The organism is Bacillus sp. BC05(2025) (assembly GCF_056725905.1).
In genome coordinates this window covers 173014-287780 of the sequence record NZ_JBWYRA010000005.1, presented here as the reverse complement: position 1 = coordinate 287780, position 114767 = coordinate 173014, and the positions used below count along the sequence as shown (strand labels likewise).

Sequence of the window (114767 nt, the reverse complement as noted above, 5' to 3'; positions counted from 1 at the left end):
CTGTTTACGTGTTAATTCCCCACGATGTAATTCTTTACATAACTCACCATCTTTAATGAAAATAACTCGTTTACAGTAACTTGCCGCAAGTGCGTCATGCGTTACCATTAAAATGGTTGAGTTATCCTGTTCATTTAACGACTTCATACTTTCTAATAAATCTGTTGCTGACTTAGAATCAAGCGCCCCTGTTGGCTCGTCACCAAAAATCATACTTGGATTGGTAACAATTGCACGAGATGCTGCGCAGCGTTGCTTCTGTCCCCCAGATACTTGGTATGGAAATTGATTTAAAATATGCTCAATCCCAAACTTCTTCGCAATTTTCAAAACGCATCGATCAATTTCGCTTGATTCCACTTTTGATAGCGCAAGTGGGAGGGCAATATTCTCTTTCACCGTTAGCGTATCTAATAAATTATAATCTTGGAAAATGAAACCTAAATGATTGCGGCGGAATAATGCCAACGTATCATCATTCATCTTCACGATATCTTTTCCATCAATTAAAATCTCACCGTTCGTCACATTATCGATTGTAGAAAGAACATTTAATAGCGTCGTCTTGCCTGAACCAGAAGGTCCCATAATTCCAACGAATTCACCTTCTTTTACTTGTAAGTTAATACCTTTCAACGCTTCAAATGTATTTCCGCCTGTGTCATATACTTTTTTTATATTTTTTGCTTCTAATACTGTTTTCATTTTTATATTCCTCTCTTCTCTTCATATCTATAGCCAAAAAAATCTATATAAAATTAGAATTAAGATTGCTTTACTTTTGGGTTACCTTATGAAAGTCCTTATTTTAAAAGAGTAAATACTAATAGGTGTATTTACTCTTTTTTAAAACATCTTACCTTTCACCTATACTATTATTCATAACGAAGACAATCAATTGGGTCCAATTTAGCTGCTTTATTTGCTGGAAGTATACCAGAGGCAATACCAATTAATACAGATATCCCAACAGATAGTAGACCGAGATTTATGGATATAATGAATGGCCATCCACCTACGAATGCAGCTATCCAAGCAAAGAACATACCTAATCCAAAACCAATTGCCCCGCCCAACGCCGTTAAAATACAGGATTCAATGAGAAATTGCATTAATATTTTTCTTCGGGTCGCACCAAGTGCTTTTCGAACACCTATTTCACGTGTACGCTCTGTAACGGATACAAGCATGATATTCATCACCCCAATACCACCTACGATTAAAGAGATTCCAGCAACGCCAGTGAATACCATTTCTATCGTATTAAATGATTCTTCTACGACCAGATCGTTTTGTTTCTCATCCAATACTGTAAATAGATGCTCAAATTCTAGTGGTTTCAATCCATTTAATACAGATACAGCTTGTTTCCCTACAGTTTCTCGCTCACTAGAAGAAGATAACTTAATTGTCACTGCATTATATTCCTCAACCCCTGAAATCAACGGTGCATTGTCAATTGATGTATATCCTGCATGCACATTTGATTGCCATATATTATCGTATTGGTACACCCCGGCAATTTTATATGGTTTTCCTTTTATATCTATATACAAATCATCTTCCCAAGCATCAAACAATTTTGTAAATAAGGCTTCACTGAGAATTACAACAGGAATGGGTTTTGCCAGTTCAGTCTCTGTTAATTCACGCCCATGTACCATCCTTAGTTTGTGATCCTGCATAAAATTACCTGTTCCCACACTTAAATTAAGAGAAGCTTCTTTTGATCCCACATATGCTTTTACGTCCATATTCACCTGTGGGTAAACGTCCTTTACACCTGGTATTACTTGTAATTGCTTTACCATATCTGGTGTGATCTTCGCTATTTCTAGCGGAAAATCCGGATTGATATACTCTATCTTGATTTCATCCATATGGCGGCTCTCTTCAATCTCTTTTTGCATCTTTGCAGTATTTCCATCACCCATTGCAAGAATCGTAATAATTGCACTGATTCCAATAATAATTCCTAGCATTGTTAAAATGGATCGCATTTTATGTGCAAAGATAGAAGATATAGCCATACGTATATTTTCATTCATATTCAAATTCATTTCCTCCAATCTTGAACAATGTTTCCATCACGAATAACAATTTGACGTGTTGCGGCTTCTCCGATCTCACGATCGTGGGTAATCATAATAATGGTTGAGCCTTGTTTGTTTAATTCGTAAAATAGATTTACAATTTTTTCACTTGTTTTCGTATCTAGTGCACCTGTTGGCTCATCTGCCAAAATAAATTTCGGGTTATTTACAATAGCTCGTGCGACTGCAACACGCTGTTTTTGACCACCCGACAATTCATTTGGCATGTGGGTAGCGTGATTAGCTAAACCAACTTTTATTAAGGCTGCTAATGACCGCTCTTGTCTTTCTTTTTTATCGACTCCAGCATAAATAAGAGGTAGTTCTACATTTTGAAGTGCTGTAAGTCTCGGTAATAACATAAAGTTTTGGAATACGAATCCAATCTCTTTATTTCGAACATGTGCGAGTTCTGTTTCAGACATATTTGAAATATTTTGACCAGCTAATTCGTACGTACCTGTTGTTGGCTTATCTAAGCAACCGATAATATTCATTAATGTAGATTTGCCAGAACCAGATGGTCCCATGATAGAAGCGAAATCTCCTTGATTCACCGTTACATCAATTCCGTGTAAAATTTGAATGGATTCTACACCATTTTGAAAAGATTTTGTGATTCCCTGTAAGTTAATCATTGCGTGGCAACCTCCATACCATCTTTTAGATTTACAGTAGGTTTAGAGATAATTTGCTCTCCTTTTTTCACTCCTGTAACTTTTGCTTCACTACCCGTTTCGAATTCAACCGTAACAGGTTGTTCTTTTGTTTTTCCGTCTTTTACTACGTAAACAACCGTTTTATCTCCTTTTTTCAAGATGCTGCTCTTTGGGAGGACTGTGCCTGTTGCTTCACCTGATCTATTTGTTACGTATACGTGGAAGCCGTTTTGTAACCCTTCACTATTATCTAATGTGACAGTGAATGGATAATTAGAAACTGTTTTGTTTTCGTCCATATTCATTATCGGTGTAGAGCCGATTTCTGTTACTTTTCCTGTCCAAGTCTTACCAGAAACCGTCTTTGATGAAATCGTTACTTCTTGCCCAACTTTCATATTAGTAAGCTCATATTCAGACAGTTGACCTTTTACTTTAAATGGGCCAGCGTGACGAAGTGTAATGCCGCTCATACCAGATTTCTCATCTGAAATTTTCAAAATATCGTCAATTACACCATCGGCTGGGCTTGTTACAGAAAGTGCGTTTACCTTCTCTTTTGCTACTTTAATCATTTCAACAGCTGTTTCTACTTCAAACTTCTTCATTTCAAGTTGTGATTCTAATTGTTGAATTTCAATTTCTGATGCTTTTACTGCTTCTGCAGGAAGACCAGCAGTTTTATCTTTTTGTAGCTTTTGTTTTGCTACATTAATTTGTTTTTGCAGTAATGTTACCTCTTTTTGTGCAATTCTCTTTTGCATTTCTGTTTCCGTTATCCCTTGTCTAGCAATAGGATCATTATATTTGAAAAGAAGCTGTCCTTTTGTTACTTCATCACCTTTTTTCACAGCTAATTCATACGTACCTTTTGTTTGATTGAATGAAATTGTTTCTATACCATTGGGAATAACCTCACCGCTAAATTTTTGCTGATTATCTATTTGTTTCTCTAGCACTTCAGATACTTTATAGGTCATAATTGGCTCAGAATTCCCAGAAAACGTCATATACGCTCCAACTCCTATACCAATTGTTACTACACCAATGATGATTACTTTATTTATTTTTTTCATATTTCCCTCAATTTTTTCTATAGTTTATTTTTGAACTTAATTAATTCTTTTTTTGTAATTAGTTAATTTTTCCGGAGATTATTTATAAATTAGATTTCAAAATATAAACATATCTTTTTAAAATCGTAGTTTTATATAAATCCTAGCGCATAAGGTGCGCAATATAAAAAGCCCACTTTTTATTTCTAACTCCTCCTTGACCTAACCTATGTACAGGATAGAAGAAATTTATTAAATAAAAAGTGGGGTAAAAATTAAATATTTATTAAATTTTTCAATTCTCTTTTTTTTGAAATCTCACTTCAAATATTGTTCGTATTACATTACTCTGAACAGAAATCTTGCCGTTATGTTGCTCAACAATATTTTTAGCAATAAATAACCCAAGTCCTGTACTGTTCTTGCTTTATCACCTGTATAAAACATATCACAAAGATAGGGTAACTCTTCTTCTGGAATGCTTTCTCTATAATTAACAATCTGTACAACAACATCTCCATCTTCAATGTATCCATTCATATCAACAAACGCTAGAAAAAGGACAAGGGAAAGTATTGGATTTAATCGAAAAAATATCTTGAGCGATTTGAAACATTCTTGGCCACTTGTAATATTGGTTGGCGTGATTTTACAAGTGATTTATTTCCTTTTGTATAAAAAATATTTCCAGAAGTGTTAGATCATGTATTAGAAAGAGCTGATTTCATTGAAGCAATTAATGGGAATTTACTTTTCACTTTACTAATATTAGCTTTAGGGGAAGAAATTACTTTTAGAGGTTTAGTGCAAGGAAGACTTAACTGGCTTATAAAACCTGTTTATTCGATTTTATTATCATCTATCATTTTCACATTGATGCATATATCTATTGGGAATTTTATTGTGGTTTTAATAGATTTAATAACAATATTCATAGATAGTATGATTTTTAGGGTTATTTTCTATAAAACGAAGAATATCTATATTTCTTTGATAACTCATGCATCTGCCAATATCGTTGCTGTTTTACTTATGATGACTATTTAAATTAAGAAAATCCATTTTATATTCATTAAGCTGAGATAAATTTGTATTCAAATTACGAAAAAAACGCTATTCTTTTTGTAGAATTATACAGGAAGGATAACGCCTTTTTTTCTTTATGGATAGTAAAAAATTAGATTTAAACATCATAAATCTTTTTTTACAGCATATGTGATTGCATTTGTTTCTAATAAAACAGACTTTGCATTTTGAATAATTTTATATTCGAGCGGTTTTACTATGATACTCAATACTTCCTAACCGTATATTAATTTATTTTGATATAATAACAATTATAAAATTGGTCTTTGAAATACATATCATAAATCTATTAGTTAGTAAAAAAGACTAAATCTTTCTACCTCATTTTCATTATATAAAAGACAGTACATATCTGCTTTTAAAAATGGTCTAAGCATAAAGAACTACCATAATAGGAAAAAAGGTGAAAATTCATAAAATTGGTAAACAGCCTGTAGAAAGTAAATGGGAAGCTGAAGGACAACTAGAGAGACTTTAACACAAGGAGCGGAGCAAACAGAGATGAGTAAGCAGACATTAAAAGAATTCATGATCTTATTAGGGCTTATAGTTGTTGTTTTAGGTGTCATCATCTACAACGGAATAAGTGAAGAAGAGCGCCATCCATATAAACCATTGCACCAGGAGCAAACAGAGCAGAATCAAACAGAGCAGAATCAAACAGAGAAGGACAACCCTTATTTGAACGATAAGAAGCGCCAACAGATTAACGAATTGTACAATTCTAGGGATGAGATTGAAAGTAGAATGAAATAGTATAATTCGGTTATAAGGCTCTCACATCAATTGTGAGAGCTTTTTCTATTATAGATATAAACATACATTAGTAGAGTTATAGAAATGCTTATACTCATCAGGTATTTGCAATTTGGAGTATCGCCACATCACTATTTGGCTAAAATTTTATAGAATTTAAAACAGAAAAATTGTAGATTTTCAACTGTAGATGTTAATTTTCTGGTTTTGGGGTATTTGTTTTTATTAGCTTGATGGATGTGTGGTGCTACCTCTATAATGAAAACACCCATCCTTTATCATTTATAAAATTGGATGGGTGTTTTGTGACGCTTTAATTATTCTATTCTTACTAGGTATTAAGATATCTAAAATGATACCTTAGTTTTTCAATTGCCATTTAAAGTCTATTGACTGTATATATCTTTCTCTATATTCTTTAACAACATTTCCAACCTATCCCTAGTAACTTGATTAAAATGTGGATTTAATTCCTTTATTATGAATTCAAGTAACTCATAGCTTATGTATTCACCCAATTCCAGTGAATATTGTTCAGCCAAAAAAGACTTTAATTTTTTAGAGATATCAATCTTATCCTTTTTACTAATCTTTATCTCCATTCGATAACAAACTCCTCTTAGATTAATCTTAAAAGCTAATTAAAATAACTTTTTATTATTTATGAAAATCTGTTATTTACTACCTTATTTTATATACAATAAGGCATTCTTTTCATAACATTCAATTACCTGAGAACTGGCCAATGTTGCATATCATTTTTACTTTTGAAGTATCTCTGTTTTATATATTACATAGCACAATATATAAAACAAAGCCCAAATACAGAATTTTTAACTTTATCAACCTTTTTAGGTATTGCAATTAAAATTAAATTTTGCACATTATAAAAATTTTTTCTATAAATTTTTCATACTTTCTACCTTTTTGGCACTTTCATTACCGTAAGTTGCAATTTTCCTCATTTTTAAAATAATACACCCTAGACTCAATGCAAAAAGTGAAAATATCCCAAAGGTAACAGTTATAGTATTTAATGATAGACTCCAGCTAATTAAGAAAGATACTAGTGCCCCCCCTAAACTGGCCGATGCGATAAATAAACTAGTCACTTGATCAATATTATTTTCCATAATACGGGAAGCTAGGATTAATGTTATTGGGAATACACCCGCGATGACTAAACCAATAATGAAGATGACAAACAAATACATACCTGTACCTCTAACAAAGGGGAATAGAAATAATAGAATCACTAATGAAAAACAGCTAGATGTAATGTATGTCCAATAATTAAATTTATGAGCTAACTTACCTACAAGTATTCTTCCTATAACTATTGCTAGCCAAAAACAAGATATACTTACTGAACTGATTAATTCATTATTGGTAACAATCATGATTGTAGATAAAAAATTTGCAAGATTGGTTTCTATGCCTGCATATAAGAATGCAAAAAGTGAAATAAAGAATATAACTTTAATCTTTTCACTTTTAAATTTAAGAGTGAATGAGGAAAGGGATGCTCCTACCTTTTCATTTTTTTGAGGAGAAAAATTTAAAAATTTTGTACGTCCAAACATGTACCAAACAAATAGTGTAAAAATAAAGAATAGTAATATTCCATAAAGAATAAAATACCACTCATAAAATTTTATTATATAATTAACTAGTAACGGAAACCCTAGCGCCCCAACCCCAAACCATACTTCGAGAATGCTAAATTTAGCAGCACTATTCCTTTCTGCTGAAATAATAAAGGAACCCACCGTAGTTTCTAACAAACCTGCTCCATAGCCTAATACAAAGCAAATAACCGCTAAATATGACCATTCTTTAATATATATAAAACCTCCTAGGACGATGGACATAACTAAAACACCTAATGTTATTGTTTTAAAATAGTGATACTTTCTTACTAGTATGGGTGAACTTAGAACACCAAATAAAAAACCCGTAAATTGAAAAAATATTAAAACACCTAATTGATCAGGAGTTCTTCCGTAATATTGTATTAATGAAGGAATTAAACTACCGATACAAACATGTATGATTCCTACAATAAAATAAAACAAGCAACCATAATAAAATATTAACCGCATCTTTTCTCAACTCCAATCCAAAATAAAAACAGGGATTTAAGTAAAAGTTCTAAACCCCTGTTTTTACCATAAAACTAAATAGTTGCTACAGATTGTTCTTTATTACTACTGCTTTTATCAAAAAACATATCCAATATAACTTGTGAACGAAATCCATCTTCAAATGTTGCTACAGACTTATCAGGCCCACCTTCCGCAGCCTTAGCCCATTCTATAATTTCACTCCTAAAAGAATCAGACCATTCAAAAATCTCATTTTCTGGATCGACTAGTAAAGGTAACGGTAAAGGGATTTCATGTTTTTCCAATCCGTCAAAGAGTATATATTTATTTGGCTCTTTAGAAGAATACTTATATTCTTTCTTCGTTCCTATTACCTCTATACTAAAACCACAATCGTTAAGAAATGAACTTTTAGATGTTGTAATATTAACAAAAACCTTATTATTCAATTGGCCATAAACCTCAGCATAGTCATCAACAAAAACTGGTTTGCTTTCTTTTTCCTTAACATTTGTTTTAATTTTAGTTCGAACAGTATCCTCTCTAAAATCACTCTCAAATAAAAACCATAATAAATCTATTAGATGAATTCCTAAATCTCCCAAGGCCCCACTAGTTCTATTACTTTGAGAATCATCTCGCCAAGTAAAGGAAGTTCTCCTAAAAGCGCTATTTTTTTTAAAATGCAACCTTACCACTACTATTTCCCCTAATTCTTCATTTTGAATGAGTTGCTTTAAAGCCTTAACATAGGATAAGTAGCGATAGTTAAACCCCATTGAAGCGACTAAATTGGTATTTTTCGCTATTGTCATCATGTATTTTGCTTCTTCACAAGAAATTGCCATAGGCTTTTCACATAACACATGTTTGTTTTTTAATAACGCTTGAACTGCTTGAGACCTATGACAAAAATTCGGCGAAGATATTATTACCCCATCAACTACTTCAAGTAACTCTTCATAGCTATTAAAAACCTTCCCGCCAAAATCCCCTACCAACTTTTGGGCATTCTCATTATTAACATCATACACTCCAACTAATTTACAACTATCAACAGTTGATAATGCTCTAGAATGAGCTCTTGCAATACTTCCTGCACCAATAATCCCAATATTCATTAAATGAACATCTCCTTTTAATTAATAATGTGCTTTAGAGTATTTAAAATTCCAATCGAGTATTCACCTTGAGCTAACATTGAGTGTGTTTTTTTAGCCTCTTCTGTTGCATTTTCTACTAAATAGCCATGCCTTACAGCTTGTAGCATCCTTAAATCATTCCCACTATCTCCAAAAGCAATGGCATTTGTTTTATCTAGTTCGTACTTGTCTAAAATAAACTTCACTATCTCATCTTTACCTGTTCCAAGTGGAATAAAATCTACATCATAGCAATTTTCTGGGTCACCGGCTAATGGGTTACATTTGTTAATATTAACTCCAACTTGGAATATTTCTCCGATTTCTTCTATCTTTTCTAAATTCTTCGCATCAATTAATTCATTTTGCTCTTCATAATAAAAATTAAATTTGTACTTAGAACTTCCTAATTGTGTCTGAGGTCTTAAAAAAATCTCATATTTTGATTCTAGCAATTTAAGAATTCTTTCAATCTTTGAAGAATCAAAACCACCCTCTATAATTCTTTCCTCCCAAATTTGATCATCAATAGTAGTCCCATTACTATCAAAGTACGTTATTTCTGTACCTAATCCACTCGCCACAAAATGAGGAAAATACTGAATACCACCCTTTTTCATTTTTTCAACAATTGATTCTAAACTACTTCCCGTTACCCAACCAATTGCTAAATCCCCTTTACTTCCGTGTTCAAATAAATACTTTTCTAACAATTTCATATTGCTTCTTTTAGAATCATCCATGTTATGAGGATAATAAGTTTCATCAAAATCACAGAACACTACATACTTAGGCTTTTTAACTTGTGGTAATCTTTCGAAATTTAAAGACTGTAAAACTTCATTACTTATTGACATTGAATAATCCCTCCAGAACGAAATTTTGCTCTTCTAACATCATATTTGGATGTAAAGGTAAATGTAATATTTCTTTATGAACTTGCTCTGTATTTAACATATTGTTTTGCAAGTAATTTTCCTTTATCCATTTAGTATTTTGTTTATGAGATAATATTGGATAATAAATATCTGTTTCAATGTTATACAATTGGTACAATTTATTTTTCAACTCGTCTCTTCTTCCATTTTCAACTCTAATCGGAAAAAGGTGCCAGACATTATCTTCTGTCATTGTAGGTAGCTTAATTAGTTCTCTATCTTCCAATTCTTTTAAATTATGTATATATCGTTGAGCTAAATACGCCCTTTTAAAATTGTTATATGATAAGTACTTAATTCTTTCCAAACCAATCGCTGCTTGCAAATTATCAATTTTAGAATTGAATCCAAAGTCTAATACCTTTTTATTTTTTGTATCAATTTCAAATCCATGATAACTATATTGATTGCAACGAATGGCAAGAGTTTCATTATCCGTAACTATTGCCCCAGCCTTACCACATACTCCAAAATTCTTATATGGGTTAAAACTAAGAACAATAATATCTCCATATTCTCCAAGATTTGAAGAACCAATAGCTTGACATGCATCTTCAATAACTCTTAATTGATATATATCGGCGATTTCACGAATTTTTTTCATTTCACATTGTTTACCATACAAATGAACAGGTAAAATGCATTTAGTTTTTTGGGTTATAGCTTCTTCGATTTTAGACGGATCAATACAATAACCCTTCTGATCTATATCTACATAGATAGGTTTTGCTCCGACTGCTAACACGGCATTTTCAGTAGCCGCAAAACTATTAGCTGGCATAATTACTTCATCTCCCGGCTGAATACCAATAGATAGCAATGACGCCATAAGAGCATCTGTACCACTGCTTGTTGCAATTACAAACCTTTTATTTAAATAACTTCCGATTACTTCTTCTAGCTTTTTTGAAAATGGCCCACTTGTAAATTGACCTGTTGGTAAGACATCTTTTAAAACTCCAATAATTTTTTCAACCTCATCTTGAGTAATTAACCGATTAACTGGCATAAATTCTATTTTCTGTATATTTTTTCTGCTATAATTGAAAATATCTTTTTCTATATCAATATCTATTTTCAATTTATTTTCCCTAAATAATTTCTCTTTCATCTTGTGATTCGGTAATATATTACTAATTTCAAATTCTTTTTCTTTTGTTTCCCCCTGTAGGCACTTTAATAAAGCTAAATTGTCTTTACTATGCCCAGAAATTGTAGTAAGAGTTTTCACGTTAAATCACCTCTAAGAAATTATTTTGAAAATCATGAGTAGACTATATTTTATGTTATCGATTACATGTCAACATTTTTTTTACGGAGGGTTTATCTATGGTAACAATTAACGAAATAGCTAAGTTATGTAATGTATCAAATGCTACGGTTTCAAGAGTTCTAAATAATCATCCTTATGTAAATCCAGAAAAACGTGAGAAAATAATAAAAGTAATGAAAGAATTTAACTATACTCCTAGTTCTATTGCTAGGAATCTTAGGATAAATAAGACACAAACCATTGCTCTATCAATTCCAAATATAGATCATCCCTTTTTCGGAAAATTGGCTAGAGAAATTTCTAAAGAATTATTAAAACACAATTACAAATTACTAATTTATCAGACTTTTTATGAGAAAAAAATAGAACTGGAATTACTTTCATTACTAAAGAATAAAGCTGTAGATGGTGTAATTCTCGCATCCCTAGAAAATAGTTGGGAAAATATAGAGCATTATTTAGCATATGGGCCCATATTACTTTGTAATGAGTATGAGGAAAATGCACCTATTCCAATAATTTGTTACGATGAATTTGAAGCTGGATACAAGGCTGTTAAACATCTAATAAGCAAAGGTCATAAAAAAATTGGCTTTTGTTTTGACTCTCTTAATAGTCAAGCACAATTAAAACGCCAACAAGGATATTTGCATGCCTTAAAAGAAAAACAATTACCATGCAATAAAAATTGGCTATTTGGAGATGCAATTACTATTAATGATGGATTTAGAATTTTTGAGAAGCTAGATAAATTAAAAGATAGACCTACTGCATTATTTACTGGAAATGATCAAGTTGCTGCTGGAGTCATTAAAGGAGCTACTATTAAGGGGTATTCTATTCCAACTGATTTAGCTGTTTGTGGTTATGATAATCAATTAATTTGTACAGTTACAAGCCCAACAATTAGTACTATTGATATTCCAATTGTTGAACTGAGTAAACGAACCGTTAACGAGATTCTACTATATATAAATACAGATGAATCTATTAAACGTAAAATTATTGAATATCCTACAAACTTAATTATCCGTGAATCGACATAATTAAAACAAAAGTTTCTGCTTAAACTTATCTAATCAATGTATTGTTCTTTTTAATCGAGCATTAAGATACGAAAAAAGAATTCTTCCTACAAAATTCAACTGATTAACCCAAAGACATTTAAATTACTACCTTAAATGCTATCTATTGTTGACAACATATTTACCAACTATGAAAAAGAGCCTATCAAAGGTTCTTTTTTATTATAATCATTCAAATTTCAACTCTATCTTGATACTTTGATTTCCACAAAAATCACCTCGATTTTTTGCTCTCAATTATTAATTTCCCTTCCTAATTTGTTTAAATTTGTGAATAATATTCCATCAAATAAAAATAATAAATACAACTAATCGTTCTATATTAAAGAGGTGTCAATTTTGTCCTTAAATGAAGAGACCTTAGAAACTAAAACAGATAAAACCATTGGAAAGATCCAAACAAGTAGCTTAAAAGAACTTAAAAATACATTAGATAATATCTTTGATATTAGTGCTGATTTAATTGAACACCCTTTGCAACTAAAAACAAACACGAATATTTTACTATATTATTTTGAAGGCCTTACAGATGGTGTCGCTTTAAAAAGCAATGTTGTTACCCCATTATTACAAAAAGTAAATGAAGACAGTCAAATATTTAATTCTAATATTATTGCTACTCATACCAAAATAGTATATACATGGAATGAAATTAAAGAAGGATTACTTGAGGGTCAATGTGTTTTGTTTATGGAAGGAGAAAATCGGTCACTTCTAATAAATACAAAAGGCTGGGCAGAAAGAGCAATTCAAGAACCAATTTCAGAAGTTACTATTAAAGGGTCACATGATGGATTTATTGAAAATGTCACAAAAAATATAGGCTTAATTCGTCGATATCTCCCTTCTTCAGAGTTAAAAATCAAAAAGCTGTCGATTGGTGAACGAGCCACTTCTTCAGTCTATATAATTTACTTAGGTGATGTTGCGAACACAGATGTAGTCCAAGAAGTAGAAAATAGAATCTGTAGAATTAAAACGGATGCGGTATTAAGCATTGGTGAACTAGCTAATTTTACAAAAGACCAGAATTGGACTCCCTTTCCACAGGCTTACTTGAGTGAACGTCCAGATGCCATTTCTAATCATATTCTAGATGGCAAAGTAGCAGTATTAATAGATAGATCTCCAAGCGCAATGATTGTTCCAATGAACTTAATCGGATTCTTTCAAACTCCAGATGATTACAATATCCATTGGTTAATTGCATCATTTTTTCGCTTATTACGCTTTTTAGGATTTATTATTGCTATATTCTTACCTGCAATATATATCGCTATGGTCTCATTTCACTTTGAAATCATTCCTATAGATTTATACACTTCTATTGCAACGTCAAGAGTTAAAGTACCTTTCTCTCCTTTATTGGAAGCTTTTTTAATGGAAATCACATTAGAAATGCTTCGTGAAGCTGGGATTCGTCTGCCACAACCGATTGGACAAACAATTGGTATTGTTGGAGGGATTGTAATTGGGCAGGCGGCTGTTCAAGCTGGGCTTGTGAGCAACGTTATGGTTATTATCGTTTCAATTACTGCTATCGCATCATTTATTGTGTCTAATTATGATTTATCAAGTTGTATTCGCCTTATTCGATTTCCAATGATGTTATTCGCCTACTTTTACGGAATTTTAGGTATTGTTAGTGGCTTAATGCTTTTATTCGCTCATTTTGTGTCCATAACTTCCTATGGTTCACCGTACGGATTGCCAATTGCACCATTTCGTTTCCAAGAATTAAAAGATTCTTTTATAAGATTTCCTATTTCCATGGTCAACACTCGCTCTAGCGTAGGGCAAACAAAACAAAAAAAGAAAAAAGAAGGCGGTTCTCATGGAGAATCTTAAATTCAAAAACATAACCTTATTCGAATTTATTATTTTCATCCATTCAATACAACTTGCATCGGGTATGTTAATTATGCCAAGCCCACTTGCCAATACTGCTGGCACAGATGGCTGGATTTCTATCATTTTAGGATGGGTAATTACTTCTATAATTGGGGTAATTATTATACTAACGTTAGAAAAAAATCCTGAGAAAACTTTCAAACAAATTTTAATAACGTATTTCGGTAAATGGCTGGGTACAGTATTCATACTTTTATATGCTTTATACTTATTTTTTGCTGGTTTTAATACTTTATTAAAAGCTACAGATATTGTAAAGGTCTGGATATTCCCCTCAACCCCAGCTTACCAAATTGCAATATTATTACTATTGCCTTTTATTATTTTATCACTGAATGGGATTAGAGCCATCACTAATTATTCTATGCTTGTATTTTTCTTTACTGCTTGGATGCCGCTTTTTCTCCTCTTTTCATTAAAGAGTAGTTATAATCCATTACACCTGTTACCAATTGTTAAAGAGGGCATATATCCAATTATAAAGGGGGTTAAGGAAACGATTACTCCCTATGCTGGGTTAGAAATTTCATATTTTATATACCCTTTTTTACAAAAAAAACATAATGCGATTAAAGGAATACTTATAGCGAATACTGGTACTATGTTGTTTTACCTATATGTTACTATACTTTCCTTTATATATTTTAGCCCTCAGGGTATAAAGGAAATAATTTGGCCAGTATTTCATCTATTAAAAGGTGTTCGCTTTTCTTTCATAGAACGATTAGAAATTATATATATCGCTTACTATTTAATTGTATTCTCCACCACAATTTATCCGTATTTATTTTTTAGTTTAGAATCTGTGACCCCTTTCTTTCAAAAAAACGCCCGTAATTGGATCCTAGGTGTCTCTATATTATTGATTGTCGGATTATTTATTTTTCTAAACCCAAATGTGGAACAATATATATTTCTATATAGCCTTTGGGATATCTCAAATATCATTTTCTTTCTTATATTACCAGTGTTTTTTTTCATTTATAGTATTCTTTTCACATGGTTAACTAGGAGGAATCAGCTTTGATTCGAAAATGGATATTAGTTGTAATCTGTTGCATATATTTAATTGGTTGTAGTCCAAGAATTCCTCTCGAGAATGTTTCCTTAATCCTTTTAATCGCATTGGATAGAACTTCAAATGGAGACATTAGAGTGGGCACTAGCATACCACTCTTTCACAATAAACAGTCAAGAAATACTATAGAGCACTGGGCCCAGGCATCAACTGTGTATAATGGATTCAGTAAGATTGATACACAGCTAACAGGCTATATGACAGCTTCGAAAGCTGAAATCATTTTAATTGGAAAAAAATTAGCCCAAGAGGCCAATTGGATGAAAGAACTTGATGCTTCTTATCGTGATCCATATGCTACCATTAATGCTAAAGTAGTGCTTGTTGACGGATTTACAGAAGATGTTTTTAAAATTAATAAACCTTCTCTACCGTCTTATATTAATGATGTGATTGAATCTTCAATTCAAAATAATCAATCCATTTCTTCTACCATTCAACAATTAATAAGAGAACAAAATGAATCAGGAATGACACAAACTCTTCCACTTATCAAGATGGGAAACAACGATATTAATACATTAGGAATTGCATTTTTAGATGGACAAGGAAAATACTTAACTCAAATCCCTAAAAAAGATGTTAAATTTTTCAACCTTTTAAATAAATCCAAAAGCAAAGGCCGGATGATACTACACCTTGTACTTCCGCCTAAAAAAAACAACCAAAAACCAAATACTTCTATCTTAGTGCAGGATGCGATTCGGAAAATAGATGTTAATTTTCAAAAAGGAAAATTTATATTTAATTTTGATATATATGCCAATGTAGCTTTAATAGAAAAAACAAATCATAATTTAGCTAATAGGACTTTTGATAATAAAAATAACATATATAATTTAGAAAATGAGATCCAAAAAGAGCTTAATAAAAAATTAAAAACTATGCTGAATGAAATACAAAAGAATAAAATCGATCCAATTGGGTTATCATTATATGCTAGAGCTTTTCAATATAAAGAGTGGAAAAAGGTAAAAGGAAATTGGTTACAAGCGTTAGCAGAGGCTAAAATAAATGTAAAAACACACATCAAAATGAAAGATACTGGGACCATTAGAAATTAGACTAGCATTTCATAGCATTTCTCAAAGGAATCACATATTGTTCTAGTGATTCCTTTGTTCTGGGAGAATAATGCCTATCTTTAACGAAAATACATTAATTAAAATGATTCATTTATTTGTGTTAGTTATGAAAAAAATCTATTCCGGTCAAAAGAGCTTAATTCAAAAAAACTTCCTACCTTCTACTTATCCTATCAGAAAAGCAAATAAGGTGAAAATTCATAAAATGTTTATTCTATAGACAAATAATTTTTAGAATCATCTTTCCAGAACAGTTAAAGGAGATTTTCTCTCTTATGCACCTTGTCCTCTCCCAATCTTTAATTTGCCTTTAATCAACGACAAGAACAAATCTTTAAAATAGTCCATCTTCAGTATAAATTCACATAATTTTCAAACATAAAATTCTAAATGCTAATACTCGTTATATAATGAAAGCAAGCCATAAGTAAAATAGTTTCTCTGTTACGAGTAATGAGATAGTCTGTTTCACCATTTTACATCATCTAAAAAAACTTGTAGAAATTCCTACAAGTTTTTTTCTTTATTCTCTTCTTATTTACATACGCAAAGTCTATACATATGTATTAAATTCTAAGTACATTCGACATAAATTGATTGTTTTTTATGAATTTTATTGAAAAACATTGTAAAATACCTCCATTTTTTCTTCTATTTTGCTATGATAGTTACAATTATATAGGATTAAGATATTTCTATAGGATGGGGGCGTATATAGTGAGTGTTTCAGTAAAGGGAAATGAGCAATTAACCTCTCTATTGAACGACTGGTATCGATCTATGCTATCTCAACAAGTGATAAAAGCTACTAATCTAAAAAAGAAAATTGACGAAAAAATTAATAAGTTAAGCATTGAGCCAAATCAAGAACGTCAGGATCAAAATTTGTTACTTTATTACTCACTACTTGAATTTCGTTACACGGTCTTAACAGATAGCCTCGGTATTCAACAAAATAGTTTTGATGCTATTAGTGATTATGATATGCCTACAGACCATTTTCTACGCTTCTATTATCACTTTTTTAAATCCATTCATTCCACTTTTATATCAAGTTTTACTGAGGCAGAGGAACATTATAAACTGGCAGAAAAGATATTAGTAAACATTCCAGATGAAATTGAACACGCTGAATTCTACTATAGAATTGCTACTTTTTATCACCATACCTATAACATGCTCGCTTCTATCGAATACGCAAATAAATCAAGGGCAATCTTTTCAAAATATGAAGGTTATGAAGTAAAAACAGCCTTTTGTAATAGTTTGCTGGGTGGCTGCTGTATCTATTTAAAGCAATACGAACAAGCAGAAGAATATCTGCATTATGCAATTGAATTACTACAACAGAATAAGGAAGAAGATTCCTTGTTATTCGTAAAAAGTACATTGGGGTGGCTGTATTCTGATCAAAGTATGTCTACGTTAGCTATTCGTCACCTTTCAGAAGTAACAGAGAAAATCCCTACACACTTCAAGGCTATCTTCCTACAAGCTAAAGAGCATTATAAATTAGGAGAACAATCAGCAGCTAGTAAGCTCATTGATAAGGGATTACAGATTTGTAGAGGAATTCATAACGAAGAATACACACACCACTTCTCTATTTTAAAAAGATTAAACGAAAATATACCATTGGAAGAATTAGAAAAAATCATCCAAGAAGGAATCTTATACTTTGAGGCAGAAGAATTATGGGAATATGTTGTCGAATACGCTGAATTATTTGCCACAAAATGTAGACAATTAGAGAACCATCAAAAGGTAAGTGATTATTTCCATATTTGTTACCAAGCAAGACGAAAATCAATTGAAAAAGGAGTGTTAAAATAATGAAAAAAATCAGCTTATTATTATCGGTTATTGCTTGTATTGGGGTTCTAACAATAGGGATTTCTCAATTTTCTAAAGCGGATCAGTTTGCTACTCATGGACATTACCCTACTCCCACATATAGTGTTGGCGATCATGGTGGTGCACCGCAACAAACTTAATGTAAGTGTATGTAAAGCCCCTCCATTCGGAGGGGCTTTACATATCAAAATTTCTCTCTCACGTATCACCCTGTACACGCTTAAGGAAGGTGAACCTTTTAGGGAAATCTGTTAAATAATAATGGAAATATGCTAACTATTATAACTACCGACTCTTCATATGCAATATTACATACGAAGAGTCTTAAATATTTTGTTATACTATTCATGTGGATTTTTCATCCGAAAATCCTCTTAAATGCATATTTATGTATATGCCACCCTAATTGATGAAAGTGAGAAGAATGTTTATCATTTTTCTCACTTTTTTATATTTAAAATGTTTGCTTGTACTAAAAATCTATAGATATTTTATATTTAAATCTTAATAATCCAAAAATATAAATAACATTATAAAAATAAACTTAAAAAGAGAATCAAACTTCGAAATTTAACCTTTGAAATCATATATTTTCTAAAAAACAATCCCACATCTTTATCAACTGTTTTTAGAATATTTAAACAATAATTCCGTATACATTCTCTGCATAAATTATTCATTTTCTTATATATATGACCTACTTTTTTACTTCTGATAAATTATTAAACATTGGATTATTATACACACCCTAAAAAACATGAGATATTTTGTAGAATTTTGTCTATCAATATGTATGTACACCCTTATGTAGTGGATATAGACTGTGAGGTGTAAGGAGGTACCTTACAAAATAATGAAAAGGAGACTATAAAATGATTAGATTAACGCAATTCTCAAAGTTAGCATTTGCAACATTAATTGCGGGAAGTGGTTTAAGCATCTTTGTGCCTTCACACAGTGTACAGGCTGACACCTTAGCTCACAATTACCAAGACACTGTAAGATTCATACCACCTTCTAGTGCTAGGCAAACATTGGAACAAAAAAACACTATTGTTCCAGAATCAAAAGTTATTAAAAATCATTATGTAAAGTACTCTAAAGCACATTTCCAAACTAAAGAAAGTATACCAAAAGAGATTTATTATTCTTCAGAAGGCTTTAAGGGCTATATACAAGCAAGTACCGTTTGGGATATGGGAGATCATTTCGCAACACTATATTCCGGAACCGTTATTCGATGTTAGATTTTTAATCCCTTCTCTCCCAATGCTTATAATAATCAATAGCTCACTGCTAACACTGTAATATCTATTGTTCAAAAAATAAACCACAAAATCTTTCGATTTCATGGTTTATCAAATATAAAGATAATGCTAAACGAATACTCTAACATTACCTTCCCCAAAGTTAATTATAGAGTATTTTCAAAAAAAAGACACTCTTGTAGTGTCTTTTTTTTGATATTTTGATTTACTCCCATCTTATTTTTGTTCAATTCATATATGTAATAATGCATATTTTTTTGATTGTATATTATGATATACTCTCATTGTGAGCTGATACATAATTTCTTTAGATTGGAAAACTAAAACCTCGTTTACCCAATTTTGGGACGCCTTATGGCGTTTTTTTTTATGTTATTGAATTAAAAAACAGGACCGTAATATCATTATTTAAAAAAATTGTATACTTTAACAAGAATTCCACCTACTAACCCTTATTTTTTGCGGCTATTTATTTGTTTCAACATAATAATTTTTCATCTCGTATATGCAATAGACAATGATAGCTAAACTCCAACTGACACCATAGTAATCATGTGTGTAGAAGTCATAACCTGCCTTAATACCTTTTTCCATTACAACTAACGTAAATCCTAACGCCACCCACTTGTTAATTTTCATCTTAATATACGTTATCGCTATAATTATTAAAAATAAAATATTTGTAAGGTAGTTTATCATTAGCTCATACTTTTGCATGTATAATGCCATTATACATGCAGTGATATTAGTCGCAATACCAAAGACAACCACAGCTCCCCAAATCCTGTCCGAAATTCCCAATCCCGATTCAGTCCCTTCCCTAATAACATTCTTTTCCTTAATTCGTTCCTACACCCTATTCAAGGTATGCTGTATTATCCTTGTCTGATGAATATCTAATTATCCTTTCAAATAGAGCAAACAAAATTTCTACTCATAATTTTTTCTTTATTAGGCAAACTAGGTTTAAGCCGTTTGAACTAGCGGCTTCACTCTTCTGGTAATGAGGTAGCAATATATAGTAATTGACTAACTCATTCAGTCCATTGGCACTGGCAGACGACAAAATTGTTGTCTGCCATTTTCATGTATACTTTTTCTAAATTCATTCCAAACCATATGTTTACCGTACTGATTTTGAAAAGAATGCAATTTAATTTTTAAACAAGTAATAAAGATACGGCTCAGTCCACCTTCGGTATAGGACTTTTTCTTTTTACATATACTATTTTTGAGCCTTTTTACCAATACGTGTTCTATTGGTGTCTTGAATTCCTCCTAAAAGGGGCGGCAGATACGACTGCATGCCCTTTTTATTTATACTGCTTTTTTAAATCCCATAAAGCAATTGAGAACTAAAAATGCACTATTACATATTCTTTTCAGTCCATATTATGTTAGAATTTCTTAAGTTGTTTATTTCATAGTCGAATTATGATTTCATATCAAATTCAGCAATATGTGAGCTGTATCCCACAAGAAAAGACATCCAAAAGGTGTCTTTTCTTCTTTTAATTGAAAAACATTTTTCTTTTTCAGAAAGATCCAATTACCTCAATAGCCTAAACTCCTTATTTAAAGAAAATTTGATCACTGCGCTCCAAATTTTTCATCTATATCAACAGATAAACAATTCACTTCCAAATCATATCTCCACCAATATAATTTCTTGAAAATTTTCTGTCTTGTTCTTAAATTTGTCAAAATCCTCATATAGCTACACGAAATATATATGCTATTATGTTTTTAAGAAACTATGCGTTCCCTTAACCTTGTATCCGACCCTGTATTTTTACAGGGTCTTTGTTTATTTTATTTGGCTTATAAGAGTCATTACGCACCAAATTTCAATTAAAGCGTTTAAATGTTAGTTAGAATTTCAAAAGCTAAATCTATTAGCTTTTTAGAAAATTATAATCTAATACTAGATTTCTAAATGTATACTACACTAAAAATAGTTAACACTATACGCATAGTGTTAACTATTTTTATTGAATATTAGTAATAGTAAGTATAAAGATTATCAATTTACTATATCTTACATTTATGTAAAAATAGATGTATGTTAAGCTTTTTCAAAATCTTTCCCCTAATAAAGATTTGAAGTAGCATTTCATGATTCTCCTTACTGTTAATATGCCTTGAAAAAGAACCCGATAGGGTTCTTTTTCTTCTCATTACATTCTCAGTAGTTACTTAGTTAACATACAAAAAGGACTGACAATTACTTGCAGTCCTTTTTACACCTCAATATACACTTATATTAAGTACTTAACTCTTTATTTAGCATACATATGAACTAAACCAGTCATTATTATTTATATATAAAACACTTCAAAATTTAGAAATACACAATAACAAATCTTTCCCAACTTCCAGCTACATAACTATTAGCTGTTAATTCTCTACCACCTTTTGCTGATATAAATCTACCATTACTTAACGCTTGTAATACATATATCCCATTGTCTCCACCATTATATAAGATAAATTTTTCCCATGCCCCAATTGATGTACGATCTGCTACTACTCTACCATTCGGCTCAAACGAAACGTATTTTCCATTACTTTTTGCTTTTAAAGCAAACATATATAATTCCCCAGTAGGAATTAATTCAAATTTCTCCCATTCATTAACTGCATTACGATTTGCTACTACATTGCCCGATGGCTCAGCAGACACATATTGTAAATTTGCAGCTTGTATAGCAACAGTCCAGCTTCCATTAAATAGATTCACACCTTTTAGTGAACTCGCATTTTATTGGCCGGCTGCAAATGCATCATTCGATGGGGTTATCATCATTATCATTAGAACCATTGGCAATACCATTAAAACTAACTTTTTAAATATCTTATTACCATTCGCATGAGTTATGAACCTCTTCATTCCCATTTCTCCCTTAATTTATATAGCACTCATATACACCATACCAAATATATAAAATTTCGTAACAAAAAAGGAATCCTTTACGGATTCCTTTTTGCCTTGCACTCTTTTTCAAATAGTGCATTTTTGCACCTACTTTTAGTATATCTTATCATTCTTATAAAATAAATATGATTAAATAAAATTCACTTCTTTATTTTCATAAAAAGACATCAGTATAGAGATTAATTATGCTAGGTTCACTTACGAAAGATTTGTGTTCTTTCACCAATAATAAAACATCATAATCTCTTATAATATTACAGATAAAATAGCACATTTTTATTTTTAATACCCAGCAAAAACCTTTTTAGAACAATGGTATCAGTATATTTCCGTTTTAAATTTTATTTGTAATTATCTTAAAGTACTGCTCCTGAAGTACTTCTAACCCTGCCTCACCATAAAAGATGGATTTACTGTTAGACTCTTTACTTTAAAAGTAGTAAAATCATTTCGTTTATAGAGACTATCTTCAATTAATATTAAAAGCTAGTTTCTATTGTCCATCTTAACTTATTCAGTTAGTTTTTAAGAACCCCCCTCTTAAGGAAGGCTCTATCTTTTATCGGAAGAAGAGTTCGGTTTAATACTTAGGCCAAACAATTTTATTGGAGATACTATCAAAGATAAATTACATCATCTAACAAATATTTTAATCCTATCGCTAGACTTATAATAAGTATAGACAAATATCAATTTCCGCACCAATACTATTGATAAAACCAATAGTATGTTGATCAAAACATAAAGAGGGGACTTCATTATTTTCTATTTTTACAACAACGGATAATTTGCATTTTAGATTATGTTTACTTTGCAGATTAATTATTTCATTTTTTTTATGTTCTAATATGGAAATTAACTTTTTTACAACCTCTTCTGCATTAAGGGATTCTTCATAGCCTGTTTCAATACTCCAGTTTGTTTCTTCCCGAATAAACAACGGATTACCTCTAATAAAGTCACCTTTTTTATAAGTCATTGTTGGTTCTAAATTAAATTGTTTAGTTAGCTCTTCTGGATTAAATATTTCTCCGAAAATGGCTAGTTCTACATTTATTAATGTACTCAAATTATTTAACACATCCCTATTAATATTTGATGTAAAGGATAATAAATTTTATCCTTTACATCATACTTATAATTCATTATATCTAAAAATCTAAGGTCATTTTTTCATTACTTTAGACTTTTTTTATTTTATAAATGAATCAGTTGGTATCGGAGTGCCTTTCCCGCCTTTTAGGTAAATCCAAAGTCTTCCTGTTTTCTTATCCACATAGATATCATATTTTGAAATACTAACACTTCTACCCAAGTAGTCTCTTTTTAATTCGTGAGCATCAATTCCTTTTCTCTTAAGGAATTTATCATCAACCTTATTTATGCTCTTTGGGACCTGTTTCATTGCTGAAGTTACTGCTTGTTTTCCATACTTTTTTATTGCATATTGTATACCATATCTAGCCACAGCCGCTACTACTACAGGCCAAATAGAAGCACTTGCTTTTAGAGTATTAACTTCATATTCTTTTCCTGTTTCTTGATCAACGAATGTAGCTATAAAGTCGTTTCCTTCAACTTCGTGTACATAAACATCAAAGTTTTGTTTGGTTTCTTCACCATTTTCATCAACCGTCTTACCTAGTACAGTAATTCCCCCTGTTTCAAGGTTCATGTCGATATCTGTTGAAACTGATAAATCTGTTGTTTCTAAAGTTGTATTAACTACGACCTTTTCGTCTGTTTCTTTTTCTGTATTAATCTTTAATTCATTTGAAACTTCAATTCCTAATTCTTTAGTTACTTCAGACTCTACTTTACTTATATCAACGGAAGTTACTTTATCTTGTATTTCTGTATCTGCTTTTACATATTGTAAATTAGGAAGTAGAGTAAGTAACATAGAAAACACTAATATTTTAACAATTATATTTTTCATTAATCAATCTCCTCTTTCAATCTATCATTATTAATCCAGAACCATATTCAAAATCGTATCCTTTTTCACCTAAATCTTTAGTTCTATCATTCAAGTAAGATTTAATATTCTGATCATTAAAGGTTAGATCTTTTTGTGCTAATAGGACTGCTACAGTACCCGTAACATAGGCAGTGGCGAAAGAAGTACCACTATAATATGAATAGTCACCTTTATTATCAGTGGTTAAGATATTAATTCCGGGAGCTGCATAATCTATTTTCCCTTTTGCAGATACACCAGATCGTTTTAAATTTTCTTTTATTGCTGAAACAGATATTACCTTTTCATATTTAGCCGGATAATCAACTGATAATCCCAATGTATTTCCTGAAGCTGCAACAATTGTAATTCCCTTGTCTAATGCTTTATCTATAGCTTCTTTTAACTTCGGATTATCTGATTGTACACCGAAACTAATATTCATTATTTGCACATTTTCTTGAATGCACCATTGGATACCTTTAACTAATGTATCAATATCTGCAAAACCTTTGTCATCAAGAACTTTAACGTCATAAATCTCTGCATTAGGGGATATTCCAGTGAGACCTAAATCATTATCATGAGCGGCTATGATGCCAGCAACTGCAGTTCCATGTCCATAATTATCAACAATTTCGCTTTCTGGATTAATTGCATTATAATCTTTTACAATTTTCCCTTTTAAATCTTGATGATTTTTATTAATCCCACTATCCAATATTGCTACTTTGACTTTAGGTAATGACTTGTAGTCATTAATCTTAGTCTCATCAGAATATATTGCTTTAAATCCCCAATTCTTTTGTTTAGTAATTTTTGCTTCGTCGCTCTTCTCTTTTTTAGATGTGGGTTTACTGTTTGAGCTAAAACAAGAACATAAAAAAAAGAGACAAATTATACTGATGGAACAAATTTTTTTTATAGACAACACTCCTTTATCTTGTATGCCCCAAAATATTTTTTCTCTTAAAATGAAAGGGTATACATTTTGCGGTGAAGTTAAGGTTCTTATGACCCTTTAAATACTAAGGTCAATAGAAATTAATAACAAGGCTATTATTCTCTTTCTTTTTTTTGTATAATCAATATGAATAATCAGAATATTACACCTCGTTTAATATTTTTTTATTTAAATATATAGTTATTAATTATTTATAAATGTACTATTTTCATATAGTTTTTAACATCAAAATTAATGAGAAATTTACAACTATATATTATGCAAGCTTTATTTTCCGACAATTTATAACCGAGTTTAATTTAACGTATTCCCCGAAAGAATTCTCCTTCCTCAAGCGTGTGAAGAGGGTAGCCCAAGATAGATGGGAGATGAATTTCGGTTGGGCATAGCCAAAAACTTTGGATAAACTAGCTATATGAAGTTCTTTGATAACTTGATATAGAAGGTTGCTGGAAGAAAATAGAGTGCGAAAACCAAGCCATTCGGTTCCTGCGTAAAATATCAACCGTACCAAAAGAGCATCCATGCGTTGGACATCTAGGGGTGGAGCACCCCGAAGTAACGCTCAAGGAGACGAAAGGTTACTTTCGTCGTGGAACTGAGAAGCTCCCGCTTCAAGCTTTGCTAAGTGGCGAGTAGTTCACAACTCATCTCTTGAAGATTCCTTTAGTTGTTCCATAGCAATATGTTCCTCACTATCTATCAACGTCAATCCTTGTGATATGTAACCCCAAAATTCACATCCACAATTCTCCATCCATCTATAAGCTTCTGTCGTATATAGCCCATCTCTTCTTCTAATGATTTAAACCTTATAGCTTTTACTTGAAGAAAAAAACTCTTGTATAACCTGCTCCATTTATGAAACAACCTCCTAAAATCTATTTAAAATTATATTTTCACATAAACTCGTAATCACAACCTCTTTTACGATAAATTACTGTAACTTTTTGAAAAAATAATATACCTTACATCCTCCCATCATTTACTTTCTGTACTATCCAAAATAATACAGTTTATATCCTAGAAACCTCAAAAACATTAGGCTGTTACTCCTCTCTGTCGTTCAACATATTTCTACTACATATAATTAAATATTTTTTCAAAAACCGCTTCGCAAAAGAACGTAAGTTCGTGTATAATAAAAAGGAACAAATGTTCTTGTTTTTAGGAGGAGTTATAGTGTATGACTATTCAATTTTACCGAATAGAATCATTTTATGTGTTGATCTTCGTAGCTTTTATGCATCTGTTAGTTGCATCAAAATGGGATTAGACCCACTTCATACAAAATTAGCTGTAGTCGGTGATGTGAATAGGAATGGGTCCATTGTTTTAGCCGCAACTCCACCTTTAAAAGCAATGGGAGTAAAGAAGTTGGCAAGGTTATACGAGATTCCTCAGCAAAAAGATATCCTTATTGTGAATCCAATTATGGGAACCTATATTAAGTGCTCCAATTACATAACGAAGTTAGCCCTACAATATGTTCCTATTGAAGATTTTCATCAATACAGCATCGATGAATTTTTTATGGATATTACCGATAGTATCCATCTATTTGCCCGAGATCCAATTGAATTTGCATTACAGTTTAAACGTGAAATATATGAACATACACGAATTGAATGCACAATTGGGATTGCTCCTAACCTATTGATGAGTAAGGTGGCCTTAGATATTGAAGCAAAGAAAAAGAAAGACGGAATCGCTTATTGGAAATACGAAGATGTACCTACAAAATTATGGAACATACGGCCACTTAGTAAGTTTTGGGGAATTTCGTATAAAACTGAAACAAAATTAAATCAAAAAGGGATACATTCAATTGGAGATTTAGCTAATTATCCTCTTAAATATTTAAAACAAAGCTTCGGCGTAATGGGCGAAGACTTACACTTACATAGTCATGGAATTGATTTTAGTCGGATTTCAGAAAAATATGTTCCCGTTACAACTTCTGTAGGAAAAAGCCAAATTTTAATGCGTGATTATACAATAGAAGAATTTCCAATTATCCTACTGGAACATACCGAAGAAGTTTGCTATCGATTAAGACAACAAAACAAGCTTGCTCAAACCGTTCATTTTTCTGTTGGATATAGTAAAAATTATTCGGGTGGCTTTAGCAAAACACATACCCTAAGCCGTCCGACTAACTTAACCATGGACATTTATCAAGTTTGTCTATATTTTCTACAACAACAATATACTGGTGAACCAATTAGAAGTATTACTATTTCTCTAACAAAACTAATTCGTGAAGGAGAAGAACAAATTTCCCTTTTTGATAACATCATGCAACGAGAAAAAGAAATAAAGCTAACGAAAGTAATGGATGAAATACGCACAAAGTTTGGAAAAAATAGCATATTAAGAGGAATTTCCTATACAAATAATGCAACAGCAAGATACAGAAACACACTGTTAGGGGGCCACAAAGCATGAGCAACGCTAATATGCCAAAAGGCAGGGGGATGATAAAATGGACTCCATTTGCAGCAATGCCAGAACAATTCTTCGGAATACGTGAAATGATTAAGGAGAAAAATAAAGTTGCACGTCCCATTTTAACTTCTGAAGAGAAAGAACTGATTGAAAACATGTTACTATGTTCGTTGTTATCTGAAGAAGAAATATTAATTACATATTATGAAGATGGTTATTTACTAACAAATTATATGACTGTTATCGATATAGATCCATTACATAGCTCTCTCATATGTACTGATGCTTTCTATAATAATATGACAATACAATTTACGAATATAATAGACGTAAAATAGAATAGATTTAGGTAATTATCTTTGGAGTATTATAAAGGAGTATATGGAATGCAAGGGAATCAGATAAGAAAGAATATAGCGAGAACAATTACCCATAATGATATAAATAACTACCCCTATTTAAATATACCTATGATTATCAATGAAAAAGATGGACTAACTTACGAGGTTGTAAGCGCTGGTTTTCATAATAATGATGCAGTAGCGATGATAACAACAGATGATTTCGCTACAACTAGAGTAAATACACCAATCGTAACAGTAAAAAACAATGATGGCAGTATACAAGCATTTCGCTTACCTTTAGAATTGGAATATTGGGTACTTTCATGTATGTGTGCTGCTTCAACAGGGAAAAATCCGTTCCCATGTAAAGTTGCTTTTGGAATCCTTGATGCTAAATTCCATGTAGAATTCAAGTAAAAAAGGAGCAAATTAATTTGCTCCTTTTATCGTTAAAAGATTTTTAACTTCTATCCTTAAACACACTATCTAGGATTCTATCTTAGAATCTGAACTTATATCTTAAATCCACCAATTAATTCTTGAAGTTCTTCGGCCATCTGTGCTAATTGTACCGCTGAAGAATTTATCTCTTCCATAGAAGCATGTTGTTCTTCAGATGAACCGGCTATCGTTTGCATACTTGAAGAATTCTCTTTCACAGCCATAGATATTTGATTAATTGATGTATCGACTTTCATTGCATCAGTTGTCATTTTATTTGATAGTTCTACCATACCATGCACTTTTGACACAATATCATTTGCAGATTTTGAAATTTCATAAAAACTTTGTTTTGTATCATTGGCAACCTGAATTCCCGACTGCACTTCAACTCCTACTTCATTCATAGCTTTTACAGTCTCATGTACATCTGCTTGTATTTCATTAATTAGACTTCCAATTTCCATTGAAGATTCGGATGATTGCTCTGCTAACTTCCTGACTTCATCGGCAACAATTGCAAATCCACGCCCCTGTTCTCCTGCTCTAGCCGCTTCAATCGCTGCATTTAATGCTAATAGATTTGTTTGTTCTGCAATAGTTTGAATTGCTTCTAAGATACTTCCGATTTGCTGCGATTTCTTATCTAATAATTTAATTACATTATCGGATTGAGAAACAGAATGATGGATTGACTCCATTTGCGTTACAGTTTGTTCTACTAATTGTTCGCCTTCATTGGCTTTTTGTTTTGTGTATAAGGATGAAGACGATACTTCAGAAGCATTATCAGCTACGCATTGAATATTACGCGTGACCTCGCCAATTAATTTCGCTCCAGACGCAACTTCATTATTTTGAACTTCTGCACTATTCGATATTTCTTCCATTTCTTTTGTAATTTGTTCTGTCGCAACACTTGCTTGCTCTACGCTAGCAGTTAGTTCCTCAGACGAAGCGGCCACATGTCCTGCAGATGTGTTAATTCGAGAAATTATATTACGTAACGACTCTGCCATTGTGTTAAAACTACTACCTAATTGACCAAGTTCATCCTTGGAACGAATATCTATTTTCTCAGTTAAATCTCCCTGACTAATTCTTTGAGCTGAAATAACTAATTGTCTTAGTGGGTTAATAATAGATTTAAGAATGAAGAAAATTACAATTCCACCTAACAACAATGAAGCCCCTATTATAGTGAACGTTTTATAAAAAATAGGATTGGTAGCCTCTTCAATTTCTTTAATAGGCATTATACCAGCTATTTTCCAACCTGTTTTTTTGTTTGTCTTAAAGCTTATGTTTCGATCCTCACCATTAAGGCTATAAGTAATTACTCCATCTTCTTTCTTGTATAGTTCATCTGTTAATGATTTCTCTAATTTCTCCCCTGGCTTACGTGTAGGATGAACAACTATAGTCTTATCTTGACTTACTATAGATACAAAGCCTTGTTTTCCTATTTTTATCATTTTAGAAGTTTTTACGATATCATCAATATTTAGGTCAACACCAATGACACCACTTTTATCAGCATTTTGCTTTGCAATTGCTATTACCATATTTCCTGTAGTCTTTGATTTATAGGGAGACGAAACAATAATCTCTCCATTAGCTTTTACTGCATCCTTATACCAACTACTTTCTAATGGATTAAATCCTTCTGGTATTTTTCCAACAGGTGCATGAATAAATTGATTATTACTGGATGTAGTATAAATTGATTCTATCTCTGGATGTAACTGTATATATTGATCAAATTTACTTTGCACATTTTGCAATTGGTCAGCGTTATAATCACCTTGTGTAAGTATCTTTGCAAAATAAGTTACATCTACATGTTTATTTTCTAATTCATCATCAACTATCTTATTTAAAATACTCACATTATCTTTCGCAGATTGTAGAATTGTATCATTAAGATCTGTTTTCGCCTCATCATAAGATGTTATTCCTACGATAAGACTAGGTATAATTAATATTGCAATAAATGCCATAGACAACTTCGTTTTAAGCTTCATTTGTTCCAATCTCTCTTTTATTTTAAACACTTTCTACTTCTTCCCTTCATTCTTACAACTGATATAGTGTATTTAATTGTTTGCTCCTTTATTTTTTCTACATTCATTTATGGTATCATTCGATATGAAATCACCGTTATATCCTTTTACATATATCTTCTCATATAACAATTTAATTTTTACAAGCGGAGTTTTATCTATCCACCTTTCAAATATGTTATTTTCTATATTAAGCAATGTTAAGACTACAAATCGTTCTAAATTACCTAGATGAAACATGGAATTCATTTAAATGCTGATTTTTGACTTTGATGGAATCACAAGTTTAATCTAGAACGATTCAAATTTGATGAAATCCTTACCATAATAAATTTTCTAAAACTTAACTAAGTGAATTTATTTTTTGGATAATTATACTTAATAGCCTTTTAACCACTCTAACCGCTTCATTCATTTATTTACTACAACCAATTTTGTATTATTGGATATTAAACCATAAATTCTAAATAAGAGAATAAAATAAATTGGAGAACCTCATTGTAACACGTGTTCATAAGTTTTAAATATTAAAATTAAGAAATATTTTTTTATTAATCTTTACAAAAAAACACCCAAGAATTAACAAAGATATCGTTTCGTCTGTTTAATCTCTTACAGAAACACGGACGAAAATCCCATAAATATGAGAAGAAAACAGTCTTTGTTATCTTAGGCGTCATATATAATTTTTTATGTCCCACAATCGTGTAGCGTAATCAAAAATCTGAAGCAAGATAAAGTTTATTTAGGATGCAAATTTTTAAAGAACTTACGCTGGATCTTTAGAAAAAAGAAAAAATATTATATGAAATTAAACTTATATAATATTAGCTTGATGGGCATGGTGCACCGCCCACATTTTAATGATCTTATAGACCAAGCAATTTTCAAAAAACGATAGCACAATTTAAATTGTAATTTTGATTTAAATAATGCGCTCTGAAACACTACTCTTCTTCTAAAATAGCGTAATAATATTCATCCCACCATTCATTTCCATGGGGGATACACTTCCTGAAATAGCCTTCTCTTCTCATTCCAATTCTCTCCATCAATCGATATGATGGGGTATTTTGTGGCTGACATGTCGCTATAATTCTATGTAATTTCATCTCCTTAAACCCATATTTCAATGTAGCTTGTGCTGCTTCAGAAGCATATCCTTTATTAAAATATTTAGGATTGAATACCCATCCAATCTCATAAGTATGCTCACCAAAATATTTATGAAAAACAATATGACCAATCAGAATATTTTCATCAATCAGTACCACAGGAAAGTTCTCAGCATTTTCACCCATATTATTATTTACAAAGTTTCTTGTATCTTCTTCAGTAAAAACCCCCCCGGGTATGTATTTCATTACATTGCTATCTGATGTATACTCATGGACAGCTTGCCAATCTTTGAACTCAAAATTTCGTATTAATAATCTTTCTGCTTTTATAAACATTTACTTTTCTCCTCTCAAAAAATTGTTTCTTTACTTCAAATCCACATTCAACCCATAAACTAAAAAGAGCCTGTAGGAATCTCTACAAGTTCTTTTTAATTTAAGAGGAATATATGAGACCAACAAACTATCTTACAGATTCATTACTAAAACTACAGGAATAGTACTTTGACAAATATATCATATAACAAATATTAACATCTATATATTTTTGAAAATTATGCCAATTAAGAACAAAAATAGCTTTTTTCTTAACTATTCTCAATTTCGTTTACTACTAACTTTTTTACTTAAATAAACTGCTCGACCTGATTCTTTTGCAAATTCTTGTGAATGCGTAACAACAATTACGTATTTACCTTCTTGATGTTCGAGTTCTTGAAACAACTCAATTATTTTATTTGCTGTTGGTTCACCGGCAATAAAAAAGAATCTTATAATAAATCTATACAATTATATTTAATAATGTAAAAAGAAAATAAATTAGCAGAGATTTTCACTTTACTGTAAGCGCTTTTATTTTTTATAAAAATCCATCCTAGAAATGTTATAATTACTCCATTCCTTTTATATTAATAAGAAGAATTTAAAAGGATTAGAATATTTAAAGAGAGGAGGAAATTACTAATGTATACACAAGACAATTTTTATAAAAAATTAATTGAGGAACAAAGGATAGTAAATATTATCCTACTCAACGGAGTTAGAATACCTGGAATCATTATTGCTGTGGATAAATTTTCAGTGCTAATCTCTAGCAATGGAAAGCAACAATTCCTATATAAGCAAGCAATTTCAACGGTCGCTGTATAAAATACCATAAGTTTTGATGTTTCATTTTTAATATTCTTCACTTTAAAATTAAATTTGAATTATATTATATTGTATAAAGCAATAAAAAAGGAATCCTTTTTAAAAGGATTCACCCCAGGAAAATATAAAGAGATACATAAATAAAAAGAATTAGGTATATTATAATATAAAAACAAACAAAGCATATTGAGAAATCAATAATCAGATTGAATTTTCTGAGTATTAAGTGTAAAATGAGTATGAGTCGAATAACAACTAATCTCTAACCCTTGTATGAAAAAGAGGTCGAGTATCATGATCTCTTTTTCATACGTAATTTTAGCCTGTGCATACAGGCTCTTTTTATTTGATAGAAAAGAATAATGTTTGCTATACTAAATGCGCACAAATATATGCAAAATCACAAATAAAACAAGGGCTACCTGGCATAGCTGCCCTTGTTTTATTTTTATTTCCGAAACCTACTAATTAGCTTAAGTTATTTATAAACCTAACACACTAACAATCTGGCATGCTTTGGAATTTACAATATGATAATACATCTCTAACCCTCTTCTTTCCGAACGAAGAATCTTCCCACGCATCTTAGATAAATGCTGCGAAACAGTAGATTGAGGTATCTCTAATAGCTCCGTCAATTGTGTTACATTACAAATTTTGCGATGTTCTAATTCTTTCACAATTTGTAATCTAACTGGATGAGCCATAATCTTCAATAATTCTACATCCGCCTCTGGAATTTTGTGCATTTCTTTATTTATTTGCATTTCTGCCATATTTTATTTCTCCTTTTCTACATTCTTTATTATTTTTAATATCAATTTATTATTTGTACAAGTATATATAGTTCATAATCACTGAGCCATTTACTCTTCTTTATCTTTATGACCTTTTGCATATAGAAGGATTATGATGGCTAAAAATCCAACAAAAGATAGCATAGGTATCGAAATGAAACCAAATAAATTCAAGTAATCTTCTGTACAAGAAACGCCTGCTGAACATACCTTCATTTCACTTGTTGGGAAAGTCTGAATTGTTATCTGGTAAACGGCTATTATTAAACCAATACATGCAAATGGAAATGCATATGTACTTACGTTGGGATTTTTTTTATACATTCCTATACCCAATATGAATACTAATGGATACATGGCCACCCTTTGATACCAGCATAAATCACATGGAGGTAGTTTCATCCATTCACTAAACACCAAACTTATGAGCATTGCACTAGTAGCGATTGTCCAAGCAATTGCAATGTGATACTTTCGAATGATTGACATCCTATATTCCCCTCAACTGTCTTATGTAGAATGTAAAACGTTTGCTAATATATGACTGGTTTATTTCCGTGTTTCGGTTACCCTGTTTTAATAGGCAGTATTCAATCTTTGACACCTTCCCAGTCATAACCCTTCTCTTTTAATTCTAAAGGGAAAAGATTCTCAAAATCATCACGCGTTACATACATAGCTTCTAATGCTTTTGCTAGCGGGCCAAAACTATATACAATATGTGTATTCACCCTTTTGCTTTTCTTTTTTGCTACCGCTAAATATACATACCGTCTTTCTTTCGTTAAAACAACTTCAAAAATCCAGGTACTTGAATCACCTTTCGCACTCCTTTTTTGGTTTTCCATACCCTTATTAAAAAGAAAAAGTATGGAAAACTATTAAATCTCACTTTACTAATTTAATAAATGTCCCGTTTTTTTTGATTTGAAAATACAAGAAGACGCTCATCATAACGATATTTATTACGCCAGCTACAGCACCAATTTTGAAGATAACATACACATATTCATTACTACTAAAAGGTAATAGACTCGCGAAAATAAATAAAATTGAAATAATAAATGATAAGAGCATATTTCTTTTGTTTTCATTCATTCAAAAAACCTCCATTTTTTACGAATATTTATATTGCAATGGATTAGGGGCTAAGCCGCATCATTACGGTTATCATGATGTTTCTCTTCATACACAAACTCTTTTATGCTCCACACACCAGTTTTTGACGCCTTTGCATCTTTTTCGCTTTCTAGCATTTGTGGGAGCAGTGAAGTGTTAGATTTTGAAATGTAAGCTACAATACCATATCCTGATTTGACCATTAATTCGTTAATAGTGATCCCTTCACAAAATACATATGCCAATTTCCTGCCATACTTGTCCTCTTTTAGTCCACCATCATAGGCCAATGTTACGCTTTTTTAATTGTTTCTTTAAAAATAACGACGCTTTCTTCCACAACTTTTGTGGTGGACTCTTCTGTGATACGAACTCGGGAGGATCCAATAACAGCAATCTTACCGTCTATTTCTGACATCTATGCTTACGTCTATCGGATCTCCATCCTTTATATGTACTACCTTTCCTTTAACTGTTTCTAAGCCTTTTAATTTATTCTTATAAATTTCTGGAATATCAACAATACCTTTCCCTTCTGCATACTGTTGTATTCCTTTTCGTACGGTTTGTGCCGGCATCGAATTATTTATTTGTGGCAAACTGTTGCATGCAGTCATAAAAAAACGAATGACGGAATACAAATAACCTTAATCTCAAATCCTATAATGTATTACCCTCCTAATAAGCGTTTCTCTCTACTTAATAAACAAATGGACTATATATTGAATTGACCGCTCGATAATTACAACAACTACAAGACTGAATCCAATTCGGATAATCATTAAAAACAGCTTTAAATGAGTGATTTTCACATTTTGGACATTCCAATACCATGCTACTCTCATTCTTTTTTAGCCTAGACACTTTTTTAAAAGGCACATTTGTCGGTGTAATCTCAATAGCACACAACATATATCTCTCCTTTTGGTATCAAATTTTTAAAACAAATAAAAAAGGACACACCTATAGCATATGTATGCGTAGGTGTGTCCTTTTGCAAGATAGTTTTAGAAGTATTTTGTTACTTTCATCATATCATGATTCTTATTAATTTTATATACAGAATTTAAGATTTAGTAATATTATTTCTTCTTATTTAAATAGTATATCGAAAACTAATTTAATCGCTTTTTTACTTTACGTGATATTCTTTCAACTACTCGGAGTAAACAGAGTATGTTTTTGTAAATAATAAGATTGTTAAATGTTAAATCGAGGAGGATTTGTATGCAAGGTCATAAAAAAGCTATAAAAAGCACTGGTTCTGTTATGAAACCAAATTTCGCTGAAACTGATGCACAAAAAGTGAAACAAGAAATTCAAAATGATGTAAGAGCGGGACAAGGAGCAATGACTTCCCGAGAGGCAGGGGCAATGCGAGATTAAAAAAACACTCCTTATTGGTTTTTTCTACTCTAGAAATTTAGCCAGTAAGGAGTTATTCCACAACTATTTTAGCTTTTTACATTTAGAAATATAATACATTTCCTTTTTAGATCATAGGTTAATTTCACATCAAATTTTTCACGATTAAATCTCTTTTTTTAAACTAAGATTATTTTCTTTCAGATAATTTATTGCATCTTTGTTCACCAATCGTAAATCTATACCTTGTTTTTCTGCTGCAAATGAACATCCACAATAACACTGACGGAACACGTCATATTCATTACACATTTCAATTGAACGTTGATACCCGTTACTTTTTTTGAAATCACTTGGTAAATAACGTGAATCATAATTTTGTTGCACACCGATTCCAAGTTCATTTATTAATTGACTATTTTTATTTTTAGAAAGAGTAATCGCACTACCGAAGTAATCAAATCCCCTTTCTTGTGCTACCTCAGCTGAACGATCCAATCTCATATCAAAACAAGCTGAACAACGAAGCCCACCTTCTGGCTCTTCTGCCAAACCTTCCTCTTTTACCATTTTAAAAAATACATTTGAACGATAGTCATCTTCAATAAAGCCTACTGTATGCCCTGTACGATCATTAAACTTTTCTACAAAAATCTTTTGTTCATTAGAGCGTCGCATGTATTCACTTTTCGGATGGATATTTGAATTTGAGAAGAAGATTGTAACATCTGCATGTTCTGCAAGAAATTCTAATGAAGAAGTACTACAAGGAGCACAACACGAATGAAGTAACACTTTTGGTCTTTCATTTCTTACTTCCCAATCTTTTATCATTTTTCTTAATACTTTGTCATAATTTATTTTCTGATTCTTCATTTTTTGTAAATACGTTTCAACATCTAGCACTTCTTTCACAACTAAACCTCCTATTTATTTTTATCGTTTTCCGACAGAAGACTCCTTCCTCAAAATTGTGAAGGTGTAAAACACCAATTTTAGGTGGGAGATGAATGTCGGTTGGCATAAACTAACATGTTTGCTACCATATACTTGTACACATTGCTCTTTGAAAACTGAAGATATGAGGTTGGTTGCAGAAAAACGTTGCAACCGTAAAATCTTCAACGTTCTTTCACCCCACGTTTGGTGAAGTTGCGAAAACCAAGCTAAAGTAGGAAGCGTGGTGAGTCAACGTACAAGATACTTATGTTTTCACCTTAGGGGCTACGGGCAGAGCCTGCTAAGATAACCGGTGGATACATCGGTGTTCGCAGGAATATCCCACTTCAAACAGTCCGTAAGGACGTTAAGTGGTGAGTAGTTCAATTATCTATTTTATCATCTATATCCATAAATATAAATATAGTTACACTCATCTATTTATCAGTCTTAAAACGGTTCTTATGGATTTTTAATGACGTTCCAAATAATGTACGTAGTCTATTACCTTTATGTCTAAGATATATTTTTAATCATTCTTTTTCATCACAAAATCTTTTGGGTTACCTTTTAACCGATAATACTTCACGTTAAGACGAATAACTACTACGATGATTACCAAAAATCCTATTATATATAACATTGTTCCTTTCTCCGTTTCTTATTGTTTAGCGAATTTATTCTGTAAATACTTCACATGTTTCTTCTCAATATCCTTATCCATAATGTTTACTTGTAATATAGTTTGATAGATATGTTGGACTTCATCGATTGTTAGTTGCGGTTCAATATATGATTCAATACATTTTTTTAGATCGTTATAATATAGGACATGTTTATCTTTAGAATGAACATTTACCCTTTTTAGACTGCATTTTGGATGAAACGCGGCAATAGAAATACACGGCAGCTGTTGTTCCATCATCCAATCAATTGCCTTAATATGCTTATAGTTTTGTCGAAATGGGTTTTGAAAAGAGGATTTTTTTCTAAAAATACCCTGTGTCCACCTGGCTGATTTCTCACTTCCTTGAACTACCCCCACTTTCACTTCGTTTAGAAGTGAGGGATTCCTAAGTAAAGAGTTCTATCGAACTCTAATTGATTAGGCTATCCCCGCAGTCCTTGCGGTTAGAAGCCTTATTGCTTCATTCTTTATATTGATACTTGCGTTAATATCCCTATCATGGTGTGTACGACAAGAAGGACACTCCCATTCACGTAGGTTTAGATTTTTAACGTCTTTGTTTTGATATCCACAACAAGAACATAATTGGCTGGAAGCAAATGTTTTCGATACGGCAATGACTTGTTTGCCATACCATTTTGCTTTATATTCCAACATGGTTCGAAACTGTGACCAAGATACTTCACTAATTGCTTTTGCCAACTTACGATTTGTTAACATATTTGATACTTGCAAATCCTCTATACCGATAACATCGTGGTTTTTGATGATTTCAGTTGAGATTTTATCCAAGTAATCTTTTCTAGCATTTGATATGTATTCATGAATTCTAGCTACCTTTACTCGTTGTTTATTCCAGCGAGAAGATCCTTTCATTCTTCTAGAAAAAACACGCTGTGCTTTCGCCAACTTATCTTCTAATGATCGGAAAAACTTCGGATTTTTATAGAGTGTTCCATCTGAAAAAGTAGCGAAATCTTTGAGTCCTACATCTATTCCAATGTAAGAATGTGTTTTCGGAAGTTCTTGTACTTCTGTTTCAACTAATAGTGACACAAAATATCTGTCAGAAGGGTTTCGTCTAACAGTCGCATTTACAATACGTCCCTCTACTTCACGACTTTTAGCGAATCGAACAAGGCCTAGTTTCGGCAACTTTATTTTGTTCCCTACAACGGCAATATTTTGATTTGTTTGTTTTGTGGTGTAAGATTGTACGTTGTTCTTCTTAGATTGAAAGCGCGGGGCGCTGTTTTGTTTTTTGAAAAAGCGCGTATAAGCATCGGCAAGGTTGCGAACAGACGACTGTATAGCAATACTATCCACTTCTTTTAGCCAAACAAACTCTTTCTTCATGGCAGGGAGTTTGGCAGAACATGTACCATAGGTCAAGCCTTTTCCTGTCTCTTTGTATGTGTGATCCCATAAGGATAGAAAATGATTGAATACAAAGCGGGAACAACCAATCGTTTTGTTAATTAGAATTGCTTGTGCTTGATTTGGATAGATACGAAACTTATAGGCTTTATTGACCATCATTTCATTCACCTCCATTTCGGTATATAACTATCATAAACCAAACATACATTCAGTAGGTAGTGAAGTAACACTTTCTGTATGTCGAACAATTAAGATGGCTTCCTGCCATCCCTTGTTCGAAGCCAATTCATCTCCAACCTCCTCACTGGGCTGTGACCCTTCACGCTCCTTGAGGGAGGAGTCTTCTTGGCTAAAATGATAAAATCCTCCTTTTCACATTCTTACGTTACTGCGCATCAAATGATATATATACGTTTCTAGTCCTAAAATAAAATATGAGATACATAAGCCTTTTATCACCATCTCTACGAATCCCAATGCTAAAGAAACAAGGAGCCCACCCCGAAACTGAAAAGGTCTAGTTACCCTTCTATTTACTGGCTTTTCAATAACACCAAAGTTAGCCCAGGTGGGTAAACGTTTTTCTACATTCTTTATTGTGCCCATTAATCCGTATTTTAGGGACAGAATGAAACAACCGATTAATACATACACAATGGAAGAAAAATAGATAGATAGGCCCATAACAATAATTGTGAGCAGCCAACCGATTAAAATGGAATTTCGCAAAACAATATATTCTCGATTTCTTTTCAAAGCAAACAGTCCTTTCAAAATAAATGAGGTTATTTTCAATTGAGAAATTTTTACATTCAATTATAATAATGGTATGATATTCCTCTATTAATTTACGAACTAACCTAAAGAGGATTGTAATAGATATGTTAAAGCTTATAGTAGATATTACGGTAACAGAACAAGAAACAGATTCAGCTTTTTCAAACCTTTTCACCTGCAAAAGTACAACTGTATTTCTAAGTTGCATATTATCTCCTATATTGCCGGAGATACTTGAAGAATATGAAAAAAGAAACCAACTAGATAGATAAAAGGTACAGAATGTAAATTCAGTACCTTTTATCATCTTTATATATAGGTTTACATATTAGCAAATAGCCATGGAGCGAGTACGGCTAACATACACAGCAAACAAGAGCCCGTTATAACCCGGTTGGACCAACGGTAATACTCTGGCTGTTTCGTACTCTCATGAATTTTTCTTAAACGAATACCTGCGATTAGCATAAACGGTGTGAAAATAAGTGCTGTTGCCTTAAACAGATTTAAAAAATCCGTAAAGATGTTCATAAACGAAAATACATCCGAACTGAACAAGAAATACACACTCAGTCTTATGAACATCATACTAATAAATGAGAAAATCATACTTCCAGTTGCCCACTTCATCCATTGGCCATTCTTTGTAATTAACGCCATCACCATGACAATAATGCCTAATACGAATGAAATAGAAAAGATATTTACTCCTACCTTAAAAGCCGGTGCATACAAACCTTCAATCCTTTGTATGATTGATGAGCCAAATGAATCATCTTTCTCTGTTGTTTTCGTTCGATTGTTTAATCCCTCTTTAAAAGATGACGAAACATCGTTCCCCTTTAATTCATTAAAATCTACTTTTACAGAGGCCTGAACTGCTTGTAAGGGGATAAAAAGTAAAGCCATTAAAACAAGCGTACATAAGACTCCTATCATCCGTTTTTCTTGTTTCATCACACATCCCCCGCTAATTTTGGTTTAACGCTCTTTAATTTGATTTGATCTCCTTCTGCAACGTAATAGAGATCTGCAGCATAATAGATATTTGCTTTTGTATATGCCCCCATAATTGCATTCGCGATTTCTTCCTTCTCTACTGCCGTATATGTTTCATTTTCATTGTAAAATCCAATTTCAATTCGATTAATATTATTATTTAACACTGTAATATGTAACTCTTTTAAACTATCTAAACGATGTCCTAATCCACATACTAACTTAAATACTTTATTTGCAATTGTTGGTGGTTTAACATAAGTCGTATTGAAATGAATAGTTTCATCATCTACCAATCCATCTTCCTCAACTGCACATGTCATAATGAACGAATGATTTTGTTTTTCTATTTCTTGTTGACTCAACTTGCGATCAATGACATATTTCAAGCTTATTGATAGATTTTCTATATATTCATCTAGTTCGGTAGTTGGAATTTTAACCTCTGAAAATTCTGGGAAAATCATGTAAGCGTGTATATTAGAACTACTTTTACTTACACATAATACCTGAACTTGTTTCTTTTCATAGCGCACCGTTTGTTTTAATTTTTCTACTACGTTGTTGCTTATATGATCGATTGCCATATATTATCACTCCTATTTACTTTAATAAAATTTTTTTCATACAATAACTCATGATTTGATACTATCTATTTAAAGCATTGTAATATTACGAAGAGTTCTCAATTCTCCTATTCTAAGACTGTTAATCACCTCAATCTCAAAATATTTTAATATTACAATGACGTACAATGTCTCATTATAGTCGAATATCCTTATATGGTGAATTACTCTATCCCACTCACTTGTACAAAAATAAAAAATATTTTCTCCTTGTACAAATAAGTGAGATAATGCTGTATTTCATGCTATTTAAGAAAAAATAACTAGGAAGTACATTCATATATTTCCTAGTTATCTTTTCTTAGATACAACTAATGTATAGAAATAAGATGAATCAATTTATAATGCTATATATAGCAGTTAATTCTCTGGTAATATTTCTCCCTCTGTATGAATCCAATAACGCTTGTTATCAGACATATTCATAACACGTGTCAGTCATTGCTATCGTCCTATCACTTTTGCAGCCTACGTCACAAAAAACATATCTTCTACATTGGATACTCCTTGTGGAACTGGAAAAATGTGTTCTATGTGTTCTACTTCTAATGGAATCGAAACACGTTCTATTTCTGGATAAAATTCCCACATCCTAATAGTCCTTCTGGTATATCCTCATCACTTGGAAATGGAATATCATAAACCGCTTCATCGTACTCCACTTCTTCTATAGCTTCATGTTTTAACTTGTTACCCTCTTCTTTATCGAGATTCTCACGAACTAATGTAGTAACTAGATTATGTACACTTTCTACATCCTTTTCTAAGTGGATTTCTTTTGTTGGAGCAGTAACACGCTCTTGTTCTCTTCCGATAGGTCTATTTTCTCTTGGGCACCAATAAACGGGGCGTTCCATCGTTTTATTTTCCCTTTCTTTTTTCTTTGCTTCTTCTATTAGAAATTTTTCCTTTGAATTACAAACTACCAAAAACACATAACAAAATAGACCAATAATAATTTTTGTAAGCATAATATTCATCTCCAATTTCTTTTTGTCAATAAAAAAAGAAGATCCAAGTATATACATCACTTAGTTCTTCCTTTTACCCTCTATAAGCTACCTTCACTTTATTCAAATAGTAATTCTTCATCTGTAATTTCCGATAGCTTATTCCTAACAATAAATATATTACCTGGCTCTTTGGATTACTTTCTTTTTTCCTGCTCTTTTGAATCATCTAATACTGTCCAAATGTTATCTTTTTTCATTTTCATATCTCCTCTTTCTTGTAATTTGTTAAGATTCATAATCCAGCCTGCGAACTTGAAAACAGTACAAAAAAGGCTTCTTCAAGTCGATTAATAATGTGCATAGCAAAATAAGCTATATATACACTAATCGGCTCAAAGAAGCCCTTTCACAATTGAAACAAGACGTAACTTGCTTCTACAACTCAACCACAACACAAGAAGGTGTGGGAATAAACGGAATCAAATAAATCAACAATATAATCATATATTACACAATTAGGATAAATGAATCAAGATATTTTCTAAGCTTAAAACAAATCTAATACTGGGAATATAAATATTAAGTTTACTCTCAAAAACAGAAACCTAGCAGCATACCTTCTGAAAGTAAACATAAGAAAAACGTTCTACTCCATATGGGTAGAACGTTTTCTCACTTTACTTTATATATATTTTTTTGGACTTATTTGTTATTTGTCGTGTTTAAAAAATTGATAAATTCATCTTCATTTACAGGCTTACTGTAGTAATAACCTTGAATTAGATAACATGAATTACGTTGTAACACTATTAACTGTTCCTTCGTTTCTACCCCTTCTGCTATTACTTTCATATTCAAAGTATGGGCTAGCGAAATAATAGTTTGTATAATTTCATCTCCATCATTCGAAGTTCCAATCCTATTCACAAATTCTCTTGGAATTTTCAAAGTATCAATTGGATACAAAGGTAAATAGGCTAATGAAGAATATCCTGTACCAAAATCATCAATTGATAAATGTACACCATACGATTTTAATGCGTTTAACTTCGATAAAGTTTCTTTTTCATCTACCATGGCAATTCGCTCCGTTAATTCCAAATCAATCAAATTAGCTGGTACTCCAACTTCTTCAATGGTAGATATAATCGTTTGAACAAAATCTTTCTGTTCAAACTCTATAGCTGATAAATTTATCCCCATTTTTAGATTTGTATAACCTGCAGAATGCCATTCTTTCAGTTGTAAACACGCTTGCTGTAGCGTCCATTTTCCAATTGAAATAATCTGTGATGTTTTTTCCGCGATAGGTATAAACTCAAAAGGTGAAATTAGCCCCAGCTCTGGATGTTGCCAACGTATTAATGCCTCTGCACTAATAACCTTTCCTGCCTTACTATCAACTTGTGGTTGGTACAATAAAAACAACTCATTATTTTCAATTGCATTCGGTAAATCTTGCTCTAATTGTAATCGTCTTGTTATTTTTTGAGATAATGTCTCGTCGTATATACAAACAGCATTGCTACCATCTTCCTTTGCGCTATACATAGCAATATCAGCATGTTGTAAAAGTGTTGTGGCATTTGTTCCTCCAAATGGATACAACGCTATTCCTATACTAAGGGATAAATAAAAGCTGTGTTGATTTATTACAAATGGTTCTTCAGTTATACGAAATAGTATTTCGCACAAATCTAATAGCTGTTGCTCTGTTTTGTTATGGACAATGATTGCAAACTCATCTCCCCCTATTCTTGCTATAGGAATAGTTGGTGGCAGACATGTCCTAAAACGGTTAGCAACTTCTTTTAAAACCCTGTCACCAATTGCATGACCCAGTGTATCATTAATGTTCTTAAAGCGGTTTAAATCTATATACAGGAGTCCAAACTTGTCCTGTGTTTTTTGTACCCGCTCAATAGATCTGTCTAATTCTTGTTGGAAGAATATTCGATTCCCAATCCCCGTCACTGTATCATGAAATGCTAGATAGTTTATCTCATCCTGTTGTTGCTTCATCCTCGTTATGTCTTTTACCATTATATAACTCCCAAAAGTTTGTCCTTCTATCATGATAGGAACAATTGTAACGTACCAAAAATGTATATCCTTCTCATTATTATTTTTCACACGTAACTGTAACGAAGACGAACTACATCGTTTCCCCATCTTTAGAGCTGCTTCCAATTCAGGTTTATCCTCATCTAAAAAAATAGAAAAGCACTCTTTGCCTATTAAAGTAGTACTGTCCATCCCTAATAATATACTTCCAGATTGGTTTATATTTAAAACGGTACCATTTGAATCAATTGTTAATATAGGGTCTGGATGATACTCATATAAGGACTTAAACCTCTCTTGATTTTTCACCAAATCATTAGATTTTTTTATTAAATCTTCCGTTCTTTGAGATACTTTTTGCTCTAATTGATTATTAAACACTTTTAATGTTTCGGTTAAATCTTTGTTTTGCATTCGTACAATTGTATGACGAATCAGTACAAATACAAAGGCAATACAATTGCCCGTAATCAGTGTAGCTGAAGAAGTTTGCTCTTTGAAAGTAAAACCAATTAAAATTGCAACTGCAAGATAAGGGAATATGACAAGAAGTTTCTTTCCAAATGTCGGATTAATAATAAAGTAATCTCTTCTAGAAGATGTACTCCTTGGAATAGTAGCAGCAATGGCAATGAATAATAGAAAAACTCTATACAAACACCTTAATAATATGAGTGAACGATGTGATAAATCATCTTGTAAATAAAAATATAAATAGTCCGTAATAGACAATCCAGTTAGTACTAAGATAAAAATAAATAATTTACTTTTCGCATTAAAAATTGCTGGCCGAAAGATAAGGCTAACTCCTAGTAATAGCAGTAATAAATCTATAATTGGGAAAATAAACGAAAGAAAAACATCTCCAATAGATAAGAATAAGATATTTGCAGAAGGTTTATTAAATAGGTACCACTCTAAGGTAAAAATGGCAGTAATAACAATACATAAATCACAAATCAAATATGCTTTTTCCCATTTATTACATTCCATCATGATTTTATAAAGGAATGCAAAGAGAAAGAAGAATAAGAAAAACAACAAAAATACATCAGAGATATTAAAATTTTGTATTGGTAATTCTATATTAAGTACTTGAAAAGCGGATATAAAATTTCCTATCAAAAAACACCCTATTGCAATAGTAATACAAATCCAAAAGACTCCTAGTTTAATTTTTCTTGATGCTATAGAGTAAAGTAATGAGATAAATACAGTAACTTCAACAACTAAGGATGATAGTCGTATATTAAAATCTGATACAAAATAGTGATTTGGAAAAACAAATAAAAATATAAAACAAAAGCTTAAATAAGCTATTAGAGCTAATATCAATACATAAAATTGCACATGTGAATGATTACGCAACGGACTCACCCTCTTAATTTTTTTCTAGATTTTTATTAAAAATGCCCTGATGCTACACTGCTCGTATTCATTAAAATGAACCTTACCTATTATTCCATATTATGACCTTTTTATAGGATTTCTTTCTACATACCACAGCCTGATTTGCTTCCTGCAGATATTTCCTCTTTTTTAACTAAGCATTTCAAAAAGAATACGATGGAAAATGTTATTTTTTTAGTATTAACTCATCGTAAATTTGAATAATATAACTTAACTGTTCTTTGAATATGAGATAGAATCTAAACCTCCATTGCAACATAGTTATTCGCTTATTGTCACACTTAGAAAGAAAGGAAATATACTAGCATTAATTTAGAAATTCGAATTAATGACCGAACTTACCGTAACCATTATAGTTACAGATAAAAGTGATGTCAATTTCAAATAGCTCCCCTTTTAATTAACAAAAGACGCGACATTTTCAACAAAAATACGATGTTTATAAAGCCTAATTACTCTTCAATTCTCCGTTACATACCACTATGCATGCTCCTGTAATCTAGTCAATTAGCTGCCATGATTACTAGAACTTTTAATATTATACCCACCGGAAGCAGTCACAAATGTTTTTTCTAATATATAAACACAATATCCATCTTTTTACTTCCTTAAGGCACCTTCGAACTTTAGAGGGAACAAAAAAAGAAGAGGGGTTTCTTCCCTCTTCACCAATAAAATCGAACATATTTACAATTAAGGAAGGGTATACATTCATCAGGGGATGAATGTAACAATAATAGTTCACCTAGTGAATTATAACATAGATTCACTTCCATTAATAGATAATATTAACATTTATGGATTATATGTGACAGAACTGTTAAATATCTTAATATTAAAAGGCTTTATATGCATAGAACTTGAAAATGGCTAGTGTAGGATAAAATATAAGGGGGATATATATTATGTTTACAAAAAAACAAAAATTAGTAACAACCGTAACAGCTTTAACATTAGGATGTGGATTTACTTTCGGATTAACACCGGCATTTGCAGATTCTAATAAGACGTCTGTAAGCACTGCACCTATTTATTCTATTCATAAACAAGAACAAGATCCTTTTACTGGATATGTCATTTCAGTAGAAAACAATTATTTAGTGGTTGCTTCTACATCTACAAAAGATGAAGCTCTCGCTTACCAAAATGATTGGTGGGAGTTAGTAAATCAAAATAAGATTTTAAGAGTTCCTATTTCAGATGGTGAAAATTACACTATAGGTGAACAGTTAAATGTTTATGCTGCTGCATGGACCAAATCTTTACCACCAATTGCTGTAATGCCTAAAATTGAAAAAGTACTTCAATAGATTATACTAAAAATAATAGGGCAGCATTCTAATTAGAATGCTGCCCTATCTTTTAGTAAAAAAACGAATACGTAATATTTATATTCTTTTTCGTTACTCTCTGATTCCAATTATATATTAGCCTAATATTTATCATTCGGCGCCTAACGTAAGATTCTACTACTCACATTACTGTAAATATATGAATCGCTCCCCTTTCATCTTTAAAATAGTAGTATCGTTTACAGTTCTATTTTTACAGATTCATATATTCTTCTAAAGTCAGCTTTTTCTTATATATACTTTCAGCAATATCCCCTACATAGCGAATATGCCACGGTTCATAAGCATATCCAGTAATACTCTCTTTACATTTTGGATAACGGATGATAAATCCTGCACGATGCGCATTTTTTTTTAGCCATTTTCCTTCTTTCGTATTCGCAAAGGTTAACTCTAGCTCATTATTTGCACTTTTAGAAGAAACATCCATCGTTAATCCTGTTTGATGTTCACTATGTCCTGGCTTTGCCGAGAAGCGATCCGTATGCTCTTGTCCTTTTCTTTTCACGTTGTTTGCATACAAGTTTTTTTGATAATTATATGAGCGAAACCCTGAAACAGCATTCAACTGGATTCCTTCTTTCTTTGCTAAATCAAATAACCTTTCTAGTGCTTCTGCTGCCTCTTTACGAAGGTAACTCTTTTCTAGCGTTCCACTGAATGAGAATGGTACATTTGGTACAACTAAATCCTCCGGTTTATAGTCTTCGGGCAATCCGTATTTCTTATTAACTACAGACTGTATACTAGCAAAAGAACTTGCTATGTTATTTGAAGTACCATTTTTCTCTCTATTTATGGAGTTTTCATGAGTTTCATAGTTTGTTTTTTTTGGTTCTTTACCAATAGATTGATTGGTATAAACGATAAAGATACCAAGTATCACAATCATACAAGTAAAAATCCCTACTAATTTAATTCTCATTATTCATTTCCTTCCTGCCACTCTTAATATTTCTCGTTTATAATACTACAACCATATCAAATTCATATTAATTTAAAGTGAACTTTTGTTCTTAACATATTTCTTAACAGAAAGACAGTATATCCTCCTTTTCGTTCGATACGCTAAAGATACTAACACGCAGAAACCAATTCTATTCCTACATATGGAAAAATAATCTAAAAATTTGTATAATAAGATTAGAAGTGTAGCATTCTATTATAGAAAGGTCTTGGTATAATGCTAGGTATTGATGTAAAAAAAACAAAAGAAGAGTTAATAATTTCATGGCAATTGGCAGAGGTCACCATTCCATTACGTGATGTAATTGAGGTTACTGAAGATGCTACCTATGCGGGTGTTGAAGAGACTAGTGCAATCCGTATTGGCACTGCATATGGAACAACGGATCGTATTTTAATCAAAACGGTAAAACAAAATTATGTACTATTTACGACAAATAAAGTTTCAATTTTAAATGCAATAAACGCTTAAAAATGAACATATTAACGGGATCAAACAAAATCCAAATAAAAAATCCTGATTCTGTGTAGGATCCCACTTGTAAATGTATAACAGATTTTTTTGTCTTATACAATGATTTGGAAAGTTAATAGATTCAAATCTACTTCGTCCTGATGGGTCCTTAAACTATCTAAAAGTAGTATCTATCTTTTTTTCCTTCCCCTTCATCCTTTACAAGAATATTGTATCAAAGGTTACTTGTAGTTTAAGCTAGAATAATGCTATTTCTAATTGGAATGCTCTTATTGTATTGTATAAGTATTTCAGTAACATTAACGCAAAGGAAGTGTACAGCATGGAATGGATACGAATCCCTGTAGGACCAATCAAAGCAAATGCATATATTTTGTCTAATGCCGACAAAACTTGCGTCATCTTTGATCCTGGTGGTGAACCGGACAAAATTAATCAATACATACAAACAAATGATTTAATTCCCAAAGCTATTCTTTTAACTCATGCTCATTTTGATCATATTGGGGCAGTAGATGAAGTAAGAACAAAGTGGGATATCCCCGTGTATCTTCATCAGGCAGAACGGGATTGGCTTTCAGACGCAGAATTAAATCGTTCCGCTCTACCTGGTAGAAAGAAAACAACGGCAGATCCTGCAAATTATCTGATTGAAACGGAAGAGGAAATTCATATTGGTTCCTTTTCGTTGAAAGTATTGTTTACCCCTGGGCATTCACCTGGGAGCGTATCTTACTATATCAAAAATGAAAATATTCTTATCTCAGGAGATGTACTTTTTAAAGGCGGTATTGGCAGAACGGATATAAGCGGAGCAAATCACAATCTATTAATGAAAACAATCCAACAAAAACTATTTAGTCTCCCTGAAAAAACTCTGGTTTTAAGTGGGCATGGTGATGTCACAGATATTCAGAATGAACGAAAACAAAACCCATTTCTAAGAAATTTGAGATAGTATTTATTTTATTATCGAGACCGAAATTTGTAATTTAAATGGATAATTCCAATATCCATTTAAACCCAAAACCTAATACCAATTTAAACCAAGTAGACTTACTTTCAGTTGATTATGATAGATATTTGCAGTAAAGAGAAAAGCTATATTGTACAAGTTAATTTGAAGCACAGTTCAATTCTAATCATGCTACAAATGTTGCTTTTTCAATATAAGAAACTCATTCATTTTGAAAAGAATTGAACAACATGGAAATACTGCTTCTTCGGCCTTATGCAAGTCACTATGTAATCTCGAGTGTTCTATTCTTTAATGGTTTTTAAACCCTGTCTTGTTTTATATAAAGACTGTCTGTACAAAACAACAACCAAAAGGAACAAGGGTAGAAAAAAAGAACTAATATATTTTTTAGTTCTTTTTTACGATTCTATAATCACGTATTTCATTTTTTCATATGTATTAATCATTCGTATATGGACACTATGTAATCCTTTTCCCACTAATTCTATTATTGTAATTCACTTTTTAAATTTTGAATTCAACTTCATCTTTTTTTATAAATCTCCATTCAAATACAGTTTGTACATCATTATCATTCTACCTTCATCATAATCAAATACACTATATTAGTAATTTCTGCTGTTACTATAGTTAAATATAAAAAGACTGCCTAGTACACTTAATGAAAGCACAAAATATAACATTGAACTACCCCCACTTTCACTTCGTTTAGAGGTGAGGGATTCCTAAGTAAAGAGTTCTATCGAACTCTAATTGATTAGGCTAACCCCGCAGTCCTTGCGGTTAGAAGCCTTATTGCTTCATTCTTTATATTGATACTTGCGTTAATATCTCTATCATGGTGTGTACGACAAGAAGGACAGTCCCATTCACGTAGGTTTAGATTTTTAACGCCTTTGTTTTGATATCCACAACAAGAACATAGTTGGCTGGAAGCAAATGTTTTCGATACGACAATGACTTGTTTGCCATACCATTTTGCTTTATATTCCAACATAGTTCGAAATTGTGACCATGATACCTCACTAATTGCTTTTGCTAACTTATGATTCTTTAACATATTCGATACTTGCAAATCCTCTATACCGATCACATCGTGGTTTTTGATGATTTCGGTTGAGATTTTGTCCAAGTAATCTTTTCTAGCATTGGATATGTATTCATGAATTCTAGCTACCTTGACTCGTTGTTTATTCCACCGAGAAGATCCTTTCATTCTTCTAGAAAGAATACGCTGTGCTTTCGCCAACTTATCTTCTAATAATCGGAAAAACTTCGGATTTTTATAGGGTGTTCCATCCGACAAAATAGCGAAATCTTTTAGTCCTACATCTATTCCAATGTAAGAATGTGTTTTCGGAAGTTCTTGTACTTCTGTTTCAACTAATAGTGACACAAAATATCTGCCAGAAGGGTTTCGTCTAACAGTGGCATTTACAATACGTCCCTCTACTTCACGACTTTTGGCAAATCGAACAAGGCCTAGTTTCGGCAACTTTATTTTGTTCCCTACAACGGCAATATTTTCATTTGTTTGTTTTGTGGTATAAGATTGTACGTTGTTCTTCTTAGATTTAAAGCGCGGGGCGCTGTTTTGTTTTTTGAAAAAGCGCGTATACGCATCCGCAAGGTTGTGAACAGACGACTGAATCGCAATACTATCCACTTCTTTGAGCCAAACAAAATCTTTCTTCATAGCAGGGAGTTTGGCAGAGCATGTACCATAGGTCAAGCCTTTTCCTGTCTCTTTGTATGTGTGATCCCATAAGGATAGAAAATGATTGAATACAAAGCGGGAACAACCAATCGTTTTGTTTATTAGAATTGCTTGTGCTTGATTTGGATAGATACGAAACTTATAGGCTTTATTGACCATCATTTCATTCACCTCCATTTCGGTATATAACTATCATAAACCAAACATACATTCGATAAATAGTAAAGTAACACCTTCTGTATGTCGAACAAGGGATGGCTTCCTGCCATCCCTTGTTCGAAGCCAATTCATCTCCCACCTACTCACTTGGCTGTGACCCTTCACGCTCCTTGAGGAAGGAGTCTTCTTGGCTAAAATGATAAATTTCCCTAACCAAAACTAAGAAAGTATTAAATCATATTTGATTAAGTAGCAGTTTCGTTTGATACATCTGTATACTCTCATTATGATAATTACTTAGCGGAAGTATAAACCTACATTTTATGAAAAGTTACGCTTCCTATGATACTTATCAAAAACCTACGCTCCCCCTAATAAGAAGTATTTAATAGAAAACTGTAAAAAAATCAAAAAATACATTAACGAAACTTGTACTACCTTACCTATACTTTTCAAATTTAAAAACATGGACAGCTCTTTAATTCAGAATATTCTGTATATTTATGAAAAAAATCATGATTAAATTTAATTTATCGAATTCCTGTTATTATCAGAATAAGCCTTTATAGATAAATGGGGGATATTATGACTGTTCAAGAAAAAAGTAATAAACAATTGATGGAATTATTACATGAATGGTATGAAGAAATTCGTTTATATCATGTAGTAGAAGCAAAACAAACATATCTAAAAGTAAAAGAAAGTTTAAAAGGAATAGAAACAGACCAATATGTATCATTCTATTATTCCCTACTGAATTTTAGATATAAAGTTTTGGTAGATGGAATCAGTATTACAAAGGATTCTTTTAATCAAATAGAAAAACTACCTCATATTAAAGATGAATTTTCATTTTTAGCTTACTATTATTATTTCTTTAAGGCAATCCACTCTACAATTATAGCAAATTATACTGAGGCAAAAACACACTATGAAAAGGCGGAAGGACTTTTAAAAGATATACCTGACGAAATAGAAAAAGCTGAGTTTGAGTATAGATTTTCAACATACTGTTATCAATCTTATCAACCATTTGAAGCGATTCAACATGCAGTTAAAGCCAAAGAAATATATTTGAATCATGTAGGCTATAAAATTAATATTGCTTTATGCGACAATGTATATGGACTGGCTTGTATAGATCTAAGAGAATTTGAAAGAGCGGAAGAATGTCTCAATATGGTTATTGATATTTTTAAGAAGTATGATGAAGAACAATTATTATTACGAGTACGATCCAATTTAGGCTGGTTATATAATATTCAAGATTTATATCCATTGGCGATTAGACAGAGTTCTGAAATTATAAATACCATACCGAACCATTTTAAAGCATTATTTGTCTTAGCAAGAGCATATTATAAGTTAGAAGGCGTTGAAACAGCAAGATCATATATCGAGCAAGGAATGAAATATTCAAATGAGTCAGGAAATGAAGAATATATACACCGTTTCGCAGTTTTAAATGAACTAATCACAGAACTGCCTAGAATTAAACTAGAAAAAGTAGTTACTGATGCCATTTCTTATTTTGAAAAAGAGGAAATGTGGGATTGTGTAAAAGAATATGCAGAGATTTTAGCACTGCAATTTTACGAAACAAATAATCATGTTAAAGCGAGTAAGTATTTCTATATTAGTAATAATGCTGATAAGAAACATTTAAGAAAAGGAGCGTTAAAGTAATGAAAAAAATAAAAAAATTGTTATTCAGTACGATAATAGTAAGTACATTAGCATGTAGCATGATTAGTTTAAATGTATCACAACACTCTTCATTTAATGGTGGAGATACGCCAGCACCAACAAAACTGAGTGTCTCTGGTGGAGTATCTATTAATTAACGTAATCCAGTTTTCTTACTTAAAAAATCAGAAAATTCATACTACGAATACAAATAAAGTTGAATATAGTGGATAAAATATTGAACCACCAGTCCGAAACAGATTTGTTTCGGACTATTCACGTTACTATAATTGTGCGTAGGATAATAGACTAAAATTAAACAAGATTTTCTTTACGTAAAAAAGAGCATCACCATGTATAGGAGTGCTCTTTTTTACGTATATATTTAAACTTCTAGTTATAACTTTTTTGCACTAGAGTCATGTTTCTTATATTTTTTTTACAATTCTACTAAGTTTTTTGTAAAATTCACCTTTCGTTTTTATATGCTTAAACTGATTTGGATTAATATTTGCTTTTTGTGAGAGTGCTACAATCTCTTCTTTTGTAATTGAATCTTTAGTATTTATAGAGGCTATATTTGTATATTTTCCATCTTCAGTTTTTGGAATTTCTAAAACCCCTTTATTTACAAGATCCACTACAGCCTTATGCTCTGAAGAATGTGTATTCACGCCAGTAATTTTCCAATTATGCATAACTTTTGGTGTGTATACACCATTCTTTACCTCTTTTAAATATGTAATAGCAAGGTTACGAATGGTTCCACCAGTTTCCCCGAATGCATTCTCTTGTTTAGATGACCAAATTTGTTCAAACTTACGCCCCTCTAAAGCTCCACCTTTTGCCTGAAGAGCCTCCATTCTATATGCATTCATTCCCAGCGTCATAACATCGTTCGTTTTGATTGGTTTATTTGTACGAATAGAACGTAAATTTGTAATTCTACTTCCATATGGTTTTGTTAAGTCGATTTCGTATTTTACACCTCCAAAGAAATCATTCGTACTGTATTTAGAAGCACGACGGGTTTTATCAAAGCTAACTGTTACATCTCCGGCACGAGATGAGTTAAAGTACCCTGCCGCCCATTCCATATAGTCTTTTAAGTCTTTCCCAGTTACCTTATATACCGTAATTTCACCCAAAGCATATTGATAATTATATGCAATATCTTTTTTCTTAATAGGACCTACATCCAAACGGGCATTATCGTTATCAATTTGATGGGCGACTACATCTGCTTTGCTGTAGTAGAGCATGACCTCATGAAAGAAATCTGATAAAGGTGTCTCTTGAATCTGCACACTTGGAATACCCTTTATTTCATTTTCAGGAACAAGGTTTCTGCCCTTTAATTGAGCGACTACAACATTTGCATCACCCCTCGCATACTCGTGAAAAGGTGTCAGTGTGTCTTCAAGTGTAGGATCAGATACTACTGTTGTTCCATCAGTATTTTTTACAGGTATAGCGGTAGCAGTTTTATCTTTTAGAACCAGCTTTCCATCTTGCTTTGTAAAAGTAAGGTCAATACATGAGATATGTGTTCCATATTTATCTGGTTCTGTAATAATGACACCATTTACAACTTCTTTTTTAACAAGCTTATGCATATGAGCTGCAAAAATAACGCTTAGTTCCGGACAAGCATTCGCAATATCTTGAACCCCAGTACCAGGGATTCCATTCTCATTTTCTAGTCCCATATGCATAACCCCTACCATTACATCTACTTTACCCTCTAATTCTTTAATTGCCTTTTTTGTCTCTTCTACTGGATTTTTCACTACCAATCCATCCAAATGATCTGTCCCTTTTTCAAAATCACTAATCATCGGTGTATTCATACCAATAATCCCGACTTTAATTCCACCTTTTTCAACAATTGTATACGCAGGAAGAAAACGCTCTCCATTTTCCTTATAAATATTTCCTGCCAATGTCTTGCCCTTATATTGCTCACTAACTTTTTTCAATGTATCTAATCCAAAGTTAAATTCATGATTTCCAAATGCCCAAGCATCATATCCCATTGCATTCATCGCTACCATCATTGGCGATTGTGGCTGATCATTGAATAACTCTACTGAATTTCCTTGAATTGTATCCCCAGCATCTACTAATATGGTATTTGGATTTTCTTGACGTACCTTCTTTATAACCGTATAAAGCTGCGTTAAACTTCCACTCGTATTTGCACCATCAAGCGCATAATCCCAAGGCATAAATCTACCATGAATATCTGCAGTACCTAACAGTGTAATATTAACATCAGATTCCTCAGCTTTCGAGATAGATGGTTTGACTGTTACTGCTGTTCCAAGAAGTATAAGAATAACAAAATAACATAAATAGTTCTTCCATTTCATTTTTTGCATAATAACAATATTTCTCCCCTTTTGTACTGTCATATAGTTGCTTGAACCTTAAAAATGTAACTTATTATTCGGAAAACTTCAACTACAAAAAGTAATTTTGCGGGTGATTCTGCATGAAAAACAAAAAATGATATAGAAAAAGCACTGCCGAATTGTTCAGCAATACTTTTCTATTAAACGTACTATAACAATGAGTGTCTATTTTCTTTTATTCATGAGTACTATAGGTTCATATATGTTCACTTTAATTTCAAGATACGTTCTATTTCCTCTACACTCAACTTACTTGCTTTTGCAATAGTTTCAAGCGGTACACCAATTTCATGCATTCCTCGAATCATTTGCATCTTACCTTGTTCAATGCCTTTTTCCATGCCCTCTTGTTCTGCATGTGCTAGCTTAGCTTGTTCATCTAAAAGCAATTTCTCGCGAGCTTCATATGCTGTTCGGAAAGAAGAATCATGGCTCATATTTTCCCATTTATTTATTGCCTTTTGTAAAATTGGATCTTGATTCATCGCAATCTCCTCCAATGTTTGAGTTAAGTGTTCATCTTCATGTGCCGGTAATAATAACATCCAACGAACAAATGTATTTTCCCAAGGGTTTACTTTTTCTTCACGCCATTGTTTTACCAATTTTGGTATCTCTACAAAATGGATTTCAATGTCGTCACTTAATAGTTTTTGCATTTTTGTATTCCATAATTGTCCAATGGTATGAAATTCCTCATCCTGGGAAAATAAAATAAAGTCTAGTAAGTTAATGGTAATTGTTTTCCGAAGGGAACGATATGGCATCCCTTCTTGCATTTGGGATGTATAAAGTTTACTCCAATAATATAAAGATCGCTTCACCATATCATGTGTATTTCGAAGCTGAATTTCGATATTTACCTGCGTCCCATTATCTAAAGTTGCTAATAGGTCTAAAATTGATAATTTATCATCTTCATAAGATTTATGGAGATGTGGATCATCTAGTTGTAGCGATGTAATAGGTGCATCTAAAGACTCCTCTAAAATTGCATTTAAAAAACCCGTTAAAATTTCTTCATTTCCTTTCGTCCCAAATAACTGTTTAAAAGCAAAATCAATTCGTAAATTTACTAATTTAGTGGACATGGATTTCCTCTCCCTGTCTATATCATCTCTTATTCTCATTGTACATAATAAAAGGTAGAACATGCAAACAGACCCTTATATTATCTCACATAAGAGCCTGCTTAAATTTTAAAAATTGTTTCATAGTAAAAAATTGTAAGTAACATCATTTTTATCCCGAACCTTTATTTTCGTCTATTCCTTTTCTGGCCAAATTTTCGCGTTTGGTTCTAATAACCACTTGTGTTCTTCCTCCATGATACGATCATTCCATGGGTTATTCTCAAGATGTCGAATCATCCAACAAAAATACATGGCATATCCAGGCGCCGTTGCTTGTGGATGGTCTAACTCACCTGGAATTGTAATAAAGCTATTATGTACAACGCGATATGCATCCTCACCAACCATTGCACATCCAAATCCCTGTGGCTTGTTAAAGCGATAATAATATACCTCTGGCTGGTCATGGTGATGTGATGGATAACTGGACCATCGCCCTGGATAAGAAATAACTTCTCCTACTACCATATTAGAATATGCTGCATTGTTATAGTCAAAAATCGTACGAATAACACGCTGTGCTGTTCCCTCCCATACGCCATCTCCAGCTACAACACTTTGACATTCATTTGGAGTATATAACTTGGATGCAAATTCTTGATCATTATCTGTTTTTTGAACAAGCACTTCACTATCTGAAAGAGCAGTAATGGTAACCTTCACATTTTTAGATACATGTAAACACCAAGGGTTTTCTTCAAACACAGACTGTCTTTGAATAACTTGTTCCTTTCCTTCCCACTCTAAACGTATTGTCCCTTCTAGTAAAAGTACTGCCGTTTCATTTTTATTATCAAATAGCAATTCTTCTTTTCCATTAGACATCTTATATATGCCTATATCCATTAACATATCACTGCATTGACCATTCATTTCTGTTAATACATTATATCCTTCATTTAATTCACCTAATTTTCCTAACATGGCTTTCTCCTCCTTTTATAAAATAGCTACTCAATCATTCTCTACTTTTGTCAGTTCACTACATTCCGAATTTCTTCTAACTATCAATAAAGAAAGCTTTTCTGATTATGCTCTGTTTTCACTTCCGAATATTTGCATATGACTTTTAACGTTTTCGTATGCAGCCCTAATAACATCCTGGTGGTACGTAAAGTAATCTGAATACGGAGTATTTAGGGCGGCAGTGTTAACCGCAGTAATTACATTCTGAAATGTAGCTGTTGCTACATTAATTTTTCGAACACCATGTTGAATACATTGCTTGAAATCCTCTGGACTAATGCCAGAGCCGCCATGTAAAACGAGTGGGATATGGACTACCTCATTAATCTCTTGTAGGCGGTCTAATCGTAAATTAGGATCTCCATTGTACATACCATGCGCATTTCCAATTGCAACAGCTAACGCATCTACGTCTGTCTCTTCAGCAAATCGTTTTGCTTCTATAGTGCTTGTCAGCAACATTTCAATATCTTCTGATCCATCCTCACTACCACCAACTCTACCAATCTCAGCTTCTACCGTCGCTCCATACTGTTTCACAAGTTCTACAATTTCTTTTGTCTTTTGGATATTCTCTTCTAACGGATAGTGAGAGCCATCAAACATAACCGAACTAAAACCAATTTCTAACGTCTCTTGAATCTTTTCAAATGTCATACCGTGATCAAAGTGAACTGCTACTGGAACAGTTGCTTTTTTCGCTGCAGCTACCATCAAAGGACCAATCATATGAATTGGCGAATGATTCAAACGAACTTCCGCAATTTGTAGAATAAGCGGTGAACTTAACTCTTCAGCTGCTTTAATAGCTCCCATTACCATTTCCATATTCGCGACACTGAAAGCCCCAACCCCATAATTCTCTTGATTTGCTTTCATTAAAATATCTTTCATTTGAACTAATGGCATTACATACTCCCCTATTTCAATATTATTTATTACATGTAAAACCAACCTTCACGTCTTTTTACACCTTTTGTAAGAAGACATGTTGATTACCCTACCATTTACTTAGGGATAATCTTAAAATGCTTAAATTACAGACCGGCTTTTTCTCGTATAAATTTCCGGGCTTTTAATGCGTATTCAAAAGGATTCGCTAAAGCTGGGTCTTGCTCTGCTTCTACCACAAACCACCCTTGATAATCAGAGTTTGCAAGGATAGTAAACACTTCATCAAATACAATTACGCCATCCCCAGGAACTGTAAATGCCCCATTCTTCACTGCCTGTAAGAAGCTTAATTCGTTTTCCTTTACAGCATCTACTACTTCTTGACGAATATCTTTTAAATGTACGTGTTTAATACGAGGTAAATATTTCTTCAAAATATAAAGTGGCTCTTCTCCTGAAAAAACAAGATGACCTGTATCAAAAAGCAGAGATACAAGTGCTGAATCAGTCATGTCCATTAACTTTTCAATTTCTGCCGTTGTTTGAACACCCGTACCCATATGGTGATGGTATACAATATGCAGCCCCTTTTCCTGAGCTAATTTACCGAGGTGATGTAATCCATCCACAAGCTTATTCCACTCTTCTTCTGTAAAAACAGGCTTATTTTTAAATAGTGGTACATCCATTAAACCTTGAATACTATGCCCTTGCTCTGAAACAACGATGACTTTTGCACCCATGTCATGTAAGAAATCCCTATGCTTAATAAATTCTTCTACTGTCTCTTCAAGCGGCTTCGTTGTTAAAAACGTACTAAACCATGCACTAGCAATCTCCAAGTTTCGTAATTCCAAAGATTTTTTTAATAAAACAGTATTTCTCGGATATTTATTCCCTACTTCACTTCCATTAAATCCAGCTAGTGCCATCTCACTAATACATTGTTCAAACGTATTTTCTGCCCCTAGCTCCGGCATATCATCATTTGTCCAAGCAATTGGTGCAATTCCAAGCTTAATTGTATTTTCTTTAAACATCCCCTTGTCTCTCCTCTTTTTAAAATGTGATAGAATTTCGCCAACTTCTGATATCTATTCTTTAAAAAGAGAGCTTCTTAAACCATATGCATGTAGATAAAAAGCTCTCTTTGTGCCCTAATCTAATAAGACCTTGCCTGTTGCAAGTTATTTACTTTACTCTCGTACGCAGCTTGTACACTTTGACTTTTAGATACTTCTGCAATACCTACATGCCACCATGACTCGTATCCATTTGTCATTGTTTTTGGCAGTACTTTAATATCAATTAATGTAGAAACTGTTTGTTTTTTCGCATCTATAAGCGCTTCCTGTAATTGTTCTAGTGATGTAACATGATATGTTTTCACACCATATCCAGCTGCGCTAGCTGCAAAATCAATTTTCATAATTGCCCCGTCTAATTTACGAGTTTCCTGGTTTCGATAGCGAAACTCTGTTCCAAAGCTCCCCATTCCATTACCCATTTGTAAGTTATTAATGCAACCAAATCCGGAGTTATCAAACAATAAGATATTAATTTTTTTGTTTTCTTGAAGACTTGTGACAAGCTCAGAATGAAGCATCTGGTAACTACCATCCCCTACCATTGCATATACTTCCTTCGATGGTTCAGCTAGCTTTGCACCTAGTGCGCCCGCAACCTCATACCCCATGCAAGAGTATCCATACTCCATGTGATATGTATTTGGTTTTCTTGATGTCCACATTCTTTGTAAATCACCTGGAAGACTTCCTGCCGCTCCAACGATAATTGCATCTTCATCGAGTAATGTATTGATTTGTCCAATGACTGCGGTCTGTGTTAAATGTGTACCAAGTGCATCCACATATTCATTTAAATTCCCATCGAAATGACCTTCGACTTCTGGTGTGAACTCTTGATCTGTAAAGCGAATATTATGTAGACGTGCTAATTCTGTTTCCCAAGCCTCTTTTGCATCACCAATTTCTACTGTATAACTAGATCGATAATCAATTACTTGCAGTTCATCTATTAGAGCAAGAAGCGCTTCTTTCGCATCTGCTATAATCTTTAATGCATCCAGCTTATTCGCATGGAATTCTGAAATATTGATGTTTAAAAACTCAACTTCCTCATTTTTAAATAATTGTTTCGATGCCGTTGTAAAATCCGTAAATCTCGTCCCGATTCCAATAACAAGATCCGCTTCCTTTGCAATTGTATTAGCTGCTATATTTCCAGTTACCCCGATGCCACCAAGATTATATGGATGACTACTTTCAATCGCACTTTTTCCAGCTTGTGTTTCTCCAAATGGAATGTGGAATGTTTCAGCAAACTGTTTTAGCTCTTCTGCCGCTTCTGCGTATCTTACACCACCACCACAAATCATAACTGGCTTTTTCTTTCTCTTAATCATTTCCACTGCATCCGCTAAGCTGGCTTTTGTAGGTAGACGACGTTCAATACGGTGAACACGCTTTTGGAAGAAGTAACTTGGAAAATCCCATGCTTCCCCTTGGACATCTTGTGGTAAACAAATCGTTACAGCCCCTGTATCTGCTGGATTCGTTAAAACACGCATCGCTTGAATCATAGCTGTCATCAATTGTTCAGGACGATTTATCCTGTCCCAGTACTTACTTACTGCACGGAAAGCATCATTTGTAGAAATAGATAAGTCATGTGTTTGTTCAATTTGTTGAAGAACAGGATCAGGTTGTCTCGTTGCAAATACATCTCCTGGAAGTAGTAACACGGGAATATTATTTGCAGAAGCTGTTGCTGCAGAGGTAATCATATTTGCTGATCCAGGACCAACAGAAGAAGTACATGCCATAATTTGTTTTCTATGTTTTTGTTTTGCAAAAGCCATCGCAGCACTTGCCATTCCTTGTTCATTTCTCCCTTGATATACTTCTAATTCCCCTGCATCTTCTTCTAAAGCTTGACCTAGGCCTACTACATTCCCATGACCAAAAATCGTAAAGATTCCCTTAATAAACTTTTGTTGCTTTCCATCAAACTCTACGTATTGCTGATTCAAAAATTTCACCAATGCTTGCGCCGTCGTCATTCTAACAGTTTGCATATGATTTGCTCCTTTCCATCTCTAACAGTCGTTCTGCATATGAAAAAGGAGTATTAGGAATTTGATAGACTCCTAATACTTCCTTCTTATGTTTTACTACCTTCGTTACTTTCGCTTCCAAGCACCTAGAGAGATTCTACTTCTCTCTTCATGATTACTTTTCCCAACGAGATGTAAGCATTTTCTTTCTAGTATAAAACTCAACGCCGTCAGTACCGTTCGCATGAAGATCACCATAGAAAGAGTCTTTCCAGCCAGAGAACGGGAAGAATGCCATTGGCGCCGGAACCCCAACATTCACACCTAACATGCCGGATTCAATTGTTTCACGGAATTGACGTACACTTGCCCCGCTATCTGTATAAATGCAAGCTCCATTTGCAAAGCGAGACTCATTTGCAATTTCAATCGCTTCATCTAATGATTTCACACGAACAATCGATAAAACAGGAGCAAAAATCTCATCTTGCCAGATTTTCATCTCTTTTGTAACATGGTCAAAAATTGTTGGACCAACGAAGTAACCGGCTCCTTTTACAGCTGTATCTTCGCGTCCATCACGAACTAATGTAGCGCCCTGTTCTACACCTGAATCGATATAACCAATTGTGCGCTCTTTATGGTTATCACGAATAACTGGTCCTAAAAATACATCTTCATCAAGACCATTGCCGATGACGATTTTATTTGCTTCTTCTACGAGTCTTTCAACTAATTGATCTGCAATTTCTTCTTCTACTGTTACAACAGAAGCAGCCATACAACGCTCACCTGCTGAACCGAATGCGGCACTAATAATTTGCTTTGTTGCTAGTTCAAGATTTGCATCATTTAATACAATGGAATGGTTTTTCGCACCTGCTAATGCTTGAACACGTTTTAAGCTTTCTGTTCCTTTTTTGTATACATATTCTGCGACAGGCTGAGAACCTACAAATGAAATTGCCTTCACTAATTTATGTTCAAGAAGACCGTTTACTACATCGTGAGCACCATTTACGATATTTAATACACCTTTTGGTATGCCTGCTTCTGCAGCTAATTCTGCTAACTTTGCTGCTAGAAGTGGTGTACGCTCTGAAGGTTTTAATACAAATGTATTACCACAAGCAATTGCAAGTGGGAACATCCAGCATGGAACCATCATTGGGAAGTTAAAAGGTGTAATTCCGCCTATAACACCAATTGGGTAACGATACATACCAGACTCAATACCTGTTGCAATATCAGGTAATTGTTTTCCCATCATTAATGTAGGGGCACCCGCAGCAAACTCCACGCACTCAATACCACGAAGAACTTCACCGTAAGCCTCGTTATAGCTTTTTCCGTTTTCAATCGTAATAAGTTTCGCTAACTCTTCCCAGTTATCTACTAGTAATTGTTGATATTTAAATAGAATACGAGCGCGTTTTGGCACAGCAGTTTTAGACCAAGATTTGAACGCTTCATTTGCTGCTAATACAGCTTGTTCAACATCTACTTTTGTTGAAAGTGGTACTTGAGCGATTACTTCTCCTGTTGCAGGATTATATACAGCTTCCATCTTAGTTGAAATAGATTCTACCCATTCGCCGCCAATGTAGTTTTTTACAATTTGTGCTGTTTGTACTGTCATATTCATTCTCTCCCTTTTATGTAATGTAGAAGCGTCCAATAGGATACGCCCTTACTTGATTATTGATTCATGACGTTTTTATACCAATTCCTCAGCCGTTTCCATGAATGCAGAAATCTCTGCCCTTGTTGGCATTGCATCAGAACAGCTATGTTTAGAAATAACGATCGAAGCAGAAGCGCCTCCTAATCGCATCGCTTGAGGAATCTCAAGCCCTTGCATTAATCCATAAATAAACGCGGATGCATACGAGTCGCCAGCGCCAAACGTCTTTAACACCTTTGTTTTAAAGATACCGCCTCGGTGAGATTGACCGTCTCTCGTATATGCGATTGAACCATCCCCGCCATGTTTAATTACAACGATTTTCGCATGATGAGAAAACCATCTTTCAGCCGTAACTTGGTCATTAGACTGTTCATAGTTTAATAGTTTTTCCATCATATCGAATTCTTCACGCGTTCCAATAATGACATCAGATTTTTCAGCCGCTAGATTGTAATACACAGCCGTTTCAGCTTCTGACTGCCATGTATAAGGGCGGTAATCCACATCAAAAAATACAACGACATCATGCTTACGTGCATATTCTAGCGCTAAAAATACCGCCTCGCGAGAAGGACTTTTCGCTAAAGCTGTTCCTGAAATTAAGAGTGCTTTTGATTGTTTAATATAGTCCTCAGATACCTCTGTTGGATCTAGGTTTAAGTCTGCGACATTGTCGCGGTACATTAAAATACTGCAATCTTCAGGGCTTTTAATTTCTGTAAATGCTAAACCTGTTACTGCACCAGTACGATCGATACATATCTGATCTGTATTAATATTGTTATCCTTTAGGTACCCCGTAATAAAGCGGCCCAATTGGTCATCGGACACTTTACCGATAAATCCTGTTTGTAAGCCAAGACGTGCCGCACCAATCGCAATGTTGGCAGGAGAACCTCCCACATACTTAGTAAACGTTCTTGTTTCTTCCATAGGACGTTGTGTTTCATTAGCATTTAAATCAACGCATAAACGTCCAACTGCAATTAGGTCTAATGGACGATTTTCTTTAAAAATAAGTGGATTCATTGTTACTACCTCCCATGCTTTATGAAAGAGTGAATGATATGGTTCATATTTTTATAAACCTACTATTCATGACTCTTTATCTATCTATAAGTAAGCGCGCTCTTTATTGATTTAATGCAGGCTGTTTATGTTCAATTTGTACGGGTTTTCCTGTTAGTAAGGATTCCTTCGCAGCTTTCGCAATTCGCTCCGCTTGTAACCCATCATTACCACTGCAAATAACAGCTTGTCCTTCTATAATTGACTTTGTAAATTGTGTTACTTCCTCAATGTAAGCTTGCGTGTAGCGCTCTAAGAAGAAATAAAGCGGCTTATCTTTTACAATACCTTCTGTTTTTGACACTTGAACTGTTGTCGGGCAGCAATTATCCGCAACAACCGCACCTTTTTCACCAAACACTTCAACCCGCTGGTCATATCCATAAACAGCTTGTCGGCTATTATCAATTACCCCTAAAGCTCCATTTGCAAATTTTAATGTGACAATTGCTGTATCCACATCATTTACTTCCTGAATGGATGGATCAATTAATGTTGTTCCATATGCAAATACTTCAACGACTTCACTATTCATCACATAGCGAGCCATATCAAAATCATGAATCATCATATCCATAAACAATCCGCCTGAAGAGCGAACGTATTCTATACTTGGCGGTTGTGGATCGCGTGACGTAATTTTTAAGATATGCGGCTGCCCCACTTCACCTTGTTGAATTAGAACATAAACTTTCCTGAAGTTCGGATCAAAACGACGATTAAATCCTACTTGAAGAGATACTCCCTGTTCTTTTACCACTTCTAATGCTTCTAATGTTTCTTCTACTGAGAAACTAACAGGTTTTTCACAGAAAATATGTTTTTTCGCAAGAGCTGCTTCTTTAATAATTTGCGCATGTGTATTTGTTGGTGAACAAATAAAGACAGCATCAATTTCTGGGTCAGTTAATAAATCCTGATAGTTTGTAGTCAGAGTGGAAATTCCTTTATCTTGAGCCCACTTTTCTAGATGACCAATTACTACATCTGAAACCGCTTTAATTTTTACTTGTGGCATAAGCTGCAAATTATCAACATGTAGTTTCCCAATTCGCCCAGCACCAATAATCCCAATCTTTAAAACGTTCATATGATTTCTCCCTCTATATTAAAATTTAAGAAACGAAATGAAAGTCTATAGGGTTTAGCGTATCGATTTAGTTAAGCGCTTTCCCTATTTTTCTTCATTATACACACTTGATTCTAAATTGAAAACATTTTTATTTTTTTGAATACTTCTCTTTTTATTCGAATTTTACATTCCCTCAATATACGTATTACATAAAAATAAAAATTAATAATTAGAAATAAACACTCTAAAAAGCTACAAATATACTCTTTTAAAATACTGATATAACAAAGAAAACCAAGCCTTTAAATAGTAATCCCACATCTATAAGGTATTTCTTTCTTTTCATACTCACCATTATTTTATTCTCCAATAAGTAAATAGAGTGTTCTATAAAAGAAAGTTGTAAATTGTCAAAAAATTTAATTGACGACCCCATAATGTAAGCGTATACTTTTTTTATCAAAAAAAATTAAGCGCTTAACCAAAAATAACTTATCGGTGGTGGGAGAATGAACGCTATTAGTTCAAACAAAACATTTATGGACAGGATTGGGATCCCTTCTAATTTAACTTGGGGATACATAGGAATTATTGTTTTTATGATTGGGGACGGGTTAGAACAGGGATGGTTATCCCCTTATCTCGTTGAAAAAGGACTAACACTAGAACACGCTGCTTTCCTGTTTACTATTTACGGTATTACTGTATCTGCTTCTTCTTGGTTTTCAGGGGTATTTGTACAAATGTGGGGACCAAGAAAAGTCATGACGTTTGGTTTAGTATCATTCATTTTAGGTTCAATCGGGTTCATCGGTATAGGAATTCAACATATGAATTATCCCGTAATATTAATTTGCTATGCCCTACGCGGGTTTGGTTATCCCTTATTTGCTTATTCTTTCCTAGTTTGGGTATCTTACAGTACGCCTCAACAAATGCTTTCAAGAGCAGTTGGCTGGTTCTGGTTCGTATTCCAGCTGGGGCTTAGTGTGATAGGAGCCTTTTATTCTAGTTATATGGTTCCGAAAATCGGAGAAATTGCTACATTATGGAGCGCTTTAATTTTTGTTGTCGTCGGGGGATTATTCTCAATTGTTGTAAATAAGGACAGATTTAAAGCACAAACCGTAAGCGCTAACAAATCAAGCGAATTACTAAAAGGCATTACCATCGCATTTGAAAACCCTAAAGTTGGTATAGGCGGAATTGTAAAAATTATAAACTCGGCCGCTCAGTTTGGATTTGTTGTTTTCCTACCTACCTATATGATGAAATATAATTTTACGATGACTGAATGGCTTCAAATTTGGGGTACTCTATTCTTTGTAAATATGGTGTTTAATATTATTTTTGGTATTGTTGGAGACAAGTTTGGTTGGGTAAATACAATTAAATGGTTCGGAGGAGTCGGTTGCGGAATTGTAACTCTTGCACTCTATTATGTACCACAAATGGTAGGACATAATTATTGGGCTATATTATTTGTTGCCTGTTGCTATGGAGCAACACTTGCCGGTTATGTACCTCTTACCGCATTAGTCCCATCTTTATCTCCTGAAAATAAAGGAGCTGCAATGTCTGTCTTAAATTTAGGTTCAGGATTATCAGCATTTGTTGGACCATTAGTAGTAACTGCCTTCATCGGTCCATTAGGTGTTGGCGGCGTGATGTGGATCTTTGCTGGTTTGTATTTCTTTGGTGCATTTTTAACTCATTTCCTTACTATTCCAAAAGAAAATGAGATGGAGCAAGATTTAAATACGAAAAGCGGTGAGCAATTCTCTGTATAGTCCTAAATATAAAAGAAGGTCATCCTAACTATACTTAGTTACGATGACCTTCTTTTGTTACATTCAAATAGGCTTATAAAAAATCTATCATGTAATATCCTTTACTGAGGATCGCTCTACTAACTGAGGAATAATTGTAATTTTTTGCTTAGCATGCTCCTTCATTTCCATCGTTTTTAGCAGTTGTTCAAACGTACACGCTGCCATTTGTTTAATTGGCTGCTCAATTGTTGTTAACCCTGGATCTGCAATCTCAGCATAGATTGTATTATCAAATCCGATAATTGATAGGTCTTCCGGAATTGAAAGTCCTTGTTTTCTTGCTTCATTCATAAGGCATATAGCAATCAAATCTGTACAAGCAAAAACCGCTGTAGGCCTGTTAGGCAAATGAAGTAATTCCTTACTTGCACGTTTACTATCTTCTACTGTCGAATAGCAACTAATGATAGCCTCATCATCTAACGAAATCCCCGAATCCGTAAGAGCTTGTTTGAAACCATTCAATCTCCCTAAGCTACTTTTTCTATCCTTCTCCATCATAATTGTTAAAGATGTATGGCCTTTTTGCGTTAGATAGCTTCCAGCTAGATAGCCTCCCCTCATATCGTCAGTTGTCACAACATGAGTCGTGATGGAAGGATGATCTACAGTAAATAGTACTAGTGGCAAATCTCGATTCACGATTTTTTTTACAAGTTTATAATCATTTAGCTCCGTTGCAATAATAATGCCATCTACTTGCTTTTTAAATAGTAAATCAATGTATTCGTGCTCACGTTTTGTTTGATGATCTGTACTACATAAAATGAGTGTATACCCTGACCCTTGTGCACTATTTTCAAAAGCTCTTGCTACTTCTGCAAAAAAAGGATTTGAGATATCTGGGACAAGTACCCCAATCGTATATGTTTTTTTACCTGTTAACGCTGCTGCTACACTACTTGGCTGGTAATCTAATTCATCCATTACCTGATTTACTTTGTTTATTGTTTTTTCACTAATACGCCCAGTTTGATTAATTACCTTGGATACAGTTGCTATTGATACACCTGCTTTTTCCGCAACATCATAAATTGTTGGTTTCACTTTAATTATCCCTTCTTAATCATCTTTTTCTATATTTTATCATAAATATATTTTGCTTCTTGGTACACAAAAGGAATTCTTTTAGAATTTGTAAGTACTTCTATCCCCAAATGTAGTTCCTCCCATTTATATAACAACTTATTCCAGGTGGATATTCCAATTTAATAACATGCCCCTGTATTAGAGTAGAGCTTTTCACGTGAAGAAAGCTTCTATAAGAAACAAAAAAGGACCGTATTCTGGTCCTTTTTCAATTAAAATGTTATCAATAAAAAAACTATTATCCTACCCTTTTCGCTTTGTCTCTACCTGCCTTACAAAGCTAATGAGTATGGAGCTTTTCTTCTTCCACCATATTCCTTACTTCCGAACATGCTCGTTTCCTTCAGTGTTCATTAGATTTGCTAACAAATCATATACCCATTCTCCTGACTGCTAATACACATATCCTTCATACCAATATCTACTGAGGAGTCATATTAATATCTAAAGAAATTCGGTCGATATATACGGCCCTCCATCTTATACAATTACACAGCCACCTACACTCTTTATTTTATATTAAACTTATATTGTTTAATAAGTGGTTATCTATCTCGTCATACTGTTGAGGTGTAACAATTCCAACTAAGCACTCTGGTGGTCTTCTATACTTTATATTCGCTCTTTGTTTAACAATACTGGTAGTAAAGAAGCCATAAATAGCAGCTATTATAGCTTCATGATATCTAATTATCGGCAATCTTACACCCATTTTTCCATTCCTACGAGGATAATTTATTTCCTCTTGTCCTATTAACCAATAGATTATCTCTACAAATTGACTGCCATTATAATTTATATCATCTATATGTATGTTAAAGTTAGGAACCACTCTTGCATTCAAACCATTATATAAAATATCTATTAGCAAATTACTTAGTTCTATAGCTTTATTCAATCTCATATTTAGTGGAAATGATAGAATATACCTCTCTATATAATCAATTATATCTCCATGTGACAAATTTTTTCCATTTAAGCTAAATCTATAATCGCCAATAACTTTATACGTGGGATATTCTAAAATGAGATTATTCACATTACAGGGTGGTTTAAAGACTAAAGAATAATCATTCACACGACCATTGATATTGGCATAATTATGTTGCATTGTGTTGATTACTAAAGTATAAGGCATAATTATCCCTCCTATATATTTAAAAAATAAATATAAATTTATATATAACATTATAATTATATATCGTTATATATACAACAAGCATTTCTTCTTGTTAAAACATTTAAACTTTATGTACCCTTTGTTTTACTCAAAATCACTGCCAAATTTTAAAGTTAATTAAGATAAATGTACCAATAATACAAACAAAAAGAGAACAGATGTATCATCTACATTTGTTTTTAATATAGATTCTAATAGAATAGTAATTTCTTCATTCGGTATAAGTTGAACTGTAAGAATTTGACCTTCTCTCATAATCCCAGCATTCCAGTATCCTGCTGAAAAATTATCCGATACATCAACAATATCAAGAGTTAACTCAAGCTCTTTAGCTGGTTATTTCGGTAAAGGTTCTGGAATAACGAAGAAGCCTTTAAGGAGTCTGCAACAGCAGACTCCTTTCCTTGCTTATACCTTTAAAAATCAGATTGGAAAACATTTTTTATATACTTAAATACATATTTAATGTTTCCTGAGAAGACGAAATTTCTTTACTAAACATTTCTTCTATGAAATCCTTTAAACAAATAATTTTTATTTTTTTTCTTTTATCATTGTGTAATAAAAACTTCCTATCTTTTGAAAGTTTATATTTTCCATCTACAGCAATAAATTCATTAATATTATTATTTGAGAAGTCCCAACAAATTAAGTGTGATACCAGTGTAAATGAATGCCCAAGTTCTTTTTTATCCCCTAGCAGATATTTTAATTCGACAAAGCTAAATCCACCTTGATTTTCTATTAAAAAATTATCCCATTCATCATCCCACTGATTTTCAAAACGCTCCCTCAAATTTAATTGATTGTATAGTTCAAGTTTTTTTACCTTTACTAAACAATCTAGATGGTCATTCTCACTGTAATCCAGTAAAACAAAGTCAAAATGGTTTGGATAATGCTGCATCATGGTTAATAATACTCCATAAAGTTGAACCTCATTCAAGGGCTCCAGAATGAAACCTTGATACCCCTTTTTATAAACAATATCATCAGTTTGTAAAATCTTTCTATCAGAATTTAATGCTACACTAATCCGTTGTTTTAATTTTTTCGATGATTCTACCAATACTTCATTCCTTATTGAAATTGCTGATTCTAACCTTATTAATACCTCTTCTGCATCCTGAACTAAAATTATAACTTTACTTATTAACTGTTGAGCAGACTCTTCAACAACTAGTACTTCTTCTTTAGTAGGATTACAACACGAGCCTTTCAATTCATTTAAATGATTAGATTTATTCAATAATTCTTCTGAAGCTTCGTATAATATTTTTATTGCATCTTCTGCTTCTTTTGGTAATTCGCCTTGTACTCCAATATCAATTGCTTCGGCATGGGTTTTGACCAAATAATTAGCTCTCTTTTTTGTAATTTCCAACTGTTTTTTTAATTCCACTTCAATCGGAACGGGATTGTTTAACTTCCCCTTATCTTTATTATTTTTATAGTTAACCATGTATGTATACAGACTTCCAATTTTCTCTTCAATCTTTTTAACTATTAGAGTGCCTAAGCTACTTTTTATATCATATTTATTCTTATTTACCTGGATCCCAAAAAAACCATCAAATATTGGGCTGAATAATATTTCTGCTCTAAAATAGTTAAATGTATTATGATTGCTACAAATATTTAATAATTTAGCGGCTGTTCCTATATAACGAAGATTACGTTTTATATAAAAACCAGAATCTGCTCCATTTGGCATTATAATATTAGGTTCTTGTCCTGCTAATCTTTTTTTCTCGCCTTTTCTGAGATCTAAATTTAAATGATACATGTTAACAGTGATAAATTGATTTAGCAATTCACTCTCATCTTCAAATAAATCCTTAAAATCATTTAGTATCTCCTTCTTAACAATTTCATCTTCTTCAACCTTCAATAGCTCAGTAAGAGAAATCTCAAATGAGTGAAATAACTCTGATTCCACCCCTAATTCAACAAAATTATAATCTTGCATAAACGGATCTAGAGGTAATACCTCTTTATCATTAACAAATATTTTCTTACCCTGCTCAATATAATGGCGGTATGTTATACCTAATTGTTTTGTCAATTTTATTTCCAGTTCTTCCAAGTCATCTGCACCTAATACAGACTTTCTTACCCCTTGAACATGTACCAACGTTCGTGCTTCAAATTCTGATCTATTTAAATCATTAACATATACATTATCTGAAATAAAAGGGGTTACCTTTCCTATATATGACATTGCTTTTCGAGTAAATACATTATATTCTAAACTATTTAACCACCAATCTTTATCCCATTCTCTTGAATAGAAGTTTAATCTGTTTGCAATGTTAAGATGAGAGACTAATCCATAATGAAATATTCCATTCAAATTATTTAAGGCATATCTGTTAGGGTACCTTTCCTTTTTAATTTTTCCAAAATCAAAAATTCCACTAACATTTGTGCCTGGGCCATTATCCAAAATAGCATAAGAATATCTACTTGATTCAAGTTCATTTTCATTAACTATTTCCTTAAATGTCTCTTGATAAATATATATGCGTACTTGACTTCCTACTTTAAAAATGTTCCCTCCTATAGTAGCATCAAAAGCATCATCAATAGATTCCATTATTGCTTCAAAGAGGTTAAATCCTAGATTAAGTTTGCCCTGATCAATATAAAAATCCTCTTTTTCATTATTGATATTACTTACTTCCTTAATCAAATACATCCCCTCCCTATTAATATCTATATAACTATAGTACTTGTTATTTTCAGAATATTCAATTCATTAACTGTACATTTTTTTCATAAACCGTATATCTCTGTATCCACTTTCCTATTTATTAAATTAAAAATATTATAACCAAATCTAGTTACTGCTCTATCTTTCAATTTTGTAAATATGGCACCATTATATTCTACATCTACATAAATACATCTATCAAACCTATTATATTTATATATAATTATAATAGGTTTCAGTATACTTATTAAATATATCGCTTTTACGGAGGAAATGTTATGAAAAGAAAATTAGTTAAATTATGCACTGCACTATCTATTAGTACCTTAACAATACTTGGAGTTGGACATTATACTGCCCATGCTGAAGAATCCTTTACTGATGTACCACAAAACCATTGGTCATTTACAGCAATACGTGACTTAAAAGAAAAACAGATCCTATCTGGATACGGAAATGGGATATTTGGCTTTGGGGATGATGTAACACGAGAACAAGTCGCCATTCTTATGTACAATTACCTCAAACCAGAAAATAAAGAAACATATACTAATCCTTATTCAGATATCAATTCTCTCACAACCCATTACTCAAAGGAGATTTTATCTCTCACAAACTTAGGAATCTTCACTGGAGATGAACATGGTAACTTCCGCCCTAAGGATACTTTAACGCGTGCTGAAATGGCTTCTGTATTAACGAAGGCTTTCCAGCTAAAAGCAACGGGAGCATTTATATTTAAAGATATACCGAATGGATATTGGGCAAAAGATGCCATTCATGCTATTCATTCCAACCAGATTGCGAAAGGGACAGGTAATAATGACTATAGTCCTTATATGAAGGTATCTAGAGAACAGTACGCACAATTCATCTATAATGCTATGAACAGGAATAATGAACCAGTTAATAATAATTTACCACTTATTCCTGTTGAGGAAATTGGAGAGATTGGAGAGTCTCATGTTACTAACGGAGGGACACTATTTAAAGAATGAAATGCACTCATACAATATTAATAATTAACCCTCTATATCTACTTTCGTATAATACACCTTAAGTTTGTTAATACTAGAAAAACCAAGTCTCCAATTCCCCTGGAGTTGAGCAGTTAGTTCATTCTAACTGCTCTTTTTATTTTTTATCGTCACCCTTTCATAGCACCTCCATATGTTGTATAGAGATATCTCCTTCTAAATTGTCATTGATGCCTCTTTCAAGTCCTAATACACACCTTAAAAAGAGCACTTTTAAAAAGTGCTCTTTTTACTTTGTATGTCACTCACTCTATGATGAAGTAAGATCTTAACTTATGAATAATTTATTCAACCCCTGCTAATACTAAAAATAAGCTGTAACAGCCAATCTGTATCCATAATAAATCTCTATTTTTCTTGAATTCTCCCTGAGGCAAGACGGCTATTTTTAATAGCCGCCTTGCTTGTATAGATTATAAATATTTACACATACTATTAACGGAAGGCTTGAATCATTGTCATTGTAAAATGTTCAGCACTTCCGCTCCTTAAGAGAACAGTCTCCGCAACTGTTCTCTTTCCTATTTCCTTGTTCACACATATAATATAACAAGCATTATTAACTCCGCTACAATCCATAGCATCTCAACATTTTCAACGTTCCCTCAACAATTTCTCAATATTTTTCATGGACAATAGCACACTTTCTCAACAGTTTTAATATCTTAATATTAAATACTGAAAGGAGGTGTTGAAAAATGACATGGTTCATTATTTTAGGATTTATGCTTATTTTAATAATAAGCGGTTTTCATGCACATAGTATTCATATCATTTTCAAAATAGGTTCAGATACAAAAGCTGTGCCAAGTTGGTCTTTCGTTAATAAAATAAACTTCCAAACATTAAAAGAATTAATAAAAGGACTAAATAAGGATAAACTTAAAATCCTTACAATAGGAGAACTTGTTATTCCTTTAAGTTTCTTTAATAGATTATTTAGCAAAACATTAATTTTTCTATTCCTATTCTTTTACTCTCAATACTTAAACTAACGTCATATGAGATGAGTTAAAGAATAACACTCACTAAGCGTAGCAAGCCAACAATCGATTACCTATGATGAACTGGACCTGAAGATTTAAACAAAAAATTAGCGGCTGTTTCAATGTGAGTCCGGTATTGTACTGGACTCATTCCTTTTAACTTTACTTTGATTTTTTTGCGATTGTAATGAAGTATATAATTATCTAATACTATCTTAATCTGTTTCATACTTTCGAATTTTGTAAGATAAATTACTTTTGCTTTGTCTTGTTCTGTAATTCCATCTCTTTTTGAACGAAGGCCTTTAGCTTTTTTAAGTAATCGATTTCCATACGTAAACATTCATTTTCCTCTTTTAATGCCTCTATAGCCTCTTCAATAGCTGCATTATCTAACTTCGATCTTGTATTTGTAATTCCCATAGCTGGATCCCCTTTCTTCTTTTAAATAGGAAATCCATGTCTTATAAATCATATATTTCCTTTCATCTACGAATTATTTCAATGAATTCCTTAACAAAAACGATTCATTTATTTCCTTTGTTTTTAATCTATTTCTAAATATTTCAGATGTACCCATTGAAAAAACTATATTCATTCCATATTTCTCTCCCCTAAATGAATCGTAGTACATACTATCCCCAACACACTTATAAGTTTTTATATTTTTTAACAAAATCTTCTTACACTTAAATAGACATACTACTTTATTCTGTCAACTCCATCTATATTGATAAATATGAACGATTAAATTTATTTGACATTTCAATGACTTATAACAGGAAAATATATACATTAAATAAAACCTGATATATCTTTAATTTGTAAGTTGTAGTTAGTTGGCCAACTTTCCATACAATTTAATAATTTAAAATATGGGGGATCTAAAATGAATCAAGTATTAAGAAAAAGTAAGAAAAAAATGAAGTATCTAGTTGGTTCACTTCTAATTTCTCTATCAATGTTTTCAACTACTAGTTTTGCTGCTACAGAAGGTGCTGTAAAAAGTGTTACAAATAGTACCTATACCGGAATTGCAGCTGATATAAATCTACCAAAATCAGTTGTTGTTAAAGATGGATATGTGAATTGGTATTTAGGTATTGGAGCATCTAAAGTTGAGGGTGGTATTTCCAAAACACCAAGTGGATATAAAGTATTTCTAAATTCAGGATATAATGAATCAGGTCAAAACAGTAAGTATTGGAACACACAGTATGATGCATCAATTAAAGATGGTGATCGAGTAAATCTTAAACTAGTTAATAATGGAAATGGTACGGTTACTATGTATGTAAATGGAAACCCTAGATATGCAAATCAGCCTGTATATGGCTCATTTTCTCAATATGAACCAGTAAAAATGGTTCAGGGGGTTGAAGATACTGGACGTAACTCCTTTAGCCAAGCTAGCTTTTCAAATGTACTTCTAAGAACAGATACATCTGGGGCTACCTACAAAAGTTGGAACGGCTCAATTTCTTCCTCATTTTCAAGACACGGTACTTATGGTAACAATTTCACAGTTTATTCTCAAGTACCATTAAGCGCAAGTTTACGCTAGAGGTGTTATTTAAATAATAATGTTTTTGTGAAAAAAGTGGTTGCACTTGCAGCTACTTTTTTCTATAGAGTACATTGTAATAAATATCCGCGCCAATATAAATACCATCTTTCAACTTTTTCAAAAATAAACTGTTTATTTAGATGTTATGTACAAAAAACGTAGAAATATTTAATTCCTACGTTTTTTTATGGGTTAAGCAATTCATTCACTTACTATTACAATTCCTCAAATTCATCAATTTCAGCTTTACGCTTTAAAAATAGTGCCATATCTTTACTCTCTCTTTCTATTAAACCAAGAGCATGTGTATCATCCAAGGCTAGCTCTTTATATCCCCATATATAATCTATAGTCGTATCTTTGACATGTCTGTGTTCTGCACAATACCATTCTATAGGTTGTAACGCATCAGATATTTTAAATAATTCTGCTGGATACCATGATGGCATATTTTCACGTTCTCCTAAGATTAAGTATGTTAATTCACCACTTTGTAACTTACATATGCCATAAACAATATACTCCTTCTTAATAACTAAGTTAAATATTTCCTCGGTTGCCTTTGTTAGATAATCTCCAATGTTGTACAAACAAGTTACTTTCATAATAAACGCCCCTTATTTATTTTTTATCTCTAAATTTAAAATCATCAAATTCACCAGTTTTTGTATTTTTAACATAATGTAATTCCACACCATTTACACTATGGACCATTTTGACCTATCCATCTTCATTAGGCCATCTAGAATCGTTCATAGTTACAGTTACCCTTATTTTCTAATACTCTCTGGTGATTAAGTTTTTACTTAATACTAAACAAACGTAGGAATCAATGATCCTACGTTTGTTTATAAAAATCTATTTATTTAACAATATTTTTTACGTCTCCAATACGTATATCACCATCATGATGATACTCAATGACATACCCCATATCTGGTGAATATATCCAGGTATCAAAACTAACAGCTGTAACATCATATATTACATTTAAAACTTGATGTAAATTTGTTTTGATTACTGGTACTCTAGCATTATCCCAAATAATATATACTGTCTGAGAATATGTTCCAAAACAGTTCTGTAGATATAATTTTATTTCATCCTCATTATATAAATCACCATAGTTTTCAATGTTGGACCAATCTACTCTCCCCCATTGTGTAATAGGGAATGCATTTTCAAAACTTTTTACTACCATTTTTCCTTGAGTATTCTCTAAAATTTCAATGTCTTCACCTAATGCTTCAATACACTCTTCCAACAATGTTGCCATTTTATTACCTCATTTATTTAGATATTTTAATAATGATTTAAAGGTTTCTTCGTCTCCTTCAAAAGGAATTGCATATTTAATTGCTTTATCTTTTTTTCCATTTCTAAAATCTTCTACATTTATATGCATCCCTTTACTAGGGTCATAATCTAATCGCCATCTTGCTTTATGATCAGCTGTCTCTCTGCCAACAATTTTACCATAACCAGCGCTTTTTTCCATTGTTCCTATAAATGGTTGTGAATCTGCCCCAAAATCCCCCAATAAGCTCATTGCTTTATTTCTTGCTTGTTCATATGTTTGAACCTTATCAAGAACAATCTCTCCTGAACGACCACCTTTAGCAGCTGCTTCTAGTGCCTTTCCTTTCTTTTCAAGATCGCCAATCTTCCCTACAACTTTACCAACAACTCGTGTTGTACCACCAGATACGACGGCCAAGGTGCCCCATGCATAATCGTCAGGACTGTATTTTTGACCTGTTACTAAGTCTTCACCTTTGATAAGTTGTCCAATTTCTTTTCCTGTACCAATTATTGGTGTAATACCCAATACGAATGATAAATCTCCATCATTTGCACGATTATAAATGCGAGATGGATCTCCACCCAAATCATACAATGCACTACTTAAATCAATATTACCAATATTTCTAGCTGCAGCAGATACATCAACTTTATGTCTTGCTATTTTATTGGCCGAGTCCATAAAGATATTTGCAAGATCTATTCCCATATTGAAATCAGTGAAGAATCCTGGGACTTTCGCATCTAATGCTTGTAAGTCTTGTGCAATGACTGGAGCGTTTTTTCTAGTTACTTGTACAAGTTCCTCCATCCCAGGTTTCGCCTCATCTATGGAATGTTTCCAGCGAATGGAACTATTTACGACTGGCCCTAAGTCTTTAACTACACCCGAAAGCCCTTCAGCTAACTTACGATGATTTTTTTCGATTTCAACTGTTGCATCAGCGACATCTTTTAAAAAGTCTGACCATTTACCAGAAACTACATCTAATGCTTTGTAGTAATCCGCATAGGCTTGATAAAGCTCTCCATAGTTTTGGAGTATAGTAGTATATACATCAGAACTAAATCCCATCCACTCTTTTCCATACGCTAGAACATCATCTCTCGTATTTCCAAGCAGTTTAAATAGCTCTTTTCTTTGAGTGACCGTTAAATTTTTAATGTCACCTTTCATTGCATTCACTAATTCTTGCAATTTATCATGTGATTCTTTCATCAATTGCATTTTATACTGTGCATCTTGCTTTGCATTGTTTATGTTACTAGAAATACTCTCCCAGGTCTCTGCATCATCTAACCAACGCTGTTCTTCCTCTTCTAAAATTTTAATCGCGTTATTTATGAATGGTTCGTCACTTTTTAAATAATCTAATACTCCTTCAAATATCTTTACTTTTCCATCAAGCAAAGTAAGTGGACTTTTAGCCTCCTGATCGAAAATAATGGCATCATGGATACGCACGTATCCTTTTTCTCCTTGATAATTCACCTCATACCAAGAGCCAATTTTCCCAGTTACTTCTATCACTTCACCATTATTTACACGTTTTGCACGCAATACTTTTCTTAAATCTGGCTCTGGATATACTTTTTTAACAAGGGATTCTAATGTAACCCACCCTTTAATCATTTCTCCGTCTTGATTAAAGGAAAATTTCTTGTCTTTATATGTAAAATCTCCTGTTTGTAATGCACCTGAAGGCTGTAATAAGTACCAACTAAACTCTTGCTTCATCCAACCATTTTTTGACTCATGAGAAGCATCAAAATAATATGGTTTCCCATCAACATTTGTAAAACCTGATTGTACATTACCTAATGGACTAAAGTAATAGATTTTCCCATCAATATGTTGGATTCCGGTCTGCACTACGCCATCGGTTCCCAGATAATAATCTGATCCATTTGTATGTACCCATCCCGTTTGCATAAACCCATCGGTACCAAAATAATAACGTTTCCCATCAATCGCTTGGAAACCAGTTATTCTTTGCCCGTCTTTTTTATAATACGTCCATTTTCCTTCTTCTTGTACCCACCCCTGTTTATTATCTAAATAAAGTGCTTCTTTTAATTGATCAATCCATTTTAATCCATTCGCTAGAAGAGCTAAATCACTATCTAGTTGTTTATCAAATTTCTTTTGAATATTGGCCGGAAAGTATTTTTCAGGATCTTTATGATACTCAGTTATCATAAAATGAGACAAATTCGTTGCTTCCTTTGTTACATCCCATGAACGAACTGGTGATTCACCAATCACAACAGATTCAAATATCCGAACATAACCGACTTCTCCTTGATATTTGACCTGATACCATAAGCCCTGCTTTGAAATGACCTCTAAGACATCCCCATCCTTTACAGGTTTAGATTTAAATAGAAATTTTGTTTCTGGCTTTGGATAGATTCTTTTAACAGCAGAACGAAGGGTCACCCATCCCTTTTCCATATCTCCGTACTTATTTATTTCAAATGGTTTTCCTTGATAGGTAAATGTTCCTGTCACATACTTCCCATCTTTTAAATAGCTCCATGAAGTTGCAGAAAAACTCCATCCGGTCTTTAGTTTACCAGGTTCACTATAATATAAAGTGTCTTTCCCTGCTTGCTTTCTCCCTTCAACTAGCCTTCCATCTTTAAAAAAGGAGTACTCTACTCCATCTAAAGTAATGTTATCTCTTTGCTTACTTCCATCTTTTTGATAATAGTACCAATTCTCATTTTCTTTAACCCAGCCAACTTTATTTAAAACTTCAGCTGCTTCTGTAAATGTTGGTGCATAGGTAGAAAATAATAAAAATAATGACACTATAAGTCCTATGACTTTCTTCATACTCGCATCTCCTAAACAATTTATTAAAAAACTTTTTAATTATATATTAGATTTTATTACTATAAAAATAATAAATACGGATATGCATAATTGCATATCCGTATTCTCAACAGGACGTACTTTATTAAAAAGCAATCTTTTCCTTAATATTCTTAGTCTCATAAGCTCTCAATAATACTTATCAAAAATACTTATAAAAAGAGGATTAAATAATTCTAATTTATATCCCGAAAACAAATTCAAGAATATTCCAACTGGTCGCTATATATATTTCTAATAATATAAACTGAAAAGGAGGAGTCCGTACATAATGGAATATAGGTTATTAGGTAACACGGGATTAATAGTTTCAGAGATAGGATTTGGTTCTTGGGCGATTGGTGGAGATGAATGGGGAGCAGTAAAAGATAATGAATCCATTGATGCAATTGAGAAAGCAATTGATCTAGGGGTTAATTTTATTGATACTGCTGATGTTTATGGGCTTGGTCATAGTGAAACACTCGTTTCAAAAGCTATACATAAACATAGGCAGGATATTATTCTTTCTACAAAAGGTGGATTAATTGGTCATCATTATGATTCCAATCAACCAGCCGTTTATGGAAATCCCCAAAAGGTCATTGATGCGTTTGATGCTAGTTTACTGCGGCTTAAAACGGATTATATAGATGTGTACTTTTGTCATATTTGGTGGGATAAACCTGAAGAAACAGAAGCCTTTTTACAAGCTTTCCAAACCTTAAAAAAATCTGGTAAAGTGAGAGCAGTTGGTGTTTCTACTAATGATTTAGATTATATTAAACATTTTAATCAGAATGATGATTTAGATGTTGTGCAATTTGATTATAGTATTTTAAATAAAGAACCTGAAAAAGATATCCTTCCTTTTATTGAACAACATAATTTAGGTGCTGTGATAAGAGGTCCACTAAAAATGGGAATTTTAACGGGGAAATTTAATCATGAAACTCGATTTCCAGACGATGATTTAAGAAAAGATTGGCCAAAAGAAAAGTGGTTTAAAGATAGCTTAAACACGGTAGAGAAATTACGTTCGCTTATAAGATCAAATCGAAGTCTAGCGCAAATTGCCTTACGTTATGTTTTAAGCCACCCAGCCGTTTCAGTTGCGATTCCTGGTGCAAAAAATTCTACTCAGGTTGAAGAAAACTCTTCACACTTAACTCGTCCATTATTATTAGATAATGAAATTGAATTCATTAAAAAACTTTAACTATACTATTATTCTTCCATAAAAATCATACTAATTTAACTGCTAATTCATCCTCTATTCCATATGTCTATCTACTCTTCATCAAAGAATCTAATTTTAAATTTATAATAAAAGTAAATAACCATTTCATATGAAGATTACTTAGGGAAAGGATTTTAATTTACTGGATTCTCCTTTCTTCTCATTATCTTTAAGGAATTTTTAAAGTCTATTTCTACTACATTCCTACTAGATAATACATCCACTAATCATTAACAATTTGTATAACTGTATAAAGACTCTACCAAATTACTAAAGGAATCTCCTTTCCCCTATCGAATTATTTGTAGAGGAAAGGAGAGGAATACATGGAAATTCTAGGATTAGACCCTCGCGCATTAGCGACTTTAGGTGCACTTGAATACACCAATCGTCGCAATAAATTAATCGAAGACTCGGAGAATAACATATACGAGTGTAAAGAAATTAAAGAAATACTTCAATCACTCCCTAAAGAGAAGCAGATTGAGGTTCTTGAGAATCAAGCTTACTTTGAAGCTGTGGCAAAGATGATTGAACAAAACAATTTAATTCTTTTAGAACAGATGAAAGCTCTACAGCTAATTCAGAAATAACAAACTTATGATTAATTAATTCTACATATGCTTCCATATATAAGGTCTCTTTATCTATACTACCAGCCTCAGTTTTTACAGAGGCTTTTGTTATGCGTTGATTCATATTTTGAATTTGAATGGTTTCTTTCACATGTATAAATAGATCTTCTAACAAACCTGGTGTAGACTCTAATTCTTGCTTTTCTATTTCCTCTGTTACGGCACTTATAAATTCCCATAGTACTTTTGCACCTAGTAGTTCTGCTAAACGTTTTTCACGCATTTCAAATGTTTTCATGTTCATGTAAATACACCCCTATAATTTATATATAATGATAAAAAGTATTTTTGTATGTAAAATTTCCTAAAACACTTTCTAAGCTTACATTTATAAAAAATCATTACATCACCTTAAAAATCTAACATTATTCAACACATTTCGTGTTGTTCTGAATCAAAAAAAATTGTTTGGACTGAAACACCATAGAAATTCGCTAATTTTATTTTTATATTATCTCGTGGGATTCTCTGTCCGTTTTCATACATCTGCAATGTACTAATACTGATTCCCACCGCTTTTGCCACCTCTTCTCTAGATCTCTCATTTCTTAAATTAATTAGATTTTCAGCTACTCTTTCATAGTTCATATGTTCTCACCCCTAAAACCACATTTTGTGTTGTTACTTAAAATATAAACCGCACAAAATGTGTTGTCAATAGATTTTAATTATCAATTTTTAAAAACTTTAATATATTAACACATATTGTGTTAATATATTATCAGGTGATAGAATGAAAACGTTTGGAAATATAATTCGTGATTTAAGAAAACAAAAAGGAATTACTCAAAAAGAACTTGCACAATCGCTTCAACTAAGTGAAAGTACAATTGGTATGTATGAACGTAATGAACGCCAACCTGATTACAATACCTTGATACGTATAGCAGATTACTTTAATGTATCTACTGATTTTCTTCTAGGGCGAGATTTTAATGTTAAAGAGGACGAAAATAATATAGAACTAGATCAATGGCTAAAAGATATAAAGTTTGCACCAACCCAAAAACGTGAAGAATTAAAACGTTTTTGGAAATTTATAATGCAGGAAGAAAAGTAAAAAACACACCTCCACCTTGACAGGGTTGAAGTCGTGAGTTCGAGCCGCTCCGGGAGCATACAGTTAGAAACCGTGTCAAATCAATATTTGATGCGGTTTTTCTTTGTTCAAGTAACCCTCTAAAAAAGCCAGTGGTCACAGAACTTACAATAACCATTGCTTTTTTAATAGAATTTCGTTTATATAACCCTTACCTTTAAACCTACGTTTCTCCCGTAGCTCAGTTGGAAGAGCGCCATCTTGATAATGCTTATAGTTTTTCATCCCATCATCTCCTCTTTGGATTCTGTTTATTCCAGAGGAGTTTTTTATTCCCTTTATACAATTAATTTCTCTCCCTTAGGTTTCATTTATTTTTAAAATTTATAATCAGGAGCCTTTTATATAAATTATTTTGATATAATCCATATATTATGTTTTTTTATTTAAGGAGGATGTTTCTATGAAAGGTGATGATTTTAATGAGTCTCGAATGGGTAATAAAATATAGTATCCTAACACTTTTTCCAATATCAATAATTGTATTTTTAATATCACTTATTTTTATTCTTTATCTAAGGTTTATTAAAAAGAAAAAGGCTGATAAAAAAATATTTATAACTATGGTAACTTCCATTATTGTATTTCTTATTACAGTCGTTTCAAGCATATATATGCTTGAGTGGGACAAAAAACAAGAAAAAAAGCAGCATGAAATGTGTCAAAAGGGCAATATATCGTATTGTAATAAATATAATACCAAAGTAGTCTTAGACAATCTGAAGAATGCAGATGGTATAATGTATATCACTGCATTTACAAAAGAATATAATATGTACCGTGAAATATATAACCCTGATAAATGGAAAATTCAGCAACTTGGAATTGAACATTACTTTGAGTATATATTTGGGGATATATTATACACTGACGATAAAAAAATCGGTATTACATATAAAAATGAAGGTACTGGTAGTATGTACGCAAAAATTATTAATAAAAGAATATTAAATTCTAAGCAAGATGTTAAAGATTTCAAAGAAAGTATAGATAAATTATCTTTTGAAGTTAATAAAGAAAAAGAAGAGGTTGAAAAAGAAAAAAAACGACAACAACAAGAGAAGGCAATAGCAGAAAACGAAAAAAGAGAAGAAGAATTACGTCAAAGTTATGAGAGACTTCAGAAACTCGAAGATGCTTATATTACATTAGATGAATTTCAACAATTGCAATTGGGTATGACATATGAGGAATGCATAAAACTTATTGGTGGTGAAGGGAAATTAACCTCCGAAAGTTATAATTATAAAATATATGAATTTGAATCTTTATCTGGTAAAGGAATCGCACTACTAAGCTTTTATAACAATAAATTAGAATCTAAAACACAAAATGGTTTAAAGTAGTTTTCATTTTTTAGTGTTTTATACCTGAATCCTTAAAATCACTCTTTATAAGCTGCTCCTTTTTCTTCTATAAAAGGAGCAGTATTTATTTATATACAGACCGCTCAGAACATAATTTTGTGGTCACATCCCCTCCTCTTATCAACCCCTACTTACATGTAGAAACAAAGATAAAGATAAAAAAAGGCCTCCTAAAGGAAGTCCATTTTTTAATTACATAATGTTATGGGCGGTTCAAGTATTTGTTCTCCACTTACTTTTCCTTGACAGCTCTTAGAATTGAACCAGTTACGATTAACATCGTACCTGCAATAAAGAATGATGCACTAAGCACAAAATAACCTGTAAGTACATTAGTATTGATTATGTAATTATACGCATCTCCACCAACATAGGCGTATTTATTAGTATCGGTGTATATTTCAGAATTTTGATATCCTCCGATTCTATCAAGACCTAAGAAAAGTAATACTGCTGAATGAATGTAAAAGATAGTTGCCCAAATTCCCCATTTTTTTGCTTTAATATAAGTCCACATAATAATTCTCCTTTGTTTGTTAATTATTAATTTATTTATTAATACATTTATACAGCTTAATTATTTTTTATTAGAATGTAAATAATTTCTTATTGATATTTCAGATTTTATCTACTCAATAGTTTAATGAGTTCTTTGTTACACTTTTCACATAACTATAACCTTTTTGACTCCATCTCCACCACTTTTGTTGTGGTATTGCTACAGTTATCGCATTTACATTTAGAGTCTTTGAATCTACTTATTTTCATTTTCCTTTAATAAATCGATGAGCGCTGTTCTCTCGACTGGTGTCAATGCCTTCCCAGTTCTGAGTTTTGCTACGATAGTCTTTTTCATTCGGTCAGTCATTATTCTTCCTCCTGTTCCTCGACTGGAATTAACGTTACTGTTTCTTGAGTTTTGATTTTATACCCCTTAGAACAAGAGAAGTATGCTACATTGCTACTACTACCTAAAGTTGTTTCCACAACAGGGAATCCATTAGAGTCGTATACAGCAAAGTCATTACCGACTTTCAAATAATAAATCACCTTGTAGTCCCCTGCAATGACATCCTCGCCTACGACATGTTCCCCTGCTTCTAATATCATAGGCTCTACCTCCTGTTTCTTATCGAGCAATGGTTCACGGATGCAGTAACTGTTAACGTCAACCCAAACTCCATTCATATCTTTTTCACAATCATACTCGTTGTCATAAGTTTCATTAGCATTGTCGTCAGAAGTATCATCACGAGTATAATATGATGAATTATCTTCTTGAACTTGTTGCACATTAGAATCATGTACAGCCACCACTGATATAAGTATCATGATAGCGACAACTCCAACTACTATCCACGGTAATAACTGTCGTCCAAATTCTTTTCTTACTTCTTTCGCTTGCTCCTTTGCGCTCCCTTTCAGAATCCAAACGAGCAAGCAAGATATTAAAAAGGCTAATACTAAACTCATTACGTATCCACTTCCTCAATCTTTACTCTGTATTGCTTTCCCAATTGAATTATGATGGTATCACCTCTTCCTTCAAGAAATCTAACTCATAAGCGCTCATCTCTTTTTCAACTTCATAGATTTCAAAGCTTTTATCGCGATTCCCCTTAAATACCCGATTCTTAATATATCATATTTTAAATTTATCTATAACTTACAAAATGCAAGATTTCAATTCGTACGACTGTTCATAACTTCCTCTTTCAAGAATCCTAATTCGTAAGATTCTATTTCTTTTTCAGCTTCCACGCTCTCATATTTCTTTTCGGACACTCAACATTTCCATACCATGTGTCTGAACCAACCTATGCCTATTCTCTCCACAAGTCCTCCTCTGATTGTGGAAACTATCCCCCCTCTACATCAAAAAAGGAATGAGTTATCTCATTCCCCTTACCATTATACAGACAGCTAAGCACATAATTTTGTGGTCACAAATGGTCACAGAAGTTACAATAACCATTGCTTTTTTAATAGAATTTCATTTATACAAACTTGTAAGAATGCCTTTAAATCAACATTTCCCCCGTAGCTCAGCAGGGAGAGCGCCACCTTGACAGGGTGGAGGTCGCTGGTTCGAGGCCAGTCGGGATCATATGAAAAACCCCTTGATAGTTGAAGTGAACCCGAATAGTGGTACATGAAAAAAACACCTCCATTGAATTCGCATAATAAGTATGCAAATTCAATGGAGGTGTTTTTCGTTTGAAGACAAGAGTTCATTACCCAGAAGAAACAAAGTGGAAAGTTATTGAAATGAAGAAAGACGGCTATTCAAATCGTACAATTATGGAGAAACTCGGAATTAAAAATGTTTCCCAAATTAAGACATGGATGAAATGGTATCGTACAGATCAAACATATCGTTTTCAACAACCTGTAGGAAAACAATATTCTTATGGAAAAGGACCAAAAGAGCTCAGTGAATTAGAACAGCTACGTTTAGAAAATAAACATCTAAAAACAAAATTACTTGTATGGGGAAAGTATCTGGAAATCGAAAGGGGCTGAAACCAGAAACTGTAGTTACTTTATGGGAAAATGTAAAAACAAAAATAACGGTAAAAGAATTGTGTAACGTATTAGAATTACCCCGTTCCACATTTTATCGCTGGTTACAACGAACGGAAGATTTGAAAGATGGTATAGAAGAGAAAGTAAAGGACGTTTGTCTTAGGCATAAATTCCGGTATGGATATCGAAGAGTGACCGCTACTCTTCGAAAAATGGGACTGTGTGTCAATCATAAAAAAGTATTACGAATCATGAGACAAAATCACATTCTTTCAAAAGTACGTCGAAAGAAAAAGAAATATATCAATGGTGTGGAACCAATGGTAGCCCCTCATCGATTGGAGCGCCAATTCGATGCATCCACACCAAATGAAAAGTGGTTTACGGATGTGACGTATCTCTTATTTGGAGAGCGTACCTTGTATTTATCAACGATTATGGATGCCTTTAATCGTGAAATTATTAGTTGTGTCATCAGCGAATCACAAACACTGACATTAGCGATAAAGACATTAAAACAAGCAATGAGAGGGCGAAAAGTAAAAGATGTCCTTCTTCACTCAGATCAAGGAAGTATTTATACAGCAAAAGAATTTCAAGCGTATGCCAAAGAAAACGGCATGATCACCAGCATGTCCCGGAGAGGAAATTGCCATGATAATGCCGTCATGGAAAGCTTCTTTGGTCATTTAAAAAGTGAAGCTTTCTATTCACAAAAGATAACAAAAGTATCCAGCACAACTGTACGAAAGATTGTGCTAGAATACATTCATTACTACAATTGTGTGCGAATTCAAGAAAAATTAAACCACCTATCCCCTAAAGAATTTAGGGAACAAGTGGTTTAGGTGTTTTGATTGGTGTCCCATTTTCGGGGGTCACTTCAGTTTGAGAAGGGACTTTTTATTAGTAGTTCAGCGAGAACATTTGCATCTTCACTCTTTGACCTTTATATTCTAACGGTGGTTTTAGTATTAATGGAATAATTAATTCATTCTCCACTTTATTTTTTTCCTCTACATCCATAATTCTTATAGTACTAAATTTGCTTCCATAACCGTTCAAAGATGTTCCCAAATTTAAACCAGATGTATTCGTTAATATATATCTATCGTGTAATGGCGTCTTCCCTGAATCAGTGGCATAAACATAAAAATTAGTTTCTGGAGGTACTTGGTCACAGATTTTTGACCAGAAATTTTTATACCTCTCTTGAAAACCTTCCAATTCTGCTGTAGATGCTGTAGTGTATATCGTCACTCTAGCCTCTGTTGGAATGTATTTCAACAATGATAGTTGTTCCTCGTTAAAATAAGGATCATAAATTTTAATTTCATCTTTTACATTTTCTCTTATCCAATTTTTCAAAAAACCTAAAGCTTCTTCCTGTTCATTTAAACCAAAATTATATAAATTTGGTTCAACAATAACCTGATAAAAATTATTCATTTCTTTTGTTATAGCTAAGTCTTCAAATATGGAAACCTGCACCATTTTTATGAAGTCTAATAATTGAATCACTCCTTGATACAATTCTTCAAGTTCTGAATTTTTTCTCGACTGATTAGTTGCTAAGGAATTTTCCACATACCAATTAATCCCCAAAATAATAGTTTGAAAATTGTGCCCTACAGAATAATCAAGCCATTTACCACAAACTTCTGAATGTTGTATTGTTCCTCTTCCCGAACATAAAGATTTCAATAATTTATTAAATACAATTGGTAACATTCTTTGCGTATCAATTTTTTTATAATTATCAACCTTCTTCGGATCCGAATGTAGAGTAAGCTCCACTACCTTGTCATTAAAATTTCTTAGACTTATGGAAGAATCTATACTAGAGGCATAACTATTAGCCAAGGAAGGGTCAATTGTATGTGCTAACTCTACAATTCCACCTAACAATTGATCCCTCCCTTGGTCATTTGAACATATTTTCGCTGTTGTCATCGCTTGCTCTAACAAGAATTTTGCAGCCCTATTATTAGATGTTAATCGATACGCTTCTGCAACTAACCCATATCTTTCTGCCCTATCATACGGATTGTTAATAAGATTTACATTAGCCTCCGCATCTTTTATTAACTGTACTGCAAAATCCTCTTCAGTATCTACTGCATTCTTCCCAAGGGATGTCAATACAAAAACTTTATCTGAAATATTTGCAATATTCATCGCTTCATTTTTCAATTCATGTCTACTTGGAACAAGCTCTTTCCATCTCTTATTAGCCCTATGTGAAGCTGTATCTCTTAACCGTGTAAGTTGACCAAAACTTGCTATCACATAACCCTTATGGACAATATTTTTGGAATCAGGTAATTTTTCATTTATTGTTCCTACTAACTTTTCGGTAACCGTTAATAATTGCTTTTCTTGAAGTCTACTTTTTATTTTATTACCTTGTGATGGTTCTACTAACGCATCAACTAGACAAGTAATCATAGCATGTATAGCTGCATCACGTTTTAACAAGTCAATTAACTTACAAATTTTCATTGCACCTGCATAATTAATTTTGTGGTTAAACAAACTTAAATCAATCGGGTCTTCTGGTGGTCGTTTACTAATTATAAATTTTATAACGTTTTCTATTGAGTTTTCTTGGTCCAACTCATTTATCAAACAATTTAATTTTTCAACATAGAGACCTTCCTCATACTCATATAAAGAAGGAGATATTTCAACAATAATTTGACTAACCACTTCAGGGTCTTTACATTGTTCCAGTATATCAATGCACTTTTCTACTAGATCATTAAAAACAGTATTTAATCCATGAATATAGCATCGCAAAGCCAGACTAGAAAGTAGCATACACTGTTGGTATGGTGATGGTATTGACAAAATAAATTTCTTAATTTGGTTTATTTTTAGTTCATAATCCTTAGATTTTATTAAATCTGGTATCATTCTAATTAATAGTTCGCATGTTTTAATAAACGTATTATCAAGCCTTTTATCTCCAAAATTTGAGTTCATATATTTATTAATAATTAATAAATATATTTCGGCAGCAAACTTTTTATTTACTTCCCCTATAATTTCTACAAATTGAAATCCAAATCTTATTCTGTCATCAATTGAATCAATTTGTTCTAAATTCACTTTCAATTCTTTATATGCAGATTCAGCCTTCAATGGATTTTTAGAATGAATCCACTTAATATAATAAGCAAATGCTAAGGCTTTCCCAATAATACTAGTAATTTCTCTAATTTTCCCAAAGAAACTATTAACGACTTTATCATCGGCTTTTATATTATTATTAGAAGCTTTTCTTAAGAGCCGAATAAATGACCCATCCCTAAACTTAGGATCTTCAATTCTTTTCAAAAGTTTACTTATAAATTCAAAGTCCACGTCTTTATTCTTCAATTCAGATTGTATAATTTCATTATATGCTAGATATCTTCTCTGCTCTGTATTTAACTTTGAAGCAAAGAGTACAGCCATATCTTTATCGGCCTTTGCCAACTTTACTAATATCTTTTCACTAATTCTAAAATTATCTGCGGAAGCCCTTACTAATTTACCAAATTCTACAATAAGAAGATCTCTTAATTCTTTTTCTAACCCCTCATCATTTAGTATATCTCTGGTATGCTCCAATAAATGTAAGATAACCATGCATTTACTATCTAACTCATTTATTTCATCTAATTCAACATACACTTTATAAAATCTTTCTAACGCTAAATCTACAGACCATTTTCTTTCAATTTCTGAAAGTGTTAACTCTAACAAAGCGTATTCCTCGACTGGATTTTTAATGACTGTCGCTTGTAAATTTTGTATTCTTGAAATTAGTCTCTTAACTTCTTCAAGTTTATCACTATAAATTAATGGCGCTGCAAATTTTCTTAGATGTAACTGTGTAGGTGTATAATCATTACTTTCAGTCATAATATCTATAGCTTTTTCAATGACTTTATAACTATTACTGTCAGTTTTATTAATTTCACACCAATTTTGCAAGTAAAAAAGCTGAGCTGAAGTATCTTTAATATTATTAGTTTGCTTAAATACTTGTTCAATGTCCTTTGTAATTGATTCCGAAATAACGTTTATAAATTCATTTATTTCTTCACTACCAATTTTTTCTTTTATAGGATTAACATCTTCAGTATCTCGATCTACTTTAAAAAGTAATCTTAACAACATATAATCCATAAATCTATCTTTTTCAATATTTTCACCCGTATGTAATGCTATTCTTTGCAAGAGCTTAAACGATAAATCAGTATCAATAGTAAATAAATTTGAAGAAATATCTAAAAGCTTATCAATCAATTCGTCGTTTAGTTGCGAGGTATTATCCATTAAGTTTATACACTCATCTACGCTTGCAATTATGTCCTGTGTAATATCTAAACCGTTTTTTTTCATATAACTACAAATTAAGGAAAGTAGAATCAATCTATCTTCTGGAAGAATGCAAGAAAGTGTTAATTTTAAGGCTTCCTCATATCTTTCTAATGATAATAAAGCTTTAATCTGACTTTCTAGTGCTGGCTTAGTTATTACCAATTGTGTAAATACAGCCTCAGTTAAAGATGCCCAAGCTAAATGTTTCCAATCTTTTTTGTCACTTGCCATCTTGGATAAAATTCTTATATTTTTTCTCACTATTGAGATTTGCTGAGTATTTTGCAATGTTTCACTAATATTTTGAATATCAATAAGATTAACTAGAGATTTATATTGATCTCCTTCACTATAAAGTTCAGGTAAGTATATAATTGCATTTTGATCCTTAGGATCCCCTTTATAAAAATCAATTAATTTTTGAATGGTTGGAGTCTTATAATCACTAAGTTTTTGCTTTAAAAATAATTTATATGCATCTAAAACTATTACTTTATTATTCTCTTCGAAAATAAAACCTGTTTTTTCTATATGCTTAATTATATCCATCTCTGGTATATTAAGAATTGTAGCAACTTCGCGTCTGGAAAAACCTTGATTTGAAAAAGTTATTAAAGAAAGTAATTCAAAAAACTCTTCATCCTTATCTTGATATTGCGCCCAAGTTTGTTCTATTAAATTACTAAAATTATTTGGTAAATTTTCAAGGATATCTTCTTTCCTACCGTTAGCTTTAAACTGCCTATACAACTCAGAAATATATCCTGGCATGCCGTCACAAGTATTATAAACATATTCTATTTCATCTTGTTCTAAGAATTCTCCTAATATCACTTCTATTTCTAACTTTGAAAAGAAAGGAACTTGCATAGAAGTAGCTTTTATTCCATGATCTAATCCCTTTTGACTACTCAAAAGGACATAAACTCCATGTTCATTCCCAGCAGGAATCAGTCTTAATATATCATCTTCAGCAGTATTACTCTTAATTCTCTCAATTCCATCGACAATTATATAGAAAGGACCTTTACCTGCCATGGCTTGCTTACATAAATCCGCATGAAGCCTACCAAATAGCATTACCAACTCATGCTCTTGTAAACTACCAATATCCACCTTTTGAATAGCGCTTTTCATCCGATCAGAAACAATATACGATAATTGTTGACACATATCTGATAAAAACAACCTTACACTTGAACTCCAATAATCTTCTCCAACAAAAAAAGCTGCACATTGATTTGCAAATTTCCTTGCATATTGAGACAGTAATATTGTTTTACCTGTTGAATTAATGCCTTCTAAAATAATTCTAGTATTCACCTCTGAAAATGTATCGGATATACTTTTAATTATATTCTCTCTAAAAATTTCTTTTTCAGGTATCTTTGGAAAAGTACTAGAAAAAATACTTTCATTAATTCCTTCCTTCGTTAAAAAAGAAACACCCAATTTAATCCCCCCTTTTTTCTTTATCTTACAATATTAAACAATATTTTCAATAGACATATTTGTTGTTTCAAATCATTTCAATACATAATTAAATATTAATATAATAATTTTATAAATTAAACCCTAACAATGCATAAATGATAGTTTTAGAAATCTTAAAGACCTATTATAGAGTTTCCTAATTGTACCCATTAGACACTTTAATAGACTAAACATCATCTTTACATGTAATCAAAATAACTTGCCATACAATTTTTCTAGTTGTTGTTTTAAATCTTTATTTTCATTTTCCAGAACCTTAATGAGCTCTTTTAGTGACTTAATAAGAACCTCTTCGGGGCGCGAGCTCTTTTTCTTTGGATTTAATATCTTTTTTAATTGTTGATTTTTTAATATTTCAATTCTAGATTTAATGTCTGTATTTTTATATAACCATGATTTCTAAACATTCGCTCTCAATGAGACAGAATTAAAATTAATTGTTACATTTTTTATTGCCATTTCAGAAATTGTTCTTTCAACTTTTTCTATAGTTTTATTACTCTTCTCCTTAGCTAATTTTACAATAGCTTCAGTGTTTTTTATTTTCACAACTATTCTACTCATCTCCCTTAAGATTAAAAATTATCTGCTCTAATTTATCCTTTACTCTCTGACTGGTCTCAATTTGACGTTGCCATTGTTGTTTTTTAGCCTGCTGTAGTAATATTTCCGTTCGATTTAAATGCTCTTCATGCTCCTTCAGAAACCTTTTACTAGTACAGAAGTGCCGTTGCCGTACAATCTAAACATGCATTAGCATGAGGACATGGGCCTGCAATTACCGGTAATCGACAATAGCCATTGGGGAGTGCTTGTGCATTAATATTCTTTTTAAACCATTGAAGATCTATAGTATCCACTTCAGAAGTTTCTTTATCAAATTCAATAATGCTACCACTATTAGTTATTAGCGTCTCTTTAAAGTTGGTAAATTCCTTCTTTAATGTTTCATCATATATATGAGCACATCTACTAGTCATTTCAGGAGATTCATGCCCAAGAAATTTTTGAACAATATGTTGAGGGACTCCATTATTAATCATCCTTGTACCCACAGTGTGTCTAAAAGCATGAGCATGAAATCTATATACCTTTCCTTCCCTGTCAGTAATATTTTCATCATAAGAAAGTCTATTTAAATGATCTTTAAAGGTAGCTTGCTTTAAAGGAGACCTATCCTTTCTTGGGAATAAATACTCACACTCTTTTACAAATGAAGAAATTACAAACTGTTCTTGATCTTTTATAAGAGCTGCAACTTCCCTTGAGATTGGAATGGTATGTTCTTTTTTCATCTTCCTTTGATACGTCTTAAAAAAATAATCATCTTCTTGATCTTCTATCAAACACCCTCTTTTTAAAGTACATAATTCACTAATACGCATCCCGCATTTATGTATAATCATTACCATCTTTGTCACAAAAGGTTGTAATTTATCTAGATGACCATTTAATTGTTCTAATATGTATTCATCTATAAATCGTGGCTTTGCTTTAATCCCTTTTGGATAATCCTCTGGATAAATCAGTATCTTGGAAGGAGCTTTTTCCCACTCAAAGCGTTGAGAGAAGTTGTAAATAGCCCCTCTATAGTAGATATTCTATTTGGTGCAGATCTTACACTTAAACCCTTTAAATTGATTTCAGCTAAATAATCTTCAATTTCTTTTCTCGACAATTAATGTAATTTACTAATTTAAGGATATTTCCTGTTCAAAAAATCAAAAAAACCCCTTAACATTTAAGCGAAAGCGTTTATAGCACTAAAAACTAAAGTATTCATCTTTAATTTACAATATCATTTAGCTATCTTTTTGAAATATGGATTAACAAACCCTTTAAAAGAAATAATATATTCGGAATCTGTAGGATTGATTTTCTCCTCATTTAAATTTAGTTTCCTCGCATCCCAAACATCCTTATCCCATTCTTCCCCATCGAAGTAGTAATCTTCATATAATTTCATAAATTGTTTCAGCATTGTAACATAATAAGAATTAGCTTTCCAAGATGCTTTTTCTTGATTAGCCATAATTTTATGATTAGTTATGGTTGTTTTTATTCCTTGCTCAATTAAGTATGTTCTATATTCCATTAATGCCTTTTCTATAGGGACCTCGGTAATTAAAGAAATGTTCGGGAATTTCAAATCAAGAAACCGCATCATCCTTCCTATTACCGTTCCTTTCCTAATCCATTCTGCTTTCGCCTGCCAAATACCGTTAATCATATGATAATAAAAAAGTATTTTAATTCTGTTTTAACCCATACATTTTTAATTCTAATAAAATGTACATAACGATTTCTTAATCTAGGATACTTACATAATTCAATCGCAGTTGGTAAAGAGCACTCCCTAACATCCCATGTATCATTTGGAGATTTCACTCTTCTTTCTTTGTAAAGAAGACTACTCTCTTTTATCATTTTTAGTTTTACGATGTCGACTCGTTTTGCTGGTTGATTCATACCGACAGGTGATTCTAGTACCCCTTGCTTTCCTACTCTAATCTCACGATATACCATTTTTTCTCCTCCAATTATAAGAAATGGGTTACTCTTCATCTGAAAAACAAACCTTTTTCTATTAAGTCATATAAATAATATATATTTATTAAATTGGAGTTTATCCTACGCTCGTTACCTTCCATGTAATAATCTTTCGTCTTTCACTTGAAAGATTCCATCTTTCATGTTTTTTCGTTAATTTTTCATATAATTCCTTTTTACTTCTTCTGCTAGATCCTTAATAAATTTTTATAAACGCCTCCGCTAATTCTAGTTCATTATACTCTTCTTCATTTACATAATCTAAATGGTTGTAATTTTCACTCTTATATATTTGGATAAATCCCAAAAACAAACCCCTACTATTAAAAAACAAGACATTTATTCGAGTATGTATTTTTTAATCATAACAAGAAAGGTAAAAAATATTTTTTAACACTATATAGCACAAAGGGAATTTTATTACTTTTATGTACGTCTCCAATTTTATAGAGTGCGCAAGAATTAAAACGGAATATTCAAATCTTGTTACACTGAATAAGTACACTATATCCTTCCAAATAACTACTTACAATCAAATGAATATACAATATAATAATTATGAAATATCTGAATAAACAACCTTTTCTACAAATTACTTCAGGGAGGTATATAAATGATTTTTAAAAAGAAAAAAAAGAGCAAGATTAATTTTGGGATTACGACCAAACCAACTCCTAGATTGCCATTGTCAAATGAATACAAAGGTAAAACATTTGACGAATATGTAGAATATGAGACAAAAGACAAAAGTAAATTAGCAAGTTTGGCTTATTCATGGCAGGATGAATTTCATGATGACGATGTACAAGATTTTGAGTTTAGAGTGGATTATTTTTGGAATTGTGTTGAAAATTTAAAAGAGGTGCCTCAAGATATACACAATTTATGGGAAAAGTTATTTCTCCATTTTGATAAGTTTAAGTATGATTCCACACTTAAATTATACCTAGGGATGTTAGCAGCTCTAACCGCTGAAGCTGGTTTTAGTGAAAGGGTTAAAAGTCAGTTAGATAATAAATTAACTGACCTATATTATAGAAAATTTAATAAAGAATTAGCCAAAGACGGATTGAATACTGTGTTGAATAATATTACTGATTGGTTCATATTTAAAGCAGAAAGTTACTATGATGACTTAAAGTTGGGATTTGCAGAGCGAGAATTACGTTATCTCCAAGAATTATATGAAAAGTTTGAAGCTGACTTTGAAAAATTAAAAACAGAGTTACCAAGATCTTTCCTAAAATATTTTCGCTGTGTTTCTTTCTATTATGAAAACCAACCAGAAACTACAGATTATAATTACGATGCATTTTATCAGCACATTTTGTTAGGTGCTATTGTAGTTAGCAAGAATACTGGTAACTTTACTCAAGCAAGTAATTTGATATATCAATATCATAAGGCAATTAAACAGCAAACGCAGGGAAAAATAAAAAGATTCGGATTAAATGTATTAGATTATTGTACAGGGTTTGGAGAGAAACCCCATAAGTTAATATTTCTATATTTAATTATGCAATTTATATTCTTAGTAATCAATTTCCCTTATAAATTTAGCCCACTAGAGTTTAAAGGACTAGAAAGTAATGAGAGTTTTTTTAGTAAACTAGTTGGTACGGTTTATCTTAATAGTAGCACTATGTTAACAAGCGTTTATGGAGACATATCACCATTAAATGAATTAGCTAGACTAGTAATAGTTATTGAACAATTATTAGGATTCATAGTGTTCGCTAGTTTAGTAACACTAGTATTAAGAAAATTATTTAGATTCTAACGATAGAGCTAGTAAAATCATAAGGGTACAACTTAGTTAGTTTCTTACAATGAAACTCGAGAAAATAGCGTCCGTATAATAATGCTTGTATTGAATCATTACTTGTTAAAAAGAGAATAGGCACATCATACATAATATATTAATAACTAGCATCAACACCATTTCAACACATTGATGGATAAAATGGAGTCATAGTAGTATTACTTTAGAAACCCTAGCTAAAAAAATCTTAGATTTAATTTTTTTGTATCCAGAATCTCAATTCAAACCCATTAAAAAACCGGTCAAGATTCTGGTCAAGAAATTTCATTTTTCTACGTTACAGGATTTGCATAAGAAAATAAAGAATACCTAATAAACCCTTGACATTACTAGTTTTTCACTCGATATTGCTGAAACGTACAATATATGTTTCTTATCTTGACAGGGTGGAGATCTTGAGTTCGAGCCTCTCAGGGTTCATGCTGAAACCCCTGGATATTCAAGGGGTTTCCTTATATAACAGTTTATCACAAAGGAGGAAACAGTACTTTCGGGGCAAAAATGGGGCAGAATTTTTCACTTTGCTTCATTTCTATTTTCATGTTCTTTACCGAATATATTAATAAGTATATATGTTTATCTATATTTTACCACAAATAAAAAAACAAAAATAATTTTTTCAACTTAGGTATACATGAAATCCATAAAAAAACAATAATTTAACAAAATTGTTTTCAAATAATTTTTTTACATATAGTTTGTAATCTCACCCAATTTCTCTAAAAAGCTATTAGTTTCTCTTTCTCCACCAAATTCCTTAATTCTTCTCCATTTGCTCTTGCGATTACATATTTAGGTAGATAGAGCTTTCCATATTTTATGCTGTTTGTATATATATAAATTTCTGAGTATACTATATAAAAACGTGTAACTTTTGGAGGAAATAATGAAGATTCAAAGTATAGTTGTACAAAATTATCGTTCTATTGGAAATACCCCACCCCTAAAACTAGATCTCGGCGAAATAACCGTGCTTACTGGGACAAACAATTCCGGTAAAACATCCGCTCTATTAGCATGTTATTTAAGCACACGGATTATTAAAAATAACAGGATTCAAGAGTCTCAAACTTTTAGACGGCTAGCCGCTTTAGAGGGGAGTAAATTTTTTGATGAAGATAAAGGGGCAGTTGCAGAGGAACAATCTGTTAGATTGGAAGTTCAACTTACACATACTGAAATTAGCAACATAATCGATGTTAAGAAAAGAGAATTAGAAAGATATCTCTCAATGCTAAATAATATTAATTTTAACATCACTAGCGAAACAGTATTACAGTTCTTTGAACATATAAAGATAACTCTTAATATTTCATTTGATCTTATTGCAAACCTTTTTAAAGAAATAGGTGATTTTGTAGATAAAGAAGCATTCAATTCCTATTGCTTCAACTTTTTCACTTATAATGTAGAAAGAAAGATTAGCATATTTCTAGAATTTACAGAACTCTTATATGAGTTAGTTATTAATCATGCTTTGCGGGATTTTGTCCAGCATCTAGACGCTTTATTTATTCCTAGTAGCACAAGAGATAGGCTTTTAAATCTAAATTTGGAGTCACTAGACGTTACTCAAGAGGCCACATCTGAGTTAGTTGAGTTTTTTAAGGAGATAAGCACAGAGGAGAAAAGAAGAAACGGTGAATTCAAGAGATTTTTTGAATATTGTCGAATTTTATTCCCAGACCTAGAAAGGATTGAAATTGATACCCCGGTTCATGAATTCATTAAAGAAGATTTATTCCTCTCTTGGACTAAAAATGAACTAATACAAAGACACCCATTAAGTAGAAGTGGTGCAGGTATAACAAATGTTTTATACATTATATCTAAACTAATTAAAGAATACACTAACTCAAGTATAGTTTTCATTGATGAACCTGAAAATGGTTTACATCCAAAATTACAAGTGAGATTTATAACTTTACTAAAAAAACTCTCCAATGAGTTTGGAGTAAGAGTAATAGTTTCCACGCATTCACCTTTTGTTATGCAGAGATTAAAAGATACAGATAAATTGTATTTGATTGAACATAATGGAAAACAAACAACTAGTCGGCTTATTGAATTTGAAAAGAAGGAAGAAGCTTTTCACGCTTTAGGCGCTTACCTTCCTTTGTCATTGACAGCTAGTGGGGTTATTTTTGTAGAGGGACAAACTGAAGTAACCGTATTAACTATACTTTTAGATAAAGCAGGGTTAAATATTGAAAGAGCCGGGCTTCTTATAATTCCTTTAGGTGGAGAGAATCTATTCGCCATTCCACCAAGAAATCTAAAGAAAATTCATAATAAAAGTATGGTTATTATTGATAGTGATTTGCCAAAAAGTATAGAAAATGGAGGAAACATTAGATCATCGAAGTTACACTATGAGCAGGATTGTAATACTGCCGAAGTAAACTGTATCTTATTAAAAGAGTATCGTACTATTGAAAATCTTTATCCAAAAGAAATTCTTGCTAAAGTTCTCAATACCGATGTAAGCGATCTAACTTACAGTAATTTCGATATAATTTCCGAAATACCCGATCGTAATAAAGTCAACATAGGGAAAAAAGTTGCAGAGGAAATGTCGAAAGAGCAAGCTTTAGATTTTCCTTTAGTAAATAAAATAATTGAATGGTGGAATAGTTAAACCGTTTATTTATTTACAAGAAGCTTCTATTAGGAAGCTTCTTGTAAATAAACATCATTTCAGCTAATAATTTTTGGAAAAAAGGTATGAGTATTTATCACCCGTAATAAAACAAGCTTCCCCTAACAATTAGTTTCTTCACCAAGATTACTTTGTATCCTACTTTCTTCAGTTCTTATTTTGTATAGTACGGTCTTGGATTTTCATTTAAAGCGTTGCATATCCAAATTTCATATCTTCTTTTTTATTTTATGTCGCACAGTATTAATCTCTTTTATTACCTTGATATTGATTTAATGCATTATAAGTATTGGTACTATTCGATTTTAGCAATCGTTACAGCATAAAAAAGACTAGGTCAAGTAACCTAATCTCACTCGAATACTGATTATTAAGTCTTCATTTTATTTTATAATCAATATATTTAAATATTTATTAATTCTCACTAAACGTAACAATGGCTAGCCTATTTAAAATTTGTAAGGTATGAGTAACTGTTTCTTTTCTTATCCTTGCATGCTTGCCAAATTTTTACTAGCTCATTTGCACCCACTGTTGTTAACATAGCACCTTCCGCAACAGCACAAGCAATCAATATATCAAAAAAGCTCATTCCTGCTAATGATGTTGCAGTAAGTGTAGAACCGACTGATTGAATTGATCGCAAAGTCAACCTCCCAAAAGCTTCTTCATACTTTTTTAAAATTTCATCTCTTGTCTTAGTTATCTCAGGTATTATTTTTGAAATTACTGCCTTATCTAACTCTCTATAATAGTCATTAGTAGATTCACTAAGAATTATTGTTGATGAAATTTCTGCTATTTTTTCTCTTAATCGATATAATTCATTTATATTCTCTTTGCGATAAGCAATCAATTCTTCTATAGAACGTTTTTCTAACTCCGATTCAGGAATTAATTTATCTAAAACTATGTGAGATAGCTGTTGAAATGGTAACTCTCTCGGCAAATCAAAGTCTAGGTATTCCAACAAGATATGATTACTTTTCACCTCATTCATTGCTCTACTTGCTTTATTTAACAACATTCTGTCATGAATCTTACTATCAGTAAACGGAGTGTAGCCGTTCATTGAACTTAGCAACAAACATTCATTTATTCGTAGTGAGGATGCTAAAGGAAATGGCACTTCACATATATCTTTCCCCATACGTGTATTCTCTAAAATAATATATCGTAAAACCTCTGGTATTAATTCATTTCCAGTTGACTTCTCAACATTAAATAACTTTTTTGTAGTAGTTGTAGATGCAGAATTTAAAGCCATAAACAGCTCTGCTTCATCCTCTTTAAACATGGAAGTGATTTCCTTGAAAAAACTTGGAGGTATCCTATCTTTCATAACAGCCCAAAAATTAGAACTGTAGCCACCCAAAGCAATTTTTATAAAACTATCATCTAAAACATCATTTAATACACTAAAGGATAGTAGTTCATCATTGTTTTTAATCAATTCTGCAGATTGAATAATTTTTACAACGTTCTCTTTAATTAAAAAATCATAAGTCTCTTCTATTTCCTCTAACTCTTCCCCGTAGATTAGCTCCGACATCAGCTCTTTTCTAATTAAAGTTGACTCTGAGTCTAAAAATGCTATTTCATCAAAAAGTAAGACCGACTTCTTCAAAGTTTGTAAACTTAATGCTCTTGAATAAGGGTAGTATAAACATTTTACACTTGCATTCACTACAAAAATCCTCCTATTAATCTTTTCTGCATTTAGTATGCTAACTCAATTATTAAATTAGTATACTATTATTTTATATTAAAATTAAGATCCCATATATAAATATTCCCTTCTTATTTATTTTTGCACGAGTGCAATTATTGAGTATGCTACGTACTACGTACCTATTAGATGCTTGACAAAAGGATTATATGTAAAAATAAATTACCACAAATACCATTCATTCCAATATTTCACTAACGACACATTATGATAAGGCTTTCAAAGATTAATTCATTCCAAGATAGTAAATAACTATTCCTCCTATTATTGTAGTTATAAGTCCTCCTATTATACTACTCGCTAGTGGATGAATTAACCAATTTGTTAGCCCTCTTCTCAATTTTGTTTTGTCCTTAACAAGTTCTTTATAACTGTTAGAGCTTAACATCTTATCTACAATGCCTTGATGTGTTCTGTGCCATTGTTCTTGAAGGTATGAATCCTCATCATCTGTCAGAATAAAACCTCTAGATATGTCGGGGCGACTAGCTTGGTTTTCTATAATCCCTTTTGGTGCTGGATTTTTTAAATAGTATAACATTATAGAGACAAAAGCTTCTCCAACTCTTATTTCTATTTGTGATGACGTAGGATTTGAGACCGCCACTAGAGAAAGCCCATACCACTGAGGATCTAATGTAGTTGAAATATGTCCTAATCCTTTAGATACTAGAGACACCCTAGGATGATATGTACCTCCTATACGTCTAGATACCCATATAGCCTCTTCCCCAAATATACATACAGTATCATTAGGAGGAATTATTATTTTATTATTAACAACTGCAGATTTTTTATCAGAAACCCTCCATGCATGTTTGCTAGCAGTAAGATTTAATGAACTTCCTTTAACATTCTCTAATTTTAAAGGGTAGATTGCCAAATTTTTAGCTTTAATTAATTCTCTTTTTATATCATTGTTACTTAGCAACATTTTAATTCCTCCTACATTGGATAAAAAAATCCCCTCTATAACTTCTAATATAATTACAGAAAAACTAACATACAACAGTCTTATTTTAACACAAAATAAAATATTCAGACAATTACTGTAACTTTAAATATATAATGGCCAATTATCAGCTAGTGTTTAATAATTTTCATATCATATCTTAATTTTTATTTACCATAAATTTATATAACTAGTCAGTAATAACTTTGAAACATTCTATTAAAATAAATAGTAATTAAGGTATAATAAGTAAAATGAAAGATTTTAGATACATTATCATACCAAAGAACTTTTTATTTACTCATAAAATAATGAATTTATACCTGTAAATTCAATTAATCGAAAGGCGGTAGATTATATGAAACCTTTAGATAGAAAAGAAAGTGGTAATTTAGGTGAATCCCAAGTGTTTGCTAAATTAGTTTCTTTAGGTCACACTGTAGAATACGCTGAAGCTCATAATCAAGAAGGATACGATCTAATTATTTCAGATACTCAAAAAAAGATTGAAATAAAACATATTCAAAGAAGCGGATCCGCTTCTCGTGATTCATTCATATTAAAAGAAGCACAGGCTCAATTAAATGCATTTGATAATCTAATATTACTTGTCAGTGATTATAGTATTAATAATTCGACGTACTATATTTTTTCTTACCAAGAAATTCAAAATATTATTTGGAACAAGAAAACATCAAGTGGAAACTTTACGTTTAACCTAAATAAAGATGGTACAAAACTAGCTGGTATAGACCTTTTACCATTCCAAGACCAATGGCAAAAAATTAAAAATTAATGTCATAATGTAGCTATTCATTCTCTAGCCAATCTATTATAAATTTTAATAACTATGAAATATTTAAAATTCATAACTCTTTATTCCAATTCAACCACATCCCAATCTTTACAAAAATCAGAAAAAGGCAACTAATTCTTTTAAAAGAATTAGTTGCCTTTTTAATAAATTAAAAGACATGGCCGTGGCCAGCGTAACACGTGTTCAAAAACTACCTAAATCACACTTTGAACTTTAACTATTTCCTAGAAAACAATATATTTCAATGCTATTTTTAACTTTTCCTTGTTACTTCAGACACCGTACTTCATTTCTACCATTTATTAAATGCTTTTTCAGCACACTAAGACTTTCTTGAATATTGGTTAAATCAACTAAGAAAACTTTTACTTTTAATTCGAGTACCTCGTCTTTATACGATTTATAATTAATATCAGTATCCTTCATTCCCTCATTTAACGGGTATAATAGACATATTTCTGATGCCTCATATTTCTTTGAGTAAGCATACATTTGATACATATCAGCTTGTGATATACCATAATTTCTATTTGGATTATCAACTAGCTTTTTCCACTTCGTGTCTAATATTACCCTACTACCATCTTCACGTATAATAACAATATCTGGTCTTAATGCAAACCTTTTAGGACTATTAAACAAATAGTACCCCTTATCCTGAATTGATACTTCCCACATAAGATCACTTAATACTTGTTTTAGGTTTCTAGCAACATATGCTTCAAAAACTTTTTCCATCGGAAACAATAGCGCTCTAGCATTTGTCTCTCCAGAAAAGGTCGTAAAGCTCTGATTTATCAAGAAAACTTTAGACCACTGCATTAGCGTTTTATAATCTTTTGTGTTCCTATCAATAACTACTTTTGAAAAATCCTTTTTATAATTAATTGAAGGTTTTATCTTTTCAAAATTAGGAAGCAACTGCCTAATTCTTTTTATATTGGCTGCACTATTAGATAGCTTTTGTAATTTTAATAATGTTGACTTGATTAATCGATTTTCTGGTCGGTTTATTCCATACTCGTCATACTCCACATAGAATCGTTCTTTATGTACTTGATTTTTCTTGATTTGTTCCTGAATTATTAACTTCCCTTTAAAATAATTTACATTATTTACTACAGGAAAGTACGATGAGCGAATACCTTTTTTTATTAATTCTCTTACTTCCTGGATATACATATTAATAAAAAGCTCATACAGGTTCATTTTATCTACGTTTAGATTAGCATCATTAAAAATCTTACTGGGAAAGTCTTTCATACTTCGGATCATTCTTAGAAATGTTTTCTTTGTATCCTCAAGTCCACTATTTGTAATCTTGGGAAGAATTTGAACCTGAAAACCATTCTTCATCTGAATTAATCCAACATAATTCCTTGCTTGAATTATTTTCCCAACATTTCTCCGCATACTTATTCTTAGAAAATTTGCTGAACTTGTTTCTTCGTTCACATTTAAGGTCAATATAAATTTTTCTAACTCTTGAAAAGTCTCCTCATTTAAATACTTATAAGAGTCATTATTTTCATAATCCTTATTGCAGGTTATTGAATCGAATTCACAAACCTCTAATAACTTATTCATTTCTTCACCATGCTTTAATAGATTTGTTTATAGCTATCTGCCCTATAAAAAGCTTCTGTCTGAATTTCATATTTCTTTTCTGGTAAATCAATATCTGGATTTCCTTTAAATATATTCTTCAGTTTAACTTCTGTATCTAAAACAAATTTATTTATATTATCTGTTTTGGCATTATCCCCAAGTACTAGCTGGATCTTGCTATAGTCTTCATAAAAATACTCTTGTAATAATGGTATAATATCATTTAAAAATATTTGTGCTAAATTGTGTATAGATTGCTTTTCTTCTCCAACCAAAGGAGTAAAAAAGGCATGTCCAATTGTATGCTCTCTATCATACAGGAATTCTATTCTTTCATTCATCACTTTTAAGATGGCTGGAACATCAATTCCTTCTATTTCGAGAATACCTAGTTCTTTAAGTATTTTAATGTCGGGCATCATCTCAATGAATTTAAATCTTCTCCTTAATGCTGTATCCATTAAAGAAATAGATCTATCTGCTGTGTTCATTGTCCCAAGAATATGTACGTTATTAGGGACCCCAAACTCCTCCCCTGTGTACGGTAAAAGTGCAGTAGCCTGTTCTGATGCTCCAATTCTCTTTGTTGACTCAATCAGTGTAATTAACTCTCCAAATATTTTTGAAATGTTCCCTCTGTTAATTTCATCGATTATAAAGACGTATGGATCAATATTTTTTTCTACATTAATCTCTTTAGTACTCGTATACTTTTCTATTAAGTTAATTACCCCTTCAATATCCATCTTTCTTAATGGATATACAGTTTTCCTATCCAATTTTGTATTCTTGTTTAGGGCATATACTTCTTCATTAATATTAGTAGCAATCCACTTCACTTTTCTTTTCCTTGGATATTTTTTATCGGACTCATCAAATTCATAAGGGCCGTCAATAATTCCAATTGCATCAATGGTAGTGTTACTTCCTTGAATAAATACAATATCTTCTTTTTGCATTTCCTCCTGAAAATTCAGCAGAATTCTACGTACTTTATCATTTAAATTATCGGTTTGTTCAGTGATGAGTTTATCCTTCTTAGCCCATCCAATCTTAATATAATCATTCTGAAAACATTCTTCTTTGAGTTTAGTTTGTCCCGTCCCTTCAAGAAGTACATTCCACACAACAGGGTGCTTACGTATCTTTAAGGAAGGTGCTTGTACTCTAACCTTTTTAGCCTCTTCACAAAACTTTTTAAATACCCCAGAAGTATATTCATATTTTAAATCTGATATGGAATCTTCATCTTGTTGATTAATTACCGGTTTTATTCCTTCAATAAATTCTTCATATCCGTACGATTGATGAAATGTTGTAAAAGCAACTCTTCCTTCTTTTTTTAATATTTCATAACGACTCAGTACGTCTTTATAAGGCATTTCTTTTAATGATTCAATACTTTTTTTATCACAAATAGCAACTGCGTATAAAACCGTATTATACGTTTTACCTGTTCCAGGTGGTCCATAAAAAATTTGATTTTTTGCAAATTTCACGCCCTTACTCCCCCTTTGTGATGAATTTGTTTTTTGCTGTTTAGTTACCATATTGTACAATTGAGATACTAGTGAACCATCATCTCCATCTGTCAGCAATCTCGTTGAAATTCCTTGCAAAAGCCCCTGCTTATACTCGACAGGTTTAAACAAGCTATCTGTAATATCAATTTTCATGTACTGTTCCCCTTGCCACGTACCTAAGTGTTGAATCACTTCTTCACCTTTTAATCCAGCTTCATTACATGCCTCTCGAATGGCTATTAAGGAATTCTTATCCGGCATCATCTGTACTTTTTTTGCCCTCTCAACATTTGCACTTTGTCGCGAAACAGGTGTAAAATCTTTATCTAAAATAAATAAATTACCTTTTTTATCACCAATATAATAAACACCTCCTATTTCATAGGCACGCTCAAACGTTATTTTTTCTTCCCTCTGTAATTCTTCAATAATTACTCCAACTTTTAAAATCCGTTCTATCTCAGCCAAGTTCTCACTTGTAAAATCTTCATCTAGATATCTCTTAAATCCCTTAAGAATTTCAAACATTTGAAAGGGTAACATAACAGTGTCCCTTTTTCTGTTTTTATTGCTATGTTTATACCTGTAACAAATAATCGGATTTTCTATAATTTCTCTAACAACTCCCATATGTGTAATCATTGGCGAAGATGTAACTTTTCCCTTTAAATCTTCGAATATATAATCACGAATAGAAGCTCCTGTTACCAGGTAAACCCTATCCCCAACCACTTCTTCTTTTACATTTCCGTTATCGCTTTGAGACTTTGTAAGTTTAGTAAGTGATCTAGGCCAATAAATTGTTTGGGATTTTACAAAGATTTCATATTCCCCTATTGTATTTGAAAAAACAGCAAATTTCTGTTCCATAAAAATTCCGACTCCATTCTAACTAAACTGAGTATTATATTGCCTTTATCATAAAAATAATTACAAATGAATTTCTCTCTTATTCCATTATTGTATCATTTGTTTATACTACTCTTATGAAATATATTAAAATGATTTTTTGTTAAAAACCCATGAATTATTTACAATTCGGTTTCAGATGATAAATGAAGCTGATAAAAAAGCTTCAGAGAAAGGAGCTTTAAAATAATGAAAAAATCTCTATTAATTTTTGCTATTGTCACAGGTTTTTTATCTTTCAGCTTCAGTAACACTACAAACTTACAATCTGTATCAAAAGAAAAAGTAGATTTTGTTCAATATGCACATGGTGAAACTATTTAACATAATGAAATACTAAAAAAGTTATGTCATTACCCCTTTACAAGGCATAACACAAATAATTATTAACAAAATAAAAAGAACCTCATATAGGTTCTTTTTATTTTCTGTATAAAGTTTTATAAGACATGCTTTAACGTTACCTTTTCAGCATACAGTGGTATTCTATGTCCTTAAAATTATAACAATAACTTTTCTACACCTACTCCATCCATTAATAACAGTTTCAAAGAAGGTGATATTTTAATTGCCTCTTCGATATCTAAATCTCCAAAATTCACCATATACAATCCGAATCCTTCTTTTCCATTTGCATATAATAGCACTTTCCCACCTTCATCATCACCAATTGCAAGTGAGTTAGGTATATATTTTTGGATATTATGAGCTTCATTCATCTCTATACAACCCGCTGGACTCCAAATACGGATATATATTTCATTATTTACATTAATCTCCGCTTCTGTACAATGTTGAATTATCTCTAGATAATCTGAGGGAACATCTATTGATGAAAAACCTTGTAATTCTTGAATCGTTTCTTTAGTTGCTGGAGGTTCTTGTGTTTCTAAAGTGAAAACTGCATTTAAGTTCTCAAGTATACTCATTAATACTCAATCCTTTTATATTTTACTTTTAACTTATCAAGCATTCTATATTGTTGTTCTAAAGTTCCTCTAATAGTTTCTTTAGAAAATCCCGCTTTTTCAAAATCAGAAACTATATTCTTTAATTCCTCTTGTAAAGAAGAACCCCATTTTCCATTTCCTAAACCTACACGTTCATCACGTCTCAAGTTCTGCGCATTAGTAATAATAGTATGTGGTAACCCCTTTCCCGTTTCAATCGTCACTGTTGGTGCAAGTTTTGGATCATATCCATATTGACTTAAATTTGCTTCCGCCCATTTCCCTTGTAAACCGTGATGAGATTGTAACCTTCCTCCATTTGGACCTTTCCCTTTTGGTTTAGGCATTGATTGTATATGCGTTTTATTAAAAAGCACATAATTCGACTCAGCACCCTTTATAGTTTTAACAGCACTAGCTGACATCTTTACGCCTAATAGATAAAAACTTGGCCTATCCTATAGCGATTGAAGAGTTGAAGATAGAGAAAAAGATGCCTGTAGGCATCCAAATAAGGCGGGTAAAATACCTTAATAACATTGTAGAGCAAGATCATCGTTTTATTAAAAAGAGAGTTCGTTCAATGTTAGAATTGAAATCTTTTCGTACAGCTAAATCTATTCTTTCAGGAATAGAAGCGATGCATATCATTAAAAAAGGCCAACTTATTTTACGGGACAAGTCTGTCCAAAATCAAATGAAGTTTATTCATCAACTATTTGGAATTGCTGCATAAGAATAGATTCTATTAGGAATCTATATACCTCTTTCAAATAAATGCAATCTTTGCACCAGAACCGCTTTAATAGCCAACTAAAAAATGCAAACAAAACGACCTTTAATCAGTTGTTTTGTTTGCATTTCCTTTTTCTAATACCACAGAAAAGATAAGTACTATAGTTAACACTATAATAAAACTCACTTCACTTCCATCATTTTTAAGAAATGGATGGGATTAATTCAATTACTAGTTTAAATCGATACTTATTTCTGCTGACACTCTTATTAGACAACTATATAAAATTACAGAACTAATTATACCAATCCCTGCAAATATAACTGTGATAAATTGAAGTGAAAATATTTCTGATAAGTACCCAAGTACTAAGGTTAATACTATTTGTATCACACCTTGAATTAAATCGGATATCGTCCCGACTCTACCCATTTTTTCTACTGGAACATTGTTTTGGAAAAAAGTTGTGAATCCAATTGAAGCAAACGTCAAGAAAACCCCAATCATTAAGAAACTGATCCCGGCCATATATATATTAGAAGATACGTAGAATAGCATATATCCTATAGCACCTAATATACTACCTAAACCAATGTAATGCTTTAAAGAAATTTTTTTATGTGTATATACATTAAAAATAGATCCTAATATAGAGCCAATTCCGGCGATTGTTACTAAAAAACCATATTCTTCATTTGTAGATTCTAAATGAAATTTAATATAGGTTGCTTCTTGTGAATCTAGGGCATAACAGATAAGCGTTGCAGAATAGAAAAGAATAAATAACATCATTAATTGTTTATTATCTCTAAAAAAAGACATTACATAATGAAAATCATTTAAGACAAATGGCTTTTTATTTTCATTTGTTAATTTCGAATTTATATTTTCATTGTTAGGAATGATGGATATACATATTGCACAAACCAAAAATAATATACTAGTTATTAATATACATATGTTTACACTAGTAGATGCAACTATAATACCTGCTAATGCAGGACCAGTTAGCATAGCTCCTGAATTTACTGTACCCATAATAGCATTAAATCTGTTTCTGTCCTTTTGCTCAATATTGTTTACTATAAACACATTCGCTGCTGGGGTAAAAAAAGATGTCCCTATTCCCATAATAAGTGTAAGGAAATAAATTAACAAAATATCTCCTGTGAAAAATATCAAGAAAACAATTAAAAACCTGAAAATGTCAACACTTACTAAAATTGTTTTCTTGTTATGTGAATCTATGATACTACCGCTCCAGAGATTAGTTAATAACCTTGCTGCTGGGACTATTATATAAAATATAGCAATAGCATACGGGGAATTTGTTATTGATAATATCTTAAGGTTGATTGCGATCAAATACATCCATTTACCAATATTGGAAAAGCCCATACCGATTATGTAAAAAAAAATCAATTTAATTTTCAAAACTAAAAACCTCTCTAATTTTATTTAGGAATTAGCTAAAAGGCGCATAGCATAGTTTTTTACTTTTGTTTTGATAACTTATTATCTAATTTGATTCTAAATTATTCTCAAGAAAGCTGAAGATTTCCTGTATTTCATTAGTATATTTATTTTTCATATTATAAAAAGGATTTGAAATTATTGAGAAAAATTGACATAAAGCAACATTTACAAACCAATATTTATTTAGTACAAACAGCTTTTTATAGTCATGAATGATCCAATCTAAATACCAAGCAATTTCATTATCGTTTTCAAAAGCTAGAGATCCCATAAAATTCGGAACTATATCAATTGAATAGGAATTTTGCTCTAATAACTTGATAGTTAATTTTTTAGCAACTAATTCATTTTTTATCAAATTGCTTAAATTTTGTTTTTCTACATTTATTCCACTTAATTCATTAATTAACTTAGAATAAGAATGCATCCAATGAAGATGTCTAACTTCCATTTCTTTATCTACGCTACGATGCTTTAAATTATTATTTTCTAATTCACTTTTTAAATACTCATTAGTTATTCTCTTTACATTTGATAATTTGTATTTCAAATAGGTTATAATTGTTTTATCTTCATTACTTACTACCGGTATGTTTGGCTTTTTTATAGATAATTGTTTTTCTTCACTTGAAATAACTGTAATATTTCTTCTGAAAGGTAATAAATAATTAGATTGAAAAATTGAAAATAAGTTTTTTAATATAAAATTTTGATGTAATTCACCATCTAATGGGTTTAAGTGTGTAGGAAGCCCCCATGTATTAGTTATTATCATACCTTTTTCATGGAGTACAGATTTTATTTCCAACCAAAAATTGGCGCCACACATAAATTCGGGGCAACCATCTTCTGTATATACATCTACGCAAATTAAATCAAATTTCCCTTTTACTATTGTTTTTATATCTCGGGCATCACCATTAATATATTCTATATTTATATTAGGAAATAAATATTCATATATTCCTTTACAAGCGCGTATAATATTAGGATTGATGTCAACCACTGTAATTTCAGCTTCTGGTAAAGTGCTCAATACAGATCGTATTGCTGAACCAAATCCTAGTCCCAAAATTAGGACCTTGTTACCATTTGATATATATCCAGCCAGTCCAAAGTCATCAGGTTGGTTTCCTGTATATATCGAATCATTTTTTAAAAGAGACTGTGGTGAATTTAAGAAGAAAGTATTATCGCTGTATAAAAAATTGGAAGAATTCACCTTGTGTCACCTCGATAATCGCCTCTACTCATATCTACTCCTTTTTGAAAACTATCTGTAAAATTAGAATTCCAGAGCAAGGAACCCCATAATTCAGCTCCCCTTAAAGCTACTTGACTAAAATTAGTATCACGAGCATCACTATGAGTTAAATCACATCTTCTCAAATCGGATGAGCTAAAATCTACTCGGTGTAGGTTAGTAGACGATAAATTAGCTCGTTCAAAGCTACTAAAACGAATAATACTATTTTCCAAATTGGCTTTTTTTAAATTTGCACCTGAAAAATCAGAAAAGCTGAGATTAGTGTTGGTTAAATTGGCTTTTTGTAAGTCCGAACCAGGAATTTTTATATATGATAAATCGGTATTAAATGCCTTTCTCCTTAAAAAATCCCAAAAATCTATACAATCTATATAATTAACCTCACTTAAAACAGCTTTATTCAAATCTTGTTTTATTAAATTATCTGAATTGCATGTAACTAGATAAAGAACATCTTTAACTTTTTGATTTAATTCATTTAATCCTTTGAAATTCAGAAAAACCCCATGTTCGTTTTCATTACCTTCACTTTCATATTTTTGGAAGGTTAAGTAGAAAGCTCCTTTTAAACCCGGTGCATAATTTTCTCTGATATTTTCAATTAATGAATTCATTCTCTCTCCCCCTCTCATTTTCACATTTTCTCATCAAAGAAAAAATTATGTGTAATTCTTGAGTTTTCTATATTCTCACCGAAACCGTTCATACCTGCGTGAAATAATAAATCCCCTCTTATTAAAGCTAGCCTATTATATTTAGGCTCTACATACGTTAACATTTCCCATTTATCAAGATTTGATTTATCTTTGTGAATAACTTCACCTTCAAATTCCTGAAAATCCTCATATCCTAATTTTCTGCATTCCCAATTATCAGGTTTACTACTAAAATTTGTATCTTTATGACGGAAGATACCTAGTCCACAATCTAGATTAGGATCAGGGGTTAAGAATACCAAGCCAGCCCAATTTTTTAAATCTAGATGAACGTTTGTCTTAACAGAAGAATGTTTAGTCATTATTCGAAAACTCCCAAAAAGATTAGGCTCTACTCTTATTTCTTTTTTTATAATTTCTTCAAATCTATTCTTTAACACGTCTTTATTAGCATACATTTTAGAACTGTGATAGCCTGGATAATTATATTTTGCACCACTATTGTAATCAGCATTTATCGCCAATTCCCTTATAACATCTGGATTAGTATAAAAATCGTCAATTATATATATTTTTTTACCCATAATATCTCCTTAGAAAAATATAAGTTAAAGTTCATTAAAGAAAAAATTTTGTGTAATCCGACCATCTTCAATGCTATTTCCAAATTGTTCTGTTATCGCATGGAAATATTTTGATCCTTTAAACAAGACTAAACGATTGTATTTAATTGGAATCTCATATATTATATCCCATTTATTAAGGTTTTTAGAAATAGGCATAACGTATTTAGCATCAAAATCTTTGATATTATCGCAACTAAATTTCTCTTTTAAAACAAAATTACTTGGGCTCTCATCTAGATTTAATTCTTTCATTCTATAGATACCTAGATTTCCTTTTATGTTTTCATTTAGGCTTAGATAAACTATAGCCGTCCAGTCAACATTCCAATCTAAATGTATCTTAGTTCGAGCATCATCATCCACTAGAGAATATCTAAATTTACCATAAATAAACTTATCAGGTTCAACTGATATTTTTTTGTTTAAAATATTCTCAAATTCTTCTGTATGTCTATCAGTATAGTAACTTTTTTCACTTTCTTGTCCAGGAAAATTCCTTTTGGCATCAAATTTAGGATAGTTAGCTGATAGTGCTAATTCTCTTATAGCATCTGGATTATTATAAAAGTCATCTACAATAAAGATATCTTTATCTAAGTTCATAATTTATTAACTCCTATGAATATAAAGTTAGGGATAGTTGAATAATTGAGCTAGTCCCCCTTTTAAAAGAGGAAAGCTACTTATTTATTGATTTTTTTGATTCTAGTTACTTAAATGAATGCATTGTCAATTTCTTTTTGTTCTTCGTCAGAAAGTTCAGCACTATTTCCTGTAGACTGCATATTGTTAGGAGAATGCATTTCAAACATCTCCGTATCAAATTCCTCAAGACCATTTAATTTGTCTGCCATTAATATCCCCTCCTTTCTTATACCCAACTATCCCTAAATTTATATTCATTTTTTAGATAAAAAAGTGTAATTAATAGTGAACCTATCTTTATTTTGAACCGGAGAAACTTCATGGAATGATGATTGACTAAATTCTAATCCAGAAGCCGAGTTCCCAGTAGGATGGAAATTGTGGACGAAGCTATTAGGTTCTGAATGACTATAAATATTTAACAATCCATTATCTTCTATTGACCACTCACTATCTATATATGTAATTATTCGATGTGTAAAACCATACTTTAATGAATGAGGATTCTCATGATAATCATTATGAATATCTGTAAACTGACCTGGAATTAACTTATGAATAGTAATATAAAACGCGTCATTAAAAGAAGTATTAAAGTATGATTCTACAAATTTTAATATTTCGCTTCTGAAACTATCAGTAAATAAAAAATGAAGCTCTGGAGGAGTATTATTCTTTGATATAGGCGACATGGACTGTTTATAAAATCCACCTTCTATATCCACAAATATATCTGTTGTTTTTATCCATTTCTCTAATAAATTAAATATTTCATCATTGTAAAATTTTGGGGAATGAAAATGTAAATATGGGTCTTTAAATACATTTACATCTTCGTAATTAATATAAGCACCCATGATTAGGCCTCCTCCTTTTAAAAGAATAAAAATTCTAAATATTCGTTATTAAACATTTTATTACAGAAATAACCATTTGTAAACATTTTTTGTAATAAAATGGGTCAAAAGGAAAATAC

The 114767-nt window shown here is 32.0% G+C and carries 91 protein-coding genes, 1 tRNA gene and 11 pseudogenes; 33 read left to right on the top strand and 70 right to left on the bottom strand.

The annotated features are described in order from the left end of the window. The 5 genes and pseudogenes from ACZ76X_RS18915 to ACZ76X_RS18895 form a co-directional block, all read right to left on the bottom strand. A partial coding sequence (locus ACZ76X_RS18915) for an ABC transporter ATP-binding protein (RefSeq protein WP_479851359.1) occupies window positions 1–705 on the bottom strand: 705 nt, incomplete at its 3' end. A 170-nt stretch (window positions 706–875) separates the two neighbouring features. Beyond that, window positions 876–2054 carry an ABC transporter permease gene (locus ACZ76X_RS18910; protein ID WP_479851358.1) on the bottom strand — a complete coding sequence of 393 codons (1179 nt, stop codon included), beginning with the start codon at window positions 2052–2054 and terminating at the stop codon, window positions 876–878. Between the two features lie 2 nt (window positions 2055–2056). Next, window positions 2057–2731: an ABC transporter ATP-binding protein gene (locus tag ACZ76X_RS18905; RefSeq protein ID WP_479851357.1), complete on the bottom strand. Its 675-nt coding sequence runs from the start codon at window positions 2729–2731 to the stop codon at window positions 2057–2059. Continuing rightward, a complete protein-coding gene (locus ACZ76X_RS18900; protein ID WP_479851356.1) occupies window positions 2728–3828 on the bottom strand; it encodes an efflux RND transporter periplasmic adaptor subunit in 1101 nt (366 codons plus the stop codon). The genes ACZ76X_RS18905 and ACZ76X_RS18900 overlap by 4 nt, the downstream gene beginning before the upstream one ends. 274 nt (window positions 3829–4102) lie before the next feature. Further along, a pseudogene (locus tag ACZ76X_RS18895) lies at window positions 4103–4356 on the bottom strand (sensor histidine kinase); the annotation flags it as partial. Between the two features lie 144 nt (window positions 4357–4500). Between ACZ76X_RS18895 and ACZ76X_RS18890 the strand changes: the two are divergent. Together ACZ76X_RS18890 and ACZ76X_RS18885 are read left to right on the top strand one after the other, a co-directional pair. Next, complete coding sequence (locus tag ACZ76X_RS18890; RefSeq protein WP_479851355.1) at window positions 4501–4854, top strand: CPBP family intramembrane glutamic endopeptidase; 354 nt, start codon at window positions 4501–4503, stop codon at window positions 4852–4854. Window positions 4855–5394: 540 nt separating this feature from the next. Further along, window positions 5395–5649, top strand: coding sequence for a hypothetical protein (locus ACZ76X_RS18885; RefSeq protein ID WP_479851354.1), 255 nt, complete (start codon window positions 5395–5397; stop codon window positions 5647–5649). A gap of 386 nt (window positions 5650–6035) precedes the next feature. Here ACZ76X_RS18885 and ACZ76X_RS18880 read toward each other — a convergent pair whose 3' ends face one another. The 5 genes from ACZ76X_RS18880 to ACZ76X_RS18860 all read right to left on the bottom strand — a co-directional run bounded on the left by ACZ76X_RS18880 (window position 6036) and on the right by ACZ76X_RS18860 (window position 11065). After that, entirely contained in the window at window positions 6036–6251 is a 216-nt protein-coding gene (locus ACZ76X_RS18880) for a DUF2164 family protein (RefSeq protein ID WP_000403244.1), read from the bottom strand. Window positions 6252–6548: 297 nt separating this feature from the next. After that, window positions 6549–7751: an MFS transporter gene (locus ACZ76X_RS18875; protein WP_479851353.1), complete on the bottom strand. Its 1203-nt coding sequence runs from the start codon at window positions 7749–7751 to the stop codon at window positions 6549–6551. Between the two features lie 74 nt (window positions 7752–7825). Further along, window positions 7826–8875, bottom strand: a complete 1050-nt coding sequence (locus tag ACZ76X_RS18870; protein WP_479851352.1) for a Gfo/Idh/MocA family protein — start codon at window positions 8873–8875, stop codon at window positions 7826–7828. A gap of 17 nt (window positions 8876–8892) precedes the next feature. Continuing rightward, window positions 8893–9753, bottom strand: coding sequence for an HAD-IIB family hydrolase (locus tag ACZ76X_RS18865; protein ID WP_479851351.1), 861 nt, complete (start codon window positions 9751–9753; stop codon window positions 8893–8895). Then, window positions 9740–11065 (bottom strand): DegT/DnrJ/EryC1/StrS family aminotransferase, encoded by a 1326-nt coding sequence (locus tag ACZ76X_RS18860; protein ID WP_479851350.1) that lies wholly within the window; start codon window positions 11063–11065, stop codon window positions 9740–9742. Before ACZ76X_RS18860 ends, ACZ76X_RS18865 begins: the two co-directional genes overlap by 14 nt. A gap of 98 nt (window positions 11066–11163) precedes the next feature. Here ACZ76X_RS18860 and ACZ76X_RS18855 point away from each other — a divergent pair, with 98 nt between their 5' ends. The 7 genes from ACZ76X_RS18855 (at window position 11164) to ACZ76X_RS18825 (ending at window position 19367) form a co-directional block, all read left to right on the top strand. Further along, on the top strand, window positions 11164–12153 hold the full coding sequence (locus ACZ76X_RS18855; protein ID WP_479851349.1) for a LacI family DNA-binding transcriptional regulator: 990 nt from the start codon (window positions 11164–11166) through the stop codon (window positions 12151–12153). Window positions 12154–12531: 378 nt separating this feature from the next. Beyond that, on the top strand, window positions 12532–14040 hold the full coding sequence (locus ACZ76X_RS18850) for a spore germination protein (protein WP_479851348.1): 1509 nt from the start codon (window positions 12532–12534) through the stop codon (window positions 14038–14040). Beyond that, entirely contained in the window at window positions 14027–15130 is a 1104-nt protein-coding gene (locus ACZ76X_RS18845; RefSeq protein ID WP_479851347.1) for a GerAB/ArcD/ProY family transporter, read from the top strand. Before ACZ76X_RS18850 ends, ACZ76X_RS18845 begins: the two co-directional genes overlap by 14 nt. After that, on the top strand, window positions 15127–16245 hold the full coding sequence (locus ACZ76X_RS18840) for a Ger(x)C family spore germination protein (protein WP_479851346.1): 1119 nt from the start codon (window positions 15127–15129) through the stop codon (window positions 16243–16245). Before ACZ76X_RS18845 ends, ACZ76X_RS18840 begins: the two co-directional genes overlap by 4 nt. Before the next feature lie 738 nt (window positions 16246–16983). Continuing rightward, window positions 16984–18099: a response regulator aspartate phosphatase gene (locus ACZ76X_RS18835; protein ID WP_479851345.1), complete on the top strand. Its 1116-nt coding sequence runs from the start codon at window positions 16984–16986 to the stop codon at window positions 18097–18099. Then, entirely contained in the window at window positions 18099–18260 is a 162-nt protein-coding gene (locus ACZ76X_RS18830) for a hypothetical protein (protein WP_479851344.1), read from the top strand. Before ACZ76X_RS18835 ends, ACZ76X_RS18830 begins: the two co-directional genes overlap by 1 nt. 732 nt (window positions 18261–18992) lie before the next feature. After that, a complete protein-coding gene (locus ACZ76X_RS18825) occupies window positions 18993–19367 on the top strand; it encodes a hypothetical protein (protein WP_479851343.1) in 375 nt (124 codons plus the stop codon). 486 nt (window positions 19368–19853) lie between these two features. On the opposite strand, the gene ACZ76X_RS18820 is transcribed toward ACZ76X_RS18825, so the two are convergent. From ACZ76X_RS18820 to ACZ76X_RS18800, 5 genes and pseudogenes are all read right to left on the bottom strand, one after another. Continuing rightward, the gene (locus tag ACZ76X_RS18820; RefSeq protein ID WP_479851342.1) at window positions 19854–20189 is read right to left on the bottom strand and encodes a hypothetical protein; all 336 of its coding nucleotides are present in this window, start codon (window positions 20187–20189) and stop codon (window positions 19854–19856) included. 1540 nt (window positions 20190–21729) lie between these two features. Beyond that, window positions 21730–22278, bottom strand: a pseudogene (locus ACZ76X_RS18815) (fascin domain-containing protein). Between the two features lie 712 nt (window positions 22279–22990). Next, the gene (locus ACZ76X_RS18810; protein WP_479851341.1) at window positions 22991–23392 is read right to left on the bottom strand and encodes a DUF4279 domain-containing protein; all 402 of its coding nucleotides are present in this window, start codon (window positions 23390–23392) and stop codon (window positions 22991–22993) included. A 123-nt stretch (window positions 23393–23515) separates the two neighbouring features. Next, on the bottom strand, window positions 23516–24262 hold the full coding sequence (locus ACZ76X_RS18805) for an SAR2788 family putative toxin (protein WP_479851340.1): 747 nt from the start codon (window positions 24260–24262) through the stop codon (window positions 23516–23518). Between the two features lie 16 nt (window positions 24263–24278). Beyond that, complete coding sequence (locus ACZ76X_RS18800; RefSeq protein ID WP_479851339.1) at window positions 24279–25217, bottom strand: S8 family peptidase; 939 nt, start codon at window positions 25215–25217, stop codon at window positions 24279–24281. Between the two features lie 1212 nt (window positions 25218–26429). On the opposite strand from ACZ76X_RS18800, the gene ACZ76X_RS18795 reads away from it, so the two are divergent. Genes ACZ76X_RS18795 through ACZ76X_RS18785 form a run of 3 tightly spaced genes read left to right on the top strand, consistent with a single transcriptional unit; the run spans window position 26430 to window position 28456 of the window. Then, a complete protein-coding gene (locus ACZ76X_RS18795; protein WP_479851338.1) occupies window positions 26430–27695 on the top strand; it encodes a Y-family DNA polymerase in 1266 nt (421 codons plus the stop codon). Further along, window positions 27692–28033, top strand: a complete 342-nt coding sequence (locus ACZ76X_RS18790) for a YolD-like family protein (protein ID WP_479851337.1) — start codon at window positions 27692–27694, stop codon at window positions 28031–28033. The genes ACZ76X_RS18795 and ACZ76X_RS18790 overlap by 4 nt, the downstream gene beginning before the upstream one ends. A 48-nt stretch (window positions 28034–28081) precedes the next feature. Then, a complete protein-coding gene (locus ACZ76X_RS18785; protein ID WP_479851336.1) occupies window positions 28082–28456 on the top strand; it encodes a hypothetical protein in 375 nt (124 codons plus the stop codon). A gap of 95 nt (window positions 28457–28551) precedes the next feature. On the opposite strand, the gene ACZ76X_RS18780 is transcribed toward ACZ76X_RS18785, so the two are convergent. Further along, window positions 28552–30534, bottom strand: a complete 1983-nt coding sequence (locus tag ACZ76X_RS18780; RefSeq protein ID WP_479851335.1) for a methyl-accepting chemotaxis protein — start codon at window positions 30532–30534, stop codon at window positions 28552–28554. Window positions 30535–31098: 564 nt separating this feature from the next. On the opposite strand from ACZ76X_RS18780, the pseudogene ACZ76X_RS18775 reads away from it, so the two are divergent. After that, a pseudogene (locus ACZ76X_RS18775) lies at window positions 31099–31259 on the top strand (IS4 family transposase); the annotation flags it as partial. A 231-nt stretch (window positions 31260–31490) separates the two neighbouring features. Here the strand turns inward: ACZ76X_RS18775 and ACZ76X_RS18770 are convergent. Next, a complete protein-coding gene (locus tag ACZ76X_RS18770) occupies window positions 31491–31997 on the bottom strand; it encodes a GNAT family N-acetyltransferase (RefSeq protein ID WP_479851334.1) in 507 nt (168 codons plus the stop codon). A 627-nt stretch (window positions 31998–32624) separates the two neighbouring features. On the opposite strand from ACZ76X_RS18770, the gene hfq reads away from it, so the two are divergent. Next, window positions 32625–32810, top strand: coding sequence for an RNA chaperone Hfq (gene hfq / locus ACZ76X_RS18765; protein WP_087985476.1), 186 nt, complete (start codon window positions 32625–32627; stop codon window positions 32808–32810). A 482-nt stretch (window positions 32811–33292) separates the two neighbouring features. On the opposite strand, the gene ACZ76X_RS18760 is transcribed toward hfq, so the two are convergent. The 5 genes and pseudogenes from ACZ76X_RS18760 to ACZ76X_RS18740 form a co-directional block, all read right to left on the bottom strand. Beyond that, entirely contained in the window at window positions 33293–33577 is a 285-nt protein-coding gene (locus ACZ76X_RS18760; RefSeq protein WP_097841952.1) for an ArsR/SmtB family transcription factor, read from the bottom strand. Between the two features lie 99 nt (window positions 33578–33676). Then, complete coding sequence (locus ACZ76X_RS18755) at window positions 33677–34096, bottom strand: disulfide oxidoreductase (protein ID WP_479851333.1); 420 nt, start codon at window positions 34094–34096, stop codon at window positions 33677–33679. A 101-nt stretch (window positions 34097–34197) separates the two neighbouring features. Beyond that, window positions 34198–34427, bottom strand: a pseudogene (locus tag ACZ76X_RS18750) (hypothetical protein). Between the two features lie 76 nt (window positions 34428–34503). Next, window positions 34504–34705, bottom strand: a pseudogene (locus ACZ76X_RS18745) (hypothetical protein). A gap of 50 nt (window positions 34706–34755) precedes the next feature. Continuing rightward, window positions 34756–35393, bottom strand: a pseudogene (locus ACZ76X_RS18740) (thermonuclease family protein). Window positions 35394–35953: 560 nt separating this feature from the next. Between ACZ76X_RS18740 and ACZ76X_RS18735 the strand changes: the two are divergent. Next, on the top strand, window positions 35954–36112 hold the full coding sequence (locus ACZ76X_RS18735) for a hypothetical protein (RefSeq protein WP_479851332.1): 159 nt from the start codon (window positions 35954–35956) through the stop codon (window positions 36110–36112). A 144-nt stretch (window positions 36113–36256) separates the two neighbouring features. Here the strand turns inward: ACZ76X_RS18735 and ACZ76X_RS18730 are convergent, their stop codons facing one another. The 8 genes and pseudogenes from ACZ76X_RS18730 to ACZ76X_RS18695 all read right to left on the bottom strand — a co-directional run bounded on the left by ACZ76X_RS18730 (window position 36257) and on the right by ACZ76X_RS18695 (window position 45885). After that, a complete protein-coding gene (locus tag ACZ76X_RS18730) occupies window positions 36257–36997 on the bottom strand; it encodes an epoxyqueuosine reductase QueH (protein ID WP_373561177.1) in 741 nt (246 codons plus the stop codon). A gap of 694 nt (window positions 36998–37691) precedes the next feature. Further along, a pseudogene (locus ACZ76X_RS18725) lies at window positions 37692–38072 on the bottom strand (nuclease-related domain-containing protein); the annotation flags it as partial. A gap of 63 nt (window positions 38073–38135) precedes the next feature. After that, the gene (gene tnpB, locus ACZ76X_RS18720; RefSeq protein ID WP_479851367.1) at window positions 38136–39254 is read right to left on the bottom strand and encodes an IS200/IS605 family element RNA-guided endonuclease TnpB; all 1119 of its coding nucleotides are present in this window, start codon (window positions 39252–39254) and stop codon (window positions 38136–38138) included. Between the two features lie 216 nt (window positions 39255–39470). Beyond that, a complete protein-coding gene (locus ACZ76X_RS18715) occupies window positions 39471–39854 on the bottom strand; it encodes a hypothetical protein (protein ID WP_479851331.1) in 384 nt (127 codons plus the stop codon). Between the two features lie 342 nt (window positions 39855–40196). After that, window positions 40197–40832, bottom strand: a complete 636-nt coding sequence (locus tag ACZ76X_RS18710) for a hypothetical protein (protein ID WP_479851330.1) — start codon at window positions 40830–40832, stop codon at window positions 40197–40199. After that, window positions 40832–41461, bottom strand: a complete 630-nt coding sequence (locus ACZ76X_RS18705) for a hypothetical protein (protein WP_479851329.1) — start codon at window positions 41459–41461, stop codon at window positions 40832–40834. The genes ACZ76X_RS18710 and ACZ76X_RS18705 overlap by 1 nt, the downstream gene beginning before the upstream one ends. A gap of 330 nt (window positions 41462–41791) precedes the next feature. Continuing rightward, window positions 41792–42471 (bottom strand): annotated as a pseudogene (locus ACZ76X_RS18700) (transposase). Between the two features lie 684 nt (window positions 42472–43155). Continuing rightward, on the bottom strand, window positions 43156–45885 hold the full coding sequence (locus ACZ76X_RS18695) for a putative bifunctional diguanylate cyclase/phosphodiesterase (RefSeq protein ID WP_479851328.1): 2730 nt from the start codon (window positions 45883–45885) through the stop codon (window positions 43156–43158). Window positions 45886–46832: 947 nt separating this feature from the next. On the opposite strand from ACZ76X_RS18695, the gene ACZ76X_RS18690 reads away from it, so the two are divergent. Beyond that, complete coding sequence (locus ACZ76X_RS18690) at window positions 46833–47237, top strand: DUF3221 domain-containing protein (RefSeq protein WP_479851327.1); 405 nt, start codon at window positions 46833–46835, stop codon at window positions 47235–47237. Between the two features lie 235 nt (window positions 47238–47472). Here ACZ76X_RS18690 and ACZ76X_RS18685 read toward each other — a convergent pair whose 3' ends face one another. Further along, window positions 47473–48204 (bottom strand): M15 family metallopeptidase, encoded by a 732-nt coding sequence (locus ACZ76X_RS18685; protein ID WP_479851326.1) that lies wholly within the window; start codon window positions 48202–48204, stop codon window positions 47473–47475. Window positions 48205–48462: 258 nt separating this feature from the next. Between ACZ76X_RS18685 and ACZ76X_RS18680 the strand changes: the two genes are divergently transcribed. Together ACZ76X_RS18680 and ACZ76X_RS18675 are read left to right on the top strand one after the other, a co-directional pair. Further along, complete coding sequence (locus ACZ76X_RS18680) at window positions 48463–48717, top strand: SunI/YnzG family protein (protein ID WP_479851325.1); 255 nt, start codon at window positions 48463–48465, stop codon at window positions 48715–48717. Window positions 48718–49042: 325 nt separating this feature from the next. After that, window positions 49043–49678, top strand: a complete 636-nt coding sequence (locus ACZ76X_RS18675) for an MBL fold metallo-hydrolase (RefSeq protein ID WP_479851324.1) — start codon at window positions 49043–49045, stop codon at window positions 49676–49678. Between the two features lie 778 nt (window positions 49679–50456). On the opposite strand, the gene tnpB (ACZ76X_RS18670) is transcribed toward ACZ76X_RS18675, so the two are convergent. After that, window positions 50457–51578 carry an IS200/IS605 family element RNA-guided endonuclease TnpB gene (gene tnpB, locus ACZ76X_RS18670; protein WP_479851323.1) on the bottom strand — a complete coding sequence of 374 codons (1122 nt, stop codon included), beginning with the start codon at window positions 51576–51578 and terminating at the stop codon, window positions 50457–50459. A 582-nt stretch (window positions 51579–52160) separates the two neighbouring features. On the opposite strand from tnpB (ACZ76X_RS18670), the gene ACZ76X_RS18665 reads away from it, so the two are divergent. Both ACZ76X_RS18665 and ACZ76X_RS18660 read left to right on the top strand, forming a co-directional pair. After that, window positions 52161–53261, top strand: a complete 1101-nt coding sequence (locus tag ACZ76X_RS18665) for a response regulator aspartate phosphatase (protein ID WP_479851322.1) — start codon at window positions 52161–52163, stop codon at window positions 53259–53261. Continuing rightward, window positions 53261–53419 (top strand): Phr family secreted Rap phosphatase inhibitor, encoded by a 159-nt coding sequence (locus ACZ76X_RS18660; protein WP_048524871.1) that lies wholly within the window; start codon window positions 53261–53263, stop codon window positions 53417–53419. Before ACZ76X_RS18665 ends, ACZ76X_RS18660 begins: the two co-directional genes overlap by 1 nt. A 270-nt stretch (window positions 53420–53689) precedes the next feature. Here the strand turns inward: ACZ76X_RS18660 and ACZ76X_RS18655 are convergent, their stop codons facing one another. From ACZ76X_RS18655 to iolG, 9 genes are all read right to left on the bottom strand, one after another. Then, window positions 53690–55642: a bifunctional metallophosphatase/5'-nucleotidase gene (locus tag ACZ76X_RS18655; protein WP_479851321.1), complete on the bottom strand. Its 1953-nt coding sequence runs from the start codon at window positions 55640–55642 to the stop codon at window positions 53690–53692. A 239-nt stretch (window positions 55643–55881) separates the two neighbouring features. After that, window positions 55882–56766: an Rpn family recombination-promoting nuclease/putative transposase gene (locus ACZ76X_RS18650; protein WP_479851320.1), complete on the bottom strand. Its 885-nt coding sequence runs from the start codon at window positions 56764–56766 to the stop codon at window positions 55882–55884. A gap of 174 nt (window positions 56767–56940) precedes the next feature. Then, window positions 56941–57732, bottom strand: a complete 792-nt coding sequence (locus ACZ76X_RS18645) for a 5-deoxy-glucuronate isomerase (RefSeq protein WP_479851319.1) — start codon at window positions 57730–57732, stop codon at window positions 56941–56943. Between the two features lie 105 nt (window positions 57733–57837). Next, window positions 57838–58683 carry a class II fructose-bisphosphate aldolase gene (locus tag ACZ76X_RS18640; RefSeq protein WP_479851318.1) on the bottom strand — a complete coding sequence of 282 codons (846 nt, stop codon included), beginning with the start codon at window positions 58681–58683 and terminating at the stop codon, window positions 57838–57840. 128 nt (window positions 58684–58811) lie between these two features. Next, the gene (gene iolE / locus ACZ76X_RS18635) at window positions 58812–59708 is read right to left on the bottom strand and encodes a myo-inosose-2 dehydratase (protein ID WP_479851317.1); all 897 of its coding nucleotides are present in this window, start codon (window positions 59706–59708) and stop codon (window positions 58812–58814) included. A gap of 122 nt (window positions 59709–59830) precedes the next feature. Next, window positions 59831–61765, bottom strand: coding sequence for a 3D-(3,5/4)-trihydroxycyclohexane-1,2-dione acylhydrolase (decyclizing) (gene iolD, locus ACZ76X_RS18630; RefSeq protein WP_479851316.1), 1935 nt, complete (start codon window positions 61763–61765; stop codon window positions 59831–59833). Window positions 61766–61919: 154 nt separating this feature from the next. Beyond that, window positions 61920–63383 (bottom strand): CoA-acylating methylmalonate-semialdehyde dehydrogenase, encoded by a 1464-nt coding sequence (locus tag ACZ76X_RS18625; RefSeq protein ID WP_479851315.1) that lies wholly within the window; start codon window positions 63381–63383, stop codon window positions 61920–61922. A gap of 78 nt (window positions 63384–63461) precedes the next feature. Then, a complete protein-coding gene (iolC, locus tag ACZ76X_RS18620; protein ID WP_479851314.1) occupies window positions 63462–64460 on the bottom strand; it encodes a 5-dehydro-2-deoxygluconokinase in 999 nt (332 codons plus the stop codon). 103 nt (window positions 64461–64563) lie between these two features. Next, entirely contained in the window at window positions 64564–65589 is a 1026-nt protein-coding gene (gene iolG / locus ACZ76X_RS18615; protein WP_479851313.1) for an inositol 2-dehydrogenase, read from the bottom strand. A gap of 491 nt (window positions 65590–66080) precedes the next feature. Here iolG and ACZ76X_RS18610 point away from each other — a divergent pair, with 491 nt between their 5' ends. After that, window positions 66081–67361, top strand: coding sequence for an MFS transporter (locus ACZ76X_RS18610; RefSeq protein WP_098646213.1), 1281 nt, complete (start codon window positions 66081–66083; stop codon window positions 67359–67361). An 87-nt stretch (window positions 67362–67448) separates the two neighbouring features. On the opposite strand, the gene ACZ76X_RS18605 is transcribed toward ACZ76X_RS18610, so the two are convergent. From ACZ76X_RS18605 to ACZ76X_RS18590, 4 genes are all read right to left on the bottom strand, one after another. Further along, window positions 67449–68450, bottom strand: coding sequence for a LacI family DNA-binding transcriptional regulator (locus ACZ76X_RS18605; protein WP_098198388.1), 1002 nt, complete (start codon window positions 68448–68450; stop codon window positions 67449–67451). 556 nt (window positions 68451–69006) lie between these two features. Then, on the bottom strand, window positions 69007–69630 hold the full coding sequence (locus ACZ76X_RS18600; RefSeq protein ID WP_479851312.1) for a hypothetical protein: 624 nt from the start codon (window positions 69628–69630) through the stop codon (window positions 69007–69009). Window positions 69631–69789: 159 nt separating this feature from the next. After that, window positions 69790–69927 carry a hypothetical protein gene (locus ACZ76X_RS18595; RefSeq protein ID WP_479851311.1) on the bottom strand — a complete coding sequence of 46 codons (138 nt, stop codon included), beginning with the start codon at window positions 69925–69927 and terminating at the stop codon, window positions 69790–69792. A gap of 187 nt (window positions 69928–70114) precedes the next feature. Then, the gene (locus ACZ76X_RS18590) at window positions 70115–72364 is read right to left on the bottom strand and encodes a hypothetical protein (RefSeq protein WP_479851310.1); all 2250 of its coding nucleotides are present in this window, start codon (window positions 72362–72364) and stop codon (window positions 70115–70117) included. A gap of 299 nt (window positions 72365–72663) precedes the next feature. On the opposite strand from ACZ76X_RS18590, the gene ACZ76X_RS18585 reads away from it, so the two are divergent. Together ACZ76X_RS18585 and ACZ76X_RS18580 are read left to right on the top strand one after the other, a co-directional pair. Beyond that, window positions 72664–73383 (top strand): S-layer homology domain-containing protein, encoded by a 720-nt coding sequence (locus ACZ76X_RS18585; RefSeq protein WP_479851309.1) that lies wholly within the window; start codon window positions 72664–72666, stop codon window positions 73381–73383. A gap of 737 nt (window positions 73384–74120) precedes the next feature. Beyond that, window positions 74121–74417, top strand: a complete 297-nt coding sequence (locus ACZ76X_RS18580) for a hypothetical protein (protein ID WP_000219733.1) — start codon at window positions 74121–74123, stop codon at window positions 74415–74417. 58 nt (window positions 74418–74475) lie between these two features. On the opposite strand, the gene ACZ76X_RS18575 is transcribed toward ACZ76X_RS18580, so the two are convergent. Further along, on the bottom strand, window positions 74476–74637 hold the full coding sequence (locus tag ACZ76X_RS18575) for an IS3 family transposase (protein ID WP_479851366.1): 162 nt from the start codon (window positions 74635–74637) through the stop codon (window positions 74476–74478). A gap of 23 nt (window positions 74638–74660) precedes the next feature. Continuing rightward, window positions 74661–74831, bottom strand: a complete 171-nt coding sequence (locus tag ACZ76X_RS18570) for a hypothetical protein (protein ID WP_167519271.1) — start codon at window positions 74829–74831, stop codon at window positions 74661–74663. A 466-nt stretch (window positions 74832–75297) separates the two neighbouring features. On the opposite strand from ACZ76X_RS18570, the gene ACZ76X_RS18565 reads away from it, so the two are divergent. Next, on the top strand, window positions 75298–75972 hold the full coding sequence (locus ACZ76X_RS18565) for a hypothetical protein (RefSeq protein ID WP_479851308.1): 675 nt from the start codon (window positions 75298–75300) through the stop codon (window positions 75970–75972). Window positions 75973–76190: 218 nt separating this feature from the next. Here ACZ76X_RS18565 and ACZ76X_RS18560 read toward each other — a convergent pair whose 3' ends face one another. The 3 genes from ACZ76X_RS18560 to ACZ76X_RS18550 form a co-directional block, all read right to left on the bottom strand. Next, entirely contained in the window at window positions 76191–76580 is a 390-nt protein-coding gene (locus ACZ76X_RS18560) for a hypothetical protein (RefSeq protein ID WP_071758251.1), read from the bottom strand. Window positions 76581–76837: 257 nt separating this feature from the next. Continuing rightward, window positions 76838–77251 carry a CDI toxin immunity protein gene (locus ACZ76X_RS18555; RefSeq protein WP_000212604.1) on the bottom strand — a complete coding sequence of 138 codons (414 nt, stop codon included), beginning with the start codon at window positions 77249–77251 and terminating at the stop codon, window positions 76838–76840. A 9-nt stretch (window positions 77252–77260) separates the two neighbouring features. After that, complete coding sequence (locus tag ACZ76X_RS18550) at window positions 77261–80116, bottom strand: pre-toxin TG domain-containing protein (RefSeq protein ID WP_479851307.1); 2856 nt, start codon at window positions 80114–80116, stop codon at window positions 77261–77263. Window positions 80117–80426: 310 nt separating this feature from the next. Between ACZ76X_RS18550 and ACZ76X_RS18545 the strand changes: the two genes are divergently transcribed. Further along, window positions 80427–81353: an aldo/keto reductase gene (locus tag ACZ76X_RS18545; RefSeq protein WP_479851306.1), complete on the top strand. Its 927-nt coding sequence runs from the start codon at window positions 80427–80429 to the stop codon at window positions 81351–81353. Window positions 81354–81842: 489 nt separating this feature from the next. Here the strand turns inward: ACZ76X_RS18545 and ACZ76X_RS18540 are convergent, their stop codons facing one another. Both ACZ76X_RS18540 and ACZ76X_RS18535 read right to left on the bottom strand, forming a co-directional pair. Beyond that, window positions 81843–82253 (bottom strand): hypothetical protein, encoded by a 411-nt coding sequence (locus ACZ76X_RS18540; RefSeq protein WP_479851305.1) that lies wholly within the window; start codon window positions 82251–82253, stop codon window positions 81843–81845. A gap of 125 nt (window positions 82254–82378) precedes the next feature. Continuing rightward, window positions 82379–82597, bottom strand: a complete 219-nt coding sequence (locus ACZ76X_RS18535) for a helix-turn-helix transcriptional regulator (RefSeq protein WP_327973960.1) — start codon at window positions 82595–82597, stop codon at window positions 82379–82381. A gap of 145 nt (window positions 82598–82742) precedes the next feature. Here ACZ76X_RS18535 and ACZ76X_RS18530 point away from each other — a divergent pair, with 145 nt between their 5' ends. Continuing rightward, window positions 82743–83069 (top strand): helix-turn-helix domain-containing protein, encoded by a 327-nt coding sequence (locus ACZ76X_RS18530; RefSeq protein WP_098828696.1) that lies wholly within the window; start codon window positions 82743–82745, stop codon window positions 83067–83069. Between the two features lie 461 nt (window positions 83070–83530). After that, entirely contained in the window at window positions 83531–84454 is a 924-nt protein-coding gene (locus ACZ76X_RS18525; RefSeq protein WP_479851304.1) for a hypothetical protein, read from the top strand. 253 nt (window positions 84455–84707) lie between these two features. On the opposite strand, the gene ACZ76X_RS18520 is transcribed toward ACZ76X_RS18525, so the two are convergent. After that, window positions 84708–84980, bottom strand: coding sequence for a hypothetical protein (locus ACZ76X_RS18520; RefSeq protein WP_479851365.1), 273 nt, complete (start codon window positions 84978–84980; stop codon window positions 84708–84710). A gap of 362 nt (window positions 84981–85342) precedes the next feature. Beyond that, entirely contained in the window at window positions 85343–85948 is a 606-nt protein-coding gene (locus tag ACZ76X_RS18515; protein WP_479851303.1) for a hypothetical protein, read from the bottom strand. 564 nt (window positions 85949–86512) lie between these two features. Here ACZ76X_RS18515 and ACZ76X_RS18510 point away from each other — a divergent pair. Together ACZ76X_RS18510 and ACZ76X_RS18505 are read left to right on the top strand one after the other, a co-directional pair. Beyond that, a tRNA-Val gene (locus tag ACZ76X_RS18510) sits at window positions 86513–86579 on the top strand. 113 nt (window positions 86580–86692) lie between these two features. Continuing rightward, window positions 86693–87849, top strand: a protein-coding gene (locus tag ACZ76X_RS18505; protein WP_479851302.1) for an IS3 family transposase whose coding sequence is annotated in 2 segments (ribosomal slippage) — window positions 86693–86945 and window positions 86945–87849 — 1158 coding nt in all. Because the reading frame shifts where the segments join, the coding sequence is not laid out codon by codon here. A gap of 58 nt (window positions 87850–87907) precedes the next feature. Here the strand turns inward: ACZ76X_RS18505 and ACZ76X_RS18500 are convergent. The 3 genes and pseudogenes from ACZ76X_RS18500 to ACZ76X_RS18490 all read right to left on the bottom strand — a co-directional run bounded on the left by ACZ76X_RS18500 (window position 87908) and on the right by ACZ76X_RS18490 (window position 95335). Beyond that, window positions 87908–92824, bottom strand: a complete 4917-nt coding sequence (locus tag ACZ76X_RS18500; protein WP_479851301.1) for a P-loop domain-containing protein — start codon at window positions 92822–92824, stop codon at window positions 87908–87910. A gap of 231 nt (window positions 92825–93055) precedes the next feature. Next, window positions 93056–93430 (bottom strand): annotated as a pseudogene (locus ACZ76X_RS18495) (DUF6262 family protein). Continuing rightward, window positions 93423–95335 (bottom strand): annotated as a pseudogene (locus ACZ76X_RS18490) (tyrosine-type recombinase/integrase). The pseudogenes ACZ76X_RS18495 and ACZ76X_RS18490 overlap by 8 nt, the downstream one beginning before the upstream one ends. 694 nt (window positions 95336–96029) lie before the next feature. Here ACZ76X_RS18490 and ACZ76X_RS18485 point away from each other — a divergent pair. Both ACZ76X_RS18485 and ACZ76X_RS18480 read left to right on the top strand, forming a co-directional pair. After that, entirely contained in the window at window positions 96030–97196 is a 1167-nt protein-coding gene (locus tag ACZ76X_RS18485) for an ion channel (protein WP_479851300.1), read from the top strand. Window positions 97197–98124: 928 nt separating this feature from the next. Beyond that, complete coding sequence (locus ACZ76X_RS18480; RefSeq protein ID WP_479851299.1) at window positions 98125–99876, top strand: ATP-dependent nuclease; 1752 nt, start codon at window positions 98125–98127, stop codon at window positions 99874–99876. Between the two features lie 466 nt (window positions 99877–100342). Here ACZ76X_RS18480 and ACZ76X_RS18475 read toward each other — a convergent pair whose 3' ends face one another. Next, window positions 100343–101584, bottom strand: coding sequence for a hypothetical protein (locus ACZ76X_RS18475; RefSeq protein WP_479851298.1), 1242 nt, complete (start codon window positions 101582–101584; stop codon window positions 100343–100345). Between the two features lie 268 nt (window positions 101585–101852). Further along, the gene (locus ACZ76X_RS18470; protein WP_088058181.1) at window positions 101853–102560 is read right to left on the bottom strand and encodes a dCTP deaminase/dUTPase family protein; all 708 of its coding nucleotides are present in this window, start codon (window positions 102558–102560) and stop codon (window positions 101853–101855) included. Between the two features lie 376 nt (window positions 102561–102936). On the opposite strand from ACZ76X_RS18470, the gene ACZ76X_RS18465 reads away from it, so the two are divergent. Continuing rightward, window positions 102937–103374 carry a hypothetical protein gene (locus tag ACZ76X_RS18465; RefSeq protein WP_479851297.1) on the top strand — a complete coding sequence of 146 codons (438 nt, stop codon included), beginning with the start codon at window positions 102937–102939 and terminating at the stop codon, window positions 103372–103374. Window positions 103375–103662: 288 nt separating this feature from the next. Here the strand turns inward: ACZ76X_RS18465 and ACZ76X_RS18460 are convergent, their stop codons facing one another. The 4 genes from ACZ76X_RS18460 to ACZ76X_RS18445 all read right to left on the bottom strand — a co-directional run bounded on the left by ACZ76X_RS18460 (window position 103663) and on the right by ACZ76X_RS18445 (window position 108810). Beyond that, complete coding sequence (locus ACZ76X_RS18460; protein ID WP_479851296.1) at window positions 103663–104982, bottom strand: McrC family protein; 1320 nt, start codon at window positions 104980–104982, stop codon at window positions 103663–103665. A 14-nt stretch (window positions 104983–104996) separates the two neighbouring features. After that, window positions 104997–107396, bottom strand: a complete 2400-nt coding sequence (locus tag ACZ76X_RS18455) for an AAA family ATPase (protein WP_479851295.1) — start codon at window positions 107394–107396, stop codon at window positions 104997–104999. Between the two features lie 539 nt (window positions 107397–107935). After that, window positions 107936–108364: an SMI1/KNR4 family protein gene (locus ACZ76X_RS18450; RefSeq protein WP_479851294.1), complete on the bottom strand. Its 429-nt coding sequence runs from the start codon at window positions 108362–108364 to the stop codon at window positions 107936–107938. Continuing rightward, window positions 108364–108810: a hypothetical protein gene (locus ACZ76X_RS18445; RefSeq protein WP_479851293.1), complete on the bottom strand. Its 447-nt coding sequence runs from the start codon at window positions 108808–108810 to the stop codon at window positions 108364–108366. The genes ACZ76X_RS18450 and ACZ76X_RS18445 overlap by 1 nt, the downstream gene beginning before the upstream one ends. Window positions 108811–108821: 11 nt before the next feature. On the opposite strand from ACZ76X_RS18445, the pseudogene ACZ76X_RS18440 reads away from it, so the two are divergent. After that, window positions 108822–109121: pseudogene (locus ACZ76X_RS18440) on the top strand (DDE-type integrase/transposase/recombinase); the annotation flags it as partial. Window positions 109122–109352: 231 nt separating this feature from the next. Here ACZ76X_RS18440 and ACZ76X_RS18435 read toward each other — a convergent pair. The 7 genes from ACZ76X_RS18435 to ACZ76X_RS18405 all read right to left on the bottom strand — a co-directional run bounded on the left by ACZ76X_RS18435 (window position 109353) and on the right by ACZ76X_RS18405 (window position 114648). After that, entirely contained in the window at window positions 109353–110555 is a 1203-nt protein-coding gene (locus ACZ76X_RS18435; RefSeq protein WP_479851292.1) for an MFS transporter, read from the bottom strand. Between the two features lie 85 nt (window positions 110556–110640). Next, window positions 110641–111819, bottom strand: a complete 1179-nt coding sequence (locus ACZ76X_RS18430) for a spermidine synthase (RefSeq protein ID WP_479851291.1) — start codon at window positions 111817–111819, stop codon at window positions 110641–110643. Further along, entirely contained in the window at window positions 111816–112478 is a 663-nt protein-coding gene (locus tag ACZ76X_RS18425; protein ID WP_479851290.1) for a pentapeptide repeat-containing protein, read from the bottom strand. Before ACZ76X_RS18425 ends, ACZ76X_RS18430 begins: the two co-directional genes overlap by 4 nt. Window positions 112479–112498: 20 nt before the next feature. After that, window positions 112499–113104 (bottom strand): DUF6445 family protein, encoded by a 606-nt coding sequence (locus tag ACZ76X_RS18420; RefSeq protein WP_479851289.1) that lies wholly within the window; start codon window positions 113102–113104, stop codon window positions 112499–112501. A gap of 24 nt (window positions 113105–113128) precedes the next feature. Beyond that, window positions 113129–113749 (bottom strand): DUF6445 family protein, encoded by a 621-nt coding sequence (locus ACZ76X_RS18415; RefSeq protein WP_479851288.1) that lies wholly within the window; start codon window positions 113747–113749, stop codon window positions 113129–113131. 110 nt (window positions 113750–113859) lie between these two features. After that, window positions 113860–114000 carry a hypothetical protein gene (locus tag ACZ76X_RS18410; RefSeq protein WP_479851287.1) on the bottom strand — a complete coding sequence of 47 codons (141 nt, stop codon included), beginning with the start codon at window positions 113998–114000 and terminating at the stop codon, window positions 113860–113862. A 45-nt stretch (window positions 114001–114045) separates the two neighbouring features. Further along, window positions 114046–114648, bottom strand: a complete 603-nt coding sequence (locus ACZ76X_RS18405) for a 2OG-Fe(II) oxygenase family protein (protein ID WP_479851286.1) — start codon at window positions 114646–114648, stop codon at window positions 114046–114048. Window positions 114649–114767: the final 119 nt, after the last annotated feature.

What these genes read in the sequence shown, in the direction of transcription:
- ACZ76X_RS18535 (WP_327973960.1), bottom strand. Translation starts at nt 82,597, where the DNA reads ATGAACTATGAAAGAGTAGCTGAAAATCTAATTAATTTAAGAAATGAG.
- tnpB (WP_479851367.1), bottom strand. Translation starts at nt 39,254, where the DNA reads ATGGTCAATAAAGCCTATAAGTTTCGTATCTATCCAAATCAAGCACAA.
- ACZ76X_RS18640 (WP_479851318.1), bottom strand. Translation starts at nt 58,683, where the DNA reads ATGCCATTAGTTCAAATGAAAGATATTTTAATGAAAGCAAATCAAGAG.
- hfq (WP_087985476.1), top strand. Translation starts at nt 32,625, where the DNA reads ATGTATACACAAGACAATTTTTATAAAAAATTAATTGAGGAACAAAGG.
- ACZ76X_RS18405 (WP_479851286.1), bottom strand. Translation starts at nt 114,648, where the DNA reads ATGGGTGCTTATATTAATTACGAAGATGTAAATGTATTTAAAGACCCA.
- ACZ76X_RS18600 (WP_479851312.1), bottom strand. Translation starts at nt 69,630, where the DNA reads ATGCCTTATACTTTAGTAATCAACACAATGCAACATAATTATGCCAAT.
- ACZ76X_RS18830 (WP_479851344.1), top strand. Translation starts at nt 18,099, where the DNA reads ATGAAAAAAATCAGCTTATTATTATCGGTTATTGCTTGTATTGGGGTT.
- ACZ76X_RS18485 (WP_479851300.1), top strand. Translation starts at nt 96,030, where the DNA reads ATGATTTTTAAAAAGAAAAAAAAGAGCAAGATTAATTTTGGGATTACG.
- ACZ76X_RS18555 (WP_000212604.1), bottom strand. Translation starts at nt 77,251, where the DNA reads ATGGCAACATTGTTGGAAGAGTGTATTGAAGCATTAGGTGAAGACATT.
- ACZ76X_RS18785 (WP_479851336.1), top strand. Translation starts at nt 28,082, where the DNA reads ATGCAAGGGAATCAGATAAGAAAGAATATAGCGAGAACAATTACCCAT.
- ACZ76X_RS18540 (WP_479851305.1), bottom strand. Translation starts at nt 82,253, where the DNA reads ATGAACATGAAAACATTTGAAATGCGTGAAAAACGTTTAGCAGAACTA.
- ACZ76X_RS18855 (WP_479851349.1), top strand. Translation starts at nt 11,164, where the DNA reads ATGGTAACAATTAACGAAATAGCTAAGTTATGTAATGTATCAAATGCT.
- ACZ76X_RS18880 (WP_000403244.1), bottom strand. Translation starts at nt 6,251, where the DNA reads ATGGAGATAAAGATTAGTAAAAAGGATAAGATTGATATCTCTAAAAAA.
- ACZ76X_RS18470 (WP_088058181.1), bottom strand. Translation starts at nt 102,560, where the DNA reads ATGTTGCTAAGTAACAATGATATAAAAAGAGAATTAATTAAAGCTAAA.
- ACZ76X_RS18570 (WP_167519271.1), bottom strand. Translation starts at nt 74,831, where the DNA reads ATGGGAATTACAAATACAAGATCGAAGTTAGATAATGCAGCTATTGAA.
- ACZ76X_RS18460 (WP_479851296.1), bottom strand. Translation starts at nt 104,982, where the DNA reads ATGAATAAGTTATTAGAGGTTTGTGAATTCGATTCAATAACCTGCAAT.
- ACZ76X_RS18425 (WP_479851290.1), bottom strand. Translation starts at nt 112,478, where the DNA reads ATGAATTCATTAATTGAAAATATCAGAGAAAATTATGCACCGGGTTTA.
- ACZ76X_RS18845 (WP_479851347.1), top strand. Translation starts at nt 14,027, where the DNA reads ATGGAGAATCTTAAATTCAAAAACATAACCTTATTCGAATTTATTATT.
- ACZ76X_RS18465 (WP_479851297.1), top strand. Translation starts at nt 102,937, where the DNA reads ATGAAACCTTTAGATAGAAAAGAAAGTGGTAATTTAGGTGAATCCCAA.
- ACZ76X_RS18545 (WP_479851306.1), top strand. Translation starts at nt 80,427, where the DNA reads ATGGAATATAGGTTATTAGGTAACACGGGATTAATAGTTTCAGAGATA.
- ACZ76X_RS18515 (WP_479851303.1), bottom strand. Translation starts at nt 85,948, where the DNA reads ATGAGTTTAGTATTAGCCTTTTTAATATCTTGCTTGCTCGTTTGGATT.
- ACZ76X_RS18905 (WP_479851357.1), bottom strand. Translation starts at nt 2,731, where the DNA reads ATGATTAACTTACAGGGAATCACAAAATCTTTTCAAAATGGTGTAGAA.
- iolD (WP_479851316.1), bottom strand. Translation starts at nt 61,765, where the DNA reads ATGCAAACTGTTAGAATGACGACGGCGCAAGCATTGGTGAAATTTTTG.
- ACZ76X_RS18565 (WP_479851308.1), top strand. Translation starts at nt 75,298, where the DNA reads ATGAATCAAGTATTAAGAAAAAGTAAGAAAAAAATGAAGTATCTAGTT.
- ACZ76X_RS18900 (WP_479851356.1), bottom strand. Translation starts at nt 3,828, where the DNA reads ATGAAAAAAATAAATAAAGTAATCATCATTGGTGTAGTAACAATTGGT.
- iolG (WP_479851313.1), bottom strand. Translation starts at nt 65,589, where the DNA reads ATGAACGTTTTAAAGATTGGGATTATTGGTGCTGGGCGAATTGGGAAA.
- ACZ76X_RS18760 (WP_097841952.1), bottom strand. Translation starts at nt 33,577, where the DNA reads ATGCAAATAAATAAAGAAATGCACAAAATTCCAGAGGCGGATGTAGAA.
- ACZ76X_RS18575 (WP_479851366.1), bottom strand. Translation starts at nt 74,637, where the DNA reads ATGAAACAGATTAAGATAGTATTAGATAATTATATACTTCATTACAAT.
- ACZ76X_RS18885 (WP_479851354.1), top strand. Translation starts at nt 5,395, where the DNA reads ATGAGTAAGCAGACATTAAAAGAATTCATGATCTTATTAGGGCTTATA.
- tnpB (WP_479851323.1), bottom strand. Translation starts at nt 51,578, where the DNA reads ATGATGGTCAATAAAGCCTATAAGTTTCGTATCTATCCAAATCAAGCA.
- ACZ76X_RS18410 (WP_479851287.1), bottom strand. Translation starts at nt 114,000, where the DNA reads ATGGCAGACAAATTAAATGGTCTTGAGGAATTTGATACGGAGATGTTT.
- ACZ76X_RS18550 (WP_479851307.1), bottom strand. Translation starts at nt 80,116, where the DNA reads ATGAAGAAAGTCATAGGACTTATAGTGTCATTATTTTTATTATTTTCT.
- ACZ76X_RS18770 (WP_479851334.1), bottom strand. Translation starts at nt 31,997, where the DNA reads ATGTTTATAAAAGCAGAAAGATTATTAATACGAAATTTTGAGTTCAAA.
- ACZ76X_RS18585 (WP_479851309.1), top strand. Translation starts at nt 72,664, where the DNA reads ATGAAAAGAAAATTAGTTAAATTATGCACTGCACTATCTATTAGTACC.
- ACZ76X_RS18610 (WP_098646213.1), top strand. Translation starts at nt 66,081, where the DNA reads ATGAACGCTATTAGTTCAAACAAAACATTTATGGACAGGATTGGGATC.
- iolE (WP_479851317.1), bottom strand. Translation starts at nt 59,708, where the DNA reads ATGTTTAAAGAAAATACAATTAAGCTTGGAATTGCACCAATTGCTTGG.
- ACZ76X_RS18660 (WP_048524871.1), top strand. Translation starts at nt 53,261, where the DNA reads ATGAAAAAAATAAAAAAATTGTTATTCAGTACGATAATAGTAAGTACA.
- ACZ76X_RS18825 (WP_479851343.1), top strand. Translation starts at nt 18,993, where the DNA reads ATGATTAGATTAACGCAATTCTCAAAGTTAGCATTTGCAACATTAATT.
- ACZ76X_RS18865 (WP_479851351.1), bottom strand. Translation starts at nt 9,753, where the DNA reads ATGTCAATAAGTAATGAAGTTTTACAGTCTTTAAATTTCGAAAGATTA.
- ACZ76X_RS18710 (WP_479851330.1), bottom strand. Translation starts at nt 40,832, where the DNA reads ATGAAACAAGAAAAACGGATGATAGGAGTCTTATGTACGCTTGTTTTA.
- ACZ76X_RS18755 (WP_479851333.1), bottom strand. Translation starts at nt 34,096, where the DNA reads ATGTCAATCATTCGAAAGTATCACATTGCAATTGCTTGGACAATCGCT.
- ACZ76X_RS18735 (WP_479851332.1), top strand. Translation starts at nt 35,954, where the DNA reads ATGCAAGGTCATAAAAAAGCTATAAAAAGCACTGGTTCTGTTATGAAA.
- ACZ76X_RS18655 (WP_479851321.1), bottom strand. Translation starts at nt 55,642, where the DNA reads ATGCAAAAAATGAAATGGAAGAACTATTTATGTTATTTTGTTATTCTT.
- ACZ76X_RS18665 (WP_479851322.1), top strand. Translation starts at nt 52,161, where the DNA reads ATGACTGTTCAAGAAAAAAGTAATAAACAATTGATGGAATTATTACAT.
- ACZ76X_RS18705 (WP_479851329.1), bottom strand. Translation starts at nt 41,461, where the DNA reads ATGGCAATCGATCATATAAGCAACAACGTAGTAGAAAAATTAAAACAA.
- ACZ76X_RS18595 (WP_479851311.1), bottom strand. Translation starts at nt 69,927, where the DNA reads ATGAGAGAAGGTCAAATTCTTACAGTTCAACTTATACCGAATGAAGAA.
- ACZ76X_RS18625 (WP_479851315.1), bottom strand. Translation starts at nt 63,383, where the DNA reads ATGACAGTACAAACAGCACAAATTGTAAAAAACTACATTGGCGGCGAA.
- ACZ76X_RS18415 (WP_479851288.1), bottom strand. Translation starts at nt 113,749, where the DNA reads ATGAACTTAGATAAAGATATCTTTATTGTAGATGACTTTTATAATAAT.
- ACZ76X_RS18525 (WP_479851304.1), top strand. Translation starts at nt 83,531, where the DNA reads ATGAGTCTCGAATGGGTAATAAAATATAGTATCCTAACACTTTTTCCA.
- ACZ76X_RS18685 (WP_479851326.1), bottom strand. Translation starts at nt 48,204, where the DNA reads ATGAGAATTAAATTAGTAGGGATTTTTACTTGTATGATTGTGATACTT.
- ACZ76X_RS18875 (WP_479851353.1), bottom strand. Translation starts at nt 7,751, where the DNA reads ATGCGGTTAATATTTTATTATGGTTGCTTGTTTTATTTTATTGTAGGA.
- ACZ76X_RS18650 (WP_479851320.1), bottom strand. Translation starts at nt 56,766, where the DNA reads ATGTCCACTAAATTAGTAAATTTACGAATTGATTTTGCTTTTAAACAG.
- ACZ76X_RS18680 (WP_479851325.1), top strand. Translation starts at nt 48,463, where the DNA reads ATGCTAGGTATTGATGTAAAAAAAACAAAAGAAGAGTTAATAATTTCA.
- ACZ76X_RS18530 (WP_098828696.1), top strand. Translation starts at nt 82,743, where the DNA reads ATGAAAACGTTTGGAAATATAATTCGTGATTTAAGAAAACAAAAAGGA.
- ACZ76X_RS18455 (WP_479851295.1), bottom strand. Translation starts at nt 107,396, where the DNA reads ATGGAACAGAAATTTGCTGTTTTTTCAAATACAATAGGGGAATATGAA.
- ACZ76X_RS18870 (WP_479851352.1), bottom strand. Translation starts at nt 8,875, where the DNA reads ATGAATATTGGGATTATTGGTGCAGGAAGTATTGCAAGAGCTCATTCT.
- ACZ76X_RS18580 (WP_000219733.1), top strand. Translation starts at nt 74,121, where the DNA reads ATGACATGGTTCATTATTTTAGGATTTATGCTTATTTTAATAATAAGC.
- ACZ76X_RS18480 (WP_479851299.1), top strand. Translation starts at nt 98,125, where the DNA reads ATGAAGATTCAAAGTATAGTTGTACAAAATTATCGTTCTATTGGAAAT.
- iolC (WP_479851314.1), bottom strand. Translation starts at nt 64,460, where the DNA reads ATGAATCCACTTATTTTTAAAGAAAATCGTCCATTAGACCTAATTGCA.
- ACZ76X_RS18805 (WP_479851340.1), bottom strand. Translation starts at nt 24,262, where the DNA reads ATGAAAAATATAATTGTTAAAATATTAGTGTTTTCTATGTTACTTACT.
- ACZ76X_RS18450 (WP_479851294.1), bottom strand. Translation starts at nt 108,364, where the DNA reads ATGAGTATACTTGAGAACTTAAATGCAGTTTTCACTTTAGAAACACAA.
- ACZ76X_RS18790 (WP_479851337.1), top strand. Translation starts at nt 27,692, where the DNA reads ATGAGCAACGCTAATATGCCAAAAGGCAGGGGGATGATAAAATGGACT.
- ACZ76X_RS18690 (WP_479851327.1), top strand. Translation starts at nt 46,833, where the DNA reads ATGTTTACAAAAAAACAAAAATTAGTAACAACCGTAACAGCTTTAACA.
- ACZ76X_RS18560 (WP_071758251.1), bottom strand. Translation starts at nt 76,580, where the DNA reads ATGAAAGTAACTTGTTTGTACAACATTGGAGATTATCTAACAAAGGCA.
- ACZ76X_RS18445 (WP_479851293.1), bottom strand. Translation starts at nt 108,810, where the DNA reads ATGTCAGCTAGTGCTGTTAAAACTATAAAGGGTGCTGAGTCGAATTAT.
- ACZ76X_RS18420 (WP_479851289.1), bottom strand. Translation starts at nt 113,104, where the DNA reads ATGGGTAAAAAAATATATATAATTGACGATTTTTATACTAATCCAGAT.
- ACZ76X_RS18645 (WP_479851319.1), bottom strand. Translation starts at nt 57,732, where the DNA reads ATGTTAGGAAAATTAGGTGAATTAAATGAAGGATATAATGTATTAACA.
- ACZ76X_RS18675 (WP_479851324.1), top strand. Translation starts at nt 49,043, where the DNA reads ATGGAATGGATACGAATCCCTGTAGGACCAATCAAAGCAAATGCATAT.